Origin of the sequence: Streptomyces sp. NPDC051104, assembly GCF_040682835.1 — a bacterium.
GTDB lineage: Bacteria > Actinomycetota > Actinomycetes > Streptomycetales > Streptomycetaceae > Streptomyces > Streptomyces cynarae.
In genome coordinates this window covers 1-115,002 of record NZ_JBFBBS010000022.1, presented here as the reverse complement: position 1 = coordinate 115,002, position 115,002 = coordinate 1, and the positions used below count along the sequence as shown (strand labels likewise).

93 protein-coding genes, 9 pseudogenes and 1 riboswitch (1 of these 103 only partly in view) are annotated in these 115,002 nt (G+C 71.1%); of the genes and pseudogenes, 29 read left to right on the top strand and 73 right to left on the bottom strand.

Going from position 1 to position 115,002, the window contains the following annotated elements:
- Positions 1-129 carry the end of a hypothetical protein gene (locus tag AB0N14_RS26330; RefSeq protein WP_366028169.1) on the top strand. 231 nt of this gene lie to the left of the window's left edge, so 129 of the gene's 360 nt are visible here — the last part of the coding sequence; its start codon lies beyond the left edge, outside the window; it ends in the stop codon at positions 127-129.
- 70 nt (positions 130-199) lie between these two features.
- Here the strand turns inward: AB0N14_RS26330 and AB0N14_RS26325 are convergent, their stop codons facing one another.
- The 4 genes from AB0N14_RS26325 to AB0N14_RS26310 all read right to left on the bottom strand — a co-directional run bounded on the left by AB0N14_RS26325 (position 200) and on the right by AB0N14_RS26310 (position 3,067).
- On the bottom strand, positions 200-526 hold the full coding sequence (locus AB0N14_RS26325; protein ID WP_366028167.1) for an SCO5918 family protein: 327 nt from the start codon (positions 524-526) through the stop codon (positions 200-202).
- 49 nt (positions 527-575) lie between these two features.
- Positions 576-980 carry a CBS domain-containing protein gene (locus AB0N14_RS26320; RefSeq protein ID WP_366028166.1) on the bottom strand — a complete coding sequence of 135 codons (405 nt, stop codon included), beginning with the start codon at positions 978-980 and terminating at the stop codon, positions 576-578.
- 45 nt (positions 981-1,025) lie between these two features.
- Positions 1,026-2,522, bottom strand: coding sequence for a DEAD/DEAH box helicase (locus AB0N14_RS26315; protein WP_366028165.1), 1,497 nt, complete (start codon positions 2,520-2,522; stop codon positions 1,026-1,028).
- Positions 2,523-2,863: 341 nt separating this feature from the next.
- Complete coding sequence (locus AB0N14_RS26310; protein WP_344349523.1) at positions 2,864-3,067, bottom strand: cold-shock protein; 204 nt, start codon at positions 3,065-3,067, stop codon at positions 2,864-2,866.
- A gap of 355 nt (positions 3,068-3,422) precedes the next feature.
- On the opposite strand from AB0N14_RS26310, the pseudogene AB0N14_RS26305 reads away from it, so the two are divergent.
- Positions 3,423-3,656, top strand: a pseudogene (locus AB0N14_RS26305) (serine/threonine-protein phosphatase); the annotation flags it as partial.
- A gap of 136 nt (positions 3,657-3,792) precedes the next feature.
- Here AB0N14_RS26305 and AB0N14_RS26300 read toward each other — a convergent pair.
- The 3 genes from AB0N14_RS26300 to AB0N14_RS26290 form a co-directional block, all read right to left on the bottom strand.
- Entirely contained in the window at positions 3,793-4,053 is a 261-nt protein-coding gene (locus AB0N14_RS26300) for a hypothetical protein (protein ID WP_366028164.1), read from the bottom strand.
- A gap of 1,156 nt (positions 4,054-5,209) precedes the next feature.
- Complete coding sequence (locus tag AB0N14_RS26295; RefSeq protein ID WP_366028163.1) at positions 5,210-6,538, bottom strand: class I SAM-dependent RNA methyltransferase; 1,329 nt, start codon at positions 6,536-6,538, stop codon at positions 5,210-5,212.
- A 132-nt stretch (positions 6,539-6,670) separates the two neighbouring features.
- Positions 6,671-8,731: an APC family permease gene (locus AB0N14_RS26290; RefSeq protein ID WP_366028162.1), complete on the bottom strand. Its 2,061-nt coding sequence runs from the start codon at positions 8,729-8,731 to the stop codon at positions 6,671-6,673.
- A gap of 282 nt (positions 8,732-9,013) precedes the next feature.
- On the opposite strand from AB0N14_RS26290, the gene AB0N14_RS26285 reads away from it, so the two are divergent.
- Positions 9,014-9,685, top strand: coding sequence for a TrkA family potassium uptake protein (locus AB0N14_RS26285; protein ID WP_366028161.1), 672 nt, complete (start codon positions 9,014-9,016; stop codon positions 9,683-9,685).
- On the top strand, positions 9,685-10,362 hold the full coding sequence (locus AB0N14_RS26280) for a TrkA family potassium uptake protein (protein ID WP_103839170.1): 678 nt from the start codon (positions 9,685-9,687) through the stop codon (positions 10,360-10,362). Before AB0N14_RS26285 ends, AB0N14_RS26280 begins: the two co-directional genes overlap by 1 nt.
- A 238-nt stretch (positions 10,363-10,600) precedes the next feature.
- Here the strand turns inward: AB0N14_RS26280 and AB0N14_RS26275 are convergent, their stop codons facing one another.
- The 7 genes from AB0N14_RS26275 to AB0N14_RS26245 all read right to left on the bottom strand — a co-directional run bounded on the left by AB0N14_RS26275 (position 10,601) and on the right by AB0N14_RS26245 (position 17,215).
- Positions 10,601-11,323, bottom strand: coding sequence for a DUF3159 domain-containing protein (locus tag AB0N14_RS26275; RefSeq protein ID WP_366028160.1), 723 nt, complete (start codon positions 11,321-11,323; stop codon positions 10,601-10,603).
- Between the two features lie 3 nt (positions 11,324-11,326).
- On the bottom strand, positions 11,327-11,725 hold the full coding sequence (locus tag AB0N14_RS26270) for an OB-fold nucleic acid binding domain-containing protein (RefSeq protein WP_200418474.1): 399 nt from the start codon (positions 11,723-11,725) through the stop codon (positions 11,327-11,329).
- Between the two features lie 181 nt (positions 11,726-11,906).
- Positions 11,907-12,590: a response regulator gene (locus tag AB0N14_RS26265; protein ID WP_366028159.1), complete on the bottom strand. Its 684-nt coding sequence runs from the start codon at positions 12,588-12,590 to the stop codon at positions 11,907-11,909.
- On the bottom strand, positions 12,587-15,130 hold the full coding sequence (locus AB0N14_RS26260; RefSeq protein WP_366028158.1) for an ATP-binding protein: 2,544 nt from the start codon (positions 15,128-15,130) through the stop codon (positions 12,587-12,589). Before AB0N14_RS26260 ends, AB0N14_RS26265 begins: the two co-directional genes overlap by 4 nt.
- A gap of 228 nt (positions 15,131-15,358) precedes the next feature.
- Positions 15,359-16,117: a DUF3710 domain-containing protein gene (locus AB0N14_RS26255; RefSeq protein WP_366028157.1), complete on the bottom strand. Its 759-nt coding sequence runs from the start codon at positions 16,115-16,117 to the stop codon at positions 15,359-15,361.
- Position 16,118: 1 nt separating this feature from the next.
- A complete protein-coding gene (gene dut, locus AB0N14_RS26250; protein ID WP_366028156.1) occupies positions 16,119-16,634 on the bottom strand; it encodes a dUTP diphosphatase in 516 nt (171 codons plus the stop codon).
- Positions 16,631-17,215, bottom strand: a complete 585-nt coding sequence (locus AB0N14_RS26245; RefSeq protein ID WP_366028155.1) for a PaaI family thioesterase — start codon at positions 17,213-17,215, stop codon at positions 16,631-16,633. The genes dut and AB0N14_RS26245 overlap by 4 nt, the downstream gene beginning before the upstream one ends.
- Positions 17,216-17,273: 58 nt before the next feature.
- Between AB0N14_RS26245 and AB0N14_RS26240 the strand changes: the two genes are divergently transcribed.
- The gene (locus AB0N14_RS26240; RefSeq protein WP_366028154.1) at positions 17,274-17,747 is read left to right on the top strand and encodes a DUF3093 domain-containing protein; all 474 of its coding nucleotides are present in this window, start codon (positions 17,274-17,276) and stop codon (positions 17,745-17,747) included.
- A gap of 6 nt (positions 17,748-17,753) precedes the next feature.
- Here AB0N14_RS26240 and AB0N14_RS26235 read toward each other — a convergent pair whose 3' ends face one another.
- The 4 genes from AB0N14_RS26235 to AB0N14_RS26220 form a co-directional block, all read right to left on the bottom strand.
- Complete coding sequence (locus AB0N14_RS26235; RefSeq protein ID WP_366028153.1) at positions 17,754-18,662, bottom strand: hypothetical protein; 909 nt, start codon at positions 18,660-18,662, stop codon at positions 17,754-17,756.
- Between the two features lie 13 nt (positions 18,663-18,675).
- Positions 18,676-18,972 carry a DUF4193 domain-containing protein gene (locus AB0N14_RS26230; RefSeq protein ID WP_003993510.1) on the bottom strand — a complete coding sequence of 99 codons (297 nt, stop codon included), beginning with the start codon at positions 18,970-18,972 and terminating at the stop codon, positions 18,676-18,678.
- Between the two features lie 391 nt (positions 18,973-19,363).
- Positions 19,364-20,596: a HAMP domain-containing sensor histidine kinase gene (locus tag AB0N14_RS26225; RefSeq protein WP_366028176.1), complete on the bottom strand. Its 1,233-nt coding sequence runs from the start codon at positions 20,594-20,596 to the stop codon at positions 19,364-19,366.
- Between the two features lie 5 nt (positions 20,597-20,601).
- Positions 20,602-21,255 carry a response regulator transcription factor gene (locus AB0N14_RS26220; protein WP_010353034.1) on the bottom strand — a complete coding sequence of 218 codons (654 nt, stop codon included), beginning with the start codon at positions 21,253-21,255 and terminating at the stop codon, positions 20,602-20,604.
- Between the two features lie 421 nt (positions 21,256-21,676).
- Between AB0N14_RS26220 and AB0N14_RS26215 the strand changes: the two genes are divergently transcribed.
- Positions 21,677-21,850, top strand: a complete 174-nt coding sequence (locus tag AB0N14_RS26215; RefSeq protein ID WP_200418481.1) for a hypothetical protein — start codon at positions 21,677-21,679, stop codon at positions 21,848-21,850.
- 214 nt (positions 21,851-22,064) lie between these two features.
- On the opposite strand, the gene AB0N14_RS26210 is transcribed toward AB0N14_RS26215, so the two are convergent.
- Positions 22,065-22,895: an inositol monophosphatase family protein gene (locus AB0N14_RS26210; RefSeq protein ID WP_366028152.1), complete on the bottom strand. Its 831-nt coding sequence runs from the start codon at positions 22,893-22,895 to the stop codon at positions 22,065-22,067.
- A complete protein-coding gene (locus AB0N14_RS26205; RefSeq protein WP_366028151.1) occupies positions 22,892-24,019 on the bottom strand; it encodes a ferrochelatase in 1,128 nt (375 codons plus the stop codon). The genes AB0N14_RS26210 and AB0N14_RS26205 overlap by 4 nt, the downstream gene beginning before the upstream one ends.
- Positions 24,020-24,066: 47 nt before the next feature.
- Here AB0N14_RS26205 and AB0N14_RS26200 point away from each other — a divergent pair.
- From AB0N14_RS26200 to sepH, 3 genes and pseudogenes are all read left to right on the top strand, one after another.
- Positions 24,067-24,303, top strand: a pseudogene (locus tag AB0N14_RS26200) (hypothetical protein); the annotation flags it as partial.
- Positions 24,266-25,585, top strand: coding sequence for a D-arabinono-1,4-lactone oxidase (locus AB0N14_RS26195; protein WP_366028150.1), 1,320 nt, complete (start codon positions 24,266-24,268; stop codon positions 25,583-25,585). The pseudogene AB0N14_RS26200 and the gene AB0N14_RS26195, both read left to right, overlap by 38 nt.
- A 466-nt stretch (positions 25,586-26,051) precedes the next feature.
- Positions 26,052-27,083: a septation protein SepH gene (gene sepH / locus AB0N14_RS26190; RefSeq protein WP_366028149.1), complete on the top strand. Its 1,032-nt coding sequence runs from the start codon at positions 26,052-26,054 to the stop codon at positions 27,081-27,083.
- A 67-nt stretch (positions 27,084-27,150) separates the two neighbouring features.
- On the opposite strand, the gene AB0N14_RS26185 is transcribed toward sepH, so the two are convergent.
- Positions 27,151-28,005 (bottom strand): sulfurtransferase, encoded by an 855-nt coding sequence (locus AB0N14_RS26185; RefSeq protein WP_366028148.1) that lies wholly within the window; start codon positions 28,003-28,005, stop codon positions 27,151-27,153.
- 322 nt (positions 28,006-28,327) lie between these two features.
- On the opposite strand from AB0N14_RS26185, the gene AB0N14_RS26180 reads away from it, so the two are divergent.
- Entirely contained in the window at positions 28,328-29,143 is an 816-nt protein-coding gene (locus tag AB0N14_RS26180) for a VOC family protein (RefSeq protein ID WP_366028147.1), read from the top strand.
- A gap of 19 nt (positions 29,144-29,162) precedes the next feature.
- Here AB0N14_RS26180 and AB0N14_RS26175 read toward each other — a convergent pair whose 3' ends face one another.
- The 4 genes from AB0N14_RS26175 to AB0N14_RS26160 all read right to left on the bottom strand — a co-directional run bounded on the left by AB0N14_RS26175 (position 29,163) and on the right by AB0N14_RS26160 (position 34,559).
- Positions 29,163-29,813 carry a thymidine kinase gene (locus AB0N14_RS26175; protein ID WP_200418488.1) on the bottom strand — a complete coding sequence of 217 codons (651 nt, stop codon included), beginning with the start codon at positions 29,811-29,813 and terminating at the stop codon, positions 29,163-29,165.
- A gap of 103 nt (positions 29,814-29,916) precedes the next feature.
- Positions 29,917-31,107, bottom strand: coding sequence for a nucleotide pyrophosphatase/phosphodiesterase family protein (locus AB0N14_RS26170; protein WP_366028146.1), 1,191 nt, complete (start codon positions 31,105-31,107; stop codon positions 29,917-29,919).
- Positions 31,107-31,694 (bottom strand): DUF5998 family protein, encoded by a 588-nt coding sequence (locus tag AB0N14_RS26165; RefSeq protein WP_366028145.1) that lies wholly within the window; start codon positions 31,692-31,694, stop codon positions 31,107-31,109. Before AB0N14_RS26165 ends, AB0N14_RS26170 begins: the two co-directional genes overlap by 1 nt.
- A 51-nt stretch (positions 31,695-31,745) precedes the next feature.
- Positions 31,746-34,559 (bottom strand): GNAT family N-acetyltransferase, encoded by a 2,814-nt coding sequence (locus AB0N14_RS26160; protein ID WP_366028144.1) that lies wholly within the window; start codon positions 34,557-34,559, stop codon positions 31,746-31,748.
- A 155-nt stretch (positions 34,560-34,714) separates the two neighbouring features.
- Between AB0N14_RS26160 and AB0N14_RS26155 the strand changes: the two genes are divergently transcribed.
- A complete protein-coding gene (locus tag AB0N14_RS26155; RefSeq protein ID WP_103844608.1) occupies positions 34,715-34,996 on the top strand; it encodes an HPr family phosphocarrier protein in 282 nt (93 codons plus the stop codon).
- A 293-nt stretch (positions 34,997-35,289) separates the two neighbouring features.
- Here the strand turns inward: AB0N14_RS26155 and AB0N14_RS26150 are convergent, their stop codons facing one another.
- From AB0N14_RS26150 to AB0N14_RS26135, 4 genes are all read right to left on the bottom strand, one after another.
- Positions 35,290-35,985, bottom strand: coding sequence for a GntR family transcriptional regulator (locus AB0N14_RS26150; RefSeq protein WP_366028143.1), 696 nt, complete (start codon positions 35,983-35,985; stop codon positions 35,290-35,292).
- A 203-nt stretch (positions 35,986-36,188) separates the two neighbouring features.
- Positions 36,189-36,941: a M23 family metallopeptidase gene (locus AB0N14_RS26145; protein WP_366028142.1), complete on the bottom strand. Its 753-nt coding sequence runs from the start codon at positions 36,939-36,941 to the stop codon at positions 36,189-36,191.
- Between the two features lie 12 nt (positions 36,942-36,953).
- Positions 36,954-37,104: riboswitch (cyclic di-AMP (ydaO/yuaA leader) on the bottom strand.
- Positions 37,105-37,329: 225 nt separating this feature from the next.
- On the bottom strand, positions 37,330-38,718 hold the full coding sequence (locus AB0N14_RS26140) for a pitrilysin family protein (protein WP_366028141.1): 1,389 nt from the start codon (positions 38,716-38,718) through the stop codon (positions 37,330-37,332).
- Complete coding sequence (locus AB0N14_RS26135) at positions 38,715-40,073, bottom strand: pitrilysin family protein (protein ID WP_366028140.1); 1,359 nt, start codon at positions 40,071-40,073, stop codon at positions 38,715-38,717. Before AB0N14_RS26135 ends, AB0N14_RS26140 begins: the two co-directional genes overlap by 4 nt.
- A gap of 310 nt (positions 40,074-40,383) precedes the next feature.
- Here AB0N14_RS26135 and AB0N14_RS26130 point away from each other — a divergent pair, with 310 nt between their 5' ends.
- Positions 40,384-42,840 carry a DNA topoisomerase IV subunit A gene (locus AB0N14_RS26130; protein WP_366028139.1) on the top strand — a complete coding sequence of 819 codons (2,457 nt, stop codon included), beginning with the start codon at positions 40,384-40,386 and terminating at the stop codon, positions 42,838-42,840.
- A 1-nt stretch (position 42,841) separates the two neighbouring features.
- Here AB0N14_RS26130 and AB0N14_RS26125 read toward each other — a convergent pair whose 3' ends face one another.
- Positions 42,842-43,939: a GTP-binding protein gene (locus AB0N14_RS26125; protein ID WP_366028138.1), complete on the bottom strand. Its 1,098-nt coding sequence runs from the start codon at positions 43,937-43,939 to the stop codon at positions 42,842-42,844.
- Between the two features lie 382 nt (positions 43,940-44,321).
- Between AB0N14_RS26125 and AB0N14_RS26120 the strand changes: the two genes are divergently transcribed.
- The 3 genes from AB0N14_RS26120 (at position 44,322) to AB0N14_RS26110 (ending at position 45,495) form a co-directional block, all read left to right on the top strand.
- Positions 44,322-44,834: a DUF6082 family protein gene (locus AB0N14_RS26120; protein WP_366028137.1), complete on the top strand. Its 513-nt coding sequence runs from the start codon at positions 44,322-44,324 to the stop codon at positions 44,832-44,834.
- Positions 44,835-45,088: 254 nt separating this feature from the next.
- Positions 45,089-45,325, top strand: coding sequence for a hypothetical protein (locus tag AB0N14_RS26115; protein WP_200418499.1), 237 nt, complete (start codon positions 45,089-45,091; stop codon positions 45,323-45,325).
- Positions 45,326-45,354: 29 nt separating this feature from the next.
- Entirely contained in the window at positions 45,355-45,495 is a 141-nt protein-coding gene (locus AB0N14_RS26110) for a hypothetical protein (protein WP_366028177.1), read from the top strand.
- Here AB0N14_RS26110 and AB0N14_RS26105 read toward each other — a convergent pair.
- Positions 45,453-45,801: pseudogene (locus AB0N14_RS26105) on the bottom strand (citrate/2-methylcitrate synthase); the annotation flags it as partial. The gene AB0N14_RS26110 and the pseudogene AB0N14_RS26105 sit on opposite strands and share 43 nt — an antisense overlap.
- 67 nt (positions 45,802-45,868) lie before the next feature.
- Between AB0N14_RS26105 and AB0N14_RS26100 the strand changes: the two are divergent.
- The 4 genes and pseudogenes from AB0N14_RS26100 to AB0N14_RS26085 all read left to right on the top strand — a co-directional run.
- A pseudogene (locus AB0N14_RS26100) lies at positions 45,869-46,156 on the top strand (citrate/2-methylcitrate synthase); the annotation flags it as partial.
- A 43-nt stretch (positions 46,157-46,199) separates the two neighbouring features.
- Positions 46,200-47,150 carry a sucrase/ferredoxin-like family protein gene (locus AB0N14_RS26095; RefSeq protein WP_366028136.1) on the top strand — a complete coding sequence of 317 codons (951 nt, stop codon included), beginning with the start codon at positions 46,200-46,202 and terminating at the stop codon, positions 47,148-47,150.
- A 117-nt stretch (positions 47,151-47,267) separates the two neighbouring features.
- Positions 47,268-48,989, top strand: coding sequence for a sensor histidine kinase (locus AB0N14_RS26090; protein WP_366028135.1), 1,722 nt, complete (start codon positions 47,268-47,270; stop codon positions 48,987-48,989).
- Positions 48,986-49,675, top strand: a complete 690-nt coding sequence (locus AB0N14_RS26085; RefSeq protein WP_366028133.1) for a response regulator — start codon at positions 48,986-48,988, stop codon at positions 49,673-49,675. Before AB0N14_RS26090 ends, AB0N14_RS26085 begins: the two co-directional genes overlap by 4 nt.
- Positions 49,676-49,691: 16 nt before the next feature.
- Here the strand turns inward: AB0N14_RS26085 and AB0N14_RS26080 are convergent, their stop codons facing one another.
- From AB0N14_RS26080 to AB0N14_RS26070, 3 genes are all read right to left on the bottom strand, one after another.
- On the bottom strand, positions 49,692-50,753 hold the full coding sequence (locus AB0N14_RS26080; protein WP_366028132.1) for an ABC transporter substrate-binding protein: 1,062 nt from the start codon (positions 50,751-50,753) through the stop codon (positions 49,692-49,694).
- Positions 50,754-50,835: 82 nt separating this feature from the next.
- Positions 50,836-51,699, bottom strand: a complete 864-nt coding sequence (locus tag AB0N14_RS26075; RefSeq protein WP_366028131.1) for an ABC transporter permease — start codon at positions 51,697-51,699, stop codon at positions 50,836-50,838.
- Positions 51,689-52,504: an ABC transporter ATP-binding protein gene (locus tag AB0N14_RS26070; RefSeq protein ID WP_366028130.1), complete on the bottom strand. Its 816-nt coding sequence runs from the start codon at positions 52,502-52,504 to the stop codon at positions 51,689-51,691. Before AB0N14_RS26070 ends, AB0N14_RS26075 begins: the two co-directional genes overlap by 11 nt.
- 161 nt (positions 52,505-52,665) lie before the next feature.
- Between AB0N14_RS26070 and AB0N14_RS26065 the strand changes: the two genes are divergently transcribed.
- Complete coding sequence (locus AB0N14_RS26065) at positions 52,666-53,358, top strand: response regulator (RefSeq protein WP_366028128.1); 693 nt, start codon at positions 52,666-52,668, stop codon at positions 53,356-53,358.
- Positions 53,359-53,609: 251 nt separating this feature from the next.
- Here AB0N14_RS26065 and AB0N14_RS26060 read toward each other — a convergent pair whose 3' ends face one another.
- From AB0N14_RS26060 to AB0N14_RS26045, 4 genes and pseudogenes are all read right to left on the bottom strand, one after another.
- Positions 53,610-55,202, bottom strand: coding sequence for a cation acetate symporter (locus tag AB0N14_RS26060; RefSeq protein WP_366028127.1), 1,593 nt, complete (start codon positions 55,200-55,202; stop codon positions 53,610-53,612).
- A complete protein-coding gene (locus AB0N14_RS26055) occupies positions 55,199-55,762 on the bottom strand; it encodes a DUF485 domain-containing protein (RefSeq protein WP_366028126.1) in 564 nt (187 codons plus the stop codon). Before AB0N14_RS26055 ends, AB0N14_RS26060 begins: the two co-directional genes overlap by 4 nt.
- Before the next feature lie 68 nt (positions 55,763-55,830).
- Positions 55,831-55,950: pseudogene (locus AB0N14_RS26050) on the bottom strand (DNA-binding response regulator); the annotation flags it as partial.
- A gap of 377 nt (positions 55,951-56,327) precedes the next feature.
- Positions 56,328-58,451 (bottom strand): DNA topoisomerase IV subunit B, encoded by a 2,124-nt coding sequence (locus tag AB0N14_RS26045; protein WP_366028125.1) that lies wholly within the window; start codon positions 58,449-58,451, stop codon positions 56,328-56,330.
- Positions 58,452-58,890: 439 nt separating this feature from the next.
- Between AB0N14_RS26045 and AB0N14_RS26040 the strand changes: the two genes are divergently transcribed.
- Positions 58,891-59,121: a hypothetical protein gene (locus AB0N14_RS26040; protein ID WP_366028124.1), complete on the top strand. Its 231-nt coding sequence runs from the start codon at positions 58,891-58,893 to the stop codon at positions 59,119-59,121.
- Between the two features lie 203 nt (positions 59,122-59,324).
- Here the strand turns inward: AB0N14_RS26040 and AB0N14_RS26035 are convergent, their stop codons facing one another.
- The 11 genes from AB0N14_RS26035 to AB0N14_RS25985 all read right to left on the bottom strand — a co-directional run bounded on the left by AB0N14_RS26035 (position 59,325) and on the right by AB0N14_RS25985 (position 77,934).
- Positions 59,325-60,143: a serine protease gene (locus tag AB0N14_RS26035; RefSeq protein ID WP_366028123.1), complete on the bottom strand. Its 819-nt coding sequence runs from the start codon at positions 60,141-60,143 to the stop codon at positions 59,325-59,327.
- Positions 60,144-60,264: 121 nt separating this feature from the next.
- The gene (locus AB0N14_RS26030; RefSeq protein ID WP_366028121.1) at positions 60,265-61,803 is read right to left on the bottom strand and encodes an RNA polymerase sigma factor; all 1,539 of its coding nucleotides are present in this window, start codon (positions 61,801-61,803) and stop codon (positions 60,265-60,267) included.
- Positions 61,804-62,407: 604 nt separating this feature from the next.
- The gene (locus AB0N14_RS26025; RefSeq protein WP_366028119.1) at positions 62,408-63,295 is read right to left on the bottom strand and encodes an FCD domain-containing protein; all 888 of its coding nucleotides are present in this window, start codon (positions 63,293-63,295) and stop codon (positions 62,408-62,410) included.
- 165 nt (positions 63,296-63,460) lie between these two features.
- Positions 63,461-65,191: an ABC transporter ATP-binding protein gene (locus tag AB0N14_RS26020; RefSeq protein WP_366028118.1), complete on the bottom strand. Its 1,731-nt coding sequence runs from the start codon at positions 65,189-65,191 to the stop codon at positions 63,461-63,463.
- A gap of 216 nt (positions 65,192-65,407) precedes the next feature.
- Positions 65,408-66,166 (bottom strand): NUDIX hydrolase, encoded by a 759-nt coding sequence (locus AB0N14_RS26015; protein ID WP_366028117.1) that lies wholly within the window; start codon positions 66,164-66,166, stop codon positions 65,408-65,410.
- 131 nt (positions 66,167-66,297) lie between these two features.
- A complete protein-coding gene (locus AB0N14_RS26010; RefSeq protein WP_366028116.1) occupies positions 66,298-68,436 on the bottom strand; it encodes a glycogen debranching N-terminal domain-containing protein in 2,139 nt (712 codons plus the stop codon).
- 199 nt (positions 68,437-68,635) lie between these two features.
- Positions 68,636-70,177: a DUF4192 domain-containing protein gene (locus tag AB0N14_RS26005; protein ID WP_366028115.1), complete on the bottom strand. Its 1,542-nt coding sequence runs from the start codon at positions 70,175-70,177 to the stop codon at positions 68,636-68,638.
- A gap of 205 nt (positions 70,178-70,382) precedes the next feature.
- Complete coding sequence (locus AB0N14_RS26000; protein ID WP_366028114.1) at positions 70,383-73,139, bottom strand: bifunctional YncE family protein/alkaline phosphatase family protein; 2,757 nt, start codon at positions 73,137-73,139, stop codon at positions 70,383-70,385.
- 4 nt (positions 73,140-73,143) lie between these two features.
- The gene (locus tag AB0N14_RS25995; protein ID WP_366028113.1) at positions 73,144-74,508 is read right to left on the bottom strand and encodes an ABC transporter permease; all 1,365 of its coding nucleotides are present in this window, start codon (positions 74,506-74,508) and stop codon (positions 73,144-73,146) included.
- Positions 74,505-75,446, bottom strand: coding sequence for an ABC transporter ATP-binding protein (locus tag AB0N14_RS25990; RefSeq protein WP_366028111.1), 942 nt, complete (start codon positions 75,444-75,446; stop codon positions 74,505-74,507). Before AB0N14_RS25990 ends, AB0N14_RS25995 begins: the two co-directional genes overlap by 4 nt.
- 328 nt (positions 75,447-75,774) lie before the next feature.
- The gene (locus tag AB0N14_RS25985) at positions 75,775-77,934 is read right to left on the bottom strand and encodes a RecQ family ATP-dependent DNA helicase (RefSeq protein WP_366028110.1); all 2,160 of its coding nucleotides are present in this window, start codon (positions 77,932-77,934) and stop codon (positions 75,775-75,777) included.
- A gap of 380 nt (positions 77,935-78,314) precedes the next feature.
- Between AB0N14_RS25985 and AB0N14_RS25980 the strand changes: the two genes are divergently transcribed.
- Entirely contained in the window at positions 78,315-78,950 is a 636-nt protein-coding gene (locus tag AB0N14_RS25980) for a hypothetical protein (RefSeq protein ID WP_366028109.1), read from the top strand.
- A 489-nt stretch (positions 78,951-79,439) separates the two neighbouring features.
- On the opposite strand, the gene AB0N14_RS25975 is transcribed toward AB0N14_RS25980, so the two are convergent.
- From AB0N14_RS25975 to AB0N14_RS25965, 3 genes are all read right to left on the bottom strand, one after another.
- Complete coding sequence (locus tag AB0N14_RS25975) at positions 79,440-80,042, bottom strand: hypothetical protein (protein WP_366028108.1); 603 nt, start codon at positions 80,040-80,042, stop codon at positions 79,440-79,442.
- Between the two features lie 69 nt (positions 80,043-80,111).
- A complete protein-coding gene (locus AB0N14_RS25970; protein WP_366028107.1) occupies positions 80,112-80,813 on the bottom strand; it encodes a ribonuclease HII in 702 nt (233 codons plus the stop codon).
- 139 nt (positions 80,814-80,952) lie between these two features.
- A complete protein-coding gene (locus AB0N14_RS25965; protein WP_366028106.1) occupies positions 80,953-81,576 on the bottom strand; it encodes a TetR/AcrR family transcriptional regulator in 624 nt (207 codons plus the stop codon).
- Positions 81,577-81,751: 175 nt separating this feature from the next.
- Between AB0N14_RS25965 and AB0N14_RS25960 the strand changes: the two genes are divergently transcribed.
- On the top strand, positions 81,752-83,299 hold the full coding sequence (locus tag AB0N14_RS25960; RefSeq protein ID WP_366028105.1) for an MFS transporter: 1,548 nt from the start codon (positions 81,752-81,754) through the stop codon (positions 83,297-83,299).
- A 149-nt stretch (positions 83,300-83,448) separates the two neighbouring features.
- On the opposite strand, the gene AB0N14_RS25955 is transcribed toward AB0N14_RS25960, so the two are convergent.
- From AB0N14_RS25955 to AB0N14_RS25945, 3 genes are all read right to left on the bottom strand, one after another.
- On the bottom strand, positions 83,449-84,354 hold the full coding sequence (locus AB0N14_RS25955) for an ADP-ribosylglycohydrolase family protein (RefSeq protein WP_366028104.1): 906 nt from the start codon (positions 84,352-84,354) through the stop codon (positions 83,449-83,451).
- Positions 84,355-84,366: 12 nt separating this feature from the next.
- Positions 84,367-85,026 (bottom strand): histidine phosphatase family protein, encoded by a 660-nt coding sequence (locus tag AB0N14_RS25950; protein WP_366028103.1) that lies wholly within the window; start codon positions 85,024-85,026, stop codon positions 84,367-84,369.
- A 111-nt stretch (positions 85,027-85,137) separates the two neighbouring features.
- On the bottom strand, positions 85,138-85,743 hold the full coding sequence (locus AB0N14_RS25945; RefSeq protein ID WP_366028102.1) for a YdbC family protein: 606 nt from the start codon (positions 85,741-85,743) through the stop codon (positions 85,138-85,140).
- 152 nt (positions 85,744-85,895) lie between these two features.
- Between AB0N14_RS25945 and AB0N14_RS25940 the strand changes: the two genes are divergently transcribed.
- Positions 85,896-86,426, top strand: a complete 531-nt coding sequence (locus AB0N14_RS25940; RefSeq protein WP_366028101.1) for a TerD family protein — start codon at positions 85,896-85,898, stop codon at positions 86,424-86,426.
- A 58-nt stretch (positions 86,427-86,484) separates the two neighbouring features.
- Here the strand turns inward: AB0N14_RS25940 and AB0N14_RS25935 are convergent, their stop codons facing one another.
- Positions 86,485-89,373, bottom strand: coding sequence for a vitamin B12-dependent ribonucleotide reductase (locus tag AB0N14_RS25935; RefSeq protein ID WP_366028100.1), 2,889 nt, complete (start codon positions 89,371-89,373; stop codon positions 86,485-86,487).
- 150 nt (positions 89,374-89,523) lie between these two features.
- Positions 89,524-90,084 (bottom strand): transcriptional regulator NrdR, encoded by a 561-nt coding sequence (nrdR, locus tag AB0N14_RS25930; protein WP_366028099.1) that lies wholly within the window; start codon positions 90,082-90,084, stop codon positions 89,524-89,526.
- Between the two features lie 524 nt (positions 90,085-90,608).
- Between nrdR and lexA the strand changes: the two genes are divergently transcribed.
- The gene (gene lexA, locus AB0N14_RS25925) at positions 90,609-91,388 is read left to right on the top strand and encodes a transcriptional repressor LexA (protein ID WP_366028097.1); all 780 of its coding nucleotides are present in this window, start codon (positions 90,609-90,611) and stop codon (positions 91,386-91,388) included.
- Between the two features lie 208 nt (positions 91,389-91,596).
- Here the strand turns inward: lexA and AB0N14_RS25920 are convergent, their stop codons facing one another.
- The 4 genes from AB0N14_RS25920 to AB0N14_RS25905 all read right to left on the bottom strand — a co-directional run bounded on the left by AB0N14_RS25920 (position 91,597) and on the right by AB0N14_RS25905 (position 98,099).
- A complete protein-coding gene (locus AB0N14_RS25920; RefSeq protein ID WP_366028096.1) occupies positions 91,597-93,570 on the bottom strand; it encodes an ATP-dependent DNA helicase in 1,974 nt (657 codons plus the stop codon).
- Positions 93,571-93,714: 144 nt separating this feature from the next.
- Positions 93,715-94,491, bottom strand: a complete 777-nt coding sequence (locus tag AB0N14_RS25915) for a GNAT family N-acetyltransferase (protein WP_366028095.1) — start codon at positions 94,489-94,491, stop codon at positions 93,715-93,717.
- 71 nt (positions 94,492-94,562) lie between these two features.
- Positions 94,563-96,446 carry an IucA/IucC family protein gene (locus AB0N14_RS25910; protein WP_366028175.1) on the bottom strand — a complete coding sequence of 628 codons (1,884 nt, stop codon included), beginning with the start codon at positions 96,444-96,446 and terminating at the stop codon, positions 94,563-94,565.
- Between the two features lie 309 nt (positions 96,447-96,755).
- Positions 96,756-98,099 carry a diaminobutyrate--2-oxoglutarate transaminase family protein gene (locus tag AB0N14_RS25905; protein ID WP_366028174.1) on the bottom strand — a complete coding sequence of 448 codons (1,344 nt, stop codon included), beginning with the start codon at positions 98,097-98,099 and terminating at the stop codon, positions 96,756-96,758.
- Positions 98,100-98,524: 425 nt separating this feature from the next.
- Here AB0N14_RS25905 and AB0N14_RS25900 point away from each other — a divergent pair, with 425 nt between their 5' ends.
- Complete coding sequence (locus tag AB0N14_RS25900) at positions 98,525-99,751, top strand: hypothetical protein (RefSeq protein ID WP_366028094.1); 1,227 nt, start codon at positions 98,525-98,527, stop codon at positions 99,749-99,751.
- A 99-nt stretch (positions 99,752-99,850) separates the two neighbouring features.
- Here AB0N14_RS25900 and hflX read toward each other — a convergent pair whose 3' ends face one another.
- The 6 genes from hflX to miaA form a co-directional block, all read right to left on the bottom strand.
- A complete protein-coding gene (gene hflX / locus AB0N14_RS25895) occupies positions 99,851-101,341 on the bottom strand; it encodes a GTPase HflX (RefSeq protein WP_366028093.1) in 1,491 nt (496 codons plus the stop codon).
- A 176-nt stretch (positions 101,342-101,517) separates the two neighbouring features.
- Positions 101,518-103,020, bottom strand: coding sequence for a M1 family metallopeptidase (locus tag AB0N14_RS25890; RefSeq protein WP_366028092.1), 1,503 nt, complete (start codon positions 103,018-103,020; stop codon positions 101,518-101,520).
- A gap of 212 nt (positions 103,021-103,232) precedes the next feature.
- Positions 103,233-105,416, bottom strand: coding sequence for an HD domain-containing protein (locus AB0N14_RS25885; protein ID WP_366028091.1), 2,184 nt, complete (start codon positions 105,414-105,416; stop codon positions 103,233-103,235).
- 502 nt (positions 105,417-105,918) lie between these two features.
- A complete protein-coding gene (gene dapF / locus AB0N14_RS25880) occupies positions 105,919-106,788 on the bottom strand; it encodes a diaminopimelate epimerase (protein ID WP_366028090.1) in 870 nt (289 codons plus the stop codon).
- 84 nt (positions 106,789-106,872) lie between these two features.
- Positions 106,873-107,361 (bottom strand): hypothetical protein, encoded by a 489-nt coding sequence (locus tag AB0N14_RS25875; protein WP_366028173.1) that lies wholly within the window; start codon positions 107,359-107,361, stop codon positions 106,873-106,875.
- Positions 107,362-107,468: 107 nt separating this feature from the next.
- Positions 107,469-108,407, bottom strand: coding sequence for a tRNA (adenosine(37)-N6)-dimethylallyltransferase MiaA (miaA, locus tag AB0N14_RS25870; RefSeq protein ID WP_366028089.1), 939 nt, complete (start codon positions 108,405-108,407; stop codon positions 107,469-107,471).
- 182 nt (positions 108,408-108,589) lie between these two features.
- On the opposite strand from miaA, the gene AB0N14_RS25865 reads away from it, so the two are divergent.
- Both AB0N14_RS25865 and AB0N14_RS25860 read left to right on the top strand, forming a co-directional pair.
- Entirely contained in the window at positions 108,590-108,856 is a 267-nt protein-coding gene (locus AB0N14_RS25865) for a hypothetical protein (RefSeq protein WP_366028088.1), read from the top strand.
- 25 nt (positions 108,857-108,881) lie between these two features.
- Positions 108,882-109,133: an antitoxin gene (locus AB0N14_RS25860; RefSeq protein WP_366028087.1), complete on the top strand. Its 252-nt coding sequence runs from the start codon at positions 108,882-108,884 to the stop codon at positions 109,131-109,133.
- A 125-nt stretch (positions 109,134-109,258) separates the two neighbouring features.
- Here the strand turns inward: AB0N14_RS25860 and AB0N14_RS25855 are convergent, their stop codons facing one another.
- From AB0N14_RS25855 to AB0N14_RS25840, 4 genes and pseudogenes are all read right to left on the bottom strand, one after another.
- Positions 109,259-109,969, bottom strand: coding sequence for a class III extradiol dioxygenase subunit B-like domain-containing protein (locus AB0N14_RS25855; protein WP_366028086.1), 711 nt, complete (start codon positions 109,967-109,969; stop codon positions 109,259-109,261).
- 50 nt (positions 109,970-110,019) lie between these two features.
- Complete coding sequence (gene miaB, locus AB0N14_RS25850) at positions 110,020-111,549, bottom strand: tRNA (N6-isopentenyl adenosine(37)-C2)-methylthiotransferase MiaB (protein ID WP_366028085.1); 1,530 nt, start codon at positions 111,547-111,549, stop codon at positions 110,020-110,022.
- Positions 111,550-111,654: 105 nt separating this feature from the next.
- Positions 111,655-112,334: pseudogene (locus AB0N14_RS25845) on the bottom strand (carbohydrate ABC transporter permease); the annotation flags it as partial.
- Between the two features lie 66 nt (positions 112,335-112,400).
- On the bottom strand, positions 112,401-113,519 hold the full coding sequence (locus AB0N14_RS25840) for a sugar ABC transporter permease (RefSeq protein ID WP_366028084.1): 1,119 nt from the start codon (positions 113,517-113,519) through the stop codon (positions 112,401-112,403).
- Between the two features lie 70 nt (positions 113,520-113,589).
- Between AB0N14_RS25840 and AB0N14_RS25835 the strand changes: the two are divergent.
- Positions 113,590-113,769 (top strand): annotated as a pseudogene (locus tag AB0N14_RS25835) (helix-turn-helix transcriptional regulator); the annotation flags it as partial.
- A 41-nt stretch (positions 113,770-113,810) separates the two neighbouring features.
- Here the strand turns inward: AB0N14_RS25835 and AB0N14_RS25830 are convergent.
- Both AB0N14_RS25830 and AB0N14_RS25825 read right to left on the bottom strand, forming a co-directional pair.
- Positions 113,811-114,424 (bottom strand): annotated as a pseudogene (locus AB0N14_RS25830) (FMN reductase).
- Positions 114,421-115,002, bottom strand: a pseudogene (locus tag AB0N14_RS25825) (LLM class flavin-dependent oxidoreductase); the annotation flags it as partial. The pseudogenes AB0N14_RS25825 and AB0N14_RS25830, both read right to left, overlap by 4 nt.

The window sequence follows — 115,002 nt, the reverse complement described above, 5'->3', positions numbered from 1 at the left end:
CTGCATTTCCACGTCGCCCGGATCCTGCAGGGTACGGTGGGGATCCCGGAGACAGGCGGGATGTACCGCGTTGCGATCGAGGACGTCAGTGCCTGGACCGTGGGCGACTTCAGCTACTCCGGCCACTGACCCACCGAGACACGGCACACAGTGAGGCCCGACCGGCACACGCCGGTCGGGCCTCACTGCTCGGTTCGGCTCACACCTGTCCGTACGTCAGGCGGACAGGGGGAGCGCCGAGCGTTGCGGACGCCGGCTCGTACGGGCCGGCCATGGGCGCAGATGCGGCGGTAGGGCGGGTGCGGCAGGTGAAGCCGAGTTGGGTCATGGCCCTGAGGACTTCGCCGGTGCTGAAATCGCGGCGGTCCTGGCGGGTGATGACCTGGCCGACCTGCTTGGCGGGGTAGTGGCGTCGTCCGATGATGACGAACTCACCGGTGACCGGCTCGGGTGTGACGCCCTTCATCGATTCCACCACGCCGCTCTTGGTCAGGTCGAACGGGAAGCGGGCGATGACACAGCGCATGATGCCTCCAGGGAGACGAGAAGACGGGGCCGGGTGGGGTGAGGGCGGTTCAGCGGGAGAGGGCGAGGACGCCCAGAGCGTTGCCGTGTTCGTCGACCACGGGCGGGGCCCCGAGCCGGCGGCGGTGCATCGCACGTTCGGCTTCGGCCCTCGTGGTCAGCGGTGAGACGAAGGGCCCGATGGCGTCGGCGATGTCACGCAGGCGGATGCGGTCCGTGTATCCGGAGCCGTCACGAACGGCCGTGAGCCGGGCCCGGGTGACCAGGCCGGTGCACAGACCGTCCTCGTCGCAGACGACCAGATGACCTGTACGGGCGGCGGCCATCACGGACAGTGCCACCTCCACGGTCATGTCCTCCCAGACCTGCGGTCCGGCCGCGTCCATGGTGTCGGCCTCCGTGCCGTGCGCGGGGTGGGCGCTCGCCTGGCGGAACTGCGTCTGGTCCAGCGTCAAAGGGTGCCTCCTGCGGAGTTGGGCGGGCTTCCTGACACGAAGGTTCTATGCCGCCGCACCGGCGGTGGACTGCCGTACGGGCGCGCGGCGGGCCGCCGAGACGGGGCGGCGTCGGCCGCGTGAGGTGGCGCCGCGCTTCTTGGGGCGTTCGACCACCGGTGCGGTGATGACGACCGGGATGCCGGAGGGGGCCTGGGCGCCGGTGATGCGGTGCAGGGCCTCTTCGCCGACGCGGACCTGGGTGGTCTGCGGGACGATGCCGGCCGCTGCCATGAGGCGTGTCATGCCGCGGCGCTGGTTGGGGGTGACCAGGGTGACGACACTGCCGGACTCTCCTGCGCGGGCGGTACGGCCGCCGCGGTGGAGGTAGTCCTTGTGGTCGGTCGGCGGGTCGACGTTGACGACGAGGTCGAGGTTGTCGACGTGGATGCCGCGCGCCGCGACATTGGTCGCCACCAGTACGTTGACGTGTCCGGTCTTGAACTGTGCCAGCGTGCGGGTGCGCTGCGGCTGCGACTTCCCGCCGTGCAGGGCGGCGGCCCGTACTCCGCTTTTCAGGAGGTGCTCGGTGAGGCCGTCGACGGCGTGCTTGGTGTCGAGGAACATGATCACGCGGCCGTCGCGTGCGGCGATCTCGGTGGTGGTCGTGTGCTTGTCGGCACCGTGGACGTGCAGCACGTGGTGCTCCATCGTCGTGACCGCGCCGGCCGAGGGGTCGACGGAGTGCACGACGGGATCGGTGAGGTAGCGGCGCACGAGCAGGTCGACGTTGCGGTCGAGAGTGGCGGAGAACAGCATGCGCTGGCCCTCGGGCCGGACCTGGTCGAGCAGCGCGGTGACCTGCGGCATGAAGCCCATGTCGGCCATCTGGTCGGCCTCGTCGAGAACGGTGACGGCAACCTGGTTCAGCCGGCACTCGCCGCGGTCGATGAGGTCCTTGAGGCGCCCCGGCGTGGCGACGACGACCTCGGCGCCACCGCGCAGCGCGCTCGCCTGCCTACCGATCGACATCCCGCCCACCACCGTGGCCAGCCGCAGCTTGACGGAGCGGGCGTACGGGGCAAGCGCGTCGGTGACCTGCTGCGCCAGCTCACGCGTGGGTACGAGAATCAGCCCCAGCGGCTGTCCGGCCTCGGCGCGCTGCCCGGCCGTACGGGCCAGCAGCGCCAGCCCGAAGGCGAGGGTCTTGCCGGAGCCGGTGCGGCCACGGCCGAGGACGTCCCGGCCGGCGAGGGAGTTCGGCAGGGTCGCCGCCTGGATCGGGAACGGCACGGTCACGCCTTGCGAACCGAGAGCGGCCAGCAGCGCCCTGGGCATGTCCAGATCGGCGAAGCTCTCCACGGCGGAAAGCGCGGGAGTGATCGTTTTGGGCAGCGCGAACTCCCCCTGGGCGGCGGCGGGCCGACGGCTGTAACCACCGGAACGGCTCGGCCCGCCGGAGCGGCTCGTGGCCGACGAACCGAATCGGCTGCCGCCCCTGCCGGAGTCGATACTGCCGTTACGGGTGCGGGCGAAGCGGTCGTTCGTGCGTGTGCGGTTCATGCGGAACCTTCCTTGAGGCGGCACATATCAAGGAATTCCCGCAGCAACGAGCAGCACGGAGAATTGCAAGAATGGGCCGGTGGAACGCGAAAGCGAATCTGGCCGACGGAAAATCCGTGTGAGCACAGGCGCTAAAATGAGTGACGCGAAGTGGACGCAATGTTCGGGCGTCGACCGCGATGAAGCTATGAAGGGTTGCGTGTACCCCTGAAGGATGCTTCGTATGCGGTGAGCCCACGGGTTTCCTGGTTGTCGTCCACAGGTGCAACCACTGCGGGAACGAGCAGCTGGGGCCCGCACCCCGAAGGATGCGGGCCCCAGCTACAAAGTGCGCGTGAGCGTCAGGCGAGAACGATGTTCTCGGCCGTCGGGCCCTTCTGGCCCTGCGCGATGTCGAAGCTCACCTTCTGGCCCTCGAGCAGCTCGCGGAAGCCCTGGGCGGCAATGTTCGAGTAGTGGGCGAACACGTCAGCGCCGCCGCCGTCCTGCTCGATGAAGCCGAAGCCCTTTTCCGCGTTGAACCACTTCACGGTACCAGCAGCCATGTCATTTCTCCTTTGGGGCAGTGCATCGGCGCCCGCACTGCACGGACACCGAGTCGCCGCGATGATCACCCCGCCCGGAAAAAGAACCGGATATACAAAAGCGCTTCCAGCGGCACAGGAGCCGGCCCGGAGGCACTTGAAGTTTCGGGAACCACAACTGCAACTGAGATCGACAGTAGCACACCGCAGTGGCCGGTGTGCGGTAAAGAATCCCACTCTGCTTATTGCTGCAAAGAATCTGTCTGCCTGTTCCGTTGAAATCTCAGGTCGCGAGTACAGATATTGGTATACCCGCGCCACGTCTTCGGCCCGATGTGTCTGGTCGACAAGGCAATCCTCGCCGTGCCCTACTGCTGTTGACCTGCAGGAGCTGATCACCCGTACCCGTGCGCCGCATCCCCGCGAAGCCGCCCGCGCCCTCATCGCGGCGGTCGTCGACGCCAACGAGGGACACCTGGAGGGCGACGCGACCGTTATGTGCCTGGACTGGCACGACATCGACAGGGTCGGGCGGGACGCCGACACGGGCGCCGACCTCGCCGACGCCTCTGCCCCGTCATGGCCAGGACGGACCCGTCCCAAGCGATGAGCCGGATCGTTCGGCCAACTGCTTCACGCGCTCTGAAGGGGCACGCGGACTGCGCCGCCGCCGGGGTCGCCGCACCACCACGGCCAGCGCCTGCAGTAGCCAGGAGGCCGGCCGTCCTGACAGGGCCGGCCCGAAATCAGTCCCGCCCCGGCTCCCGGTCGGCGTGTCCGGTCCACCGGCTGGACTCGAGCCACGAGCGGGCTGGTTCCGCCGTGCGGGTGGTGTCCACGGTGAGTTCGAGACGGGTTCCGCCCTCGGGGCTCGCCGGATAGCTGCGCTGTTCGGTGGCGGCGAAGCAACGCCGGAGAACCTCCGCTACCCGTCGGGCGACCTCGGGTGACGCGGCGACGACGTGAACCTCGGCGTACTCCGCCGAGGGTGCTTCCTGGGGCTCCATGGGGACCTCACTGTGCGGCTGGATGCGGCTGGACCAGAGCGCCGATCACTCTACTTCGCTGTCTTCACCCGGCCCCCGGCCCTCGGCCACCACGGCCGCTCACAGCGCGCTGTGCCCCCACTCGGCAAGCCACGCGTCCACCTCGTCCGCACCGAGCACGCCCGGCTCCAGAGGAACCCGTAGAACCGTCCAGGTGTCGCCCGCGAACCCGTCGGGCACCGGGAACGGCTCGGCTGTGGAGAGGTCAGGATCCCCGACACGGAACCGGTAATGCCCGCGGTGAACCTCCAGATGCGGGGCAAAGGGACTGCAGGGTCCATCAGGCCGATCCCGAACCTGCCGGTGGAATCCGCCTGCTCTGCCTTGCTTGGCCAGGGCATAGCCAGGGCCAGAACGTCCGGCAGCCGTACGGGACTGCCGTTGTGGGCGACGAGGAGTTCCCGTTCCCTAGTCAGAAGGCGTACGTCCGTGGCGTCGAGGTCCTCGGCGTTCTGCACGATCTCCGAGAGTCCCCGGAGACGGTCGCTGGACAGATTCCCTGCGTGATCTCGGGTATGTCCCTGCGCGTGCCGTACTTGACCGTCCAGTCCGGCGAACCGGCTACCGAGTCGCTCGACCGCTGCCTCGGTCGCCGCCAAGCCCTCCGGCTCCGGTACGACGGCTCCTTCTGGGATGCCCTCCAGGGAGAAGAGCGCATCGGCGGACGCAATCCCGCGCTCCACCGCGGTCGTTCGACGCACCGCATCCCCCCGTGCTCATCCCTGCCCCCGCATACCTCGGCACTCCCTACGACACACGGTAACGAGCCCAGCGCAATCAGCACACGTCAACCCGAGACCTGTCGCCGTACGGCCCGAGCCCAAAGAACAGCCCCGGCGCGCTGCTCGATTGGTTGGGCCCGACAAGCCGATTGACCCGCGCTATCTGACCCAGGACGACCGCATCACACTCCGTCAGAATCAGCGTCAAACGAGCGTCAAGACATTTCCCGAACCGCCCCTCACGAAGTTGAGGCAGAGCGCTCTCGACCCGCGCCCCGCTGCGAAGCCGCAGGTGAGACACGTGGCGGGAGCCTGCATCATGCTTCACGCGGTGGACCCACGGAAACATGCCGACACGACCCGCCCGCAACCTGGAAAATCAGAAAAACAGCAGATCAGACGCCTTTTGCTGCGGGCTCAAGAATCGCCACGCACTCCACATGATGCGTCATAGGAAACAGATCGAACGCCCGCAGCGTCCGCACCCCGTACCCGCCCTCCCGGAAGTACGCCAGGTCCCGTGCCAGGGCGGCCGGGTCGCAGGCGACGTAGGCGATCCTGCGTGCGCCCAGCGAGGAGAGGTGGGCGACCGTCCTGCGGCCCGCGCCTGCCCGTGGCGGGTCGAGGACGATCAGGTCGACCTCCGTGATGCCCGTGCGCGGCAGGACCGATTCGACCTTGCCCTGTTCGACGCGGACGCGCGGGAAGTCGGCGAGGTTGTGCCGGGCGTCCTCCACCGCGCGCCTGCTCGACTCGATGCCGAGCACCGCGCCCTTCTCGCCGATCCGGTCGGCCAGCGCGCCCGCGAAGAGGCCGACGCCGCAGTACAGGTCGAGCGCCATGTCGCCCTTGCGCGGCAGCAGGCCCTGCATCACCGCCGTGACCAGGGTGTCCGCCGCCTTCGGGTGGACCTGCCAGAAGCCGCCGGCTCCGACACGGTGCGTACGGCCGTCGGCGCGTTCACGGACGAAGGGGCGGCCGTGGACGCGGTGGATGCCGCCCGTCTTCTCGTCGACCCGCACGACGGAGACCGGCTTGTCCAGTTCCACCAGCGGCAGGCGCGCGCCCGGCTTCGGGGTCAGGACGACCTGGCGGTCCTGGGAGCCCGTCGCCGCGATCGCCTCGACGGAGTCCATCCCCGTCCAGTCCCGCTTCTCGATACCCAGTTCGCTGACGCCCTCGGCGGCGATCAGGCAGTGGTCGATCGGCTCCACCTCGTGCGAGCGGTGCCGGCGCAGGCCCGCCCTGCCGGACCCGTCCACCGCGTACTGCATCCGGGTACGCCACTGCGGCACCTCGCCGGCCGGCAGCTTGTCGCCCTCCGCCGGCACCACCGTGCCGTCCCAGCCCGCCTCCTCGGGCGTGAGACCCGCGAGCCGGCGCAGTTGCTCGGCGATCACCTCGGCCTTCAGCCGGCGCTGTGCGCCCGGCTTGGCATGCTGCCAGTCGCAGCCGCCGCAGCGGCCGGGGCCGGCGTAGGGGCAGGGCGCCTCCACGCGGTCCTTCGAGGCCTCCAGCACGCGTACGGCGTCCGCGCGCAGGAAACGGGCTCCTTCCTCGCCCTCGGTCACCCGGGCCACGACCCGCTCGCCGGGCAGTGCGTGCCGGACGAAGAGGACCTGACCGGCGTCCGTACGGGCGATGCAGTGGCCGCCGTGGGCGACGGGGCCGATCTCGACCTCGTACTCCTCCCCCACCAGCGACTTCTTCGGTTCTGCCTGCATGGGGGCGACTCCAGATCCAGATGCGGGAAACGGGCGCGAACACGACGACGGCGCGTCAACGGCTCGGCCGGACAACAGCCCACCAGTCTACGTGGGTGCCGTCCGGCCGTTCACCATGGTCCGGGGCGGGCCTCAGCTCTGCGGTGACTGGGAGGCCGACGACTCCCGCGTCCGCTCGTGCGCCGGTCCGCGCCGCACCGCGCCCGGCGCGTTCCACTCCTGCCGCTTGCGGGCCCGCAGCCTGGCCGCCTCCGAGGACGCCAGCTGGTACGGCACCGAGGTCACCATGACGCCCGGCGTGAACAGCAGCCGGCCCTTGAGCCGCAGCGCGCTCTGGTTGTGCAGCAGATGCTCGTACCAGTGGCCCACCACGTACTCGGGGATGATCACGGAGACGGCGTCGCGCGGGGACTCGCGGCGCAGCCCCTTGACGTACTCGATCACGGGACGGGTGATCTCCCGGTACGGCGAGTCGAGGATCTTCAGCGGTACGTCGATGCCGCGCCGCTCCCACTCCTCCCTCAGCGCCTTCGTCTCGGCCGGGTCGACGTTGACGCTGAGTGCCTCCAGGCTGTCGGAGCGCAGCAGTTTGGCGTAGGCGAGGGCACGCAGCGTGGGACGGTGGATCTTGGAGATCAGGACCACCGAGTGGACCCGGGAGGGGCGCACGCTGTCGTCGCTGGGGCCCTCGGGCGCGGCGAGCTCCTCGGCCACGCCGTCGTAGTGGCGGCGGATCGCGGTCATCGTCGCGTAGAAGATGCACATGCCGAGCAGGGCGACCCAGGCGCCGTGCGTGAACTTCGTGACCAGCACGACGACCAGCACCAGGCCGGTGAAGAAGGCGCCGAAGGCGTTGATGGCGCGCGAGCGGATCATGTGGCGGCGCTTGAGCTGGTCCTTCTCCACGGCCAGGTGGCGGTTCCAGTGCTTGACCATGCCGGTCTGGCTGAGCGTGAAGGACACGAACACGCCCACGATGTAGAGCTGGATCAGCCGGGTCGAGTCGGCGCCGTAGATGAAGATCAGCAATGTCGCCGCTCCGGCGAGCAGCACGATGCCGTTCGAGAAGGCGAGGCGGTCGCCGCGGGTGTGGAGCTGGCGCGGCAGGTAGCGGTCCTGGGCGAGGATCGAGCCGAGCAGCGGGAACCCGTTGTAGGCGGTGTTCGCGGCGAGGAACAGCACCAGTGCGGTGGCGGCGGCCAGCACGATGAACAGGAAGCTGCCCTTGCCGAAGACGGCCTCGGCGACCTGCGAGATCACCGGGTTCTGGACGTATCCGGAGCCGAGCGGGTTACCGCCCCGGAGCAGGTCGGTGGCCGGGTTCTCGGCCATGCGGACCTTGGTCGTCATGGCCAGGACGATGATGCCGCAGAACATGGTGACGGCGAGCAGGCCCATCATCGCGAGCGTGGTCGCCGCGTTCTTCGACTTGGGCTTGCGGAAGGCCGGGACGCCGTTGGAGATCGCCTCCACGCCGGTGAGGGCGGCGCAGCCGGAGGAGAAGGCGCGCAGGAGGAGGAAGACGAGCGCGAAGCCCGCTACGCCCTGGTGCTCGGCCCTGATCTGGTACGCGGCCGTGGGCGCCCGCATGGTGTCGTCGAGGACCAGCCCGCGGAACGCGCCCCACGCGATCATGATGAAGACGCCCGCGACGAAGACGTAGGTCGGGATCGCGAACAGCGTGCCGGACTCCCTGACGCCGCGCAGGTTCATCAGCGTGAGCAGCACGACCACGGCGACCGCGCAGAACACCTTGTGCTCGACGACGAACGGGATCGCGGAGCCCAGGTTCTCGATGCCGGAGGAGATCGACACGGCGACCGTGAGGACGTAGTCGACGAGCAGGGCACTGGCGACGGTGAGGCCGGCCTTGGGGCCGAGGTTGGTGGTGGCCACCTCGTAGTCGCCGCCGCCGCTGGGGTACGCGTGCACGTTCTGCCGGTAGGAGGCGACCACCGTGAACATGAGCACGACGACGGCGACGGCGATCCAGGGGCTGAAGTGGTAGGCCGACACGCCCGCGATGGAGAGGACCAGCAGAACTTCTCCGGGCGCGTACGCGACGGAGGAGAGCGGGTCGGAGGCGAAGACGGGGAGTGCGATGCGCTTCGGCAGGAGCGTTTCCCCCAGCCGGTCGCTGCGCAGTGCGCGCCCGATCAGGATCCGTTTGGGCACGTCGGTCAGTTTGGACACAACAGAGGATCGTAAGGGGTCGTTCGGGTGCCCCTCCACCCGCCGGAGGAGATCTGCCTCACGAGTGAAATACGTGTGGGGGCGCGCTGCGGATTCCGCAGGTGAGGAGTCGGCACGCCTCTATGACAAAACCCCTTCGGGCGCCGACCCGGAGGGGGCCCGCACGACGGGGCCGGCATGGTGCACGGGGGTCCCCTGTACGGACCGCGCGTGTGTAGCTTGGGCGGCGGTCTGAGAACCTGTTTGGACTGAGTCGTAACCATTGACATCGGAAGGACGGTCGTGCACATCGTCATCATGGGCTGCGGAAGAGTGGGTTCCGCTCTGGCCCAGACCCTGGAGCAACAGGGGCACACGGTCGCCGTGATCGACCAGGACCCCACCGCCTTCCGACGACTGGGCTCCGGGTTCGGCGGCCGTCGTGTCACCGGCGTCGGCTTCGACCAGGACACCCTGCGCGAGGCGGGCATCGAGGAGGCCGGTGCCTTCGCCGCCGTCTCGAGCGGCGACAACTCGAACATCATCGCGGCGCGGGTCGCCCGCGAGATGTTCGGCATCGAGAACGTCGCGGCCCGGATCTACGACCCCCGCCGCGCCGAGGTCTACCAGCGGCTCGGCATCCCGACCGTCGCCACGGTCCGCTGGACGGCGGACCAGATGCTGCGGCGTCTGCTGCCGTCCGGTGCGGAGCCGCTGTGGCGCGACCCCACCGGCGGGGTCCAGCTCGCCGAGGTGCACGCGTCGCCGAAGTGGGTCGGCCACAAGATCAGCAAGCTTCAGGAGGAGACCAGCGTCCGGGTGGCGTTCCTCACCCGGCTGGGCGAGGCGATGCTGCCCTCCTCGCAGACGGTTCTGCAGGAGGGCGACCTCGTGCACGTGATGATGCGGACGCACGACGTCGAGAAGGTCGAGGCGGCGTTCGCCGAGGGCCCTGAAGAGGAGAGCGGTCACTGATGAGGGTCGCCATTGCCGGTGCCGGCGCGGTCGGTCGCTCGATCGCGGGCGAACTGCTGGAGAACGGCCACGAGGTCCTTCTCATCGACAAGGCGCCGACCGCGATCTCGGTCGAGCGCGTCCCGCAGGCGGAGTGGCTGCTGGCCGACGCCTGTGAGATCACGTCCCTGGACGAGGCGGCGCTCCAGCGCTGCAACGTGGTGATCGCCGCGACGGGTGACGACAAGGTGAACCTGGTCGTGTCGCTGCTGGCGAAGACGGAGTACGGCGTCCCGCGCGTCGTCGCCCGGGTCAACAACCCGAAGAACGAGTGGCTGTTCAACGAGGCGTGGGGCGTGGACGTGGCCGTGTCCACCCCGCGTCTGATGTCGGCGCTGGTGGAGGAGGCGGTGAGCGTCGGCGACCTGGTCCGTCTGCTCCGCTTCAGCCACGGCGACGCGAACCTGGTCGAGCTGACCCTGCCGCCCGAGTCAGCCCTGGCGGGTACGCAGGTGGGCGATGTGCAGTGGCCCGAGGACACGTCCCTGGTGACGATCATCCGCGGCACCCGGGTCCTCACCCCGTCCCAGGAGGACTCCCTGGAAGCGGGCGACGAGCTGCTCTTCGTGGCGGCCCAGGCACGCGAGGGTCAGCTGGAGGAGCTGCTGTCGGTGCGCAGGGAGGACGCGGCGGGCTAGGCCGCGAGGGTGCGGGCTTCGGGTGCGCCTGGCATGACCGGGCGCGCCCCGGGCGGCGCACCCTGGGGCAGCGGCCCCCTCGAGTGGGGCCACCCGACAGCCGAGGCCGACGACAGCCGGCCCGTCTGGGGGTACCCCCTGCTCGAAGGGCTTGGGGGAGACTGAGGACGAGGCCGTTCAGGCCGAAGCGGAGGTCTGGGGGCGGCAGCCCCCGGACGGCCACCCCACCACCGGGGGACTAAGCCTCCCGACGGTGCCGCCCGGCCCCTTCGCTCTTGGCGGCAGCCTCTTCCGCCTCCATCTCCGCGAACACGTCGATCGGCGCGGGCGCCTTCGCCAGGAACACCCACGTCAGCCACACGGCGAGCAGGAACGGCGGGATCTTCAACGCGATCAGGACCCAGCCCAGTTGGGCGGTGTTCGCCCACCAGTACAGCGGGAACAGGATCGCGCACTTGCCGAGCAGGATCAGCCCCCAGGCCCAGCTGGCCTTGGCGTAGGCCTTCTTACGGCCCGGGTTGCGCGTGCGCCAGGAGAGGTTCTCCTTGAAGACCGGGCCGAGGATCAGGCCGATCAGCGGGACCCCGGCGAGCGTGGTGATGATGTACGCGAGGCCGAGGCCCAGCGTGTAGAGCATGCCCGGCAGGTAGAAGTCCTTCGCGTTGCCGGTCATCATCGCGAAGACCACGCCGAACGCCACGCCGAAGACACCGCTGAACGCGTGCTTCACGGTGTCCCGCATGGCGAGGCGGACCACCACCAGCAGCAGGGACACCGCGAGCGCGACGATCGCCGACCAGTGCAGGTTCTTGTTGATGGTGAAGATCGTGACGAAGAACAGGCCGGGCACCACGGTCTCGACCATGCCGCGGACCCCGCCGAACGCCTCGAAGAGCGCGGCCTCGGTCACCGCCCGCGAATCCTGCTGGGCGCCTTCGGTCGGCTTCTCGAGTGACGTCACCGGCTACTCCCGTCCGAGCGGTCTGAGTTCGTACTTGGGGTTGAACAGCACTCTGCGGCCCCGGCTCATCGAGATCCGGCCGGACGCGATCAGCTTGCGTCCCGGCTCTATCCCGACGATCGAGCGCCTGCCGAGCCACACCACGTCCAGCGCGGCCGAACCGTCGAACAGCTCGGCCTCCAGCGCCGGGACACCGGCCCGCGGGCGCAGCGTGACCGTGCGCAAGGTACCAGTAACCGTGACGATCTGTCGGTCGTGGCAGTCGCCGATCCGCGTACAGCCCGCGGTCTCGGCGTCCTCCCGCAGTTCCTCGGACTCCAGGTCCTCCTGCGACGAGGAGAGCCGGTCCAGCATGCGCCGGAGGCGGCCCACCGGCTTCTCGGAACGAGGAACAGCGCTCATACAGAAAGCGTACCGGGGGGCACCGACACGGACGCACCGGCGACCCGGCCCGCCCTGCGGCTCACTTCTCGCAGCCCCGGCCGGACTCCCGGCTCACTTCTCGAACCGGCACCCCATCCCCGGCTCCGTGATACTGCATCCCCCGGGGGACACCCCCCGGACCCCCGGCCGGACTCCCCGCTCACTTCTCGAACCGGTACCCCATCCCCGGCTCCGTGATGAAGTGCTGGGGATGCGACGGGTCCGTCTCCAGCTTCCGCCTCAGCTGGGCCATGTACACCCGCAGGTAGTTCGTCTCCGTCCCGTACGACGGCCCCCACACCTCCTGCAGCAGCTGTTTCTGGCTGACCAGGCGGCCGGTGTTGCGGACCAGCACCTCCAGCAGGTGCCACTCCGTGGGGGTGAGGCGTACGTCCTTCCCGGCCCGGTTGACCTTCTTCGCGGCCAGGTCGACGGTGAAGCCCTCGGTCTCCACGACGACGTCGTCCTCGCCGCCCCCGTTCGGCTCCGCGCGGCGGACGGCGGCGCGCAGGCGGGCGAGCAGCTCGTCCATGCCGAACGGCTTGGTGACGTAGTCGTCCGCGCCCGCGTCCAGCGCCTGGACCTTCTCGTCGGAGGAGTGGCGGGCGGACAGGACGATGATCGGCACCCGGGTCCAGCCGCGCAGCCCCTTGATCACCTCGACGCCGTCCAGGTCGGGCAGCCCGAGGTCCAGCACCACGACGTCGGGGTGGCGGGCGGCGGCGAGCTGGAGCGCGGTCGCGCCGTCGGTGGCCGCGTCGACGTCGTACTTGCGCGCCTTCAGGTTGATCACGAGGGCGCGCACGATCTGCGGCTCGTCATCGACCACGAGCACCCGGGTCATGTGGTCTGCCTTTCTGGTTCGGCGACTCGTATGGGGTGGTGGGCGCCGTTCACGGCCCGCAGGGTGAGGACCATCGTGAGCCCTCCGCCGGGGGTGTCCTCCGCACTCAGGGTGCCGCCCATGGCCTCGGCGAAGCCGCGGGCCACCGCGAGGCCGAGGCCGACGCCGGCGCCGCGGGGGGCGTCGCCGTAGCGCTGGAAGGGCTCGAAGATGCGTTCCTTCGCCTCGTCGGGGACGCCCGGGCCGCGGTCGACGACGCGCACCTCCACCCGGTCGGCGAGGGCGCTGGCGGCGACCAGGACGGATGAGCCGAGGGGGCTGTACTTGACCGCGTTCTCGACGAGGTTGGCCACCGTGCGCTCCAGCAGTCCGGCGTCCACGGCGACCATCGGCAACGTCTCGGGGATGTCGAGTTCGACGCTGTCCTCCGGCACCCCGCCGAGCGCCATCGGGACCACCTCGTCGACGTCGATCTCCCGGATCAGCGGGGTGACGGTGCCGGTCCGGAGGCGGGACATGTCGAGCAGGTTGCCGACCAGGTGGTCGAGGCGGTCGGCGCCCTCCTCGATCGCCGCCAGCAGCTCGGCGCGGTCCTCGTCGGACCACTCCACGTCGTCCGACCTGAGGGAGGTCACCGACGCCTTGATGCCCGCGAGCGGCGTGCGCAGGTCATGGCTGACGGCGGCCAGCAGGGCGGTGCGGATGCGGTTGCCCTCGGCGAGGGTGCGGGCCTGTTCGGCCTCCTTCTGCAGACGCTGCCGGTCCAGGACCACCGCGGCCTGCGCGGCGAAGGCGGCCAGCACCCGGCGGTCGGAGGCGGGCAGGACGCGCCCGGACAACGCGAGCGCCATGTGGTCCCCGGCGGGCACGTCCACGTCCGCGTCCTCCGGCCGCCCGACCGGGGCGCCGGGGCCGACGCTGCCCGCGCAGGTCCAGGGCGCGACCTCGCTCTCACGCTCCAGCAGCGCGGCGGACTCCATGCCGAAGGTCTCCCGCACCCGCTCCAGCAGTGCCTCCAGGCTGGTCTCGCCGCGCAGCACGCTGCCCGCGAGGAAGGAGAGGATCTCGGACTCGGCGCGCAGCCTGGCCGCCTGGTGGGTGCGCCGGGCGGCGAGGTCCACCACCGAGGCCACCGACACCGCGACCGCGACGAAGATCGCGATGGCGACGATGTTCCGGGGGTCGGCGATCGTCAGCCGGTGCAGCGGAGGCGTGTAGTAGTAGTTCAGCAGCAGGGAGCCGAAGGCCGCCGAGGCGAGCGCCGGGAGGAGCCCGCCGAGCAGGGCCGCCGCCACGGTCAGCGCCAGGAACAGCAGCATGTCGTTGGCGAGGCCCAGGTCGACGGTGTTCAGCAGCAGCGCCATGACGACCGGGCCGAGGACGCCGACCAGCCAGCCGGCGAGGATGCGCGTGCGGCCGAGGCGCGCGCCCCGGGCCACCGGCAGGCCGCGGCCCTTGGCGACCTCCTCGTGGGTGACGATGTGCACGTCGAGGTCGGGCCCGGACTCGCGGGCGACCGTGGCACCGACGCCGGGCCCGAAGACGTACTGCCAGGCCTTGCGGCGCGAGGAGCCGAGGACGATCTGGGTGGCGTTCACCCCGCGGGCGAAGTCGAGCAGGGCCGCCGGGATGTCGTCGCCCACGACGTGGTGGAAGGTGCCGCCCAGATCCTCGACCAGGGTGCGCTGGACGGCGAGTTCCTTGGGCGAGGCGGAGGTGAGCCCGTCGCTGCGGGCGATGTAGACGGCCATCACCTCGCCGCCGGCGCCCTTCTCCGCGAGGCGGGCGGCGCGGCGGATCAGGGTCCGTCCCTCGGGGCCGCCGGTGAGCCCGACGACGATCCGCTCGCGGGAGCCCCAGATCGCCGACACCTGGTGCCGGCTGCGGTACTCGTTCAGGTATTCGTCGACCCGGTCCGCCACCCACAGCAGGGCCAGCTCGCGCAGGGCGGTCAGGTTTCCGGGCCGGAAGTAGTTCGCCAGGGCGGCGTCGATCTTGTCGGGCTGGTAGATGTTGCCGTGCGCCATGCGGCGGCGCAGGGCCTGCGGAGACATGTCGACGAGCTCTATCTGGTCGGCGCGGCGCACCACCTCGTCGGGGAGGGTCTCGCGCTGCCGTATGCCCGTTATCGACTCGACGACGTCGCCGAGGGACTCCAGGTGCTGGATGTTGACGGTGGAGACGACGTCGATCCCGGCGGCCAGCAGCTCCTCGACGTCCTGCCAGCGCTTGGCGTTGCGGGAGCCGGGGACATTGGTGTGGGCGAGTTCGTCCACCAGGGCGACGGCAGGGGCGCGGCGCAACACGGCGTCGACGTCCATCTCGGTGAAGAAGCTTCCGCGGTACTCCAGCTCCCTGTGCGGGACCTGCTCCAGTCCGTGCAGCATCACCTCGGTACGGGACCGGCCGTGGTGCTCCACGAAGCCGACGACGCAGTCCGTGCCCCGCTCGACGCGCCGGTGCGCCTCGGACAGCATGGCGTAGGTCTTGCCGACGCCCGGTGCCGCACCGAGGTAGATCCGAAGCTTGCCGCGTCCCATGGCCCCATTGTCTTCCGGTGTCTTCCCGCCGCAGCTGCGCACGCTGCGTCGACCTTACGGCCAATAATCACGGCATATGGGGCATGGGATGGCGGGCGGGGCATCTTTGACGCGACTCTGATACGCCCTTCCCGACCGCGTCCGGCAGGGGGAAAGCAAGTGGGGCCGCGCCCCTCGGCGAGGGATGCGGCCCCGTGGTGTGCCTGCCCGGCGGCAGTGCTCCGGCTGCTAGCGGACCTCGGTGATCTCCGGGCCACGCTGCAGCTGGCCCATGCCGCCCGAGAAGCGGGAGCCTTCCTCCTGCTGGACGCCCTCGGGCACCATCTGGGCGTCGTTCGGCAGCTTCAGGACGATCGGGTCGCGCGGTGCCATCGGGCCCTCGCCGCGGACCACGACCGTGTCGCGGAAGATCTGCTCGAGCAGGCCGGCGGCCTGCGGCTGCACGGCGCCCTGCCCGGAGATCACGCCGCGCAGGAACCAGCGGGGACCGTCCACGCCGACGAACCGCACGACCTGGAACCCGCTCGTGCCGTCCGGCAGCTGCACCGGCACCTGCGCGCGCAGCTCCCAGCCCAGTGGCCCCTCGACCTCGTCGACGATGCCACCCTGCTGGGTGATGCCGCCTGCGATCTCCTTGCGCACCTCGCCCCAGATGCCCTCGCGCTTGGGCGCGGCGAAAGCCTGGAGCTGGATGGCGCTGTCGCGCAGCACGACGGTCGCCGCGACGATCGCGTCGCCCGCGACCTCGACCCGCAGCTCCATGCCCTCGACGCCGGGCACGAACAGCCCGCCCAGGTCCACCCGGCCCTCGCCGGGCTCCCGGACCTCGGACACGTCCCAGGGCCCGTCGGGCCGGGGCTCGGGCTCCAGCCTCACGCGCTCGCGCTCGACCTCGTCGTCCGCCTCAGTGTCGACACCGTCGACGACCTGCTCGGCCTCGCCGGCCGCGTCCTCGGCGGCACCCTTCTTCTTGCGACGTCCGAACACGTCACTGTCCTTCCCGGTCGGATACGACCGAAGCGTATCGATTCCCACCCGTTGTGCCGCCCACGGCGGCATGACCGCCGGTGGACCCGAAGCCCCCATCGGCCCGCGCGGAGTCGGGAAGCTCCGCGACCTCCTGGAAGCGGACCCTCTCGACCTGCTGGACGACCAGTTGGGCAATCCGGTCGAAGCGCTCGAACCGCACGGACTCTCGCGGGTCGAGATTCACCACGATCACCTTGATCTCCCCACGGTACCCGGCATCCACCGTCCCCGGGGCATTGACGAGGGCGACACCGCAGCGTGCGGCGAGACCGGACCGCGGATGCACGAAGGCCGCGTACCCCTCGGGCAGCGCCACAGACACCCCGGTGGGCAGAACGGCCCGTTCACCGGGCGCCAGTTCGCAGCCGACGGTGGTGCGCAGATCGGCTCCCGCGTCACCGGGATGCGCGTACGCCGGAAGCGGTACCTCCGGGTCAACACGCCGGATCAGCACGTTCACGGGCTCGCTGCTCACGGGTTCACCTCGAAGGCTCGTACGCGCCGGAGCTGGTCCGGGTCGTCCATGACCGCCCAGATCTCCTGGGGGCGGCCGTGCTCGGTGAAGTGGTCCACCTTCACCTCGATGAACAGGGCCTCGGCACGGACGGCGACGGGCCCCTCGGGGCCCCCGATCCGCCCGGTCGCCCTCGAGTAGATCTTCCGTCCGGCCACCGCCGTCACTTCGGCCTCCAGATACAGCACGGTACCCACGGGCACGGGCCGTACGAAGTCGGTCTCCAGGCGCCCTGTGACCGCGATGGTGCGCAGGAGCCAGTTCAGGGAGCCCAGGGTCTCGTCGAGGGCGGTGGCGAGGACCCCGCCGTGGGCGAGGCCGGGCGCGCCCTGGTGGGCGGGGCGGACGGTGAACTCGGCGGTGACGGACACCCCGTCACCGGCCCGCGCCTCGAGACGCAGCCCGTGCGGCTGCTCTCCACCGCACCCGAAGCACTGTCCGTAGTGCGCGCCGAGCGGCGCGCCCGGCGCCGGGGCGTCGAGGTGCCGTACGGGCGCGACCGCGTCGGCGGGGGGCGTCAGACCGGAGGAAGTACCACTCACAGGCGCAGACCTTACCCGCGCGTGAACGTGCCGCGGACACCGTGCCAAGCTTGGCTCCATGCAGCTCTCCGCGTCGCCGTACGAAGAACGCCTGACCGCGCCCCGCACCTGGTGGCTGATGTGCCTCCTGGTCGGCATCGCCATGGCCCTGGTGCTGCTGCCGTTCGGCACGCTCCCGCTGCTCGGCGGCCTGGTGGGCGGCACCGCGGCCTCGGCGGTCGTGGCCAGTTCCTACGGCTCCCCCCGCATCCGCGTGGTCGGCGACGCGCTGATCGCGGGCGAGGCGAAGATCCCGGTGGCGGCGCTCGGCGAGGCGGAGGTGCTGGACCAGGAGGAGGCCCGCGCCTGGCGCACGTACAAGGCGGACACGAGGGCTTTCATGCTGCTGCGCGCGTACATCCCGACGGCGCTGAAGGTGGAGGTCACGGATCCGGCGGACCCGACGCCGTACCTGTACCTGTCGACCAGGGAACCGGAGAAGCTGGCGGCGGCGATCAAGGCGGCCCGGGCGGAGAGCCGGGGCACGGTCTAGGACCGCTCACTCCTCGAGCGGCGAGGGACCCGGCGGCTTCTCCAGCGGCGGCAGTTCCGGCAGCGCCTCCCACGGCACCTGCATCCTGCGCAGGTCCTTGCGGATCCGCTGCGCGACCCTCCGGGTGTCGCGGCGGTTCATGACCGCGCCCACCGCGGCCCCCACCATGAACGGCATCAGGTTCGGCAGGTCCCGCACCATCCGCTTCATGATCCGCTGCCGCAGTTCCCGCTTCATGCGCCCGCCGAGGGCGGCGTCGATCGTGGCGGGGTTGGTCATGTCGATCCCGCGTTCACCGGCCCAGGACCTCAGATACAGGGTGCTGCGCTGAGCAAGGGTGCCAGGCGGCCGCAGCCCGTACACCTCGTGCAGTTCGGCGATCAGCTTCAGCTCGATCGCCGCGACGCCGGTGATCTCCGTGGCCAGCTCGGTGGGCATGGCAGGCGGTACCGGCAGCATCGCCGCGGCGCCGACTCCGGCCCCTACCGTGGCCGTCGCCCCTGCCGCGCCCGCCACGAGTTTGTCGGCGATTTCCTCGGGTCCGAGGCCGGGGAACTGCCTGCGCAGGGTCTCGAGGTCCCGTACCGGGATGCGCGGGGCCATGTCGATGATCCGGTCGGCGAGATACGCCAGAGCCGCTCTGGCCGCACTGCCGCCCTTGCGGACGCCCTCCCGGACTCCTGTACGGACTCCCTCGCGGACGGCGACCGCACGGCGTCGTGCGGCGGGTGCCGGAGGATCGGCCGGCACCAGGGGCCCCACGGGGGCCGCCGGGGCGTGCGGTTCGAGCGAGGCTGTTCCCTCTCCGGAAGAGCCCCGCTCGTCGTCATGTACGCCGTGGGAGCCCTCGTCGGGCTCCTGCTCCGCTCCCCTGCGCGAGAAGCGGCGCTTCCAAGGAGGGGTCGAGCCGGTCACGGCCGACCCTGCCTCAGTCGCAGTCGCGGCAGATCGGCTGACCGTTCTTCTCCCGGGCCAGCTGGCTGCGGTGGTGCACCAGGAAGCAGCTCATGCAGGTGAACTCGTCCTGCTGCTTCGGGAGCACCCGGACGGCCAACTCCTCGTTGGAGAGGTCGGCGCCCGGCAGTTCCAGGCCCTCGGCGGCCTCGAACTCGTCGACGTCTACAGCGGAAGCGGACTTGTCGTTCCGCCGGGCCTTCAGCTCTTCAAGGCTGTCGGAGTCGACGTCGTCGTCGGTCTTGCGTGGGGTGTCGTAATCCGTTGCCATTTCGCTCTCCCCCTCTGGGTGTCTGCGGTGTCTCCAGCGCACGTAACGCGTGAGAGGCCGGACTTGTGCCCGCCTCGAGGCGGAGATTTTGCCTCACATCAAGGTCTGTTACTCAATCGACACCCAACCGGACTCCTCAAGAGTGATCGGCTTGGATGGCGAAGCGGACCGTACACGGTCTCCGTGGCACAGTTCAAAGGCATCTCACCGCGTACTACCCGTGATCAAGGCACCGGAAAACCCGGATATTCCGGCTTTGCGGGCACTCACAGCATCACGGAGAGTAGGTGGCTGGAAAAATGTCCTTGTGATCGATCACACATGACGAAACCAGAACCCATGCCCGAAAATTCCGCGCAAAGCGAACGTCGGGCGAGGTCCCGGCATCTGTTCAGAGCGGCAGGGTGACACGCATCACAAGCCCACCCCCTTCGCGCGGCTGTGCGCTGATGTGGCCGCCGTGGGCGCGCGCGACGGACCTCGCGATGGACAGGCCGAGGCCCACGCCCTTGTCGCTGCCCGTCCGCTCCGTGCGCAGCCGTGTGAAGGGCTCGAAGAGGTTGTCGATCTCATACGCGGGGACCACCGGGCCGGTGTTCGAGACGACCAGAACCGCCTGGCCGTGCTGGGCCTGGGTGGTCACCTCGACCCAGCCGCCCTCCGGAACGTTGTAGCGCACCGCGTTCTGGGCGAGGTTCAGGGCGATCCGCTCCAGCAGGACGCCGTTGCCCTGGACGACCACGGGGGCGCGCTCGCCGCGGATCTCGACGCCCTTGGCCTCCGCCTCGGCGTGCACCTGGTCGATGGCCTGGGAGGCAACCTCGGCGAGGTCGACGGGCTTGCGCTCGACGATCTGGTTGTCGCTGCGGGCGAGCAGCAGCAGCCCCTCCACGAGCTGTTCGCTGCGCTCGTTGGTGGCGAGGAGCGTCTTGCCGAGCTGGTGCAGTTCGGCGGGCGCCCCGGGGTCGGACAGGTGCACCTCGAGCAGCGTGCGGTTGATGGCGAGCGGGGTGCGCAGCTCGTGCGAGGCGTTGCCGACGAACCGCTGCTGGGCCATGAACGCGCGCTGCAGCCGCTCCAGCATGTCGTCGAAGGTGTCCGCGAGCTCCTTCAGCTCGTCGTCCGGGCCGTCCAGCTCGATACGGCGGGACAGGTCCGAGCCGGCCACCGCGCGCGCGGTGCGGGTGATCCGGCCGAGCGGCGAGAGCACGCGGCCGGCCATGGCGTACCCGAAGGCGAAGGCGATCACGGCGAGGCCCAGCAGGGCCAGCAGCGACTGGCTGAGCAGGTTGTCCAGGGCGTGCTGACGCTGCTCGTTCACGCAGGCGTCCAGGGCGTCGTTGAGCACGCTCGCCGAGGGCTGCTGCGGGAGGTTGCAGGTGTCGCTGGCGACCTGGCCCGAGAGGATCTTGAAGGGGAGTTCGCTGCCCACGTTGAGGGCGTGCGCCGCGAACAGGTAGATGATCGACAGCAGCAGGATGCCGGCGATCAGGAACATGCCGCCGTACAGCAGCGTGAGCCTTATGCGGATGGTCGGGCGGAGCCAGGGGAACGGCAGTTCCGGCCTGCGGGGGTCCCAGGTGGGCTTGGGCGGTGCCGTGGGTGGTGCGGGTGTCGTGGCCACGGTCATCAGATCCGGTATCCGGAACCGGGCACGGTGACGATGACGGGCGGCTCGCCGAGCTTGCGGCGCAGGGTCATCACGGTCACGCGTACGACGTTGGTGAAGGGGTCGGTGTTCTCGTCCCAGGCCTTCTCCAGCAGCTGCTCGGCCGAGACGACGGCGCCCTCGCTGCGCATGAGGACCTCCAGGACGGCGAACTCCTTGGGAGCGAGCTGAACCTCGCGCCCGTCGCGGAAGACCTCGCGGCGGTTGGGGTCCAGCTTGATCCCGGCGCGCTCCAGGACGGGCGGCAGCGGCACGCTCGTACGCCGGCCGAGGGCACGCACGCGCGCGATGAGCTCGCTGAACGCGAACGGCTTCGGGAGATAGTCGTCGGCGCCGATCTCCAGGCCCTCCACGCGGTCGCTGACGTCGCCGGACGCGGTGAGCATCAGCACGCGGGTGGGCATGCCGAGCTCGACGATCTTGCGGCAGACGTCGTCGCCGTGCACGAGCGGGAGGTCACGGTCGAGGACGACCACGTCGTAGTCGTTGACGCCGATGCGCTCCAGGGCGGCCGCACCGTCGTACACGACGTCGACGGCCATGGCCTCCCGGCGCAGTCCGGTGGCCACCGCATCGGCGAGCAGCTGCTCGTCCTCGACGACGAGTACGCGCACGTCGCTTGTCCTTCCTCTGTCCACCCGGGTCACCCGTTTGCGGGCAGCCCACGGGCAGGTTCTGTCACGGGTTGAGGGTTCCATCCTGCCCTTTTCGACCGTAAACCGGCTGTAAGGCGGCGGGAAGCGGCCCCGGGGGGCGGATCCGGAGGTCCGGGAATGAGGAAATTTCTCGCGCGGCTGAGGTTTCCGCGGAAGGGCGCGGGGGGAGGACGGCTTTACACCCCGCGATCACGCTCTGCATGTGGCACACCACCACGTGGTCGGCTGCTCACCGCTTCCCGCAGAGCGGGCGTGGGTGTCCGGCACCGTCGCCGCCCAGCCAGGGCTGCGCTGGGCACCCAATGGAGACGTGATCGCCCCTTCCCATACGGCACACCCCCGTGCCACCGACCCACGACCCAGGACGAGGGGGCGCAGCATGGACGCATTCACCGCAGGACTTCTGCAGCGCATACGGGCGACCGAGTCCGACCTGACGCGGGCCCGCGAAACCGGCGACGACTTCCTCGTGGACGTCGAACAGTCGGAGCTCGACGACCTGCACCGCCTTGCCGCCGAGCACGGTGTGGAAGTCACGGCGACGCGCGTCTGATCAGCTCGCAGCAGGCGGGGCCCCGGCAGATCCAGGCCGGGGCCCCGCTTCACGCGTACGGGCGCCTGCCGCGACGCGAGGGCCCGGGGCGGCCCCACGGGGGCGCTCGAGGCGGTCCCTCTGGCCTCCAGGGCCAGGTCCGGCCCGCGTCGGGCGCCCCGGGCGCCGACCGCCGCCGCCCTGAGGCGCACGCGCGGGGCGGGTCGTCAGGTCCTCAGTCGTGCCACGCCCCCAGTTCCTCCAGCCGCGTCTGGAGGTGTTCGAAGAGGGGCGGTGGGGCCGCGATCGTCAGTTCCGGGGAGACCGGCTCCCCGGGGCGGCCGCCGGTTCGGGCGCCCGCCTCGCGGGCGATCAGGTCGCCCGCCGCGTAGTCCCAGGGGTTCAGGCCGCGCTCGTAGTACGCGTCCAGGCGGCCCGCCGCCACGTCGCACAGGTCGATCGCGGCGGAGCCGCCCCGGCGGATGTCCCGGACCTCGGGGATCATCCGCCGGACCACCTCGGCCTGCCGGGCCTTGCGCTCGGCGAGGTAGCCGAAGCCCGTGCCCACCAGGGCGAGGCCCAGCTCGGGCGCGGGGCGCACGCGCGCGGGGCGGTCGTTCAGGAACGCGCCCCCGCCCAGGACGGCTCGGAAGGTCTCCTGCCGCATGGGCGCGTGGACCACCCCGACGAGCGTCTCCCCGTCCTTGCGGACCGCGATGGAGATCGCCCAACTGGGCAGTCCGTACAGGTAGTTGACGGTGCCGTCGATCGGGTCGATCACCCACTCGACACCGCTGCTGCCCTCGACGCTGGCACCCTCCTCGCCGAGCAGGCCGTCGTCGGGCCGACGGTCGGCGAGCAGCCCGGTGATCAGCTTCTCGGCGGCGATGTCCATCTCGGTGACCACGTCGATGGCGCTGGACTTGGTGGCGGCCACTCCGAGGTCGTCGGGGCGCCCGTCGCGCAGGAAGGCGCCCGCGCGCGTGGCGGCCTCCAGCGCGATCTCGAGGAGCTCGGCCTTCAGCCGCTCGGTCGGTTCGGACTGCTCGGTCACGGTGCTCCTCATGCGTACGGGCTGTCGGCGCCCGCCGCGGCGGGCTTGGGGGCGCGGGCCGGGCAGCACCCGACCGGACAGACGTTGTGGCTCGGACCCAGGGCGCCGAGGGCGCAGGGGGTCACCTGCTGCCCGCGCTCGGTCGCGGCGCGCTCGACGATCAGGTCACGGATCGCGGCGGCGAACCGCGGGTCGGCGCCCACGGTGGCCGAGCGGCGCACCGGCAGCCCCAGCTCCCCGGCCTTCGCCGTGGCCTCCGTGTCGAGGTCGTACAACACCTCCATGTGGTCCGAGACGAACCCGATGGGTGCCATCACGACCGCCGGGACCCCGGCGCCGTGCAACTGCTCCAGGTGGTCGCAGACGTCCGGCTCCAGCCACGGGATGTGCGGGGCGCCCGAGCGCGACTGGTAGACGAGCTGCCAGGGGTGGTCGACGCCGGTCCGCTCGCGCACCGCGTCGGCGATCAGCCGCGCGACGTCGAGGTGCTGCCGCACGTACGCCCCGCCGTCCCCGTGCTCCTCTGCGGGACCGGAGGTGTCCGCCGCGGAGGTCGGGATGGAGTGCGTGGTGAAGGCGATGTGCGCCCCGGTCCGGGCGTCCTCGGGGAGGTCGGCCAGCGACTTCAGGACGCCCTCGATCATCGGCTCCACGAAGCCCGGGTGGTTGAAGTAGTGCCGCAACTTGTCGACCCGCGGCAGCTCGAGGCCCTCGGCCTCCAGGGTGGCCAGGGCCCCCGCGAGGTCCTCGCGGTACTGACGGCAGCCGGAGTACGAGGCGTACGCGCTGGTGGCCAGGACCAGGATGCGGCGGTGGCCGTCGGTGACCATCTCGCGCAGGGTGTCGGTCACATAGGGCGACCAGTTGCGGTTGCCCCAGTAGACGGGCAGGTCCAGGCCGTGGTCGGCGAAGTCCTTGCGGAGGGCGTCGAGCAGGGCGCGGTTCTGGCTGTTGATGGGGCTGACCCCGCCGAAGAGGAAGTAGTGCTGCCCCACCTCCTTCAGGCGCTCCTTGGGGATGCCCCGTCCCCGGGTCACGTTCTCCAGGAACGGGACCACGTCGTCCGGGCCCTCCGGGCCTCCGAACGAGAGGAGCAGCAGGGCGTCGTACGGGCTGGCGTCGAGTGCGTCGGGCATGTCTCCGATCCTGCCACCCGCCGCCGACGGGAGGACCGGCCACCCACCGCCGACGATTGCTGGGCGCATGTGCCGAGGCCGTGAGTATGATCCCCTTCCTACTGGTCGGAAACTTACTGTCTCCGATCATGGCGCTGTTCGTTGCGGGCCTGTCCGTCGCACCCTCGGTGATCACAACGGCCCTCGTCGAACGGCCGTACGGGCGTCACCGGCCGGGCAGGTCGGATCCGCGGCGGGGAGGGTCCCATGAGCACCACAGTGAGCGGGACGAACGGCACGTGGCGCAACTGGGCGGGGAACGTCACCGCCCGGCCCGTACGGGCGGTCACCCCCGCCTCGGTCGAGGAGCTCTCCGCCGCCGTGCGGAAGGCGGCCGAGGACGGGCTCAGGGTGAAGGCCGTCGGCACCGGACACTCCTTCACGGCCACCGCCGCCACCGACGGCGTGTTGATCCGCCCTCAACTGCTGACCGGGATCCGCGGCATCGATCGTGCGGCCGGCACGGTCACCGTCGAGGCGGGCACTCCCCTCAAGAGACTCAACACGGCGCTCGCGCGCGAGGGACTGTCCCTCACGAACATGGGTGACATCATGGAGCAGACCGTCTCGGGCGCCACCAGCACCGGCACGCACGGCACCGGCCGGGACTCCGGCTCGATCGCCGCGCAGATCAAGGGGCTCGAACTGGTGACGGCGGACGGCTCGGTGCTCACCTGTTCGGAGCGGGAGAACCCGGACGTCTTCGCGGCCGCCCGCATCGGCCTGGGCGCACTCGGGATCATCACCGCGATCACCTTCGCGGTGGAGCCCCTCTTCCTGCTCACCGCCCACGAAGAGCCGATGCCGTTCGAGAAGGTTCTCGCCGAGTTCGACGAACTGTGGGCCGAGAACGAGCACTTCGAGTTCTACTGGTTCCCGCACACCGGGAACACCAACACCAAGCGCAACAACCGCAGCCTCGGGCCCCGTCGGCCGATCGGGCAGGTGAGCGGCTGGTTCGAGGACGAGTTCCTCTCCAACGGCGTCTTCCAGGTGGCCAACTGGGTCGGCCAGGCCGTGCCCGCCACGATCCCGGCGATCGCCCGGATATCGAGCCGCGCCCTGTCGGCCCGTACGTACACAGACATCCCCTACAAGGTCTTCACATCCCCGCGCCGCGTGCGGTTCGTGGAGATGGAGTACGCCGTCCCGCGCGAGGCCCTGGTGGAGACGCTGCGCGAACTGAAGGCCATGGTCGACCGGTCGGACCTGCGCGTCAGCTTCCCCGTCGAGGTCCGCACCGCCCCGGCCGACGACATCACCCTGTCCACGGCGTCCGGCCGGGACAGCACCTACGTCGCCGTACACATGTTCCGCGGGACGCCCTATCAGGCATACTTCACCGCCGCCGAACGCATCTTCACGGCGCACGAGGGGCGCCCGCACTGGGGCAAGGTGCACACGCGCCACGCGGAGTACCTGGCCAAGGCCTACCCGCGCTTCGGCGAGTTCACCGCACTGAGGGACCGCCTCGACCCTGACCGGCGCTTCGGCAACGACTATCTGCGCCGGGTACTGGGGGACTAGGGGACTTCGCCCAGCCGGAGCACCGCGAGTTGAGGGACGCTCAGTGAGACGGCGGCGTCCGAAGCGAATCGTTCCGTTTCTGCCGGTCAGATGAAGTACGCCACGTTTGAGGGCAGCGAAAACGGCGCATCGGACGGCCAACTCGTACCCCTTGCCAGAACTTGGGCGGCGTGCCGATCCACGCGCGTGGCCCGAATGGAGTACTGTTGCGAGCCCTGGGTCCGGTCTCCCGCCAGGGTGTCCGGGGCCTTGCTGGACCGCCGGGAGGGGGCTAGTGCACAGGGTGACAGAGTTGGTCACTTTGCGTTGCGAATAGGTAACCGTGCCATAACGGCGATCCAGGGCCCGCGCCCGACACGCCGGGCAACTCGGCAAGGTTGTGGCAGGCTGCACCCGGGCAGGCCACACTCGACTAGCGGAAGCAGCGACGCACGTGACGTCGGCAGGCACCACCCGGGAGGTCCCCATGCCCGAACTGCGTGTCGTGGCCGTCTCCAATGACGGCACACGGCTGGTGCTGAAGGCTGCGGACAGCACGGAGTACACGCTTCCGATCGACGAACGGCTCCGCGCCGCCGTGCGCGGCGATCGTCCCCGCCTCGGCCAGATCGAGATCGAGGTGGAGAGCCATCTTCGCCCCCGCGACATCCAGGCCCGGATACGTGCCGGTGCGTCCGCGGAGGAGGTCGCCCAGCTCGCCGGCATCCCCGTCGACCGCGTGCGCCGCTTCGAGGGCCCCGTGCTGGCCGAGCGTGCCTTCATGGCCGAGCGGGCCCGCAAGACACCCGTGCGCCGGCCGGGTGAGAACACCGGTCCCCACCTCGGCGAGGCCGTCCAGGAGCGGCTGCTGCTGCGCGGCGCGGAGAAGGACACCGTCCAGTGGGACTCCTGGCGCCGCGACGACGGCACCTGGGAGGTGATCCTGGTCTACCGGGTGGCGGGCGAACCGCACTCGGCGACCTGGACCTACGACCCGCCCCGCCGGCTCGTCCAGGCCGTCGACGACGAGGCGCGCGCGCTGATCGGCGAGTCCGACGACCTCTCGGCGCCCGAGCCGAGCTACCCCTTCGTGCCGCGGATCGCACGTCTGCCGCGCGAAGGCCGGCTCGACCGCGCCCCGGACCGGCAGACGGACCGTCCCGCGCTGCCGTCGCAGGCGACCGAGCCGGCGGAGGAGAGCACCGGCGAGCGGGACTCGCTCACCAGCCTCCTGGAGGCGGTGCCGAGCTTCCGCGGCGACCTGGTGGTGCCCGAGCGGCCCGCCGAGGAGCCGGAGGAGCCCGTCCAGGAACCCGCGGCGGAGGAGCCCCCCGCGGCCTCGGCCGGATCCGCGTACGCGGACGTTCTCATGCCGCGCACGGTCGGCAGCCACCGCGACCGGCTGATCGGGGCGACGGACCGCCAGGCCGAGGCGGACGGTGTCCGCCCGGGCCGCAGAGCGGCGGTCCCGAGCTGGGACGAAATCGTGTTCGGTACGCGCCGCAAGAAGCAGGAGTAGCCGGACCGGGACACAGGCACCGACGAGTGGGGTGTACGTCGAGGTGGCGTACACTCCACCGCGGCGCTCACTGCGGGTCGGGGCCCACCGCCACGGGGCGGTTGCTGTCCGACGACCACTCCGACCACGACCCCACGTACAGCGCGGCCGGGATGCCCGCGAGCGACAGCGCCAGCACCTGCTGGGCCGCGGAGACGCCCGAGCCGCAGTACACGCCGACCTCGGTGCCCTCGGTGACGCCGAGTGCCTTGAAGCGCTCGGCGAGTTCCTCCTCGGGCAGGAAGTGGCCGGTTTCGGTCAGGTTCTGCACCGTCGGCGCCGACACCGCGCCCGGAATGTGCCCGCCCACCGGGTCGATCGGCTCGACCTCGCCCCGGTAGCGCTCACCGGCCCGCGCGTCCAGGAGCAGCCCCGTCCGGGCGAGCGCCGCCGCGCCGTCCGCGTCGAGCAGCGGCAGCGCGCCCGGTGCGGGCCGGAAGTCGCCCGGCTCGGGCGCCGTTTCGATCCCGGAGGCCAGGGACCCCTCCCAGGCGGGCAGACCGCCGTCGAGCACCCGCACGTCCGGGTGACCCGTGAAGCGCAGCAGCCACCACGCGCGCGCGGCGGCCCAGCCCTGCCCGCCGTCGTACACCACCACCGGCCGGTCCGAGAAGACGCCGGCGGCCCGCATCGCCGCACCGAAACGCTCGATGTCGGGCAGTGGATGCCGACCGGCCGGCCCCGGCGGATCCGCGAGATCGGTGTCCAGGTCGACGAAGACGGCCCCCGGAATGTGCCCGGCCGCGTACTCGGCACGGCCGTCGAAAGGAGCGACGCCGGCCGCCGTCGCGGTGCTCAGCTGCCAGCGGATGTCCAGGAGCGTCGGCGGCCGCGCTCCCGCAAGTTCGCTCGCGAGTTCGGATGCGGAAATGATGGCCTTCATGGCTCCCATCCTCGCGCACGAGGTGGCCCTCTCGCCCAGGTCCGGCTAGTCTGCTCCGCCGGACAGGTCCGATCACCCGCTGTACGGGATCGGGCACATGCTGTACAGCCGATGGACCGCACACGGCGATCACACCACGACGCACGAGCACCGTCCCATCGAGGCCTTGTGGCCGGGAGCCGTACCGCACGGCGCGGCCGGAGCCCGTGGTGCGACCGGTGGTGCGACCATCGGCGCGGACCGTGCACCCGCGCCCACCCGGCGCACGTGCACGCGGGCGGAAGCTGAACGGCCACCACGAACGGCCGAGGAGAGAGTGACGATGATCGAGGCACCGGGGTCGGCGGGCCTGACCGGCACGGCGCACGAGAGGCCGGCGCCCGGCGCACCGTGCTGGGTGAGTCTGATGGTGCACGGGATGGCCGCGACCCAGGAGTTCTACCGGGCGCTGTTCGGCTGGGAGTTCCGCCCGGGACCGCAGCAACTCGGGCCTTATGTGCGGGCCGTGCTGCACGGCTACGAGGTGGCGGGCATCGGCCAACTGCCGCCGGACCGCCATCTCCCGATCGCCTGGACGCCGTACCTGGGCTCGGACGACGTGGACGCGACCGCCGAGACGGTCCGCAGCTGCGGCGGCACGGTGGGGGTCGGTCCCCTGGACGCCGCCGAGGCGGGGCGCCTGGCGATCGCCTGCGACCCGATGGGCGCGGTGTTCGGCATCTGGCAGGCGGCCGAACACCTCGGCACGGGCCTGACCGGCGTCCCCGGCACTCCTGCCTGGAACGAGCTGCTCACCTACGACACGGCGAGCGTCGCCACGTTCTACCGAACGGTCTTCGGCTACGAGGAGGAGCCGGTGGCCGCCGCCGACTCCGACTACCGCACCCTGCGCATCGAGGGCCGTCCGGTCGCCGGCATCCACGGCGTCGGGCACGCCCTCCCCCGCGACCGGGGCCCGCACTGGATGACGCACTTCCAGGTCGAGGACGCCGACGCGGCCGCCGAGCGGGTCACCGAGCTGGGCGGACACGTCGTGAGTCCCGGTCGCAGCACCGCCCTGGGCCGTATGGTCGCGGTCGCGGACCCGGAGGGCGCGACGTTCTCGGTGGTGAGCCCGCTCGACCGAGCCGGCTCCTGACGGGTGAATCGCCGGGGCGTCAGATGGACGACACCGGCAGGACGTCCGGGGAGAGGGCCGCCGCGCGCGCGGCGGCCGCCGTCATACGGCGCCGGTGGTGGCGGCGGCAGAGCACCTCGTAACCGATCTCGTCCGCCGACTGGGTCACGTCGCCCACGACGACCTGGGCGCCCTCGACCACCATCTCGCCGCCCACCGTGCGGGCGTTGTGCGTCGCGCGGGCGCCGCACCAGCACAGCGCCTCCACCTGGAGGACCTCGACCCGGTCGGCCAGCTCCACCAGGCGCTGCGAGCCGGGGAAGAGCTTGGTGCGGAAATCGGTCGTGATACCGAAGGCGTAGACGTCGAGACCGAGGTCGTCGACCACGCGGGCCAGCTGGTCTATCTGCTCCGGCGCCAGGAACTGCGCCTCGTCCGCGATCACGTAGTCCGCTCGCCCGCCCTGGGAGAGGTGGTCGACGACGTGGGCGTACAGGTCCTGCCCGTCGCCCACCTCCACCGCGTCGGTGACCAGGCCGAGGCGGGAGGAGAGCTTGCCCTCACCGGCCCGGTCGTCACGGGTGAAGATCATGCCCACGAGGCCGCGCGCGGAGCGGTTGTGCTCGATCTGGAGAGCCAGTGTCGACTTCCCGCAGTCCATGGTTCCGGAGAAGAACACCAACTCGGGCATGGGTGATTGAGGCCTTTCGGGCGGGGCGGAGGGCATAGGGGATCTTCAGGAGCGTACTGGGCGCGCGGGCGCGCGCCACGCTCGGGTGGCGGTCAGATGGAGGTCAGGTGCGCACTTCCAGCAGGGGCACCAGCTGTTCCACGGCCGTCATCGAGCCGTGGTTGCCGACCATGGACGATTCCTTCGGCTCCCGCTCGGAGGCGATGATCAGCACGTCGTCGCGGGCCGCCGCGACCACGTCACCGATGCGCGCGTACACGCGGTCGTCGATGTGGGGGCCGAACCAGCCCGCCGCGATCGCCTCGTCCCGCGAGGCCACCCAGAACTGCTCGCCGAGGACCTCGCGCCAGCAGGTCAGGACGTCGTTCTCGGCGCCCGGCAGCGCGTAGGCGTGCCGTGCGCGCCCCTCGCCGCCGAGCAGGGCGACGCCGGCCCGCAGCTCCCAGTCCTCGTCGAAGTCGATGCGGTGCCGCTCGTCGAACGGGATGTCGAGCATGCCGTGGTCGGCGGTCACGTACAGGGCGGTGCGCGGCGGCAGCTGCTCGGCCAGGCGCTGGACCAGCCGGTCGACGTACATGAGCTGGCCGCGCCAGGTGTCGGAGTCGACGCCGAACCGATGACCGGCGCCGTCCAGCTCTGAGTAGTACGTATACACCAAGGAGCGCTCGCCGGCGGCCAGTTGCTCGGCCGCCAGGTCCATGCGGTCCTCGCCGGTCAGCTTCCCGCGGAACGTTCCGCCACTGAGAGCGACCTTCGTCAGCGGGGTGTTCTCGAACGCCGGGGAGGACACCTGTGCGGTGTGCACACCGGCGTCGTGAGCGAGCTGGAAGACGGTGGGGTACGGCTGCCAGACCTCCGGCGCGGTCCACGGCTGCCAGCGCAGCTGGTTCATCAGCTCCCCGGTGTCCGGGTTGCGCACGGTGTAGCCGGGCAGGCCGTGCGCGCCCGGGGGCAGGCCAGTGCCGACGGAGGCCAGCGAGGTCGCCGTGGTCGCCGGGTAGCCGGCGGTGATGGGCCGCCCGGTGCCGCCGCGGGAGGACGCCAGGAGCGAGGTCATGAAGGGTGCCTCGTCGGGGTGCGCCTTCAGCTGCTCCCAGCCGAGCCCGTCGATCAGGAAGACGCAGTTGCGGTCGGCGGCGGTCAGTTCCGGTATGGCGGCATTCTGGCCCGGCACCCCCATGCCCGCTGCCAGGGTGGGCAGGAGATCGGCCAGCGAGCCCGAGCCGTACTCGGGGACGGGCGCGGAGCCGAGGGCCAGCGGCTCCGGGTGGTCGGCCCAGGCGGGGAGTGCCATCAGTGGGAGTCGTCCGCGGTCGCCTCGGAGAGGGCCTGTGCGAAGGCGAGCGCCTGGCGCACCGTCTCCGGGCCGTCTCCTGCCTCGCTGACGCGCAGGCTCAGGTCGTCCGCCGTCGAGCTGCCCGTGTAGCCGTGGTCGGCCTCGCAGTTGGGGTCGCCGCAGGCGGCGGGCTCCAGGTCGATACGGGAGACGGCGCCCCAGCCGATGGTCAGGACGACCTCGCGGGGCAGCGTGCCCGGTGTGTACGACTCCGGGTTGGCGACGACGCGGCTGAGGACGACCGAGGCGATCCGGCCGAGCTTCACGGATTCCGTCGACGTCGTCGCGTACGGCGTCGGGGAGGTGTCGTCCGCGGCCTGCTCGTCGGTGTGGCTGACGATGAACCGGGTGCCGGTGAGGACCAGCACGGTCACGTGCCGGCGCACCTCGTTGGCGTCGAAGGTGGTCTCCTGGTGGACCAGGTACGACCGCATGGGCTCGCCGCCCACCGCGGCTTCCACCGCCTCGGCCACGAGCGCCGGGTAGTAGCCGCTGCGCTCGATCGCCGCGCGCAGCCCCTGGGTCGTCGTACTGGTCTTGGCCATGCCGTCCATCCTACGGGGGCGCGCTGACTGCGAGGCACCGCTCGCCGCTGCTCAGTACACCGGGAGCCTGCGGGGGCCGAGGTCGTCGCGGGCGGGCGGGGGCGCGAGCCGGACGGTGGCGCCGAGCACGCTCAGGCCGCGCGGGGCGACCACGACGGGCTCCAGGGTGACCGCGACGACCTCCGGATGGTCGTCGACCAGCCGTGACACGCGCAGCATCAGCTCTTCGAGGGCGGGCGTGTCCACGGGATCGGAGCCGCGCCAGCCGAACAGGAGCGGGGCCGTCCGGATGGACCGGACCAGGGAGGTGGCGTCGCGGTCGGTGACGGGAACCAGTCGGTGCGCCATGTCGCCGAGCAGCTGGGAGGCGGCCCCGGCGAGGCCGAACGACAGGACGGCTCCGGCCGCTGGATCGATGACGGTCCGTACGAAGGTGTCGACGCCGCGTGGCGCCATGCCCTGCACGACCGGCCGCAGTTCCTCCGGCTTGCCGAACAGGGACGTCAACTCGGCGTACGCCCGCAGCAGTTGCTCCTCGTCGGCCAGGTCGAGGCGTACGCCGCCCAGGTCGGCGCGGTGGCGCAGATGCGGGGCGGTGGCCTTGAGGGCCACCGGGTAGCCGATCGTGCGGGCGGCCCCGAGAGCGGCCTCGGGGGTGGGAGCGGGCAGCGCCCGACGGACGTGGATGCCGTAGCGCGCGAGCAGGTCACAGGTCTCGTCCGTGCCGAGTGTGAGCCCCTGGCCGCGCGCGAGCAGGCCGTCGATCAGCCGGGCGGCGCCCTTCTCGTCGATGTCGTCGAACTCGGGCACCTTCCCGGGCTCGGCGGCCTCCCGCCGCCACTGCGCGTACTTGACGGCTTCGGCGAGGGCCCGGACGGCGCGCTCGGCGGCGGGGTAGGCGGGGATGAGCCGGGAGTCCGCCGGCGCCTCGGTCGCGGGCGGCGGTACCGCGTCCGCGACCTCGGGGTGCAGTCGTTCCGCGGTGCCGGCCCGGGGACCCGTACTCGCGGCGGCGGACAGGGCCTCTGCCAGCCCGCCCAGCTCCACGTGGACCACCAGCACGGGCTTCGCGGGAGCCGCCGCGGCGGCGGACCTAAATGCCTCGGCCAACTCCGCGTCCCTGGGCGACGTCTCCCCCACCGCCGGTATCGCCGTCACGACCACGGCATCACAGGAGTCGTCGGCCAGCGCGCCGACCAGCGCCCGGTGAAAGTCCTCGGCCGACGCCTCCGTCGTGAGATCGAGGGGCGGCGAGGGCCGCAGCCCCTCCGTGAGGCACGCGTCGTACGTCAGCAGCCCCAGCGACTCCGAGTTCCCGAGGATCGCCACCCGGGGCCCCGCGGGCAGCGGCTGGCGGGCCAGCAACAGGCCCGCGTCCACCAGTTCCGTGATCGTGTCCACCCGGATCACCCCGGCCTGCCGCAGCAGCGCGGACACCGTGGCGTGCGGCAGGCGTGTGGCCCGTACCGCGTGCCCCTGCGGCGCGCCCCCGTGTCGCGCGCCCTGGACCACGACCAGCGGTTTGGCCGCCGCCGTGCGCCGCGCGAGGCGGGTGAACTTGCGCGGGTTGCCGATGGTCTCCAGATACATCAGGGCGACGTCGGTGTCCGGGTCGTCGTACCAGTACTGGAGGACGTCGTTGCCGGACACGTCCGCCCGGTTCCCGGAGGAGACGAAGGTCGAGACACCCGTGACGCCGGTCACACCTCCGCCGCGTCGATGCAGCCGTGACAGCAGGGCGATCCCGATGGCGCCCGACTGGGCGAACAGTCCTATGCGCCCGGGGCGGGGCATCTCGGGGGCGAGGGAGGCGTTGAGCCTGACCTGCGGCGAGGTGTTGATGATCCCGAAGGCGTTCGGCCCGATGATCCGCATGCCGTACGACCGCGCCTGCCGCACCAGCTCCCGCTGCCGATCCCGCCCCTCGGGCCCGCTCTCGGCGTACCCGGCGGAGACCACCACGAGCCCCTGCACCCCGTGCTCGCCGCACTCGGTGACGACCCCGGGGACGTGCTCGGCGGGGACGGCCACCACGGCCACGTCGACCGGCTCGGAGATGTCGCGGACCGAGCGGTGGGCGGGGATGCCGTCGAGCTCCTTCCGGTCTGCGGCGAACGCCTGGTTCACCGCGTACAGACGGCCGGTGTACCCGCCGTCCCTGAGGTGGTCGAGAACGCTGCGGCCCACTCCCCCGGGCGTGCGGCCGGCGCCGATCACGGCGACCGCGCCGGGTGCGAGCAGCCGCTGCACGGACCGCGCCTCGGCCCGCTGCTCCCGGGCGCGCTGGACGGCCAGCGACCGGTCGGTGGGCTCCAGGTCGAACTCGAGGCGTACGACACCGTCCTCGAAGCTGCGCTTCTGCTGGTACCCGGCGTCCGTGAACACCTTGATCATCCTGGTGTTGGCGGGCAGCACCTCGGCCGCGAACCGGCGGATGCCGCGCTCCCTGGCCACCGCCGCGATGTGTTCGAGCAGGGCGGAGGCGACGCCGCGTCCCTGGTGCGCGTCCTGCACGAGGAAGGCCACCTCGGCCTCGTCGGCGGGCGCGGAGGCGGGCAGGCCGTCGGTACCGATGCGGTCATAGCGTACGGTTGCGATGAACTCGCCGCCGACCGTGGCCGCGAGTCCCACCCTGTCCACAAAGTCGTGGTGCGTGAAGCGGTGGACGTCCTTGGCGGACAGGCGCGGGTACGGCGCGAAGAAGCGGTAGTACTTCGACTCGTCCGAGACCTGCTCGTAGAAGCTGACGAGACGCTCGGCATCATCGACGGTGATGGGCCTGATGCGCGCGGTGCCACCGTCGCGCAGCACCACGTCGGCCTCCCAGTGGGCGGGGTACTCGTGCCGGTCCGACGTGGTCTGCATGGGCCCCAGAGTAAGGCTCGCGTCCCTAGGCGGGGCGAGGCAGGCTGAGGGAACCGGTCCCGGCCCGCCGGGGCGGGACGATGCCCTTCCCGGGCACGCTTCACCTATGGAACACTGGTCTAGACAACCCTGATACATCCGAAGGGCAGCAACACATGGCTGAGCGCCGCGTCAACGTCGGCTGGGCCGAGGGTCTCCACGCCCGCCCCGCCTCCATCTTCGTCCGGGCAGCCACGGCCTCCGGCATCCCGGTGACGATCGCCAAGGCGGGCGGCACCCCCGTCAACGCCGCGTCCATGCTGGCGGTTCTGGGCCTCGGCGCCCAGGGTGGCGAGGAGATCGTCCTGGCCTCCGACGCGGAGGGTGCGGACGCCGCGCTCGACCGCCTGGCCAAGCTGGTCGCCGAGGGCCTCGAGGAACTCCCCGAGACCGTCTGACCCTTCGGGCAGCAGCACCCCGCTTCAGCCGCGTCGCCTTCATGGCGGCGCGGCTTTTGTCGCGCCGGGCAAGCTCCCGTCCGGGAGGGTGAGGACCGGCGATGACCGCAGTCCGGCGCAGGGAACGGCGCGGAAGGCGCACGCAATGAAAACGGCACACGGCGTATTCGTCAACATGAATAAATTCACTGACGACGCGCCGAAACGGCGCACGCCGTTTTGCGGACGCACGCCAAAAAGGCAGCCTAAAACAGGCCTCAGCCGAATATCCCTCTTTGTATACGGCGCCTGTGTTAATGCCGGAGCGCCGACGTGTTTACGGGGTGTTGCGAAGTCCTCACACGGTCCGGGCGGTCCGTCCCGCCGGGAAAGCGGAGCCGGTGCGCGGCAGTGGAGCGTTCCGTGTGCAGCGCCGTGATCGCCCGCGCCCGCTCGCCGTCCCCGCGTGCGACGGCGTCCACGATGCCGCCGTGCTCGGCCCAGGACTCAACGGGGTCGACCGGCGCGTCGACCGCGTACATCCACGTGATCTTGTGCCGCAGCTGGGCCAGCGTCGAGGTCAGCGCGGGGCTCCCGCCGGCCTGCGCCAGCGTCTCGTGGAACCAGCCGCCCAGGGAGCGCAGATCCTCGCTGTTGCCCCTCCTGGCCCGCTCCTGGCCCAGTCTGACCAGGCCACGCAGCACCTTGAGATGGGCCTCGGTACGCCGCTGCGCTGCCCGGGCGGCCCCGAGCGGCTCCAGCAGCATCCGCATCTCCAGCAGGTCGACGGCCTCCTGCTCGCTGGGTTCCGCCACGCACGCGCCCGCGTGCCGGCGGGTGACCACGAAGCCCTCGGCCTCCAGGGTGCGCAGCGCCTCGCGCACGGGAACGCGGGAGACGCCGTAGCGGCGCGCGAGGAGTTCCTCGGTGAGCCGGCTGCCGCGCTCGTAGACACCCGCGACGATGTCATCACGGATCGCCGTGCAGACCGAGTGCGCCGGAATACGCATGACCGACCTCCGCCTTAATCCCCGTGAAACGTACGCGATTGACTCGTGTTCGACCGACTCTATTGCAGTGGGCCGGAATTTCCGACGGCAGGTCGGAATCCAGGGATATTTTTTGGACACGCAGCCGTTCGAAAGACGACGACGGCCCCGGCTGATCAGCCGGGGCCGTCGGGTGCGGGCGCGCCTGTCGCGGGCGCGGGCCGTCAGACGTTCACGCCGTGCGAGCGCAGGTAGGCGACGGGGTCGATGTCCGAGCCGTACTCGGGGGTGGTGCGCGCCTCGAAGTGCAGGTGCGGCCCGGTGGTGTTGCCGGTGGACCCGGCGAGGGCTATCTGCCGGCCGGGGACGACCCGCTGGCCCACGGAGACGCCGATGGACGACAGGTGGCCGTACTGGGTGTAGGTGCCGTCGTTCATCCTGATGACGATCTGGTTGCCGTACGCGCCGCCCCAGCCGGTCTGCACGACGGTACCGGCGCCGACGGCGTGCACGGGCGTGCCGGTGGCGGCGTGGAAGTCGATGCCGGTGTGGGAGCCGGAGGACCACAGGGAGCCGCCGGTCTTGTAACCGGTGGACACGAAGGAGTCGGAGATCGGCGGCACGAACGCGTTGAGACGCCTGCGCTCGGCCTCGCGCGCGGCCCGCTCCTTGGCCTCGCGCTCCTGGCGGGCCTTCTCGGCGGCCTTCCTGCGCGCGGCCTCCTCGGCCCGCTTCTGGGCGGCGGCCTGCTTCTGGGCGGCGGCCTGTGCGTCGATCTTCTCGGCGACCGAGCCACCGAGGGTGACGGCCTGGAGCAGCCCGGTCTGCTCGACGGGGGCGCCGGCGGCGAGGGCCGGGGCGGCCAGGGTGCCGATGACACCGGTGGTGGTGAGCGCTGCCACGCCGACGGCGTTCGCAGTCGTACGCTTCACACGGCTCGGGCGACGGTGCTTCCCGGTGGCGCAGGTGAACGCCATGAAGTGGCTGGTCCTTTCCTTCCCTCTCGCCTACCGGGTTAGCTGACGGGTTCGGAGCAGGAAGGTCTCCTACGGGCTCGCGCCCGATTCACCCCAGGGACTGTGGTTTTGGGTCCCCGGCTCCCCTGGCTCGCGCCGTACGGGGACTCGGCGATGACTGTCCGGTGCCGCGGGTGCGGCGCACTGCCTGACGGACAGCCCGAACGACGCTAAGGGGACCGTCTTTCAATCAGCAAACGCAGAACGGGGTTTGTAGCGCATCCCACAGGGCAGAGAGGCAACCTCTGTGGCAATACGGACAAACCCGCCAATGGGCGGGGCCCTGGTGACACGGAAAGTCACCAGGGCCCCGGGACTGGGCGCGGCGCACGCGCGCGTGCTGTGCGCTCTACTCGGCGGCGACGACGCTCACTTCGCCGATGCCGAGCGCCTCGACGGGCTCCTTGATCTGCGCGGCGTCGCCCACCAGCACGGTGACCAGACGGTCCACCGGGAAGGCGTTCACCACGGCCGCGGTGGCCTCCACCGTGCCCGTGGCGGTCAGCTGCTGATACAGCGTCGACTGGTAGTCGTCCGGCAGGTGCTGCTCGACCTGGTCGGCGAGCGTGCTCGCGACGGCCGCCGCCGTCTCGAACTTCAGCGGTGCCACCCCCACCAGGTTCTGTACGGCGACGTCGCGCTCGGCGTCCGTCAGGCCCTCGGCGGCGAGGATGCGAAGCACCTTCCACAGGTCGTCGAGCGCCGGGCCGGTGTTCGGCGTGTCGACGGAGCCGCTGATGGCGAGCATCGCGGCGCCCGTGCCGTCGGGCGCGGAGCGCAGCACCTGCCCGAAGGCCCGCACCCCGTAGGTGTAGCCCTTCTCCTCGCGCAGGACGCGGTCCAGGCGGGAGGTGAGGGTGCCGCCGAGGCAGTACGTGCCGAGCACCTGGGCGGGCCACACGCGGTCGTGGCGGTCGGGCCCGACACGGCCGATGAGCAGCTGTGTCTGGACGGCGCCGGGACGGTCCACGATGATCACGCGGCCGGTGTCGTCGGCGGTCACCGGGGGCACCGGACGCGGCTTGGAGGGCTCCCCCGTCCAGGCGCCGAGGGTGTCCCCGAGGAGTTCGTCCAGATCGATCCCGGTGAGGTCGCCGACCACGACCGCGGTGGACGTCGCGGGGCGCACATACCGCTCGTAGAAGGCACGGACGGCCGCGGCGTCGATGCTCGCGACCGTCTCCTCGGTGCCCTGACGCGGGCGCGACATGCGCGAGGACGCCGCGAACAGCTCCTTGGAGAGCTCCTTGGCGGCGCGGCGGGCCGGGTTGGCCATCTCGTGCGGGATCTCGTCGAGGCGGTTGCGCACCAGGCGCTCCACCTCGCTGTCCGCGAACGCCGGCGACCTCAGGGCGTCGGCGAGCAGTCCGAGCGCCTTGGGGAGGCGGGAAACCGGCACCTCCAGGGAGAGGCGGACGCCGGGGTGGTCGGCGTGCGAGTCGAGGGTGGCGCCGCAGCGCTCCAGCTCGGCGGCGAACTCCTCGGCGGAGTGCTTGTCGGTGCCCTCGGAGAAGGCGCGCGCCATGATCGTGGCGACGCCGTCGAGGCCGGCCGGCTCGGCGTCCAGGGGCGCGTCGAGGAGCACCTCGACGGCGACGACCTGCTGGCCGGGGCGGTGGCAGCGCAGCACGGTCAGGCCGTTGTCGAGCGTGCCGCGCTCGGGCGCCGGGAACGCCCAGGGCCGGGCCTCGCCGGGCTCGGGCTGCGGGTGGAACTCCATGGTCGCGAGCTCGCTCACTTCGCCGACTCCTCGGTCTCGTCGGTGGTCTCGGCTGCTTCCGGGGCCTCGGCCGCGACCGGTTCGTACACGAGCACCGCGCGGTTGTCGGGGCGCAGGCGGGCCTTGGCGATCTCCTGCACCTCCTCGGCGGTGACCTCGAGCACGCGCTTCACGGCGGTCAGGGCGAGCTGGGGGTCGCCGAACAGCACGGCGTACCGGCACAGTTCGTCGGCGCGGCCCGCGACCGTGCCGAGCCGGTCCAGCCACTCGCGCTCCAACTGGGCCTGGGCGCGCTCCATTTCCTCGGCCGTCGGGCCCCGCTCGGCGAACCGGGCGAGTTCCTCGTCGATGGCGGCCTCGATGACGGGCACCTCCACGTCGCCGGAGGTCTTCACGTCCAGCCACCCCAGCGAGGGCGCCCCGGCGAGCCGCAGCAGGCCGAAGCCGGCGGCGACTGCGGTGCGGTCACGGCGCACGAGCCGGTTGTACAGGCGGGAGGACTCGCCGCCGCCGAGGATCGTGAGCGCCAGGTCGGCCGCGTCGGACGCGCGTGTGCCGTCCTGCGGCAGCCGGTAGGCGGCCATCAGGGCACGCGCCGGAACCTCCTCCTCGACGACCTCGCGCAGCTGCTCGCCGATGATCTCGGGCAGCGAGCCGTCGCGCGGCTGGGGCTTGCCGTCGTGGGACGGGATGGACCCGAAGTACTTCTCGATCCAGGCGAGGGTCTGCTGGGGGTCGATGTCGCCGACGACGGACAGCACCGCGTTGTTCGGCGCGTAGTAGGTGCGGAAGAACGCGCGCGCGTCCTCCAGGGTCGCCGCGTCCAGGTCGGCCATCGACCCGATCGGCGTGTGGTGGTAGGGGTGGCCCTCGGGGTAGGCGAGCGCGGTCAGCCTCTCGAAGGCGGTGCCGTAGGGGACGTTGTCGTAGCGCTGGCGGCGCTCGTTCTTCACGACGTCCCGCTGGTTCTCCATGGACTCGTCGTCGAGCGCGGCGAGCAGGGAACCCATGCGGTCGGCCTCCAGCCAGAGGGCGAGCTCCAGCTGGTGGGCGGGCATGGTCTCGAAGTAGTTGGTGCGCTCGAAGCTGGTGGTGCCGTTGAGCGAGCCGCCCGCTCCCTGCACCAGCTCGAAGTGGCCGTTGCCCTTGACCTGGGCGGAGCCCTGGAACATCAGGTGCTCGAAGAGGTGGGCGAGACCCGTGCGCCCCTGAACCTCGTGCCGGGAGCCGACGTCGTACCAGAGGCACACCGCCGCGACCGGGGTCAGATGGTCCTCGGAGAGCACCACGCGCAGGCCGTTGGCCAGGCGGTGCTCGGTCGCTGTCAGGCCGCCGGAGCCTGCCTCGGCTGTGGCCGTGTGACCCATGGGCATGTACGTCCCTTCGATCGCGGAAGCTGTCGCGGAAACCGCGGTTTCCTGCCGGTCCTGTCACTGTATGCAAGCGTGCCGACCGGTGGCGAAGTTCCCGGGCGACGTACGCCGAGAGCGAGACCATGATTACGGGGGGTGGGGGAAGCTCGCCGTTGACGCGTCGGGGGGCCGGGACGGTCGTGATCGCCGTCGGGCCCGTTTCACGGCCCCTCGGAAGGGCCCCGGTCCCCGTTGTCGGTGCGGCGGTCCACAATGGTCGGCGTCAGATTCGTTTCCATGCCCAGCACAGACGGTGAAGGAGCCGGCAGCGATGGCCCGCCGCAGCACGAAGACCCCGCCACCCGACGACTCGTACGAGGAGAAGATCCTCGACATCGACGTCGTGGACGAGATGCAGGGCTCCTTCCTCGAGTACGCATACTCGGTCATCTACTCAAGGGCCCTGCCGGACGCCCGCGACGGCCTCAAGCCGGTGCACCGGCGGATCGTCTACCAGATGAACGAGATGGGCCTGCGCCCCGACCGCGGCTATGTGAAGTGCGCCCGCGTCGTCGGCGAGGTCATGGGTAAGTTGCATCCGCACGGCGACGCGTCGATCTACGACGCCCTGGTGCGCATGGCCCAGCCCTTCTCGATGCGCGTGCCGCTGGTCGACGGCCACGGCAACTTCGGCTCGCTGGGCAACGACGACCCGCCGGCCGCCATGCGGTACACCGAGTGCCGGATGGCCGAGGCGACGAGTCTGATGACCGAGTCGATCGACGAGGACACGGTCGACTTCGCGCCCAACTACGACGGCCAGGAGCAGGAGCCGGTGGCCCTGCCCGCCGCCTTCCCGAACCTTCTGGTGAACGGCGCGTCGGGCATCGCGGTCGGCATGGCGACGAACATGCCGCCGCACAACCTGCGCGAGGTGATCGCGGCCGCCCGCCATCTGATCAGGTATCCGAACGCGGACCTGGACGCTCTGATGAAGCACGTCCCGGGCCCGGACCTGCCCACCGGCGGCCGGATCGTGGGGCTGCCCGGGATCCGCGACGCGTACGAGACGGGCCGTGGCACCTTCAGGATGCGGGCCACGGTCTCCGTGGAGGACGTGACGGCGCGCCGCAAGGGCCTCGTCGTCACCGAGCTGCCCTTCACGGTCGGCCCGGAGAAGGTGATCGCCAAGATCAAGGACCTGGTGGGCTCGAAGAAACTCCAGGGGATCGCCGACGTCAAGGACCTCACCGACCGGCAGCACGGCCTGCGCCTGGTCATCGAGATCAAGAACGGCTTCGTGCCGGAGGCGATCCTGGAGCAGCTCTACAAGCTGACGCCCATGGAGGAGTCCTTCGGCATCAACAACGTGGCCCTGGTCGACGGCCAGCCGCTGACACTGGGCCTCAAGGAACTCCTCGAGGTCTACCTGGACCACCGCTTCGACGTGGTCCGCCGCCGCTCGGAGTTCCGCCGCGGCAAGAAGCGCGACCGCCTCCACCTGGTCGAGGGCCTGCTGACCGCGCTGATGGACATCGACGAGGTCATCCGTCTGATCCGCTCCAGCGACAACTCCGCGCAGGCCAAGGAGCGCCTGATGGAGCGCTTCTCGCTGAGCGAGATCCAGACGCAGTACATCCTCGACACGCCGCTGCGCCGTCTGACGAGGTTCGACCGCATCGAGCTGGAGGCGGAGAAGGACCGGCTCAACACCGAGATCGAGGAGCTGACCCGGATCCTGGAGTCGGACGCGGAGCTGCGCAAGCTGGTGTCCAACGAACTGGCCGCGGTGGCCAAGAAGTTCGGCACCGACCGGCGCACGGTGCTGCTGGAGTCCTCCGGTGCCCCGGCCCCGACGGTTCCGCTGCAGGTCGAGGACGCCCCCTGCCGGGTGCTGATCTCGTCGACCGGCCTGCTGGCGCGCACGGCGAACAACGACCCCTTCGAGGAGGACACCGACGGCAGGCGCGCCAAGCACGACGTGATCGTCTCCGCCGTCCCGGTGACGGCGCGGGGTGAGGTGGGCGTGGTGACGTCCGCCGGGCGGCTGCTGCGGGTGAACGTGATCGACCTTCCGCAGCTGCCGGAGACGGCGACGCGGGCGAGCCTGTCCGGGGGTGCGCCGGTCTCGGAGTTCGTCTCCCTGACGGAGGACGAGACGGTGGTGTGCCTGACGACGCTGGACGAGTCCTCCCAGGGTCTCGCGCTCGGCACGGAACAGGGCGTGGTCAAGCGCGTGGTTCCCGACTACCCTGCGAACAAGGAGGAGTTGGAGGTCATCACCCTCAGGGAGGGCGACCGGATCGTCGGCGCGGTCGAGCTGCGCACGGGCGAGGAGGACCTGGTCTTCATCACGGACGACGCCCAGCTGCTGCGTTACCCCGCCTCCCAGGTCCGCCCGCAGGGCCGTCCCGCGGGCGGCATGGCGGGCATCAAGCTGACCGAGGGCGCCAAGGTGATCTCGTTCACGGCGGTGGACCCGGCGGTCGACGCGGTGGTCTTCACGGTCGCAGGATCGCGCGGCACGCTGGACGACTCGGTGCAGACCACGGCCAAGATGACGCCGTTCGACCAGTACCCGCGCAAGGGCCGCGCCACGGGCGGCTTGCGCTGCCAGCGGTTCCTGAAGGGCGAGGACTGCCTGTCGTTCGCGTGGGCGGGCGCGGCCCCGGCCCGGGCGGCGCAGAAGAACGGCACGCCGGCCGAGCTGCCCGAGATCGACCCGCGGCGCGACGGCTCGGGCGTGTCGCTGCCGAAGACCGTCGCGGCGGTGGCGGGACCGGTGTAGGTCAGCCCTCGAGGTCGCCGGGGTCCTGAGGGGCCTCGGCCTGAGGGGCCTCGGCCTCCTTGTCCTGGACGTAGCGGAGGACGCCCCACATGCTGTGCTCGTCGGCGTGCGGGGCGTCGTCCGTGCACGCCTTCAGTTCCTTGTCGAGGGCGGCGGTGTCGATGCCCGACCCGATGAGGACGAGCTGGGTGAGCCGCTCGTCGCCGGTCCCCCACGGCTCCGGGTAGAACCGCAGGAACCGCCCCACGGCGTGCACGGCGTACCGGTTGTGCGGATCAGCCGGGCCGAAGTCGACGTACCCCTTGATCCGGTACAGGCCCTCGGGGCGGCTGTCGAGGAAGTCCAGCAGCCGGCGGGGGTTCATGGGCACGTCGGAGCGGAAGGACAGGCTGTCGTACGCGGTGTGCAGATGGGCGTGGTGCGCATCGTCGTGTCCGTGCTCGTCCTGTCGGGGGATGTCGTCGAAGGACAGCTGCCCGACGCGTTCCTCGGCCGGTCGGCAGTCGAAGAGGAACTCCGGGTCGATGCGACCGTATGCGGCCGGGACGACGGCGGCACGGTCGGCGCGCGAGCGCACCAGCCGCAGGACCCGCTCGCTGTCCTCGGCCCGGTCGGTCTTGTTGACGACGACGAGGTCGGCGAGGGCGAGATGGCGGTCGAGTTCGGGATGCCTCTCGCGGGTGGCGTCGAACTCGACGGCGTCCACGACCTCGACGAGTCCGCCGTAGACGACGCGCGGCTGCTCGCTGGCGAGCACCATGCGGACCAGTTCCCGCGGTTCGGCGAGTCCGCTGGCCTCGATGACGATGACGTCGATGCCGGCGGAGGGCTGGGCGAGACGGTCGAGGTAGAGGTCGAGTTCGCTCGCGTCGACGGCGCAGCACAGGCATCCGTTGCCGAGGGAGACGGTGGAGTCCCCGAGCGCCCCGGCGACGGCCATCGCGTCGATCTCGATGGCCCCGAAGTCGTTGACGACGGCCCCGATACGGCTGCCTCCGCTGTGGTGGAGAAGGTGGTTGAGCAGGGTGGTCTTGCCGGAGCCCAGAAATCCGGCGAGTACGACGACCGGTATCTGCCGCGGACTCGACGACTGGGTCACTGTGCGCCCCTTTTCACACTCGTGCGCCCGCCGGCGCGCGGACCGGCGGCCGTACGGGGACGGCTCGTGGACCGGCTCACGCCGCAACGGGGCGGCTCACGGGTCGGCTCTCGTACGAGGATTGAATTCCGACCCAGGATACGAGTGCGGGGATAGCCCGCGAAGTGAACGATTGTTAGCACCACTTGCGGGGCAGACGTTGGGCATGGCGCTGGAGCGTGCGACCCTCGCTTCCCTCCGTGCGCCTCCTCTCCGCCTCCCGCCCGATCAGAGCCGCTCGGCACCCTGGGAGACGGCAAGCGCGCCGCCCATCGCTCGCCGGTCCCCACCAGTCGACCCGCACCCGACGACCGGCGGACGGTCGCCTGATTCGGGGGTTGACATGGTCACACAGAGCTCCGGCATACGGGGGCTTGGCTCCCTCTGGGCGAAGTTGGCAGCCGCCTTCGGCGCCATGACCGGCTGGGGCTCGCGCCAGCGCAAACGCGCGGCGCTCGTGGAGCAACACCGGCTCCACTTCGAGTTGCTGTGCAAGGCCATGGACGACCCCGCGCTGGCAGCCGTCCTGCACACGTACGACACGGACGTCCCACCGGACAAGCAGCGTCAGTACCTCTTCGCCAACGCCCTCTATATCAACGCTCTGTACTACCACCGAATCGGGGCGCTGAGTCTCAACGAGCTGTACGGGCATCTTCGGATGATCTGCCGCAACGACATCTTCCGCGAGTACTGGGCGGCCACGCGCCGCCATCGCGAGAGCCTGCCCGCCTCGTCCGAGGAAGCCGGGCTGGGCGCGTTGATGGACGACTTGGTCCGCGACATGGACGCCCTGGTGCGGGAGCAGGAGGACGGGGAACAGTGGTGGGTGGTGGGAGAACTGCCGGAGGAGTGACGGACGTCAACTCACGGTATGGATGGGAAGACGCGTGGCTGGCGCGGGCTGTAGTCTTCCCCGAGTCTGATGCGGTGAAACATCCCCGCAAGCTTCGCATTCCCTGTGCAGGGCTGCCTTTCCCACGAGGACCGGCGGCCACTCATGAGTTCTTCCGGGCCCCCTCATGAGCTATACCGGACGAAGGAGGCCATCAGCCCGTGCAGCGTCCCACGCACCCCTCGGCCCGTCCCTCGACCAGGCTAGGAACGGACTTGAAGATCGTGCGTCGAGTCGGCGCCTCGCCCCGGGAGCGCGGCAGCGTCTCGGGACAGAGCTGCCCCGACATCTTCGAGCTGAGCGACGGCAACTTCGCCGTCATCGGCACAGAGGCCACGGATGCTCTTGACGCGGAGCTGCCGCCCGACGCCTCACGGGCAGACTATGAACGGATCGTCGTCATCAGCCGCGAAACGCTGCTCCACGCGAAGGCGGACATCCCCGATGCATGAGTGACGGGCGCTCATCCGCCCTTCCACCCGTGGCCTCGATGCGAAACGGCGTCGAGGCCCGACGGTTCTCCGGCCCCCACGCCACCGTCGGCACCGTCACCGTCGGCACCGTCACCGCCGGCACCGTCACCGCCGGCACCGTCACCGCCGGTTCCGGGCCCACGTACTGAGCCGCCGGGCGGATGATCTTCCTGTCTTCCGCCTGTTCCAGGATGTTGGCGCTCCGGCCGACCACTCGGGCCGCCGCGAAGGTCGGGGTGAACATCTCGCGCGGGAGGCCGCAGAACTCCATGACCACGCACGCGTAGAACTCCACGTTCGGGTGGAGGTTGGGCCGGGCTTCAGTTCGGCCGGGGTGGCCTCCACGCGGCGCTCGGCCTCGATCGCGAAGTCGACGAGCGGCCCGCCGAACCGCTCCGGGATGCCGCGCAGCATCCGCGAGCGCGAGTCCTCCGTCCGGTAGACGGGTGACCGAACCAGCGGTCCCGGCGACCGACTGCCCGCCGGGCCGCGCCCATGATCCGGGCACCGGCGGGGACACGTGCGACCCTCGAGGACCTGCCGTCCGCCGCACCCGCTCCGGCGGCGGCCCCGGACATCGAGTCCACCGCGGCCCGCCACACGCCCCCGCACGCCAACGTCGACCTGGCCCTGGCCGTGTTCACGGCCTCTTCCGGCGTGGACACCACGGCCGGCGAGACCGTCTTCACCGTCGCACGCACCGCGGGCTGGATCGCCCACGCTCTGGAGGAGTACGACGAACGCCCGCTGCGCATGCGTCCCAGCGGACGCCATGCGGGAGCACGCCCACCACAGCCGCTCCCCGAGTGAGCCCGACGTTCACTGCCCGCCAAGTCAGGTTAGGCTCACCTCTGTGAGTACGTGCACGACCGCGTCCCGGGACCTCGACGAGCCCCTCGCGGGTACCGCGGCGACCGCGAGGACCTGGCTGCTCCTGGAACAGCCCGGCCCTTGGGGTCCCAAGGCGCTCACCTCCAGCCACCTGGACCGGGCGCTCGGCCGCGCCCTTGAAGCGGCCGCGGAGGGCACCGGCGTACGGATCGCGCTCATCCGCCGCCCCGGGCGGCACGCCGACTGCGGCACGCCCGCCGAACGGCAGGTCTACGTGGCGCACACCGTGCCCGGAAACGTCTGGCTGCACGCCGCCACGACCTCCGCGCCACAGCGGCTGCTCGATCTGGACTTCGCCGCCCTCGGCACGGGCGACCCGCACAGCTTCGACTCGGTCCTCCAGGGACGGCCGCACACCGGCGACCCGCTCGCCTTCGTCTGCACCAACGGCAGGCGCGACCGCTGCTGCGCCCTCCTCGGCCGTCCCCTCGCGGCCGAGCTGACCGCCTCCGGCGTCCACGGCGTCTGGGAGGTCACCCACCTCGGCGGCCACCGCTTCTCCCCCACCGTGCTCGTCCTGCCGTTCGGATACGCGTACGGGCGGGCCCAGGCCGCCCACGTCAAGGAGGTCCTCCAGGCCGTGCGCGAGCGGCGGGTCGTGGTCGAGGGATGCCGCGGCAGCTCCGCCTGGGAGCGGCCCGCGCAGGCCGCGGAGCTCGCGGTGCGCACGGCGGCCCACGAGTACGCGGCGGGAGCGCTGACCGTGCTGCGCACCGACGGCGCGGCGCCCCGCTGGAAGGTCACCGTCGCCCACACCGACGGCCGCCTGTGGCGCGTCGTCGTGGCCCAGGGCGCCTCGCTGCCGCCACGCCCGGAGAGCTGCGGCTCGGTGCTGGGTTCCCCGGCGCGGATGGACGTGGTGTCGGTACGGGAACTGCGCACCGCGGTCGCCGCCCACCCGGCGCACTGCTGAGGCGGGCCCCGCGCGCAACGAGGGCGGCTCCCCGTGACGGGCCGCACCTGCACCGCACAGGAGATCCACGCCACACCCCCTACGGCACGGTACGCCCGTCCCCGTAACGTCGTACCCATGAGCCCCTCTGCCCCTGCACGACGACTGCGCCTCGGCCTGCCGCGGCGGATGTTCTCGCAGGTCCTGCTGATGCAGGTGGCGATCGCCGCGGGCGTGGCCGTGCTCGCCACCGGGCTTTTCCTGGCGCCGCTCAGCCGTCTGCTGGACGACCAGGCGATGCGCCGGGCCCTCGCGATCGCGCAGACCACGGCGGCCCAGCCGCAGATCGCCCGGGATCTGCAAACGACGCGGCCGTCGCCCGACGGGCCCGTGCAGGCGGAGGCCGAACGCATCCGCAAGGCCAGCCACGCCGAGTACGTCGTGGTGATGAACACCCGATGGGTGCGCTGGTCGCACCCGGACACCACACAGATCGGCAAGGTCGTCTCCACCGACCCGAGCGGGGCCCTGGCCGGCAAGGACGTCATGGCCATCGACAGCGGCACCCTGGGCCGCTCGGCCCGCGGCAAGGTGCCGCTTCGGGACGCGCACGGCAGGATCGTCGGGGCGGTCTCCGTGGGCATCGAGTACGACAGCGTCCGGGCCCGGTTGATCCACGCGATCCCGGGCCTGTTCGCGTACGCGGGCGCGGCCCTGGCGATCGGCACGCTGGCCGCCTACCTGATCTCGCGCAGGGTCCAGCGGCAGACCCGTGACCTCGCCTTCTCGGACATCTCCGCGCTGCTCGCCGAGCGCGAGGCGATGCTGCACGGCATCAGGGAGGGCGTCGTCGCCCTGGACCGCGAGGGGCGGGTGCGTCTGGTCAACGACGAGGCGCAGCGCCTGCTGGGCATCGGCGACGAGGTCGTCGGCCACTCCCTCGACGACGCGCTCGGCGAGGGCCGTACGACCGATGTGCTGGCCGGACGGGTCACGGGCACCGACCTGCTCACCGTGCGCGGGCACCGGGTCCTCGTCGCCAACCGCATGCCCACCGACGACGGAGGTGCCGTCGCCACCCTGCGCGACCGCACCGAGCTGGAGCAGCTGGGCCGCGAACTGGACTCCACACGCGGTCTGATCGACGCCCTGCGCGCGCAGGACCACGAACACGCCAACCGCATGCACACGCTTCTGGGACTGCTGGAACTGGAGATGTACGAGGACGCCGTGGAGTTCGTCGGCGAGGTGGTGGGCGACCACAGGGCCACGGCGGAACAGGTCACCGAGAAGATCCACGATCCGCTGCTCGCGGCCCTGTTGGTGGGCAAGGCGACGGTCGCCGCCGAGCGCGGGGTGGCCCTGTGGATCGCGGACCGGACACTGCTGCCCGACCGGTTGATCGACCCCAGAGGCCTGGTCACGATCGTAGGGAACCTGGTCGACAACGCACTCGACGCCGTCGCGGGCACTCCGCACGCGCGCGTGGAGGTCGAACTGCGTGCGGAGGGGCACACGGCGGTCCTCAGGGTGCGTGACACAGGTCCCGGAATACCCGCCGAGCGGCGGGAGCTGATCTTCACGGACGGATGGTCCACCAAACAGCCCCCGGCGCACGGCAAGCGCGGCATCGGGCTGTCCCTGGTGCGCCGTCTCGCCGAACGCCAGGGGGGCAGCGCCCGGGTGACCGAGGCGGACGGAGGAGGCGCGGAGTTCGTCGTCGTCCTCCCCGAGGCGCTCGAGGAACCGGAGCCGGCCGCCGCAGACCGCGGGGCCCTCGTCCCCGCCCGTCAGGCACCGGCGGACAGGGCGCCGGCCCCGGACACACCCGCCCCGATCCCCGAGGAGGAGCCGCGATGACCCGGCCGATCGACGTACTGGTCGTGGACGACGACCCCCGGGTCGCCCGGGTCAACGCCGCGTATGTGGAGAAGGTCGCCGGCTTCCGGGTGGCCGGCCAGGCGCACAACGCGGCCGACGCGCTGCGGCAGATGGAGACGCTGCCCCACCTCGACCTGGTCCTGATGGACCACTACCTGCCCGACGACACGGGGCTCGCGGTCGTGCAGGAGATGCGCCGGCGCGGCCACCAGACCGATGTGATCATGGTGACGGCGGCCCGTGACATCCAGACCGTCCGGGCCGCGATGCGGCACGGCGCGCTCCAGTACCTGGTCAAGCCGTTCGCCTTCGCGGGCCTGCGCGCAAAGCTGGAGGCGTACGCCGAGCTGCGGCGCACCCTCGACATCGGCGGTGAGGCCGAGCAGGCGGAGGTCGACCGGATCTTCGGCGCTCTGTCGGCGGGGTCGGAGCCGGGGCTGCCCAAGGGGCACTCTGCGACGACGGCGGAGCTGGTACGCCGTGCCCTGGTGGACGCCCCGGGGCCGCTGTCCGCCCAGGAGATCGCCGAGCGGACCGGGCTGAGCCGCCAGACCGCCCAGCGCTATCTCAAGCTCCTGGAGCGCACGGGGCGGGCCACACTGACCCTGAAATACGGCGACGCGGGCCGCCCCGAACACCGCTACGTGTGGGCGACCCGCGCCTGAGGCACGGCCGTCGGGCTCAGCCCGTGGCCTTCTTCACGAACTCCGTGGTGTACGTCTTGCCGAGGTCGATCGTGGCGTTCTTGATGTTGGGGTTGAACGCCTTGAGGACCTTCTCGACGGTCTCCGGGCCGTCCTCGGGCATCACGCCGTCCTTGGTGAACATCGGCAGCGTGCTCTTGATGGCGCTCGCGTAGAGCGTCTTGTTGCCCTGCGAGTAGTCGGCCGGCATCTTGGCCGCGATCTCGTCCGCGGAGTGTGTGGACATCCACTTCAGGGTCTTGACGAACGCGTTGGCGAGCTTCTGGACGGTGTCCTTGTGGCCGTTGACCCAGTCCGTCTGCATGTACAGGCTCGACGACGGGTACGGGCCGCCCAGTGCCTCCTGCGACCCCTGCGGTGTCCGCATGTCGACGAGCACCTGGCCGAGGTTCTTCTGCAGCACCATGGCGACGGTCGGGTCCGTGGTCATGCCGGCGTCGATGGAGCCCTGCTGGAGGGCGGAGATGAACGTCGGACCGGCGCCGACGGCGACCGGGCTGAACTCGCTGACCTGCACACCGTTCTTGACCGCGAGGTACTTGGTGAGGAAGTCGGTCGAGGAGCCGAGGCCGGTGACGCCGAGCTTCCTGCCCTTGAAGTCCTTGGGCGAGGTGATGTCCTTGGCGCGCTTGTCGGAGACGATCTCCACCTCGCCGGGCGCGTGCGAGAACTGCACCACGGACTCGACGTTCTTGCCCTTGGTCTGCAGGTCGAGCGTGTGGTCGTAGAAGCCGACGGCCCCCTGGACCTGGCCGGAGACGAGGGCGGTCTCGGCCTGCACGCCGGCCGGCTCGCTCAGCAGTTCCACGTCGAGGCCCTCGGCGTCGAAGTAGCCGAGCCGCTGGGTGAGCATGGCGGGCAGGTAGATGACCTTGTCCAGGCCACCCACCATGATCTTGACCTTCTCGCCCTTGCCGTCGCCCTTGCTGCCGGAGTCCGACGAGGCGGTGGTGGCCGCGTCGTTGGCGCAGGCGGTGAGCGAGGTGGCGGCGAGCAGGCCGGCCGCGGCGAGGGCGGCGATTCTGGCGGACTTGCGCATGGCGGTTCACGTCCTTGTGAGAGGGCGGTGCAGGTGGAAACTGCGGGCGGGACGGGGCGTTGACCGGAGCCTTCGGGGCAGGTCAGTGCCCGGAGTCCGACGGCTTCCAGCGGAAGATGCGGCGTTCGGCGAAGGTGAGCAGCCCCTCGGCCACCAGCGCGACGACCGCGAGGATGACCATCGCGGCGTAGACACCGGCCGCGTTGAAGGTGCCCTGGGACTGGGCGACGAGCAGGCCGATGCCCTTCGTCGCGCCGATGTACTCGCCGACGATGGCGCCGATGAGCGCGAAGCCGAAGCTGACGTGGAGGCTGGTGAAGATCCACGAGGTGGCCGACGGGATGACGACCTGGAGTGTCACCCGGCGGTCACTGGCGCCCAGGATGCGGGCGTTGGCGACGAGGTTGCGGTCGACCTCGCGGGCGCCCTGGAAGGCGTTGAAGAAGACCGGGAAGAAGACCAGGACGACGGCGGAGGCGACCTTGGAGGACGGTCCGAGCCCGAACCAGATCACGAAGATCGGGGCGAGGACGATCCTGGGAATGGAGTTGAGCACCTTGATGTAGGGACCGAGGACGTCGGCGAGGAAGGCGATCCGCCCGAGCGCGATACCGAAGACGACACCGGCGATCACGCCGATGATCCAGCCGAGCAGCGCCTCGTGGAGCGTGACCCAGATCTGTTCGCCGAGCGCTCCCTGCGCGGTGCCGTGCATCACCCAGGTGGAGATCTGGTCCCAGATCTTCGACGGCATCGAGAAGTTGAACGGGTCGATGGCCTTGCTCCGGGAGAGCACCTCCCACAGGCCGAGCACGGCGACCAGGAGCAGCACGCGGACGAGCAGGACGACGGCCTTGCGTCTGCGGGCGGCACGCGCACGTGAATGAGCGCGGTCCGGCTTGGGGGTGTCGACGGGAGTGGGCGCGGAGATGACCTCAGGCGACATGGGCGGCACCCCTCTCGCGCGTGATGCGGACCTCTTCACCCAGGGACTCCCAGATCTCGCGGTAGATCTCGATGAACCGCGGCTCCAGGCGCACCGACTCGACCTTGCGCGGCCGGGGCAGGTCGATGTCGAAGACCTGCTTCACGGTGGCGGGTCCGGCCGTCATCACGACGACCTTGTCGGCCAACGCGATCGACTCCTCCAGGTCGTGGGTGACGAAGACGACGGAGGCGCCCGTGCCCTCCCACAGCTCCAGCAACTCGTCCGACATCAGCGCCCGGGTCTGCACGTCGAGCGCCGAGAACGGCTCGTCCATCAGCAGGATCTCGGGGTCGTTGACGAAGGTGGCTGCGAGGGCGACACGCTTGCGCTGGCCTCCGGAGAGCTGGTGCGGGTAGCGGTCCTCGAAGGCCGCGAGCCCCACCCGGGCCAGCCACTCACGGGCCTTCTGCCTGGCCTCCGCCTTGGGCACGCCCCGGAAGCGCGGACCCGCCATGACGTTGGACAGGACCGTGCGCCAGGGGAACGTGGCGTCCTGCTGGAAGACGAAACCGACCTTGTCGCCGACTCCCGAGACCGGCTCGCCGGCCACCATGACCTCGCCCTCGGTGGGCTCCTCCAGACCGCTGACCAGGGTCAGGGTCGTCGACTTGCCGCATCCGGTGGGTCCGACGACAGCGACGAACTCGCCGCGTCCGACGGTCAGGTCCAGGTCCCTGACGGCCGTGTGCAGACCGCCTGACGGGGTCCGGAAGGTCTTGCTCGCGCCCCGTAGCTCGATGGCGGGGCTGGTGTCTGCGCTCATGGCCCGGGACGGTAGGTGTGGCGCGGGCCACGGCAGGAGTCTTCTGGGCGCAAGCTCGACTTCTGCTTGCAAGGGTCTGTTGTGCTCATTTTGCTCGCGCTACAACTGCGGAGCCGAAACACGGGCGTAACGCCCGCATGGCCTTGGGAGAAAGAGGCCCGATGATTGACGTCCTGGTCGTGGACGACGACTTCCGTGTCGCCGAGATCAACGCCAAGTACGTGGGAAAGGTTCCCGGTTACCGGGTCGCCGCCCGCGCGCACAGCGCTGCGCAGGCGCTCGCCGCGGTGGAACGCGCCCCGATCGACCTGGTGCTGCTCGACCACTACCTGCCCGACCAGACGGGGCTCGAACTGGTCCACCGCATGCGTGAACGCGGCCACGGCACCGACGTCATCATGATCACCGCCGCCGGCGACGTGACGACCGTCCAGGCCGCCATGCGTCTGGGAGCCCTGCACTACCTGGTCAAACCGTTCACCTTCGCGGCCCTGCGCACCCGCCTCGACTCCTACGCCGCGCTGCGCCGCACCGTCGACCGCGTCGGCGGCCGGGGCGTGGCCGGCCAGGAGCAGGTCGACCGGATTTTCGGCGCGCTGCGGACCACGCCCGCGGTCTCGTCGCCGAGGCTGCCCAGCGGCCACTCCGAACCGACGACGGACCTCATCTGCGAGGTGCTGCACCGGGCCGGCCAGCCGCTCTCCGCGCACGAGGTGGCCGCCAGGACGGGCCTGAGCCGCTCCACTGCCCAGCGTTATCTGCGGCACCTGGAACAGGCGGGCCGACTGCGCCTGTCCCTGAAGTACGGCGACACGGGGCGGCCCGAGCACCGGTACGCATGGGTGGCGCCTTAGAGCCCCGAACAAAATGGGCGCCCGGCTCGCGACGCCTGGCACGCACTCCCCCAAGCTCTTCGAGCAGGGGGACCCCCAGCCGCGTTGCCGAAACGCCCTAGTAGCTCCGCTACGAGGACCTTCCGGCGCCTTGCGATCGCACGCGCCAGACGCCGCGAGCTGATCGGACTCCCATTTTGTTCGGGGCTCTTCGGGGTCCTTGCACGATGGGCGCCCCGGCTCGCGGATACGTCGGCGGGGGCACTCATCGGTCACACCGCTCCGGCGCCCGTCAGTGACCGCACCTCGGTCTCCGCGTACTTGGCCTCGTCCGGCGCCTCAGGTGAGGTGACCGTGCCGAGCCAGCCCGCGAGGAAGCCGAGCGGGACGGAGACGAGGCCCGGGTTCTGCAGCGGGAAGTACTGGAAGTCGACGGCCGGGAACAGCGATCCGGGGCTTCCCGAGACGACCGGGGACAGCAGCACGAGCCCCAGTGCGGGCACGAGGCCGCCGTAGACCGCCCAGACGGCCCCGCGTGTGGTGAAGTCGCGCCAGAAGAGCACGTACATCAGCACCGGCAGATTCGCCGACGCCGAGACCGCGAAGGCGAGCCCCACCAGGAACGCCACGTTGAGGTCGCGGACCAGCAGGCCGAGGGCGATCGCGACCACGCCGATACCGACGGCGGCGGCCCGCGCGACCGCCACCTCGCTGTGCCCCCTGCCGCCACGGCGCCGCAGTGAGGCGTACAGGTCGTGGGCGACGGAGGCCGAGGCGGCAAGGGTGATCCCGGCGACGACCGCGAGGATCGTGGCGAAGGCGATCGCGGCGACCATGGCGAACAGCACCGTCCCCCCGGTGGTGTCCGCACCGCCGCCCAGTCGCTGCGCCAGCAGCGGCACCGCCGTGTTCCCGGCCTCGTTCGACGCGCGCACGGCGTCGGGCCCGACGACCGCGGCCGCGCCGAAACCCAGCACGATCGTCATCAGGTAGAAACCGCCGATGAGCCCGACCGACCAGACGACCGAACGGCGGGCGGCACGCGCGGTCGGCACGGTGTAGAAGCGGGAGAGGATGTGCGGCAGCCCGGCCGTGCCCAGCACCAGCGCCAGGCCCAGGCTGACGAAGTCGACCCGGGCGGTCCAGTCTCCGCCGTACTTCAGCCCCGGGGCGAGGAACGCGTCCCCGTGCCCGCTGCGCTCCGCCGCCGTGCGCAGCAACGCGTCGACGTCCCCGTGGAACCGCATCAGCAGCGCGGCGGTCAGCGCCACCGTACCGCCGAGCAGCAGGACCGCCTTGACGATCTGGATCCAGGTGGTGGCCCGCATCCCGCCCAGCGCCACGTAGGTCACCATGAGCGCCCCGACGACGACCACCGTCCAGGCGCGTGCCGCCGTGCTCGTCCCCCCTAAGAGCAGCGCGACGAGGCTGCCCGCGCCCACCATCTGCGCCACCAGATACAGCACGGACACCGTCACGGAGGAGGTCCCCACCGCGATCCGCACCCTCCGCTCGCTCATCCGTGCCGCGACGACGTCGGCGAGCGTGAACCGCCCGCAGTTGCGCACCAGTTCGGCGACAAAGAAGAGCACCACCAGCCAGGCGACGAGGAAGCCCACCACGTACAGAATCCCGTCGTAGCCGAAGAGTGCGATGAGCCCCGTCACGCCAAGGAAGGAGGCCGCCGACATGTAGTCGCCCGCGATGGCAAAACCATTCTCCATCGGAGAGAACAGCCGCCCGCCCGCGTAGAACTCCTCCGCCGACCCGTGCCGGTCACGGCTCACCCAGGTGGTGATCGCCAGGGTGATCGCGACGAACACACCGAACAGCAGCAGCGCCGGCGTCTGATGGTGACCGCTCACCGCTCGCCACCCCCGAGCGGCCGTGTCAACTCCTGGGTGTCCCAGCGCAGATCGAGCGCGGCGCGGTCCCTGCGCAACCGTGCGTGCCGTGCGTACGCCCACGTGAACAGGAACGTCGTCAGGAACTGCCCGAGCCCCGCCAGCATCGCCACGTTCACGGCTCCCGCCACCGGCCGCGCCATCAGCCCCGGTGCCGCCTGTGCGGTCACCACATAGCCCACGTAGCAGGTGAAGAAGACCGCGAGACCCGGAACCACGAACCTCCGGTACCGGCTGCGTACCTCCCGGAACGCCGCGCTACGCTGCACCTGCAGATAGGCGTCGGCGACGGGGTCGACGCCTTCGTCCTCCCGGCGCGCGGAGGGCACGACCGGGGCGGGGGCGCCCGTCCCGTCCAGCTCGCCCCAGCCGGACGCGAGCGCGTCGTACCAGGGGTCGTCGTACTCCGCCCGCCCGGCCGCTCCCGCGCCCGCCGAGGCCGGATCACAGCCGTGGTACTTCTCGACCGAACTCTCGGGACCGTCCCCGCCTCCGCGGGAACGATCATGGTTTGACCTCATGCCCAAGCATGGACAGAGCGGGAAGATCCCAGACCTTCTTCTCCCCGCGCTTCACCCCATCAGGTGACTCACCGCAATGGAGGGCGGACCAGCCCCGTCGCATACGCGTAACGCGCCACCCGCGCACGGTCGTTGAGCCCTGTCTTGGCGAAGAGATCGTTGATGCGGGTCTTCACGGTGGCCGTGGACGGCAGGCATGACCCACCAGCGCCGGTCGGCCGGGATCCGGCACGCCGGAACTGACGCGCGAGGATCAGGACGACTGCGGCGGTGATCAGCGGGGCGTCGGTGGACCGGGACGTCGTGGCCTCCGTGGGCGAGGAAGGGCGTTGCGGCGGCGGGTGCCGTCGACGCCTTCGACGCTGCGGAAGCCGGCGGGGCGGTGGATCGCAGCCCGGGTGGATCGTGGGTGGATCCTCGGGCCTGCCTCGGCTCCACCCAGGCGTGGAGAGCCCGTGGCAGGCACGGGTCAGCAAGCGGATGCGGCCGGGGGTCGGGGAGGCACGCCGAGGCGCGTCCCCCCGACCCCCGGCCCTCCCGCCCCCGGCCCCAGCCGGCGCAGCGGCTACGCGTCGATGCGGGACCTGTCCAGTGTCGCCGCGGAGCTGGAGATGAACTCCTTGCGGGGTGCCACGTCGTTGCCCATCAGGAGGTCGAAGACCTGTTCGGCGGCTTCGAGGTCGGAGAGGTTGATCCGGCGCAGGGTGCGGTGGCGCGGGTCCATCGTCGTCTCGGCCAGCTGGTCGGCGTCCATCTCGCCGAGGCCCTTGTAGCGCTGGATGGAGTCCTTGTACCGGATGCCCTTGCTCTGGAACTCCAGGAGCTTGTCGCGCAGCTCGCGGTCCGAGTACGTGTAGACGTACTTGTCCTGGCCCTTCTTCGGCTGGATCAGCTCGATGCGGTGCAGCGGCGGCACCGCGGCGAACACCCGGCCCGCCTCGACCATGGGCCGCATGTAGCGGTGGAACAGCGTCAGCAACAGGGTGCGGATGTGGGAGCCGTCCACGTCGGCGTCGGTCATCATGATGATCTTGCCGTAGCGGGCCGCGTCGAGGTCGAAGGTCCGGCCGGACCCCGCTCCTATGACCTGGATGATCGCGCCGCACTCGGCGTTCTTCAGCATGTCCGTGACGGACGACTTCTGGACGTTCAGGATCTTGCCACGGATCGGCAGGAGCGCCTGGAACTCGGAGTTCCGCGCGAGCTTCGCCGTGCCGAGCGCGGAGTCGCCCTCGACGATGAACAGCTCGCTGCGGTCGACGTCGTCACTGCGGCAGTCGGCGAGCTTGGCGGGCAGCGAGGAGGACTCCAGGGCCGTCTTGCGGCGCTGGGCGTCCTTGTGCTGGCGCGCCGCGATACGCGTGCGGGCGGCGGCGACGGCCTTCTCCAGGACGACCCTGGCCTGCTGGGCGGCATCACGCTTCGTGGACGTCAGGAACGCCTTCAGCTCCCTGGAGACCACGTTCGCCACGATGCGGCGCGCCGCGGACGTGCCGAGGACCTCCTTGGTCTGCCCCTCGAACTGCGGCTCGGCCAGGCGCACCGTGACGACCGCGGTGAGCCCCTCGAGCGCGTCGTCCTTGACGATGTCGTCCTCGGCGACGCGCAGCATCTTCTTGGCGCGCAGGACCTCGTTCATTGTCCGGGTGACGGCCTGCTCGAAGCCGGCGACGTGGGTGCCGCCCTTGGGGGTGGCGATGATGTTCACGAACGACCTGAGCGTCGTGTCGTAACCGGTGCCCCAGCGCAGCGCGACGTCGACGCCGAGCTCCCGGGTGACCTCGGTGGGCGTCATCTGGCCGTGGTCGTCGAGGACGGGGACCGTCTCCTTGAAGGTGCCCTGTCCGGAGAGGCGGAGGATGTCGCACACCGGCTTGTCGCTCGCCAGGTACTCGCAGAACTCGCTGATGCCGCCGTCGAAGCGGAAGGACTCCTCGCCCTTGCTGCCTCCCTCGCCGAGCCCGTACTCGTCACGGACGACGATGGTGAGCCCGGGGACCAGGAACGCGGTCTGGCGGGCGCGCTGGTGCAGCGTCTCCAGGGAGAGCTTGGCGTCCTTGAGGAAGATCTGGCGGTCGGCCCAGTAGCGCACCCGCGTGCCGGTGCGGGTCTTGGGGATCTTCTTGGTCTTGTGCAGGCCGCCCTTGGCCTCGAACTTCGCGTCCGGGCCGTCGGCGGCGAAGACGCCCGGCACACCGCGCCGGAAGCTGATGAGGTGGGTGTGGCCGCCACGGTCGACCTCGACGTCCAGACGCGCGGAGAGGGCGTTCACCACGGACGCCCCGACGCCGTGCAGACCGCCGGACGCCGCGTAGGAGCCGCCGCCGAACTTGCCGCCCGCGTGCAGCTTGGTCATCACGACCTCGACGCCGGACAGGCGGGTCTTGGGCTCGACGTCGACCGGGATGCCCCGGCCGTTGTCCCGCACCTCCACCGAGGCGTCGTCGTGCAGGATCACCTCGATGTGGTCGCAGTAGCCGCCCAGGGCCTCGTCGACGGAGTTGTCGATGATCTCCCAGAGGCAGTGCATCAGGCCCCGGCTGTCGGTGGAGCCGATGTACATGCCGGGGCGCTTGCGTACGGCCTCGAGGCCTTCGAGGACGAGCAGGTGCCGCGCGGTGTAGTTGGAACCGTCCCGGTCTGCTCCGGTCAGCAGCGCTGTGGACGGCACGGACGTCTCGGCGGTCACGCGGTTCGCTCCTCGCTGAATTTCAGATGGGACCCCCTGGGGGGAGGGTCGGCTTCGGTCGCCGCTCCGAGGGTACCGAGGCCTGGTAGAGCCGTTGTAACGCAACCCTCGTCGGCACCTCAGAGTAATCCAGAGTCGTACGGACGTTCGGTCCCTCGTCGGGGTGAAGTACATATCACGTTCCCTTCGAGGCATGAACCATTTAGCCTCGGGGCACGTCCTCATCCACAACCGGCAACCCGCCGGGAGGACGGACAACCGACACACAGCGCGAACCCGTACGACACAAGAGACGTAATACGGCACATTCGCCGCCAACCGGCAGCAGACAGCCGGCTCGGAAAGATTTTTTCGAGGGGAAGCCGCGAGCGGGAACGTTTTCGGCCTGGTTGGATGTTGACCCTGGTACGACAGCTCGTCGAGCTAGAGAAGAGGCGACGTGACTACTGTTCTGACCCACGCGAGCCCGCTGACGGCCGCTGACCGCTGCGACCGTTGCGGCGCCCAGGCGTATCTGCGCGTCGTCCTCCTGAGCGGCGGAGAACTGCTCTTCTGCGCCCACCACGGCCGCAAGTTCGAGCCGGAACTCAAGAAGATCGCCGCTGAGATACAGGACGAGACGGAACGGCTCACCTCCGTTCCCGTGAACGCGTCCGAAGAGGAACGCTGACCCTTCGCGTCCACGACGAGCCGACACCGGCAGCGCCGCCGGTGAACGGGCGGCCACCCCATCCGGGGAGTGGTCGCCCGTACTCGTAGGACGCGCAGGCCGGCGTCCTCGTGACGCACACCGACCACACACTCCGTGCCGGCGACAGCCCGTACGGGTGTGCCCTTTCCCGCGGCGCGAGGCGGCGCCCGGCGGCGCCGCCCTCAGTGGCCGCCCCCCAGCGCCTTGACGGCCTCCGAGACCCGCGTGTAGACACCAGGGCGCCCTGGCTGCCCACAGCCGCTCCCCCAGGACACCACGCCGATCAGGCGCCCATTGGCCACCAGCGGCCCTCCGCTGTCCCCCTGACAGGCGTCATGGCCGCCTTGGGGCGCGCCGGCGCACAGCATGGAGGACGCGACGTATCTGCCGTCCAGACCACCCGGATACGCCTGCTCACAGGTCGCATCCGTCAGGACCTGAAGGCTGGCGGCCCGCAGACTGCTCGTGTAGGTGGCGTTCCCCGTGACGTCCCCCCAGCCGTACACCGTCGCCGGCGTGCCCGGCGTATAGGTCGGATCCCCGGCGGGCGCCATGGGGATGACCGAGCTGGCGGGCAGCGGGGAGGCGAGGGTGAGCACACCGAAGTCCCCGGTGTTCGTATACCTGTTGTACTGCGGATTGACCCATGTCGAGGTCACGGGGATCTCCTTGCCCTGGCTGGACGTGAGGTCCGTACGGTCCGCGATCACCTTCAGATCCCGCACCCGCCCGGGTGGCGCTCCGAGGACGGCCGCGCTCAGACAGTGGGCGGCGGTCAGGACGGTGGAGGGGCCCACCACCACGCCTCCGCAGAACTGCCCCGCCCGGGTACCTCCGAACCGGTCACGGCTGGACAGGGCGACCGTCCACGGGCTCTGTGAGATGTCGACCGGAGACCCTCCGATGACAACGCTGTCTGCCGTCGCCGGCGCGGCTGCCGTCAGCTGTATCAGGGCTGCTGCGGCCGCCAGCGCCAGGGATCGGACGTAGGGGCGAGGCATGCGCTCTCCTCACTGTCGGATGGTCGTAGAACACCCACAGTGATTCAGCTTGCCGCATCCCGCACACGCAAAGGGGCCGCCTCCCGTAGGAGACAGCCCCTGATGAGCGTACGGCCGAGGGCTAGTCGAGGTAGTCGCGCAGCACCTGGGAGCGCGACGGGTGACGCAGCTTCGACATCGTCTTGGACTCGATCTGGCGGATGCGCTCACGGGTGACGCCGTACACCTTGCCGATCTCGTCGAGGGTCTTCGGCTGACCGTCGGTGAGACCGAAACGCATGGAGACGACGCCCGCCTCGCGCTCGGACAGCGTGTCGAGCACGGAGTGCAGCTGCTCCTGCAGCAACGTGAAGCTGACCGCGTCGGCCGGGACGACCGCCTCGGAGTCCTCGATGAGGTCACCGAACTCGCTGTCGCCGTCCTCGCCCAGCGGGGTGTGCAGCGAGATCGGCTCCCGGCCGTACTTCTGGACCTCGATGACCTTCTCCGGGGTCATGTCGAGCTCCTTGGCCAGCTCCTCCGGGGTGGGCTCGCGGCCCAGGTCCTGGAGCATCTGGCGCTGCACGCGCGCGAGCTTGTTGATGACCTCGACCATGTGCACCGGGATACGGATGGTGCGGGCCTGGTCGGCCATGGCGCGGGTGATCGCCTGACGGATCCACCAGGTGGCGTACGTGGAGAACTTGTAGCCCTTGGTGTAGTCGAACTTCTCGACCGCGCGGATCAGACCGAGGTTGCCCTCCTGGATGAGGTCCAGGAAGAGCATGCCGCGCCCGGTGTAGCGCTTGGCCAGGGAGACCACCAGACGGAGGTTGGCCTCCAGGAGGTGGTTCTTGGCGCGGCGGCCGTCCTCCGCGATGATCTCCAGCTCACGCTTGAGCTTGGGGGCGAGCTTGTCGGCGTTGGCCAGCTTGTCCTCGGCGAAGAGGCCGGCCTCGATGCGCTTGGCGAGCTCGACCTCCTGCTCCGCGTTGAGCAGGGGGACCTTGCCGATCTGCTTCAGGTAGTCCTTGACCGGGTCGGCGGTGGCGCCGGCCGCGGCGACCTGCTGCGCGGGCGCGTCGTCCTCGTCCTCGTCGGAGAGCACGAAGCCGGCGTTCTCCGCGCCCTCGGGCTCCTCGCCGGCCTTGACGGGGGTGTCCTCGAGGACGTCCTCGTCGAGCAGCTCGACGTCGTCCTTCTTTTCGGCGGTCGTCTTCTTGGCCGCCGTCTTCTTGGCGACGGCCTTCTTCGCGACCGTCTTCTTCGCTGCCGCCGCCTTCTTGGCCGCGGTCTTCTTGACGGGCGCGTCCTCAGCCGGATCGTCGGCGACCGGCACCGCCGGGGCGGCGGGGGCGGTGGCCTTCTTGGAGGTCACCGTCTTCGCCGGGACGGCCTTGGTGGCGGTGCGCTTGGCCGGACTCTTCGCTGCGACGCTCTTGCGGGTGCGCTTGGGCTCTGCGGCACTGACCATCAGCGTCACACCCTCTTCCTCGAGGATCTGGTTGAGGCTGCGCAGTACGTTCTTCCACTGAGTGGCCGGAATCTGGTCAGCTTCGAAGGCCCGACGCACATCGTCGCCGGCGATCTGCCCCTCAGCCTTTCCCCGCTCAATGAGAGCCATGACAGAGACGGACTCGGCGATCTCCGGCGGGAGCGTACGGGATGTGCTGGCCGACACGAACAACCTCTCGGAACGTTGGAAAACGGCTTCCGGCCCCGTCCACGACGGACAGGAGCCGACCGTCGGCTTGGGGTGGGCCGACGGCGCGGGCGCGGGCCGGGAAGATGCACAGCGCCGCGAACGGCGTCCGTATTCCTTTCTCGGCTGTCACCTCTTAGGTCATCGCGCAGCCCCGCAGAGCGTTACGCCCAACCTACGTGGCCCGGATCACACCCCGTAACCGCTCAAAAACGTCCAGATACGGGCAGATGTGATCGGTCGACGCCACTGCCGACGCTCGGCCGTCGACGGTTCTACACCACCGCGTATCCCGGAAGCCGCGTCTGACACAGGGAATCCGTATCGGATACCGGGAATCCGTCGCCTGCTCCGAGGACCCGCGGTCGCCACCGGGTCACCCATGACCGGCACCGGATCCCCGACGGCCGTGTCACCCCGGCTCGGGGCGGGGTCGCCGGTCTCCGTCGGGCTCCGCCGGGTCCCGGGAGGATCCGACGGAGTCCGACGGCGGGCGTACGGCTCTCCGCGGCCACCGGCCGCGCGGGCCGGGGCCGCCCGATGCGCGTACCCACCCCCTGGTCGCATCGCCGACGGTGTGCGGTCAGTGCTCGCGCGGCGCGGGCACCACGCGCTCGACCTCGGGGTGGACGGTGAGCAGTTGCCGCATGGCGCCCTCGGCGGCCGCGCCGTCACCCGCGGCGAGCGCGTCGACGATGCGGGCGTGCTGCGACAGGGCCGTCTCGTTCGGGCGGTCGCACCCGGTGACCGGGCCGCCGGAGACCTGAAGGGCGGCCGAGACGATCCCCGAAAGGTGCTCCAGCATGCGGTTGCCGGCGACCTGGATGAGCAGCGAGTGGAACTCCGCGTCGGCACGGGAGAAGGTCAGTGAGTCGCCCTGCCCCAGGGCGTGGCCCATGATCTCGACCATGTCGCCGAGCCGCTGCTGCACCTCCTCGCGCCCGTGCCCGGCGGCGAGGCGCGCGGCGAGCGGCTCGATGGTCCAGCGCAGCTCGCTCAGCTCGCGGCGCTGGTCGTCGCGCTGCGGCCCGAAGGCACGCCACTCGATGATGTCCGGGTCCAGGAGGTTCCAGTCGCTGACGGGGCGTACGCGTGTGCCGACGTTCGGGCGGGCGCTGACCAGGCCCTTGGCCTCCAGGACGCGCAGCGATTCACGGACCACGGTCCGGGAGACCTCGAAACGCTGCCCGATCTCCTCGGGCACCAGCGGGCGGTCGGCACCCAGGTCCCCGGAGACGATCATTTGGCCCAGCTGCTGGACGAGTTGGCCGTGCAGTCCGCGTCCGCGGCTGCCCGCGGCGCGCCGGCCGACGCGTCCCAGTTCCGGCTCCGCGCCCTCCCACGAGGGGGCGCCGACGCGGTCGGCGGCGGGCGCCTCGGCGTAGGGGTAGCGGTCGAGTCCGCCCGGTCCGGCCAGGCCGGAGTCTGCTGAGCGGGCGGCGGTCATCATGGTGTGCGCAAGGGTACTCACGGATCCTTTGTCGGCGCCCTCTCCAACTCCCTTGAGGTCTTTGGTGAAAAGCACACGAAAGGGTGATCGCTCACGGCGTCGCAATTGACGCCTTATCGGAAAGAAATGGGCGCTTTTCAGGGGAGTTGCGACACAGGGGGACCGGATCGGCACGGACTGTTGTCATCAGACTCTGCTGCGCAGGGTTGTGATCAGGTAGGCGCACAGCAGGGCGGACAGGGACAAGGTCAATGCCCCGCCCACGGGTTGGGCGATCATGCGCGCCGCCGCGACCAGGTACCTGTCCCCGCCGAAGGGCCACCGCAGCAGTATCAGGGCGGGCATCCGCTCGGCGAGGCCCGTCGCGGTCCGCACGGACGGCCCCGAGAGCGCCTTCTCGACCAGGGGTACGACCACGACGGGCACCGCGAGGACGGCGGCGAGCCCTGCGGTCGTGGACCGGAAGAGACCGGCGGCCAGTACACCGGCCCAGGCGCATCCCGCGACCAGCCCGCACCAACTCGCCGCCAGCGCAAGCCAGTCGGCGGGAACCTGGGCGGCCTCCCGCCCGTAGAGGAGGTGGAGCGACACCAGGTCGCAGACGGCGGCGAGGGCGGCCAGCGCCAGCGCCGTGGCCCCGGCGACGAGGAGTTTGGCGGCGAGCAGTCCCAGGCGGCGGGGGACGGTCCCGCGGGCCGCCGCCAGGGCGGGATGCCGGAACTCTTCGCCGAAGGCGTGGGCACCCAGCAGTCCGGCGCCGAGCGCCGCGGGCGGCAGCGGGAGCTGTTGCGGCCAGGCGGCCAGCAGGCGGCGCGGCGGAGTGTGCCCGGCTCGGGCGAGGAGGACGGAGAGCAGGACCGAGGTGACGAGGACGGCGGCCGCGGTGGCGTAGCCGGTGCCGATCCCAGCGGCACGGCGCAGTTCGTAGCGCAGCGGGCGCAGGGGGCTCGGGACGGACCGGACGTCGACGGGCGGTGACAGTGGGGGCAGGTCGCCCGGTGTCCCGGCGGACGGGGCCGGGGCGGCCTCGGCACCGGCGGTCGGCCCCATGTCACCGATCTCGTCGGCGAGTTGGTGAACAAGGATGCCGTGCCGGAACGCGGCCTCGCCGATACCGGCACACGTACTGCCGTACACCGACAGCCGGTTGCCGCCCTCCTGGACGATCTCCACCGAACGCTGCGCGGTTCTGGCCTCCTTGGCGAGCAGGGCGCCGAGGCGGGCTGCGTGCGGGCTGCGGACGACCACGCGGGGCCGCAGCCGGGTACGGGCGAAGTCGGCGGCCGGCTGGTCGGCGACGAGACGGCCCTGGTCGAGGGTGACGACGTGATCGGCGGTGCGCGCAGCCTCCTTCGGGTCGGCCGTGGTGAACAGGACGGTGCCGCCCTGGGCGGCGTGCACGCGCAGAGCGCCGTGCAGCCAGCGCCTCTCACGGGTGGAGAGCCCGCCCGCGGGGTCGTCGAGGACGAGCGCGTGCGGGTCGGCGAGCAGGGCGCAGGCGAGGCCCAGGCGGCGGTCCATGCCGCGCGAGAGGTTGCCCAGGCGCTCGTCGCGCAGGCCGACGAGTCCCACCGCGTCGAGGACCTCGTCGGCGCGCCGGGCCGGCACGCCCGCGGCCGCGCACAGCATGCGCAGTTGTCCGCGGACCGTGCGCGCGGGATGACCGGGGACGTCGCCGAGCAGCACGCCCACTTCACGGGCGGGGTGGGCGATGCGGTGCAGCGGGCGGCCCCGGAAATAGGTGATGCCGCGGCCCGATTGAAGTTCGAGCATGAGCCGGAGCGCCGTCGTCTTGCCCGCACCCGAGGCTCCCAGAAGCGCGGTGACATGGCCCGCGTGAGCCTCGAAGGACACGTCGTCGACGGCAGGCGGAAGGTCCTTGCGGGGGGTGCTGGTCAATCCGATCGCCTGGATCACTCGAAGCAAGATAGCGCGATATGCCCATTTTGTCGGGAACCTTGCGGATCGACAGGCTCTCACTTTAATCAGACAGGAACATAATCGGATATATGTCCGGAGCTGATGTCGGCGACCGGAGGTCGGCGACCGACGCCGACGGCGCGCGTGACTCACAGACGGCGGCCGGCTTCCGTCAGCCGTCCGTGGGCCGCATTCACCCCGTGATGCCGCCGGTCAGACCTCAGGACGCAGCATCGGCGGGTTGAGCAGCGTGGCGCCGCCCGCCCGGAAGAGCTGTGCGGGGCGGCCGCCCTGCCGGGTCGTCGTACCGCCCGTGGGGACGAGGAAGCCGGGCGTACCGGTCACCTTGCGGTGGAAGTTGCGCGGGTCCAGCGCCACGCCCCACACGGCCTCGTAGACCCTGCGCAGCTCGCCGACGGTGAACTCGGGAGGGCAGAAGGCAGTGGCCAGCGAGGAGTACTCGATCTTGGATCGGGCGCGCTCGACACCGTCCGCCAGGATCTGCGCGTGATCGAAGGCGAGCGGAGCCACCGGTTCGCCGGCGCGGCCGTACCCGCCCTGCTCCAACAGCTCCTCGATCGGCGCCCAGCGTACGTTGCTGGCGTCACCGCCGGCCCGGGGCGCGGGCAGGTCGGGGGCGAGCGCGAGATGGGCGACGCTCACCACCCTCATCCGCGGGTCGCGCTTCGGGTCGCCGTACGTGGCCAGCTGCTCCAGGTGGGCGCCGTTGTCCTGAGCCGGTGCGGACGGGTCGTGGGTCCGCAGCCCCGTCTCCTCGGCCAGCTCGCGTGCGGCGGCCTGCGCCAGGTCCTCGTCAGCCCGGACGAAGCCGCCCGGCAGCGCCCACCGGCCCTGGAAGGGCGGCTCACCCCTGCGCACCGCCAGCGCACACAGGGCGTGGCGGCGCACGGTCAGCACGACCAGATCCACGGTGACGGCGAAGGGCGGGACGGCTGACGGGTCGTAGGGCATGCCGCGATCATAGTCGTCTTCCTGACGATAAACACTCCCTTCCGTGACCGCTTCGGCGCCTGATCCGCTTCTGTCCGATACAGGTTTCATCGACAGCCGCCCTCCGCGCTGCCGCGCCACGTCATCCGAGGTCACACCCCCAGCTGCAACCCGTCGGCGGCCTCCTCCACCATGGCGAGGCCGAGCCGGCCCACGCGCACGGAGAACGGGGCGCCGGCCAGCCTCAGTCCGGTCAGGACGATCTCACCGAGCGGGGCGCCACGGACCGGACACAGGGTCACCGTCCCGGCGGGCGCGTCCGGACGGATTCCGACGAGCGCGGTGAGCAGCAGCACCCCGGCGGCCGCCGCCGTGGCAGCGGGCCGGCAGGCCGCCGGATGCGGCAGCGGCGCGCTCCCTTCCGTCCGCGGCTCGCCGGCGAACATCTCGGGCAGCCGGTATCCGAACGCCTCCGCCGCCGCCAGCATCCCCCCGAGCAGGCCGCCCGCCTCCTTCTCGTACCCGGCGGCGGCCAGTCCCGCGACGGCGACCGCCGTCTCCTGGACGCGCACCGCTCCCCGGCGGTGTCCGAACGGGTTGTACGCCGCCTCACCGGCCGCCAGGCCGCGCAGTCCCCATCCCGAGTCCATGGCGGGGCCGCCGAGCAACCGCGCGAGCTGCTCGGTGCGCACCTTGTCCAGCAGGCCGGGCGCAAGGGTGCCGCAGCCGAGCAGCCCGGTGTCGAGGAGGTGGGCGGCGCCCGCGCCGAGGTGCGGTACGAGGCGTCCGTCGCGGGTGCGGGCGGCCGCTGGCCTGCCCCCCGACCGGTCCTCGATCCAGAAGTCCTCGCAGAACGCGTCGCGCAGCTCCTCGGCCCATTCGCGCAGTTCCGCCCCGCCCGGTCGCCCGCATGCGTCGAGCAGGTCGGCGCCGACCAACGCGGCGCGGTGGGCGTACGCCTGGGTCTCGCAGCGCAGTGGCCCGGCCGGCTGCGGGTCGGGCAGGTAGACGCCGTCACCGACGGTGGTGCGCAGCCACCGCAGACAGTGCTCGGCCGCCGGCAGCAGCTCCTCCGTCTCCCGCTCGGGAAGCCCCCAGCGCCAGGCTTCCGCGAGGAGCACGGGGAACAGCAGAGTGGCCTCGGTGCCCGTGCAGCCCGGTGGCAGATGCGCGCCCGCGTCCCGGCGGGGCCCCGGGATCATGCCCGAGCGGAGGCCCGGGCCGCCGAGTTGGGTACGGGCGAGGATCCGCAGCGTGCCCGCGGCCAGCCGGGTGCCGAGCGGCAGCGTCATCCGGGCCGCCCCCAGGGACTCCGCGGGCGCCGGGCCGCAGCGCCACGGCGCTCCGGCCGCCAGCTGGATGTCGGAAGGGTGCGCGGGGTCCCGGAGCAGCAGGGCCCTGAGGTCCTCGACGCAGGTGTCCAGCAGCGGCTGGACACGGGGGTCGTCCCCGGTGGCCCGGGCCTGTGCGAGCGGGCTCGCCGCGCCGTGTCCCACCGCTCTGACCGGAACCGCACCGTCCGGCCGCAGCCGCAGTTCCACGCTCCGCGTCCCGCCGGGCGGCAGTTCCAGCTCCCAGCGCAGGAGCCCCGCCGAGGCGAGGGCGTCCGTGGGGGGCGGTGCGGCCGTGACCGCGCAGTCGCCCTTCTGACAGGACCAGCGCAGCCCGGAGTCATGGACGGTGGCGGGGAGTTCGGGTCCGGTGCAGCCTGAGGCGATCTCTCCCAGTTCCGCGAGGTCGGTGCCGAGGAACACCTCCATCGGCAGCCGCAACGGGCGCGCGGCCGCGCTGTGCAGGGTGATCCGCTCCGTGCCGTCGGCGAACCGAACGCGCTCCACGACGACGTCCGGATCCGGTCCCGCGTCGGGGGACGCGTGCACCGTCCCCACGAAACGGGCCCGGTCGGCCGCGATCATGCGGGCCTGAACGGGAAGCGGCTCCCGCCCGGCCACCCGCACCTGGCAGCGGGAGAGCACGCGCCGGCCCGCTCGGTAGAACCCCTCCAGGCCCTGTCCCGTCAGCTGTCCCTGATCCGTGGAGACCGCAAGGCCGGGCAGGGCGACGCAGATCAGCGCGGTGTGGGCGGGCGGCAGGTCGGCGACTCGGCGCGGCGCAGCGGGCAGGGGCGGAGGGCAGGCCTGGGGCCGGTCGACGTGCGGGATGGGAGCCGGTGTGCCGCCCGGCATCGAGGACACAGCCGGTGGGGCGCCCCGGGAAGGCCGGGGCTCCGAGGGGCCGTGGCGGGGACGTCGGTTGCCGTCGGGGGCGGAGAACGGTACGGGCAGGGGCATGGGGCGGCTTTCTCTGCGCTCGGTACGCCTGGGGTGCGCCCGGAGCCGGGCGGGCGGCTCCGGAGAGGGTCGTGAGCGATGCGGCGGCGCGACCCGAGCACGGGTTCCGCCACTCAGGTGAACGGATCGCGCCTGCCCGGGGTCACGCCCATGGGAGGGGATGCCGACCGAACGGCGGTACGCCGCGCGCAGGACGTGCTCATGTGCCGCCCTCCTCCGTACACCGGCCGGAACGGCGGCGGGCACCGGACCGGCCGGTCGCCTCCTCTGCCGCCCGCTGCCCTTCGCCACCAGGTGGGATGTCGGCGGGACGCCGGTGACGGGCCCTGGCCCCCTCGGCGGGACCACGGGGCGGCCGGCTGCCGCCGTTCGCCGGGCGGGCCGTGCGCCTCCGCCGGGGGGCGCCAGGGGCACGGGTGGGCTCCTGCGGGGTGGGCGCCCCGGCCGCGGCGGGGGGCGCGGCACCGCCCGGGAGCTCGGCCCTGTCATCCGGCATCGTGGCGGGCGCCCCCTCGTTCCCTTCGCGGCCCGCTCGTTCCGCACGCAGACAACGGCGGACGGTCTCCGGGTCGAGGCCCTCGTTGCAGGCCTGGTGCAGGAGGCGGGCGAAGAGGTAGTCCGGGTCCGCACCCAGGGCCATGGCGAGGGCTTCACGGGCCTCGAGTTCGTCGCCGGTCGACCAGGCCACCCACCCGGCGAGCGTCAGCGGCGCCGCGGCGTGCTCGCCGTACGAGCCGACACAGCGACGGGCCAGGGCGCGCCACAGCCGTAGCGCCACGGCGGCCTCCGCGCCCTCCATCCACTCCGCCGCGCGGTCGCGGGTCATGCGGTCCTGGAGGCCGACGATCAGGGCCGCGGCCTCGTCGTGCCCGAGCAGTTCGTCGTCGCGCCGGTCCGCGGCTGGGGCTGCGGACACCGGAGGGGCCTCGGCGAGCCGGGCCATGACCCGCTCGGCGAGTGCGAGCGTCTCGGCGGCGACCCCGTCGCGGGTGCCGTCGTCCAGGATTCTCCGGACGAGCGCCATGCTCGCGGCGTCCAGCGCCGCTTCCTGAGCGAGCGCTGCCGCCGTCTCCCAGGGACTGAGCCGCGCCCGGAACTCCTTGAGCGTGCCGCGTACCTGAAGGCCCGCGTAGGTCGCGGCGGCGGCCAGGACGGAGGTGCCGGGCAGGCCCAGCGGCTGCCCCTCGGAGGGACAGCAGCCGGGGCTGGGGCACACATACGACCAGAAGCGGCCGTCGGAGAGGCACAGGGCCTCCACCACGGGCGCGTCGAGGCCGCCGCAGGCCGTGCGCAGCGACTGGGCCAGCGGCCGGAGGCGCTCCATCACATCGCGTCCGGTCTCACCGCTCGACGGTTCCTGGACCAAATAGGCGACCATGCTTTCCGGTCGGGCACCTCTGCGCTCGCTGCCGGCCACCAGGCCGCGCGCCAACTGCTGTGCCGCGGACGGCCAGTCGCCGGGCTGGGCAGGGATGCCGAGCCGTGCGCGCCCGCCGAACCTCCCCCGCCCGTCCCGGTCGTGCAGTGCCACCAGCACGATGCTGTCCTCCGGGCGGTACCCGAGCAGGTACGGCAGGGCGTCGGCCAGCTCGGCCGGGGTGCGCAGCGTGACCTGGGTTTCACCCGGGCCTCCCGCCGAGCGGCCGTGTCCGGCGTACGCGGTGGGCTCGCCGCTGTGGTGTGCGGATCCGTGCATGTCTCCGATGCCGGAGGGGCCGGCCGCTTCGTCGTGGTTCGTCATGCCGCGACCATCTCGCGGATCTTGGAATTCCGCTTGGCCTGTGGACAACCACGACCATGAGCACGCCAGGAGTTGTCCACAGCCAGCCGGGCTCGCTCGCACGATGTCCGACCGATCGGGTTGCCTGGACGCCATGGACCACAAGGGAAGGGGCCCCGAGCCGGCGGTGACGCCGGCCCGGGGCCCCTCGATGCGAACAGCTATGTCAGCCGTCGGACTCCGACGACGGGATGTAGGCGCCGGGCACGTCGTTCGGCGCGTAGATCTTGCTGTCACCGGGGTACGGCTTGGACCAGTTGTACGTCTCGTACCACGTGAGACGGTTCATCTGCTCGGGGTTGGCGAAGTCGGGCACCGCCTTCGTACCGGTCAGCCGCTGGTGCGACTCCCAGGCCTTCCACTGCGCCGCGACCTTCTGCTCGGCCGCCGGCACCGTCACGGACGTCTGCGCGGGCGCCGCCTTGGCGTCCTGCGGCGCCGGGGTGTCCGGGCCGCAGGAGGGCTGGGTGCTCAGGCCGAGGGTCAGCGAGGTCCGGTTGGGCCGCGCCTTGAACGGCGTGTAGTCCGGCTTCTGGGTGAAGGCTCCGAACATCGGGGTGGCCGCGCTGTCCATCTGGTTCATCGGGTGGATCCCGAGGATCTGCTCGACGGTGCGGATCATCGTGATCTGCGAATAGTAGTGGTTGTCGACCTGGCCGTGCTGGGCATAGGGGCTGATGACCTGGACCGGGGCACGGTGGCCGTCGACGTGGTCGAGGCCGGCCTGGGAGTCGTCCTCGACGACGAATATCGCCGAGTCCTTCCAGTACTTGCTGTGCGTGATCTCGTCGACCATCTTGCCGACCGCGAGGTCGTTGTCCGCGACCTCGGCGGCCGGGCTCGCCGGACCACCGGTGTGGTCGTTGGAGAACCAGAACATGTTCAGGTTCGCCGGACCGTTCTTCTCGAAGTCCTGCTTCCAGATCTGTTCCTTGTAGACGTCCGGAACGTTGAGGTCGAACAGCGGGAAGCCGGGCACCGACACCTTGTTGAGCGACGGGATCGCCGAACCCGTCTGAATGGGGTAGGCGGTCTTCTGCCCGGTCGCCTCCATGTTCTTGGCGTCGCAGTACAGGTTCTGCCAGGTCGCGCCGGCCGGCTTGCTCTCGATCGACTGGAACTCGCCGTAGTCCTTGACGGACTTGCCGGCCGCCTGCGCACCGGTCCAGATGAACCCGGACTTCTGGTGGCCGAGAACGTCGTCCTCGGTGTCGTAGCTGCGCGTGTACTCACCGGCCGAGGACTCGGTGTACTCCGGGTTGTCGGCCTGCATCAGCCAGTTGTGGCCCTCGGCGGAGTTCGTGCCGACGTCGTAGAAGTTGTCGTACAGCCCGAACTGCTGCGCAAGAGCGTGCTGGTTCGGCGTCACATTCTCGCCGAACTGCGTGAGCGACGAGTCGCCGTTGCCCTTCGCGATGTCACCGAGGACCTGGTCGTAGGTCCGGTTCTCCTTGACGAGCAGGAAGACGTGCTTGATCGTCGAGGGGGCGCCGAGCCGCGTCGGGACCGGCACCGGCTTCGCGTTGCTCTTGCCCTTGGCCGACTTGACCGAGCCGGCGGTCCAGCCGTTCTGCTTGAAGACCTTGGCCGTCTCGGACCTGATGACGCTGTCGTCCGGCAGCGAGAACTGCGTCAGGCTGGAGGTCGTGTCGTGGGTGCCGTGGCCGGCCGCGGTGGTGGGGCGGCGCGCGTCGATGCCACGGGTGTTGGAGACGACCACGGTGTTGCCCACGGTGGTGATCCCCGAGGGGAAGTAGTCCGTCGGGAGCAGGCCGACGTAGCCGGCCGGCTGCTGCGGGGACGTGTATCGGTACACGGCGACCGCGTTGGCGCGGCCGAGCGTCACCAGCAGGTGACCGTCGTCGGTGAGCGTCACCGCGTTGGGCTCGTAACCGACCGACGCCTCCGGCCACGGCTGGGTGGAGATGGTCTGGACGACCTTGTCGCTGGCGGTGTTGATGACCGACACGTTGTTGTCGGCGGTGTTGGTGACGAACACCGCGCCCTTCTTGGCGTACACCGCGGTCGGGTGCAGACCGACGTCGATGGACCCGACGGCGGCGGACGGGTTCACCACGTCGATGACACTGACCGTGCCGGTGGTGGAGGCACCGGTCTCCGGGTTGGCCGGCACCTGGGTGCCGTAGGAGTTCATCGTGGTGTCGCCGGCCTTGGCCGGACGGCCGCCCTCGTTGCTGACGTAGAGCTTGTTGCCGACCAGGGCGATGCCACGGGGGGCGTTGCCCACGGCCCAGCTCTGCTTGATGGTCCCGGTCGCCGCGTCGATGGCGACCACCCGGTTCTGGCCGTTGACCGCGGAGTACACGGTGGAGCCGTCGGCCGAGAACACCGCCGCACCCACCAGCGCGTGCTTGGAGCCGTCGGCCGGGATGGAGACGGTCGTCGGGTTGGAGAGGGTGCCGTCCGCGTTCACGGTGAACTTGGTGTAGCCGTCGCTCTGGCCCAGCCACAGCTGCTTGCCGTCGGGCGAGTACGTCGGACCCTCCTGGCCGACGGAGCCGCTGCTGATGCGCAGGTCGTCCGCCTTGTTGCTGCCGACCTTCTGCTTCACCTGCCCGGTCTTGAGGTCCATGATGACCAGCGCCGCGTCACCGTCGGCGATCGCGGCCGCGAGGTGGCTGCCGTCCGGGCTGGCCGAGGACGACATGATCTTGCCGTCGTTGATGACAGTGCGGCTGCCGTACGGGGCTATGTACTGGTCGGCGGAGACGACCTGGCCGTTCGCGGTGACCTGACCGACCTGCTGGGTGCCGAACTGGTGCGTCTGGGCGACAGCGGTGCCCGTGACGGCGAGGGCGACAGCGATGCCCGACGTCACCAGCACAGTCCGACGGCCGACACGTCTACCGAAAAGGCTGACCTGCTCCTTCTCGTTGATTCGACGCTGCCGTGTTACCTGCATGGAACTATCCCTTCGAGGAGGTGTCGAGCAGTTCGACGTTGCCGTCGAACTGCCATAGGGGGTTCGGGGCGTCCCCGGTGGGGGTACGGACCAGGAAGTAGCCGTTCACTTCCTTCGGTCCGTCGCCGTCGGCCACGAACCGCCCGTCTGAGGCGACGTCAAGTTGGTAGATGGCCGTCCCTGCGGCCGCGACGCCGGGGAGATGCCAGGTGACGACGCAACGCCAGTCGTTGCCCGCCCCCTGGGGGGCGACCTGGCCGTCGCCCTTGTTGCACGCCGCCGTGGCCTTCAGCTGGGCCTCGGTGACGGCTGGGCGGTGGAGCTGCTCGGTCTGCACGCGGTAGAGGTGGGCGAACGCCGTGGCGACCGACCGCTGGACCTTGTCCTGCTCGATCCCGGAGCCCATCGACGGGGTCGCCACGGCGACCACCGCGACGGTGAGGGCGGTCAGTGCGACCAGCGGCAGGAGTCCGGTGGTTACCGCACGGCGCCCGGAACCGTCGTAGGCCGGGTTGGTGAAGTCGCGCCGCAGGAAGAGCAGGTACGCCAGCACTGTCGCGAGCACGGCCCACACCAGGCTGACCACGATGCCGATCAGGAGCGGGCCGACCTGCGCCGGGCTGGTGAACAGACCGTTCCAGGAGATGAAGGCGTAGCCGGGCAGGGCGAGGCGCACGGCGACGGGCAGCGGCAGCATCTGGGCGACCTGCATCGCGAGCGCGACGATCGGGGGCAGCAGCAGCCCCATCGGTGACCGCCCCAGGGCGACCGACCCGAGCAGTCCGATCCCGGCGAGGGCCAGGGTCGGGGCGAGGGCGCAGGCCCAGGCGAGCAGGACCTTGCCCGCGGCGTCCCCCGGCGCGAGCAGGTGGCCGTCGAGGCCGACGAGCGGCTGGTTGCCGACCGCCACGATCCCGCCGACCGTGCTGGAACAGGCCAGCCCGGCCACGAGCAGCAGGATGACGGTGAGGCTGGCCAGTGACTTCCCCGCGAAGATCCGCCTGGGCGACCGGACGGCCACGAGCAGGTGGCGCCAGGTGCCGAGCCGGTCCTCGGAGGCGAACACGTCGCCGGCGACCACCGAGGTCAGCAGCGGCAGCGCCCACGTGCCCGCGAAGCCGAGCATCACCAGCGGTCCGGCCCACCCCGTGGCGTGCATCCAGCGACCGAAGAGGGTGTCGGCGGGCAGCGTGCTCTGCCGGCTCACCCCGGCGACGAAGAGCGCCGGCGCGATCCAGCAGGCGAGGACCAGCAGGCGGATCCGCCATTGCGAGACCAGCTTGACCAGCTCGAAGCGGTAGCCACGCACCACCGAGACGCGGGGGGCACGGGCCACGACGACGTTGTCATCGACGATGGTCGCGGTCATCGGGCGGCCTCCTGCTGCTCGGTGAGGGCGAGGAACGCGGCTTCGAGCGGCGACACCACTGGGGCGAGCTCGCGCACCGAGACGTCCGCGTGCACGAGCCCCACCACCAGTTCGTCGAGGGCGGGCACCAGCGCGCGCACCACGAGCACCTCCGCGTCGTGCCGTCCCACGGCGTCGTCGACGACCCGTATCCCGGCGGTGTCGGCAGCCAGTCGGCGGGCGGTTTGCGGGTCGGAGGTCCGCAGCCGGTAGTCGAGTTCACGGTTCTCGGCGGCCAGCTTGCCGAGCGGGCCGGAGAAGACGACCCGTCCGGTGGCGATGATGGTGACCTCGGAGCACAGTGCCTCCAGGTCGTCCATGCGGTGGCTCGAGAGGACGACGCTGGTTCCGTCCGCCGCGAGCCGGGTGAGGACACCGTGTACGTGTCTTTTGCCGGCCGGGTCCAGGCCGTTGGAGGGTTCGTCGAGCACGAGCAGCCGGGGCTTGGTGAGCAGGGCGGCGGCGAGCCCGAGACGCTGACGCATGCCGAGGGAGAAGCCGCGGGCCCGGTCGTCGGCGACATCGGTGAGTCCGACCTGGTCGAGTACGTCGTCGATCGCCGTCGTCCGGGCGTCGTGGCCGCGGAGAGCGGCCAGTGCGGCGAGGTTCTGCCTGGCGGTGAGCGAGGGGTAGAGACCGGGCCCGTCCACGAAGCCGGCGACACCGTCGGGAGCGGCGAACGCCCGCCCGACCGGCGTACCCAGGATCTCGAAGCGGCCGCTGTCGGCGACGGCCAGGCCCAGCAGGAGGCCGAGCAATGTCGTCTTGCCGGCGCCGTTCGGTCCTACCAGGCCGTGGATCTGACCTTGAGTCACATCCAGGTCGATGCCGTCGAGTGCGACGACGTCACCGAAACACTTGGTGATGCCGCGAGCCCGGACTGCGAGGAGTCTGCCCATGGGTCCCTTCTTTCGAGTCCGCAGGGACCCTAGGGACGACACACAACCCGGACACAGACGCCCAGCTGAACGTTTGCGGAACGAAGCGTCAAGGTGTCGGCAAGTCGCGTTCAGGAGCAGCCGGCATCGAGCCGGGCTCGGTCAGCGCCTGGACGCACCGCGCCCGTACGAAGTACCGTGGCGCGCTTCAATGCGCCGCCGGCACGAAACAGGCGCCCGCAAAGCGCTTCAGTTCACTCTCCGTCAGACACGTTGAAGCAGACGCGACCGGGAGCTGAACATGCTGCAACCGGTCGCAGCCGGGAAGTGCACGCGGGCCGGGGGAAGCTCAGCCCGCGACGGCGAGGACCAACGGAAGGACCTGTTCGCTGCCTGCCCGGCGGAGGAGGCGGGCAGCGACTGCGAGGGTCCAGCCGGAGTCGGTGTAGTCGTCCACGAGCAGGACGGGGCCGGGAGAGCCGGCCAGGGCATCGGCCAGCTCCTCAGGGACGGTCAAGGCGCCGGACAGCGCCCTCAGCCGCTGGGCGGAGTTGCTGCGGCGTGCCGCGTGCGCGCCACTCGGCCCGGTGTAGGTCAGGGTGCCCAGGAAGGGGAGGCGGCCGATGTCCGCGATGCCCTGGGCGAGGGAACCCACCAGTTGCGGGCGGCTCCGGGACGGCACGGCGACGACTCCCACCGGCCGGGCAGAGGAGTCCGGGGCATCCGGCGCCCAGCCGCCCGGAGAGCGCGCCCAGTCCGCGAGGACCGCCACCGCCGCCTGCAGGACGTCGTCGGGGACCGGCCCGTCGGACGCGTTCTCCGCCAGCAGCGGGCGCAGACGGTTGCCCCAGCCGATGTCCGAGAGCCGCCCCAGGGCACGTCCGGTGGAGCACTGCTCTGTGGCCGGGATGCGCCCCTTGAGGTCGATGCCCAGTGCGGGCATCCCCGTGGGCCACATGCGGCGCGGCTCGACCTCCACCCCCGGGCGGTCCAGTTCCTTGGCCGCCCCTGTCAGCGTCTCCGCCGAAACGGCGGAATCCGCCCAGGGCCCTGCGCAGTTGTCGCAACGCCCGCACGGGGCCGCCCCCTCGTCGTCCAGCTGCCGGCGCAGGAACTCCATCCGGCACTGGGACGTGCTCACGTAATCGCGCATGGCCTGCTGCTCGGCAGCCCGCTGCCGCGCCACCCGGGCGTACCGCTCGGAGTCGTAGACCCACTGCTCGCCGGTGGAGACCCAGCCGCCCTTCACCCGCTTGACCGCCCCGTCCACGTCGAGCACCTTCAGCATCGTCTCCAGCCGGCTGCGCCGTAGATCCACCGACGCCTCCAGGGCCGGCACGGACAGCGGCCGCCCCGCACCGGCGAGGGCGGAGAGGGTCTGTCGGACCTGCGCCTCGGGCGGGAAGGCGGTATCGGCGAAGTAGCGCCAGATGGCCTCGTCCTCCTTGCCCGGCAGCAGAAGCACATCGGCGTGGGACACACCGCGCCCCGCACGTCCCACCTGCTGGTAGTAGGCGATCGGCGAGGACGGCGAGCCGAGGTGCACCACGAAGCCCAGGTCCGGCTTGTCGAAGCCCATGCCCAGCGCCGACGTCGCCACCAGCGCCTTGACCCGGTTCTCCAGCAGGTCGGCCTCGGCCTGCAGCCGGTCGGCGTTCTCCGTGCGCCCCGTGTAGGAGGCCACCCGGAAACCGCGCTGCCGCAGGAAGGCGGTCGCTTCCTCGGCCGCGGACACCGTCAGCGTGTAGATGATCCCGGAGCCCGGCAGCTCGTCGAGATGCTCGGCCAGCCAGGCCAGGCGGTGCGCGGCGTCCGGCAGCTCGACCACACCCAGCCTCAGGCTCTCCCTCTCGAGCGGGCCGCGCAGCACCAGGGCCTCACCGGCGCCGGTGCCCAACTGCTCGGCCACGTCCGCGGTGACCCGCGCGTTGGCGGTCGCCGTGGTGGCCAGCACCGGCACACCAGGGGCGAGCTCAGCGAGCATCGCCCGCAACCGGCGGTAGTCCGGCCGGAAGTCGTGCCCCCAGTCGGAGATGCAGTGCGCCTCGTCGACAACCAGCAGACCGGTCGTGGCCGCGAGCTTGGGCAGCACCTGATCGCGGAAATCCACAGAATTGAGACGCTCCGGGCTCACGAGGAGAACGTCGGTCTCGCCGCGCTCGATCTCCTCGTGGATGGTGTCCCACTCCTCCAGGTTGGCCGAGTTGATGGTGCGCGCCCGGATACCGGCCCGCGCCGCCGACTCCACCTGGTTGCGCATGAGCGCCAGCAGCGGCGAGACGATCACCGTCGGCCCGGAGCCACGCCGACGGAGCAGCGCGGTGGCAACGAAGTACACCGCCGACTTGCCCCAGCCGGTGCGCTGCACCACCAGGGCACGCCGGCGCTCCCGCACCAGAGCCGCCACCGCCTGCCACTGGTCCTCCCGCAACCGAGCCGAGCCCCCCGGGTCGCCGACGAGCTCGGCGAGGATGGCGTCGGCTTCAGCGCGGAGCTCGAGTTCGTCCATGTCCCCATGCAACCCGATGGCACTGACAATCGGCCACCTCACCCAGCGTGACCAGCGGCTCGCGAACGGTCCACGGACGACGCGCCGAAAGGCGCTCGCCGGAGCGGAGAGGGGGCTGCCGGCTGGTCCTCCCGCGCAGGAGTGACCCGCCCCTTCGCTGGGAACACACTGGGCAGAGAGGTAGAGGGGGATATAGGCCACACATCACCAAGAACCGGTCGGCAGCCCCAATTGCTCGTTGCCGCAACCCAGTTCGACGGGAAGAATTGAGGTCCGCTCCCCGCACGGTTCGTCCGTGATCCGGCAGGGCTCTGCCGCGGTGTGCGCCCCCTCAGTCCCACCCCGCCCGCATTGTGGGCGCGTCAGCCGAAGGGAGGATCGTGACCTTCGGATTCGCTCCGTCCTCGGCGGCATCCCTGGCAGATTCCGCCGACCCGTCCGCCGCTTCCGCCCATCCCGTGGCCCGACTTCTCGAGCCGGCGGAGTGGGCGGCCGCCGAGATTCCCCTGCTGCGCAACCCCCGCGAAGTCGTCAGCGGGCTGCACGCCCGACACCGGCCACGCCCCTCCACGGCCGTGGTGGCCGTCCTGGATCCGGAGGAACGACTGTGCGCGAGCGCGTCGTTCACCCGGCGTCCCGCCCCGGCGGACGGGTGGGTGTTCCGCAACGCGCTGCTGGCCCAGTTGCGCCGGGTCATCCCTCACGACCTGCGGCGCCGGACGCCGGTGCGGACGGCGGTGCTGCTCTACTGCCGTGAGGGCGACACGCGGTGGACGGAGGAGGACGGCGCGTGGATGTGGGGCCTGCGCGACGCGTGCACATTGCACGGACTGCGCTGTGGTGCGTACATCACCCTGACGCGCGATGGCTGGCAGGTTCTCGGTGAGGATCGCGGGGGCCGCCGCCCCAACGCGGACTCGACGCCCGAGGAGTTCGATCCGGCGGGCATGCCGCTGCACCAGCCTCGTACCGGGGGCGCTTCCTCGGACCTGCTGCGCCGGGCCGCCGCCCGCTGAGCGGCACGGCACCGTCGCAGCGCGGCCGGGAGCGGCGACGTACGGCGGCGGAAGGCCTCCGCGCCACCAGCTCGCGGGTCCCCACCTGGAGGCGGCGGCCGATCGCGGCGCCCCCGTCCGCGAACAGGCCGCACGCCGGAGGAGTACGGAAGTCGCCCACGCCAACGGAAGTCGCCCACGCCAGTGGCCTGAGGAAACCGTTCGCCTCTACGGCGGCACCGACGGCCGATACGGCGGCACTGTCCACATCGTCAGTGCACACCGACGTCCATCACTGGCCAGCCGATATGCGTCAACGTCAAGCGATATGCGTCAGTGACCACCGACACCGGGAACCCCACCGCAGAAGGGCATGGCGAAGAGAGCGCCGTTCGGAGTGCCGTCGGCGCTGCACTCACCGGCCGCGGCGGCCGAAGCCCGAACCGGTTACCCGGCTCGGTCCCCGGCGCGAAGGGTGGGACGCGAGCGGACCGGACCGGGCCGGGCCGCTCAGACGCCCGCGCCCAGCACCGAGTTGATCTGCTTCGGGTCGCCGCAGACGATCAGCAGGGCACCGGACCGGCTGAGCGCCAGTGGAAGCGTGGCGGCCACAGTGGCGTCGGCACCGCCGTTGACGGCGACCACGACCACCGGTCGGGCGGCGGCACGGGAGGCCACCGAGGCGTCGGCGTAAAAGACGTCGTCACCGGCGTCGTGCTGCGCCCAGTAGGCGGTCTCGCCGAAGGACAGTTCGTGCGCGGCCCACGGGTGCGGCTCGCCGGTGGTGATCACCAGCACGTCGCCAGGGGCGCGACCGGACTCCAGCAGCAGGTCGACGGCTTCCTCGGCGGCATCCAGCGCACTCTCGGCGGAGGCCGGGATCAGCTGGATCTGCGGAGTGGAGGCGGAAACGGACGGTCCGGGCTTGGCCGGCTCGCGCGGGGTGCGCTGGGCCGGCATCGGCCGGATGGGCCCCGGACGTCCGGGGCGGGCAGGGGCCGCGGGGCGGGGGCCCGGTACGGGACGGGGGGTCGGCGCGGTACGGCCGCCGGCCGTGGCGCGGGGACCCTGGGCACTCTCGTGAATCTGAGGCTCCTCGGGAATGAGAGGCATGAGCTGATTTTTATCAAACGCCGAAGCGACCGGCATCGGCGGGCGGCACGTCAGTGCGACCGGAACCGGTCAGAAGTCGAAGCCGAGCTGGCCCTCGATTTCCGGAACGCTTCCGTCCGCCCAGCTGCGGGCCTTCTTGAGGTGCCGCCACTGGGGCAACGCATCAAGATACGCCCACGACAAGCGGTGGTACGGGGTGGGGCCCCGTACCTCCAGTGCGGCCTTGTGCACCGGTGACGGATAACCGGCGTTGGCCGCAAAACCGAATTCTGCATGGTCGATACCCAGTTCGGCCATCATTTTGTCGCGGTGAACCTTGGCTATCACCGAGGCCGCCGCGACCGCCACGCACGACCGGTCGCCCTTGATCACCGTACGGACCTGCCAGGGCGCGCCAAGGTAGTCGTACTTCCCGTCGAGGATGACCGCGTCGGGGCGGACGGGCAGCGCCACCAGGGCGCGTATCGCCGCGAGCCGCAGGGCGGCCGTCATCCCGAGATCGTCGATCTCCTCGGGGGAGGCATGACCGAGGGCGTAGGCCGTGACCCACGTCCGCAGCAGCTCGGCGAGTTCGGTGCGCCGCTTGACGGTCAGCAGCTTGGAGTCGGTGAGGCCCTCGGGCGGTCGGCGCAGACCCGTGACCGCCGCGCAGACGGTGACGGGACCGGCCCACGCACCGCGCCCCACCTCGTCGACACCGGCGATGACCTTCGCTCCGGTCGTTGCGCGGAGGGAGCGCTCGACGGTGTGAGTGGGTGGTTCGTACGGCATGGCGCCCTTAGCCTACGCCGCCGGGATCACCGTGCGACACCCCGGTTTCCCCGGGCAACGGCACACGCCCCGGCGGCCGCCCGGAAGGACGGCGACAGCGCCGCCGCAGCCGGGCCGTCGCGGCGTCCCGGGAGCCGGATCAGTCCCCCACCGGACGCAGCAGCGGGATCATCAGCCGGTCGATCATCTCCTCGACCTCCTGGTCACTCCATTCGCAGGCGCTAATTTTCGTGCGGTACATCATCATCGCCGGCATGACGTCGAAGACATATCCGTTCGCGGCGTCGGGCCGCACCTCTCCCCGCTCGATTCCATGCGTGATGACCTGACGCAGCAACCTGACGCTCGGCTCGATGACACCCTCGTAGATCACACCCTGGAAGCGCTCCACCTCCAGGGTGTCGCATTCGTGAATGACTGAGCGCAGGGCGAATCCGGGGCGCGAATACATCGCGTCGCGGGCCTGCCGGCACAGGGCCAGCAGATCCTCCCGCAGGGTCCCGAGGTCGGGCGCCTCGTCGAAGCGCGGCAGTCCGGCCTGGAGCGCGTCCGCGACGAGGTCCTCCTTGGACGGCCAGCGGCGGTAGACCGCCGCCTTGCCGGTCTGCGCTCCGGCGGCGACGCCCTCCATCGTCAGGCCCTTCCAGCCGACCGTGCTGAGCTGCTCGAGCGTGGCGTCGAGGATCGCGCGTTCGAGCACGGCACCACGCCGGCGGGGCGAGGCCGGCCGGGGAGACGCGGCCGGCCAGGACGAAGTACCCATCTGCGTTTCTCCGTTGAGCAGCGGAAGCGGGGATTCCGAGGATAGGGCGAGCATCCGGGCGGCGGAGCACGGCAACGAAGTCAGTGAACGCTTGCGTTCACTGACGGGGACTCACTACCGTGTGGCACGGAAAGTGAACGCGATCGTTCACTAACGCATTCGTGGGGGGCCCATCGTGACAACCTCTCCATTGATCGAGGACCAGAAGCCGAAAGCCGCCCGCCGGGAGGGGCGTCCCGGCGTCGCGCTGACCGTCATCGCGGCCTGCCAACTCATGGTGGTACTCGACGCGACGATTGTGAACATCGCGCTACCGCACATTCAAGACGCGCTGAAGTTCAGCACGACCGACCTGACGTGGGTCGTCAGCACCTACACGCTCACCTTCGGTGGCCTGCTGCTTCTCGGCGGGCGGGCCGGTGACATCCTCGGCCGGCGCCGGGTGTTCATGACGGGCATCCTGCTGTTCACCTTCGCCTCGCTGCTCGGCGGACTCGCTCAGGAGCCCTGGCAGTTGCTGGCCGCGCGCGCCCTGCAGGGCGTGGGTGGCGCGATCGCGTCGCCCACCTCACTGGCGCTGATCACCACAACGTTCGCCGAAGGCCCGGAGCGCAACCGGGCGTTCGGCGTCTTCGCCGCGGTCTCGGCCGGTGGCGGCGCGATCGGTCTGCTGACCGGCGGCATGCTCACGGAGTGGCTCGACTGGCGCTGGGTCCTCTTCGTCAACGTGCCCATCGGCGTGCTGATCGCCGTGCTCACACCGATGTACATCAATGAGTCCGAACGCCATCCGGGCCGCTTCGACATCGCCGGCGCGCTGACGTCGACGGCGGGCATGGCGTCGCTGGTGTACGGCTTCATCCGCGCCTCCGAGGACGGCTGGCGCGACAGCGTCACGATCGGGTCCTTCGCGACGGCCGTGGTGCTGCTGCTGGCGTTCGCCCTCATCGAGAGGCGGGCCAGGGAGCCGATCACGCCGCTGCGGATGTTCGCCGACCGCAACCGCTCGGGCACGTACGTGATCATGTTGAGCCTCGCCGCGGCGATGTTCGGCATGTTCTTCTACATCGTGCTCTTCGTGCAGAACGTGCTGGGGTACACGCCGATCTCGGCGGGAGTGGCCTTCCTGCCGGTGACGGTGGCGATCGTGATCGGCGCCGGCCTCTCGCAGCGGTTCCTGCCGGTGCTCGGCCCCAAACCGTTCATGGTGGTGGGCGCGACGCTCGTGACGATCGGGCTCGGCTGGCAGACGTTGATCAAGCCCGACAGCTCGTACGCGGGCGGGGTGCTCGGCCCCATGCTGGTGTTCGGCTTCGGGATGGGCCTGAACTTCGTGACGCTGACGCTCACCGCGGTCTCGGGCGTCGCCCAGCACGAGGCCGGGGCGGCCTCCGGTCTGCTCAACGCCACCCAGCAGGTGGGCGGTTCCCTGGGTCTGTCGATCCTGACCACGGTGTTCGGGACGGCGAGCAGGGATGAGGCGGGCAGGCAACTGCCGAAGTTCCTGGCGAACGGTACGGCGGAGCAGAAGGCGGAGTTCGCCAGGACGCACCAGTTGCCGGCTCCGTGGGGGAACGAGGTGCTCGCCCACGGCATATCGACGGCCTTCGTGCCGGCCGCCGCGATGGCGATCCTGGCTCTCGTCACGGCCGCGGTGGTCATCCGGGTACGAAAGAGCGACCTGGAGGCCCTGGCGGGCACGGCAGGCCCGGCCGCCGGCTGAACGTCTCCACCGTCGTTGTCCTCCCCTGCACAGCCGGAGGACAACGACGGCCGGGCGCCCGGGGCGGCGACAGTGAGGGAGCCGGTCCGGCTGTCGGCGGGCAGCCGGCCGGCCCCGATGGCGGGATTCCGCTCAGCGGTCCCCTCCGGCTACGAAAGCGACGGCGCCCACTCCGGCAGCCGCTCCGTTCGCTCCAGCCACTCCCCCGGCGGAGCCCCCGCCTTCCCGGAGGCCACCACTCCGCCGACGATCGCGCACGTCGTGTCCATGTCGCCGCCCACCTGGACGGTGGTCCAGAACGCCTTCGGGTAGTCACCGAGGGCGCGCGCGGCCGACCACAGCGCGAACGGCACCGTGTCGTGCGCCGTCGTACGCCGTCCGCAGCCGAGCACGGCCGCGACCGTCGTCGCGTCGCCGTAGTCCAGCATGTCCCGCGCCCGCCGCAGCCCCGCCGCGACGGCGCTCCTCGGTACCAGCGCGATCACCCCGTCGAGCAGGGCCTCGGCGCTCGGCGGCCCCGCCGGATCCGCGGCGAGGGCGGCCGCCCCGGCCACGGCCATGGCACCGGCCACGGCCTCGCGGTGCTGGTGCGTCGTGTACGCGGAGATCTCCGCCTGATGGGTCGCCTGCTCCGGGTCGTCGGCGTACCAGGCACCGAGCGGCGCGATCCGCATCGCCGCCCCGTTGCCCCACGATCCCTGCCCCTTGAACAGCGCCGCCGCCAGCTCGCGCCAGTCGCCGCCCTCCCGGACGAGCCTCAGCAGGCGGCCCACCGCCGGCCCGTAGCCGCGGTCGAAGTCGTGGTGATCGGCGAAGGAGCGGGCCAGCTCGTCCTGGTCGATGCGCTGGTGCGTGGCCAGCACGGACACCACCGAACAGGCCATCTCGGTGTCGTCCGTCCACTGCCACACGCCCGGCGGCAGCTCGCGGCGCTGGAGGAGCGGATAGTTCGCGGGAACGAAGAACTGTGAGCCCAGCGCATCCCCCACCGCGAGTCCGCGCAGACAGGCGAGCGCGCGCTCCAGGCGCCCGAGCGGAGAGAAGTCAGAGGTCATCGCCCTGCCACTCTAACCGGTGACCCAGTACGGATCCGGGTCCCGCCAGCGGTCGAAGGGCCGGTCGAGCCTGTACTTGCCGTTCTCCTGCAGCAGGAGCATGCGCGTCTCGCCGTTCCCGGGGTTGGACAGCGACTCGAATTCCGCGACCGTCCAGTGGAACCAGCGCATGCAGAACAGCCGCATGGCGAGCCCGTGGGTCACCAGGAGCACGTTCGACGGGTGGTCGGGCTCCTCGAAGCTGCGGAACAGGCTCTCCAGGAAGCCGCCCACCCGGTCGTACACGTCGGCGCCGGACTCGCCCTGCGCGAAGCGGTAGAAGAAGTGCCCGTAGGCGTCGCGGTACGCCTTCTGCAGCCGTACGTCCTCGCGGTCCTGCCAGTTCCCCCAGTCCTGCTCGCGCAGCCGGGGCTCCTCGCGCACACGGACGAGATCGGGGTCGAGGTGGAAGGCGCGGAGCGTCTCATGGGTGCGGCGGTACGGGGAGACGTACACGCTGACGCGTTCCCTGCCGAAGAGCTCCCGCAGCCGCTTGCCCGTCTCCTCCGCCTGCCGCCATCCCCTCTCGGTGAGCGGCAGCGCGTGGTCGGGCTCGCGCTCGTACACGGAGTCATCGGCGTTCCCCACCGACTCGCCGTGCCGGACAAGGACGATGCGCCGTGGTCGTGCCATGCCGAAACCCTAGATCGAGTGACGCCCGAACGGGCACCCGAGGGCCTCCATAAGGCGCAGGTCACACCGGAGCCACACCCAGAGGTCCGGCCGTTTTCCAAACGGTGGGTGTCAGACCGTCCACGTCGGCTCCAGCTCCACGATGTCCCCGGTGAGCGCCGCGACGTCCGCCTCCGTCTGTGCCCGCAGCGCCAGCCGCTCCACGCGCTCCTCCCGGTACTTGCCGTGCTCCGCCGCCGACTGCCACATGGACAGGATCAGGAACTCATGGCCCGGCGCCTCGCCGAAGAGTCCGCGGATCATGCCGGGTGAGCCCGCCATGGCCGGGTTCCAGACCTTCTCCTGCATCAGCGCGAAGTGCTCGGCGCGCTCCTCGTGGACCCGGCAGTGCGCGACGCGCACCAGGTCGGCGTCGGTGAAGCGGGGCTCGAAGCCGGTCTTCACATCGAAGCGGTGGTCGAAGAGCCGGACCTGCTGGTCCTTGAACGTGCCCGCCTGCGCGGCGGCCAGCCGGTCGTGCGAGCGCGCCATGAACGAGTCGTAGAAGGCGCGGCTCTCCCAGAACGCGAAGATGTGCGCCACGCCGGGCCTGACCCGGCTGAAACCCCCGCCCTGTCCCCGGAAGCCCGGCTCCCCCAGAAGCCCCGCCCACTTTCGCTGCCCCCGTTCGAAACCGCGGCGGTCGACCACGGTGCAGCGAATCCACTTGACCAGCACCGCGCCATCGTAAGGCCAGCTTGCGTGGCGTTGGTCACGCTCCTGCGGAGTGCACCCGAGCGAGCGCCCCGAGCGCGAGGCACAATGGACAACTGGCCCTCATGGAACGGGAGTTCCCACAAGGGCAGATGACAACGGGGAGGGAATGGGAGATGACCGGTCTCAACAAGGGCATCCGCAAGGTCGAACTGGCGGTGAAGTGGGACCCGAGTCCCTCCGACCAGCCGCCCACCGACCTCGACATCGTGGCCGCAACCTATCTGGCGGATGATCCCTATGGGGCCCCCGCCTATGTGGTGCATTTCGACAGCCGCTCCCCCGACGGCACGATCTATCTCAACCGCGACAGCCTGGACGGCAAGGGCTTCGGCTGGGACGAGGTCATGACCGTGGAGCTGTACCGGCTCGACGGCCGGTACGCGCGCGTGGTGGTCGGCGTCGCCATCCAGCAGCGAGCCGGACGCAGGACGTTCGTCGACGTCCTGAACCCGGCGCTGCGGGTCCGCGAGGACTACACCGTGCTCGCCGAGGACGACTTCGGGGGCGTCCTCGGCGCCACGGCGGCGAGGGTGGCGGAGTTCGTGCGCGACTCCTCCGGGGAGTGGACGTTCCACCCGGGCGTCCACGGCTTCGACACGGACCCGGAGGGCTTCGCCCGCGTCATGGGCCGGCCGCTCTCCTAGGGCCTGTCCACGCCGAAGGGCGGCACGACCACCGGTCGTGCCGCCCTTCGGGTGTCGGTCAGCTGCAGCCGCTCGTCGAGCCGCAGCCCTCGCAGATGTAGCAGGAGCCCGCCCGCTGCATCTTCGTGCCGCAGGAGAAGCACAGTGGGGCGTCCGCCTGGATGCCGAGCTGCATCTCCACCAGCTCGGCGCTGGTGTGCGCCTGCTTCGGGGCCGGCTTGGCCGCGGCGGACTCCGTCCTCGGCGTGGCGACCGCCTTCAGCTCCTGGGTGCGCGGGGCCGACTGGGCCAGGCCCTCGACGTCGACCTCCTCGTCGTCGATCGGCTCGTACGAACCGGTCTCCAGGTGGCGCTGACGCTCCTCGGCGGAGTGGATGCCGAGCGCCGAGCGCGTCTCGAAGGGCAGGAAGTCCAGGGCCAGACGGCGGAAGATGTAGTCGACGATCGACTGCGCCATCCGCACGTCCGGGTCGTCCGTCATACCGGCCGGCTCGAAGCGCATGTTGGTGAACTTGGAGACGTACGTCTCCAGCGGCACGCCGTACTGCAGGCCCACCGAGACCGCGATGGAGAAGGCGTCCATCATGCCCGCGAGGGTCGAGCCCTGCTTGGACATCTTCAGGAAGACCTCGCCGAGACCGTCGTCCGGGTAGGAGTTGGCGGTCATGTAGCCCTCGGCGCCGCCGACGGTGAAGGAGGTGGTGATGCCGGGACGGCCCTTCGGGAGGCGCTTGCGGACCGGACGGTACTCGACGACCTTCTCGACCGTCGGCTCCGCGGCGGGCTGCTCGGCCGGCTTCTCGGCGGTCTCCTTCTTCTTGGCGGAGAGGGGCTGGCCGACCTTGCAGTTGTCGCGGTAGATCGCGAGCGCCTTGATGCCCAGCTTCCAGGCCTCGAAGTAGATCTCCTCGACCTCCTCGACGGTCGCCGACTCCGGCATGTTGACCGTCTTGGAGATGGCGCCGGAGATCCACGGCTGGATCGCGGCCATCATGCGGACGTGGCCCATCGGGGAGATGGCGCGCTCGCCCATGGCGCAGTCGAAGACCTCGTAGTGCCCGGGCTTGAGGCCCGGCGCGTCGATCACATTGCCGTGCTCGGCGATGTGGGCGACGATCGCCTCGATCTGCTCCTCCTGGTAGCCGAGGCGGCGCAGCGCCTGCGGCACGGTGCCGTTGACGATCTGCATCGAGCCGCCGCCGACCAGCTTCTTGAACTTGACCAGCGCCAGGTCCGGCTCGACACCGGTGGTGTCGCAGCCCATGGCGAGACCGATGGTGCCGGTCGGGGCGAGGACGGACGCCTGGGAGTTGCGGAATCCGTTCTTCTCGCCGATCCGCAGCACGTCCTGCCAGGCCTCGGTGGCCGCGGCCCACACCGGGGTGTCGAGGTCGTCCATGCGGACGGCGGTGGCGTTGGCGTCGGAGTGCTGCTTCATGACGCGCAGGTGCGCCTGCTCGTTGCGGGCGTAGCCATCGTACGGGCCGACGACCGCGGAGAGTTCGGCGGAGCGGCGGTAGGCGGTGCCGGTCATCAGGGAGGTGATGGCACCGGCGAGGGCGCGGCCGCCGTCGGAGTCATAGGCGTGGCCGGTCGCCATGAGCAGGGCGCCCAGGTTGGCGTAGCCGATGCCGAGCTGACGGAAGGCGCGGGTGTTCTCGCCGATCTTCTGGGTCGGGAAGTCCGCGAAGCAGATCGAGATGTCCATCGCGGTGATGACCAGCTCGACGACCTTCGAGAAGCGCTCGACGTCGAAGGACTGGTTGCCCTTGCCGTCGTCCTTCAGGAACTTCATCAGGTTCAGCGAGGCGAGGTTGCAGGACGTGTTGTCCAGGTGCATGTACTCGCTGCACGGGTTCGAGCCGTTGATACGGCCGGACTCCGGGCACGTGTGCCAGTGGTTGATCGTGTCGTCGTACTGGATGCCGGGGTCGGCGCAGGCCCAGGCGGCCTCGGCCATCTTGCGGAACAGGGCCTTGGCGTCGACCTCCTCGATGACCTCGCCGGTCATGCGGGCGCGCAGGCCGAACTTCTCGCCGTTCTCGACGGCCTTCATGAAGGTGTCGTTGACGCGGACCGAGTTGTTGGCGTTCTGGTACTGGACGGAGGTGATGTCCTCGCCGCCGAGGTCCATGTCGAAGCCCGCGTCGCGCAGGGCGCGGATCTTCTCCTCCTCCTTCACCTTGGTCTCGATGAAGTCCTCGACGTCCGGGTGGTCGACGTCCAGGATGACCATCTTGGCGGCGCGGCGGGTGGCGCCGCCCGACTTGATCGTCCCCGCGGAGGCGTCGGCGCCGCGCATGAAGGAGACCGGGCCGGAGGCGTTGCCGCCGGAGGAGAGCAGTTCCTTGGAGGAGCGGATGCGGGAGAGGTTCAGGCCGGCGCCGGAGCCGCCCTTGAAGATCATGCCCTCTTCCTTGTACCAGTCGAGGATCGACTCCATGGAGTCGTCGACGGACAGGATGAAGCAGGCGGAGACCTGCTGGGGCTGGGCCGTGCCGACGTTGAACCAGACGGGGCTGTTGAAGCTGAAGATCTGGTGCAGGAGGGCGTACGCCAGTTCGTGCTCGAAGATCTCCGCGTCGGCGGGCGAGGCGAAGTACTTGTAGTCCTCGCCGGCCTTCCGGTAGGTCTTCACGATGCGGTCGATCAGCTGCTTGAGGCTGGTCTCGCGCTGGGGGGTGCCGACGGCACCGCGGAAGTACTTGCTGGTGACGATGTTGACCGCGTTCACCGACCAGAACTCGGGGAACTCGACGCCACGCTGCTCGAAGTTGACCGAGCCGTCGCGCCAGTTGGTCATGACGACGTCACGGCGCGCCCATTCGACCTCGTCGTACGGGTGCACGCCCGGGGTCGTGTGGATGCGCTCGATACGCAGCCCCTTGGCGGCCTTGGCGCCCTTCGCTCGGGAACCTCGTGCCGGACCGCTCGCCGTCTCTGTCATGCCGCCTCCCTGTATCGGGCAAAAACGCCCTGAAGTGCCCTTTTCTTCCCAAGGCACGGTGTTGTGTCTGCATGTCACGCGTGTCCTGCGCGGGCGCGCGTGACGGGTCTGTGTGCGCCGCCGACGGGGCCGACCGGGTCGGCCCGCCCGTCAGTCGGCGGCGGTGGCGGGCAGGAGGGCGTCGGCCGCCCCTCCGGACCCGCGGTCGGTTCCCTGGCGCTCCGCGTCAGTGGTCTCGTGGTCGTCTTCGTCCACGGCGGTGCGCTCCCGCTGCTGCCTGAGTTCCGCGATGGCGGCCTCGAAGTCCTCCAGCGAGTCGAACGCCCGGTAAACGGACGCGAACCGCAGGTAGGCGACGAGGTCGAGCTCCTGCAAGGGGCCGAGTATGGCCAGACCCACGTCGTGGGTGGTCAGTTCGGCGCTCCCGGTGGCCCGCACGGCCTCCTCGACCCGCTGGCCGAGCTGGGCGAGTGCGTCCTCGGTGACAGGCCGCCCCTGGCATGCCTTGCGCACGCCGTTGATGACCTTGGTACGGCTGAAGGGCTCGGTGACTCCGGACCGCTTGACCACCATCAGCGAACAGGTCTCCACGGTCGTGAAACGACGGGAGCAGTCGGGGCACTGACGGCGCCTGCGGATGGACGTGCCGTCATCGGTCGTACGGCTGTCGACGACACGGCTGTCGGGGTGCCTGCAGAAGGGGCAGTGCATGGCTCCATCCCTCCTTTTCAGCACGACACATGGACCTCATGGGGCTCACCGGCCCCACGAAGCAGCCCCAAGCATAGGCGATCTCGGTGACCGCGAAGACCGGGGGGACCACAACTTGTGGGTCACTACTGCAATCCAACCACTAGATGTAGCGATTGGCTCGTACATTCGGCGGCGACACGCGCGCCAGGGGCGTCTTGGCATGTGCCGCACGGCCATACCCGTTCGGGCCATGCGCGGATACGGTGGACGCCGCATGGAGAAGCGGGGCCGGTACGCGGCCCGCGGCGCGTCGGATGGCAGACTGGGCGCCGTCCGTGGCGGCCCACAAGGCCCTCGCCCCGGCGGTGAAGAGTACAGCAGCGGGCACTTCCGCCCGCTGGAAGCGGTGTCGGCTCAATACACCCGGAGAGTTGATCGCGTCAGGCAATTCCCGGTTTTTCACTCGAACGTGTGTTTGGCGCAACCTTTCGAAAGCAACTACCGTTGTGCTGCACGGGAGACCATCGAGAGGGGCCGACGACGTGACCACCACCGCAGACAGTGCCACCATCACTGCCCAGGACCGCTCCCAGGGCCGACTCGAGCCGGTGCATGCCATGAACGAAGCCACGAACCCGGAGGTGCCGAAGAGGTCCCTGCCCGGTCGACCTCCAGGCATCCGGGCGGACAGCTCCGGGCTGACCGAGCGGCAGCGCCGGGTGATCGAGGTCATCCGGGACTCGGTACAGCGGCGCGGCTACCCGCCGTCGATGCGGGAGATCGGCCAGGCCGTCGGCCTCTCCAGCACCTCCTCGGTCGCACATCAGCTGATGGCACTGGAGCGCAAGGGTTTCCTGCGCCGTGACCCGCACCGTCCGCGCGCCTACGAGGTGCGCGGCTCCGACCAGGCGTCCTCCGTGCAGCCCACCGACACCGCGGGCAAGCCCGCCGCGTCGTACGTCCCCCTGGTCGGCCGGATCGCGGCCGGCGGCCCCATCCTCGCCGAGGAGTCCGTCGAGGACGTCTTCCCGCTCCCGAGGCAGCTCGTCGGTGACGGTGAGCTCTTCGTCCTGAAGGTCGTCGGCGACTCCATGATCGAGGCCGCGATCTGTGACGGCGACTGGGTCACGGTCCGCCGCCAGCCCGTCGCGGAGAACGGTGACATCGTCGCTGCGATGCTCGACGGCGAGGCCACCGTGAAGCGGTTCAAGCGCGAGGACGGCCACGTCTGGCTGCTGCCGCACAACTCCGCGTACCAGCCGATCCCGGGCGACGAGGCGACGATCCTCGGCAAGGTGGTGGCGGTACTGCGGCGGGTGTGACCCCCCGCGGCGGGCGCACGGACGCCCGCCCCTGATCCGGGCCCCGGGACCCCTGCGCCGGTTCCGGGGCCCCATGCTGTCCGCGGCCGGGCACGGCGCAGGGGTCCCGGGGCCCGGAGCCGCGCGCTCCGCCTTCCTTCCCGGCCACTGCACCGCCGCGTGGGCTGGGCCCTCGTCGGCGCTGAGGGCGGCGCATGCGGACGGGGAGCTACGCCCCCTGGGCCTTCGCCGCCGCGTCGATCGCGGCCAGGGACTTCCGGACCTGGTTGCGGTCCGTCGTGTACCAGAAGTCGGGCAACGACGCCTTCAGATAGCCGCCGTAGCGCGCCGTGGCGAGCCGCTGGTCCAGGACGGCGACCACACCTCTGTCGCCGGACGCCCGTACGAGCCGGCCGGCACCCTGTGCCATCAGCAGCGCGGCGTGCGTGGCCGCGACGGCCATGAAGCCATTGCCCCCGGCCTCCTCGACGGCCTTCTGGCGGGCGCTCATCAGCGGGTCGTCGGGGCGCGGGAAGGGGATCTTGTCCATGACGACCAGCTGGCAGCTGGGCCCGGGGACGTCGACGCCCTGCCAGAGCGACAGCGTGCCGAAGAGGCACGTCCTCGGGTCCGCCGCGAAGTTCTTGATCAGCTCCCCGAGGGTCTCCTCGCCCTGGAGCAGGATCGGGAACTCGGGGATACGGGTGCGCAGCTCCTCCGCGGCGAGCTGGGCGGCCCGCATCGACGAGAACAGACCCAGGGTGCGGCCGCCGGCCGCCTGGATCAGCTCCGTCAGCTCGTCCAGCATGTCCGCGCGCTCGCCGTCCCGCGCGGGGCGTGACAGGTGCTTCGCGACATACAGGATGCCCTGCTTCGGATAGTCGAACGGGGATCCGACATCCACGCCCTTCCACTTCGGCGCGTCGTCGCCCTCCGTGCCCTCGGGGGCCAGGCCCAGGGACGCCCCGACGCCGTTGAAGTCGCCGCCCAGCTTCAGGGTGGCGGAGGTGAGGACGACCGAGCGGTCCGCGAACAGCTTCTCCCGCAGCAGCCCCGACACCGACATGGGGGCCACGCGCAGGGAGGCACCGAAGCGGTCATGGCGCTCGTACCAGACGACGTCCCACTCGGAGCCGTTGGTGATCCGTTCCGCGACGTCGTGCACGCCCTCCACGGAGGCCAGCGCCTGCTTGCGCACCGCGTCCTCGTCCTGGACGGACTTGTCACGGGTCGCGCCGATCGCGGAGATCACCGTGCGGCAGGCGTCGCGCAGCGCCATCAGTGCGTACGCGAGGTCCTCCGGGATCTCCTCCAGACGGCCGGGCAGGGCCAGCTCCATCAGCCGCTCGAAGCCCTCGGCCGCGGTCTGGAGCTGGTCGGCGGCCTTTTCGTTGACGAGTTTCGCCGCGCGGCGCACCGCACGGTTGACCTGGCCGGGGGTGAGCTCTCCGGTGGCGACGCCCGTCACCCGGGAGACCAGCTCGTGGGCCTCGTCGACGATCAGCACCTCGTGCTGCGGGAGGACCGGGGCACCCTCGATGGCGTCGATCGCGAGCAGCGCGTGGTTGGTGACGACGACCTCGGCGAGCTTGGCCCGCTCACGGGCCGTCTCGGCGAAGCACTCGGCGCCGTACGCGCACTTCGAGGCGCCCAGGCACTCCCGGGACGACACCGCCACCTGGGCCCAGGCGCGGTCGGAGACGCCGGGGGTGAGGTCGTCGCGGTCGCCGCTCTCCGTCTCCTGGGACCAGTCGCGCAGCCGCAGCAGGTCCTGGCCCAGCTTGCTGGTGGGCGCCGCGGCCTCGAACTGGTCGAAGAGGCCGTCCTCCTCGTCCTGCGGCGCTCCCTCGTGCAGGCGGTGCAGGCACAGGTAGTTCGACCGGCCCTTGAGCATGGCGAACTCCGGGCGGCGGCGCAGCAGCGGGTGCAGCGCCTCCACCGTGCGCGGCAGGTCCCGCTCGACGAGCTGCCGCTGCAGCGCCAAGGTGGCGGTCGCCACGACCACGCGCTCCCCCTGCGCGAGCGCCGGCACCAGATAGCCCAGCGACTTTCCGGTGCCGGTGCCGGCCTGGACCAGCAGATGGGAGCCGTCGTCGATCGCCTCCGCGACGGCCTGGGCCATGGCCACCTGGCCGGGGCGCTCCGTGCCGCCGACGGCTGTGACGGCTGCGTGGAGGAGTTCGGGGAGTGAGGGCTTTGTCATAGCGCGACCACCCTACGGTGCGGCACTGACAAACGGGCGCTGCATCCCTCGGCGCATGGAAGGCTCATGTGTGGTGCGGGGGTGCCGGAGTGGTGTGATGCGGGACGAGTATCGTTACGCACAGTGATGACGCTGGTGGAGGACCTAGAGCAGATGGCGCACGGCCCGGTCCCGGACCATCAGGGCGGCCCGCTTGTCGGGCAGGTCGACCTCGGCGGAGAACCGGAAGCCGGCGCTCAGGAACGCGGCGACGGAGGGCGTGTTGCGCAGGTCGGGTTCGGCGACGACGCGAGCGCAGGAGGGACGCCGGTCGAGGACGAGGTCGGCGACGCAGCGGAGCAGTGCGGAGCCGAGGCCGCGCCCGCGATCGGCGACACCGCCGATGAGGAGGTGGATTCCGGTGTCATGGGGACGCGCGGGGTAGTTGCGGGCCAGGGGGTCGAGGTCCGCGCGGTAGATCTCCCAGTAGCTCATGGGGGTGCCGTCCAGCACGCCTAGGCAGGGGACACTGCGTCCGTCACCGGCCAATTGGGCGCGCAGGTGCCGCTCGGTCACCGAGGCGTCTCCGGCGAGCTCCCAGAAGACCGCCACGGCGGGGTCGTTCATCCAGCGCACGATCAGCGGGAGATCGCGGCCGAGGCGGACCGGCACGAGGTGGAAGACACCCACGGGGGTGGTCGTGGCGCCCCAGTCCGCGACATGGTCGAGGAGGTCGTCGTCCGGCGGAAGGGCCGACGTGCCCGGCTCCTCCTGGACTCGGAGCGCCAGGAACTCCCCGGGCAGCCGTAGATCGAGGGTTTCCTCGCAGTCGGGGCCGGAGTTCGGGCTGGTGCCGGATGGAGCGCCGGCTCCCGGGCCCGGGGCGGTGCCGGGCTCCACGGAGGCGGTGCCGGTGTCGGTGCTCGCGTCGGTGGGAGGCACGGCGACGCTCCTCTCAGAAGACGGGACGGGGCATGTTCCTCGGGGATCGGGAGCGGTGCGTGACGGCCAGGTCAGGGATGGAGGGGGTTGGTGATGGTGACGTAGACGGACTGGGTGTCGACCGGGCCGACGAGTTCGTCCAGGCCGTGCAGCCGGGTCAGCAGATTGGCCTTGCACCTGAGGACGGGTGAGTCGAGCAGACGGGCCGGCAGGGATGTGCGCAGCCGGTCCGGACCGGTGGCGGCGTCGGCGAGGAAGCGGCGGAAGGCGGCGAGCAACAGCCGCTCGTCGGCGAGGTGTTGGGAGCCGAACGCTCCGATGAGACCGAGCACGTTGTTGATGCCGAGGTAGTAGGCGAAGCGTTCGTCGGTGACCTCGTCGGAGACGAACGTGTCGCTGTGCTCGCCGATGCCGGGCAACCGTGCGTCGAGTTCGGCGCGGCGGGACGCGCGGAAGTAGTAGCCCTGGTTGTCGCGGTAGCGGCCGCCGACGGGCCAGCCCTCGGCGTCCAGCAGGAGCACGGTGTTCTGCTGGTGTGCCTCCAGGGCGATGCCGGCCTCGCTGTCCAGCCAGAGCACCGGGCGGACCACGTGGTGGAGGTAGCGCAGGAACCACTCGGTGGCGACGGCCCCGCGCGAGCGGCCGGTGCGCCCGGCGAGACGGGTGACGATCTCGGCGAGCCGGGAGCACACGGCGGGGCGCCGCTGTCCGTCGGGGTGCGGACGGGGCCTGGGCGAGACGAGTCCGGCGACGCAGGAGGCGTCGTCGGCCGGGGCGAAGGGGTTGTGGCGGATCACCACGTCAAGTCCGGCCAGGGGGTTGCCGTCCTGGTCGTCGACGGCGACCCAGGCCGGGTCGCGGACGATGTCGAAGCCGGGGTGCGCTGCGCGCCACTGCTTGCCGAGGCCGCCGCGCAGCAGGCGGTGCACCTCGACGCCCCGGTGGAGTTCCTTGCGGAGGTTCTCCCGCCGGGAGTTGGTGATGCGCAGGCCCAGCGACAGCTTGAGCATCGCGGGGGCGCCCGAGCGGTGGACGGTGCGGACGGAGGAGGTGGGGTGCCAGGGCGTGCCGTGGGGGCCGAGGTCCCGGAGGAGTCCGGCGCCCAGCAGAGCGGCCGCCTCGGGGCGGTGCCGGATCTCGCGCGCCTGCCAGGGGTGCAGCGGCAGTGCGGTGAAGCCCCGGGGCAGCGGGAGGTCCGGGCTGGCGAGCCGTTCGGTGAGCCGGTCGGCGGGCAGGGGCCGGCCGCCTTCCGTCCATGCCGAGTCGGCCGCGCACACCGAGGGCGCGACCGCGAACCAGTGCAGCGGGAAGGAGCCGCGCAGCTCGGGTGAGTAGAGCCGGGCCTCGGCGTCCGAGAGGCCCTCGCGGCTCTTGGCCGTGGGGTGCATCGGATGTCCGAGCAGCAGGGCCTGTTCGGCGGAGAGGAAGAGGTCCGCGCCGTCCGCGGGACGCTCTCGGCGGTCGGTGAGGAAGGTGGCGGTGCGGCGTGCGGAGTCGGCGACACGGGCCAGCAGGTCGGTGACGTGGTGCGGCACGGCGCCCGGTGCCGGGGCCGGTGCGGCCACGGCGGGGGCGGGGGCGGGGGCGGCCACGGCGGGGGCCGGTGCGGCCACGGCGCCCGCCGTCTCCCGTGCCAGCAGTGCCGCCACCGTCACCGCGTCCACGGGCGGGGCCTGCTCCGGGGCGCCGGCCAGGCGGGCGAGACCGAAGCGGTGCCAGCCGGTGGGGGACCAGTGGTGGACCGGAACGAGGAGGGCCGTGCCGCCGGCGCGGAGCGGGATGCGCAGGGTGCCGTCGGCGGGAGCGGCGAGGTCCTTCTCGCGGACCCAGCAGCGGAGCAGGTTCTCCACGGTCGCGGCCTGGGCGGCCGTGTGCGGGTCGGGGTGGTCCAGAGGGTCGGCGACGGTGCCGTGCGGCTCGTCGGCCTCCGGTGACGTCGCCTGCTGCGAGGGCAGCGTGCCGGGCACCGGAAGCACGGTGGCCTCCGCGTGGCCGGTGCCCCGCGTGGGGGCGGGGCCGTGACCGTCGGAGGCGGGGCGGTCTACGTCGTGGGCGGGGCCGTCGTGGGCGGGGGTGGCGTTCAAGGGCGTACCTCGTGAGGTCGTTCCGGCTCGTCTGGCGACGGGCCGGGAGGTGCGGGAGCGGGTGCGGATGCGGATGCGGTGGCCCCGGGACCGGTGAAGGTCGTACGGGGTCGACGGAGGTCGTGCAGGGCCCCCGGCCGGTCCTCGTGCCCGTGCCGGCGAAGGGCAGGGCGGGCGGGCTCAGGGATGGACCCCCGGCCCTGCGGCCACCGCGGCCACCGCGTCGGCGAGCCGGTCCAGGACCGCGTCCGTTTGCTCGTCGGTGATCGTCAGCGGCGGCAGCAGGCGGATCACGCTCGCGTGCCGCCCGCCCAGTTCCACGATCAGACCGCGCCGCAGGCACTCCCGCTGCACGGCGGCGGCCAGCGCGGGCGCGGGGGGGCGCGGTCCGGTGCCTCCGGGCAGGGAGGCCGAGGTATCCGGAGGCGCCGGGTCGGATGCGGACTCGGGGTTCACCAGCTCGATGCCGATCATCAGCCCCCGGCCGCGTACGTCCCCGAGGCACGGGAACTCGGCGGCGAGGCAGCGGAGTCGGTCCAGCATGCGGTCGCCGAGCGTGGCCGCGCGCTCGGCAAGGCGGTTCTCGCGGACGTACGCGAGGGTCGCGGTGCCGGCGGCCATGGCGAGCTGGTTGCCGCGGAACGTGCCGGCGTGGGCGCCGGGTTTCCACACGTCGAGATCGTCGCGGTAGACGACGACGGCGAGCGGCAGGCTGCCGCCGATCGCCTTGGACAGGACCATCACATCGGGCACCACCCCGCTGTGTTCGACCGCCCAGAAGCGTCCGGTGCGGCCCACGCCCGTCTGCACCTCGTCCGCGATCAGCGGGATGGCCCGGGCCTCGGTGATCCGCCGCATACGGCGCAGCCACGCGTCCGGCGCCGGATGCACCCCGCCCTCGCCCTGGACCGGTTCGAGGATCATCCCGGCGGGCAGCGGCACCCCCGACTTGGTGTCGTCGAGGAGGGACTCCGTCCAGCGGGCGGACAGTTCGGCGCCGCGCTCGCCGCCGACCCCGAACGGGCAGCGGTAGTCCTGGGGGAACGGCAGACGGGTGACGCGGACGTCGCCCGCGCCCCCCGACGCCTCGAGCGCCCCCGCGGTCATGCCGTGGTAGGCGCCGGTGAAGGCCAGGATGCCCCTTCGCCCGGTGGCCGTGCGCACCAGTTTCAGTGCCGCCTCGACGGCGTCCGTCCCGGCCGGTCCGCAGAACTGCACGCGCGCGCGATCGGCGAGGGCGGGCGGCAGGGCGCGGAACAGCTCCGTGGTGAAGGCGTCCTTCACGGGCGTGGCCAGATCCAGGACGTGCAGCGGCGCACCCGAGTCGAGGACCTTCCGGATCGCCTCCAGGACCACCGGGTGGTTGTGGCCGAGGGCCAGCGTGCCCGCGCCGGAGAGACAGTCCAGGTAGCGGCGTCCGTCCGCGCCCTCGATGGTGAGCCCGCGCGCCCGCACGGGCACGATCGGCAGGGCGCGCGCGTAGGTGCGCGCCGCGGACTCGCGCGCCGACTGCCGCCGCAGAATGCCTTCGTGCGCCCCGCGCGCACGCTCGCTTCCTGAGGCTCCCTCGCGCCCCTTCTCGGCTCCCGCGCGCCCCTCTGACGCGCCCTCCACCGGTAGCACCGCAGTCTCCGTCACGGTCACGGCGTCAGTTCCTCCCGCTGTTCAGAGGCGATGGTCGAGGGCCCGGGCCGGGACGGCAGGCCCCCGCACCTACCAACGACCCGAGCGGCGCGGGGAAGCGGGCGGGCGGAAGATCTTTGGGCTCCGGACGATCTGCCAGATCAGGCGGCTTGTAGCCGAACCGTTGCCGTTCCGTGGGAACTCCCCCACAGCGAGCGCATAGTGTGTGATGCCGTTCAGCGGAAGCGGATGATCATCCGTTGCCTGTCGCCGTCCTCGGCGGAACGCCACCGCCCGACACCGTTCCTTCCAGGGGGAGTTCCACCATGCGACCGATACGATCGCTCTTCGCCGTCCGCTCGGAAGGCGGTGCGCGCCGCAGAACCTGCCCGGTGCCGGCGGCGGTCGGCCTCGCGGTGGCGCTGGCGCTGACCGCGACCGCGTGCGACTCGGGCGGTGGCGGCGATGCGCATGCGGGGGCGAGCGCGTCCGCGTCCTCCGCGGGCGACGGCAAGATCAAGATCCCGGACGACATCAAGCAGAAGCTCAAACAGCACGGGATCGACATCGACAAGTGGAAGAACGGAGCCTGGAAGAACTGGAACAAGGACGACTGGCTGCGCGAGGCCGACGATTTCATCAACCCGATCATCAAGGGTCTGTGGAATCCGGACCGGATGCGCAAGGCCAATGACCCTGCCAAGAAGGTCGACTCCAACGACCTCTCGGGTGACCAGGGCGTCACGGACCCGACCCCGGCACCGGTGAAGGCGCAGGCGGTGCCGGCCGCGTACCACGACAACGCGCCCACGGCGGGGAAGGTGTTCTTCGACTCCCCCAAGGGCACGATGGTCTGTTCGGCAACCGTGGTGGAGGACCCGGCGCACCCCGGGAAGTCCAACCTCGTGTGGACGGCGGGCCACTGCGTGCACGCGGGCAGGAACGGCGGCTGGTACCGCAACATCGCCTTTGTGCCGGCGTACAACAACTCCGGGCGGACTGCGGCCGAGTTGAGGAACGTGACGCGGCAGGAGGTCGCCCCGTACGGCGTCTGGTGGGGTGACTGGGCGCAGACCTCCGAGCAGTGGATCGAGCAGGGCGGTGAGACGGGCGGCCAGGGCGCGTCGTACGACTTCGCCGTCATCCATGTGACGCCGGAGCAAGGCAACGGCGGCGAGTCCCTGGAGGAGACCGTCGGTTCGGCGCTCCCGGTGAACTTCGACGCGCCGGCCGTTCCGAAGGTCGACAGCATCACCGCGACCGGCTATCCGGCCGCGCCTCCGTACGACGGCCAGAAGCTGTACCGGTGCCAGGACAAGCCGGGCCGGCTGTCGCTCGTGCGGACGGACCCGACGATGTACCGCATCGGCTGCACCATGACGGGCGGTGCGTCCGGCGGCGGCTGGGTGGAGACGGGCGCGGACGGCAAGCCCGCCCTGGTCTCCAACACCTCGATCGGGCCGGTGACGTCCGGCTGGCTGGCCGGCCCGCGACTGGGCACGGTGGCCAAGGGGGTCTACGCGGGGGTCAGCAGGAAGTTCGCGGACCAGTGACGCGCCCCGCCTCGCCGTCGTTCGTCCCCGGACAGCCGTGAAGAAAGCGAAGCCCGCTCCCTGTCGCAGGGAGCGGGCTTCGAACCTTTGCGCCGTGGGTCAGAGCGCGGGAGCCGGCGCGTACGGCGCCAGTTCAGCCGCCAGTTCCTCGTGCACCCGGGCCTTGAGCACGGTGCCCTCCGGGGTGTGCTCCTCGGAGATCACCTCGCCCTCGGAGTGGGCGCGCGCGACCAGCCGGCCGTGCGTGTAGGGCACCAGGGCCTCGATCTCGACCGACGGCCTCGGCAGCTCGTCGTCGATGAGCGCGAGCAGTTCCTCGATGCCCCGGCCGGTGCGGGCCGAGACCGCGATGGCGCGCTTCTCGATCCGCAGCAGCCGCTGGAGCACCAGCGGGTCCGCCGCGTCCGCCTTGTTGATCACGACGATCTCGGGTACGCCGGTGGCGCCGACGTCGGTGATCACCTCGCGCACGGCGGCCAGCTGCTCCTCCGGGTTCGGGTGCGAACCGTCGACCACGTGCAGGATCAGGTCGGAGTCGCCGACCTCCTCCATCGTGGAGCGGAACGCCTCGACCAGGTGGTGCGGCAGGTGCCGTACGAAGCCGACGGTGTCCGCCAGTGTGTACAGCCGCCCGCTCGGGGTCTGGGCCCGGCGCACGGTCGGGTCGAGGGTCGCGAACAGCGCGTTCTCGACCAGTACGCCCGCGCCGGTGAGGCGGTTGAGCAGGGAGGACTTGCCGGCGTTGGTGTAGCCCGCGATGGCGACCGAGGGCACCTTGTGGCGCCTGCGCTCCTGGCGCTTGATCTCGCGGCCGGTCTTCATCTCCGCGATCTCCCGGCGCATCTTCGCCATCTTCTCGCGGATCCGCCGCCGGTCCGTCTCGATCTTGGTCTCACCGGGGCCGCGGGTCGCGAGGCCGCCGCTGCCGCCGCCCATCTGCCGGGACAGCGACTGACCCCAGCCGCGCAGCCTCGGCAGCATGTACTGCATCTGGGCGAGCGCGACCTGCGCCTTGCCCTCGCGGGACTTCGCGTGCTGGGCGAAGATGTCAAGGATCAGGGCCGTACGGTCGATGACCTTGACCTTGACGACGTCCTCGAGGTGGATCAGCTGGGCCGGGCTCAGCTCACCGTCGCAGACGACGGTGTCTGCGCCCGTCTCGAGGACGACGTCGCGCAGCTCGTTCGCCTTGCCGGAGCCGATGTAGGTGGCGGCGTCGGGCGTGTCACGGCGCTGGATCACACCGTCGAGCACGAGCGCACCCGCGGTCTCCGCGAGGGCGGCCAGCTCGGCGAGGGAGTTCTCCGCGTCCTGCACGGTCCCCGACGTCCACACCCCGACGAGCACGACACGCTCCAGGCGCAGCTGCCGGTACTCGACCTCGGTGACGTCCTCGAGCTCGGTGGACAGGCCCACGACACGGCGCAGGGCCGCGCGGTCGGAGCGGTCGAACTGGTCGCCGTCCCGCTGTCCGTCGATCTCGTGGCTCCAGGCGACGTCCTCTTCCATCAGGGCATCGGCCCGAAGACCTTCGGCGTAGGCGTGCGCGAGGCGCTTGGTGTCCTGGGAAGGGGAAGAAGAGGAGGTCATTGGGTCCTTACGTCGATGGGAATCCGGTTGCGGTGACGGAGTGGCGGCCGTGCGGGGCCCGTCACAGACGTCGTCACCGGTCACAACGCTCGAGTGCCCCGGAAGATTCCCGGTCACCCGCCCCGAGGGGGCCGCGCCGCCGACCTGATGATGGTCCCACGGCACGGCCCGTCCCGTCATCCGACTTGTTCGGCGCCTTTGGCGCTCTCGGCGGGCTCGCTCTTCCAGTCCGGGTGGCCGGGCATCGGCGGGGTCTTCTCGCCGTGGAGCCAGCCGCTGAAGAAGGCGCCGAGGTCGCGTCCGGCCATGTCGGACGCGAGGCGTTCGAAGTCGGCCGTGGTCGCCGTGGAGTCGTGGTGCAGGGCCACCCAGACCCGCTCCAGGCGCTCGAAGGCTCCGGCGCCGATCTCCTGGCGCAGGGCGTACAGCACCAGGGCCGCTCCGTGGTAGACGCTCGGCCGGAAGATGCTGATCTTCTGGCCGGGCTTGGGGGCCTTGGGCCCGGCGGGCGGGCCGCCGGAGGCGCGCCAGCCGTCCGAGAGGGCGTACGCCGCCTTCATCCGCGCCTCAAGGGACTGGTGCGCCGTCTCGTCCGCATACAGGGCCTCGTACCAGGTGGCGTGTCCCTCGTTGAGCCACACGTCGGACCAGGTGCGCGGGCTGACGCTGTCACCGAACCACTGATGGGACAGCTCGTGCACCATGATCGACTCGATGTACCACTTGGGGAAGGCCGGCTCGGTGAAGATGCGTTTCTCGAAGAGGGAGAGCGTCTGCGTCTCGAGCTCGAAGCCGGTCCTGGCCTGAGCGATCAAGACCCCGTAGGTCTCGAACGGGTACGGGCCGACCTTCCTCTCCAGCCAGGCGATCTGGTCGGGTGTCTTCTCCAGCCAGGGTTCGAGCTCCGCCTGGTCCTTGGCCGGGACCACGTCGCGGACGGGAAGGCCGTGGGGTCCCGTGCGGTGCAGGACGGCGGTGCGGCCGATGGACACCTGGGCGAGTTCCGTGGCCATGGGGTGCTGGGTGCGGTAGGTCCAGGTGGTGGTTCTTCCGCTTCGCCGCGTGCTCACCGGGACACCGTTCGCCACGGCCGTGTAGTCGTCCGGCGCGGTCACGTGGATCGTGAACATCGCCTTGTCGGACGGGTGGTCGTTGCACGGGAAGACCAGGTGGGCGGCGTCGGCCTGGTTGGCCATGGCGAGCCCGTCGTCGGTGCGCACCCAGCCGCCCTGCCGGTCCTTGCCGGAGACGGGGTCGCTGGTGTGCCGCACGGTGATGCGCAGCAGGCCGCCCTTGGGGAGCGGGACGCCCGGCGTGATCACCAGGTCCTCCCCCGCGCCGGTGAAGTCCGCGGGCAGGCCGTTGACGTCGACGGACTCGACCGTGCCGTGCGCGAAGTCGAGGTTGACGTGCTCCAGCCGCTGGGTGGTGCGGGCGTTGATGGTGGTGACGGCGGCGAGCGGCTTGCTGTTGTCGCCGGTGTAGGTGAAGGAGAGGTCGTACGACCGGACGTCGTATCCGGGGTTGCCGAGCGCGGGGTAGAGCCGGTCGCCGACGCCGAGGGGGACGGCGGGCGAAGGGGCGCTCGCGGCGATCAGGCAGCCGGAGACGGCACAGGCGAGCAGGGCCGTCTGGGCACGGTGGAAACGTGGCGTGACGGAACGAAGGCTGAGCGGCATGGACCACCGCTATCAGCGCGCACTCCCCGGACGTGTCCGACGCGCATCGGTCCCACCCGAACGGGTTCAGCCGGGGGGACGGCTGATAGGGCGGGGGCCGCCTGCTGGGTCCGGCGGCGGCCCAATGAGGACGTCGGGCGGAGGCCGTACGGGGACCGCCGACGGCCGGGACAGACAGCCCCCGCGCCGGCGTCAGCGCACGGTTGCCGGCGTCAGTGCACGGTCGTCGCCGGATGCTGGGCTCTGCTCACGTCGTACACCCCCGGCACGTTCCGCATCGCTCTCATCAGGGACGGCAGATGGGAGGCGTCCGGGAGCTGGAGTGTGTACGTGTGGCGTACGCGCTGCTGGCTCGGGGGCTCGACCGTCGCCGAGACGATGGCCGCGCCTTCCAGGGCGATGGCCTCGGTGAGGTCCGCCAGCAGGTGCGGGCGGCCGAAGGACTCCGCGACGAGCGTGACCCGGCACTCGGTGGTGTCCCCCCAGCGCACGCCGACCTCCTCGCGCCCGTCGCTCTTCATGCGCTCCACTCCGGCGCACTCGACGCGGTGCACGGTCACCACGCCCCCGCGCACGGCGAAGCCGGTGACCTCGTCCGGCGGCACGGGCGTACAACAGCCCGCGAGCCGCACGGAAGCGCCGGGCAGGTCCACGACGGCGTTGGCGTCGCGCACGCCGGGCGCGTCCGTGGTGGGGCGCGCGGGCAGCGCCGGCGGGCGTGCGGCGGTCCCGAGGCCGGTGGCGTGCGCGCCGACGACGTCCAGCGGGCCCCGGACGCCCGGCGCCGACGCGCCGCCGAAGGTCTCGGCGGACACCGGATGCGCCGCCAGCCACCGCTGGATCGCGATCCGCGCGGCCGGCGTGTGGGCGTGCTCCAGCCACTCCCGGGACGGCTCCGAGGCCGGGTCCTGGCCCATGAGGAGCTGCACGGTGTCGCCGTCCTTCAGGACCGTGCTCAGCGTCGCCAGCCGGCCGTTGACCCGGGCGCCGATGCAGGCGTGCGCGTCCTCCCCATACTGCGCGTAGGCCGCGTCCACGCAACTGGCGCCCTCCGGAAGCCCCAGCGCGCCCCCGTCGGGGCGGAACACGGTGATCTCCCGGTCCTGGGCGAGGTCCTCGCGCAGCGACGACCAGAACGTGTCGGTGTCCGGCGCCGCCTGCTGCCACTGAAGCAGCCGCGAGAGCCAGCCGGGCCGGGTGGGGTCGGCGCGCTCGCCATCGGCCGGATCGTCGGAGGCGGGGGCATAGGGATTGCCGAGGGCGATCACTCCGGCCTCGGCGACCTTGTGCATCTGGTGGGTGCGGATGAGGACTTCCGCGACCTCGCCGTCCTCCCGCGTGACCGCGGTGTGCAGCGACTGGTACAGGTTGAACTTGGGGACGGCGATGAAGTCCTTGAACTCCGAGACCACCGGGGTCATGCAGGTGTGCAGCTCGCCGAGGACCGCGTAGCAGTCGGCGTCCTCGTTCACGAGCACCAGCAGGCGCCCGAAGTCCGCGCCGCGCAGCCGGCCCCGCTTGCGGGAGACGCGGTGGACGGAGACGAAGTGCCGCGGCCGGATGAGGACTTCGGCCGGGATCCCGGCCTCGCGCAGCACCGTGCGCACCTGGTCGGCCGTCTCGGCGAGCGGATCGTCGCCGTGTGCCGCGTTCTCCGCGATGAGTTCCCTGGTGTGCTCGTACTCCTCCGGGTGCAGGACCGCGAAGACGAGGTCCTCGAGTTCGGTCTTGAGCGCCTGGACGCCGAGGCGCTCGGCGAGCGGGATGAGCACGTCCCGGGTGACCCTGGCGATGCGTTCCTGCTTCTCCCGCCGCATCACGCCGAGCGTGCGCATGTTGTGCAGCCGGTCGGCGAGTTTGATCGACATCACGCGGACGTCGTTTCCGGCGGCGACGAGCATCTTGCGGAAGGTCTCGGGCTCGGCGGCCGCTCCGTAGTCGACCTTCTCCAGTTTGGTGACTCCGTCGACGAGGTAGCGCACCTCCTCGCCGAACTCCTCGCGCACCTGCTCGAGCGTCACATCGGTGTCCTCGACGGTGTCGTGGAGCAGGGAGGCGGTCAAGGTCGTGGTCTCGGCTCCCAGTTCGGCGAGGATCAGGGTCACGGCGAGGGGGTGCGTGATGTACGGCTCGCCGCTCTTGCGCATCTGTCCCCGGTGCGAGGACTCCGCCAACACGTAGGCGCGGCGGAGCGGTTCGAGGTCGGCGTCGGGGTGGTGGGCGCGGTGGGCCTCGACGACGTGGCCGATGGCGTCGGGCAGCCGGTCGCGGGTGGCGGGGCCGAGCAGCGCGGCCCGGCCCAGCCGGCGCAGGTCGAGCCGGGCGCGGCTCTTCCTCCGGTGGGCCCCGGGCGTTGCAGGGGCGGGGTCGGCAGGGTTCGTGGCCTCCGCACTCATTAGGCACCTCCGGCTGCGTCGACCGGCGGACGGAGTGCCTGCTGGCGTTCGCGGCGCAGGGGCTCGCGACGGTCCCCCGTCCCGGCCGGTGCTTGATGCTATCGAGCCCACCACGCCTGCCCGACCGGCTCTCGCCGAGCGTGAAACGGATCACCCATTCGAGCGATGTCCTGAAGGTTTACGCGTTTCCGCCAGGGGAAACCGTTCCGGCCGTCGATTCCCGCTTTCCCACCGGCCCGGAGCTGGGGATCGGAGCGCCGGAAGCGGCTGGGGCTGTGATCCGGAGCCGTGCGGCGGCAAGGCCGAGTGCTCTTTTCGGCCACCGCGCGGTGCGCAACGTCACCGTCCGCGTGCCACGATGTGCTTCGGCGCGCCGTCCGTTCGCCCCCTCAAAAGGCAGCAAGGGGACTCGAGTTCGGGCAGCCGCAGGAGCGGCCGGAAACTTCCCCGGCCCGTTCGCCCGGGGGCTTCGGTCCGCACGACGACGTCGTCGAGCTGCGCGTCAGCGGGCCGCGGTCCGGAGCCACTCGGCGTCGATCTCGCCCTCGGCGACGATCACCGCCGGGCCGGTCATCTCGATCTCGCCGTCCGGCCGCTCGGTGATCACCAGGGTGCCGCCCGGGACGTCCACGGTGTACGTCACGGGGGTGCCCGTCACGGCCGGGTCGGCGCCGTCTCGGCGAGCCGTGGCGACGGCCACCGCGCACGCGCCCGTGCCGCACGAGCGGGTCTCCCCGGAGCCGCGCTCGTGGACGCGCATCGCGACGTGGCGAGGAGCGCGGTCGACCACGAACTCGACGTTCACCCCATCCGGGTAGACGGAGGCCGGGCTGAACGGGGGCGGGGTGAACAGGTTCCCCGCGTGCGCGAGGTCGTCGACGAAGGCGACCGCGTGCGGGTTGCCCATGTTCACGTTGCGCGCGGGCCAGCTGCGCTCGCCGACACTGACCGTGACGTCCCCCGCGGGCAGGACGGCCCGGCCCATGCCGACGGTGACATCGCCGTCCTTCGCGAGGTGGACGGTCTTGACACCCCCGCGCGTGGCGATCGCGAGATCGCCCTCGGTCACATGACCGGCGCGCTGGAGGTAGCGCGCGAACACCCGTACGCCGTTGCCGCACATCTCCGCGACCGAGCCGTCGCTGTTGCGGTAGTCCATGAACCACTCCGCCTCCCCGGCCATCTCCTTGGCCTCCGGGTGCGCGGCGGAGCGCACGACGTGCAGCAGACCGTCGCCGCCGATGCCCGCGCGGCGGTCGCACAGGGCGGCGACGGCGGCCGGGGACAGGTCGATGACGTTCTCGGGGTCCGGGATGATCACGAAGTCGTTTTCCGTGCCGTGACCCTTGAGGAAGGCGATCCGCGTGCTCATTCCTCGATCGTACGGGGTGAGTACGACAGCGGCGTACGGCGAGGCCGGTACGACAGCGGCGTCAGCCGCGCCCGGCGAGGGTGGTCAGCGCAGCCGGGCCACGCGCCACACGGCCATCGCGACGACCGCGACGACCACCACGGCGTACCCGAGGACGACACGCCAGTCCGGGCGCCGCCCGGAGCCGCGCTGCGGCAGGCCGGGCCACGTGTAACCGACGCGCCGCGCGGCCATCATGCCCCAGCCGGCCGCGCACGAGCAGATCAGCAGGCCGAGCATGGCGACGACGGCGCCGCCGTCGCCGAACTCGAACGCCAGCGGGAAGGCGAACATCAGGGAGCCGACCGCGGCCAGCCCCACGATCGGGGCGAGCTGCCAGATCCGCAGCCGGCGCTGCGGGCGCAGCTCGACCTCGACCTCGAGCCCGGTGGACAGCTCGTCCACGTCCGGCCCGTCGTCGGTCACACCGCCCGGGAGCTGCTCGTCCGGACCGTCGGAACTGAGCCTTGGGTCCTCGTCCTGCGCGGTCCCGTGCTGCGCGCCTTGTGCGGTGTCGCGAGGGCCGGCCTCCATCGCCACGCGCCCTCCCAACTCGGACTCACTTGGTCGATCGAAGCTCGATGATGGCATGCCGCACGAGGCCCGGATGACGGCCGGAGCGTCCCGATGCCATCACGTGATCAGGCTGTAACCGGTCGTTCGATCAACGCCAGCGCGAGGTGCGGAAGTTCCCCGAGGTCGTCCGCGGCACCGCTGAGCCAGTGCACGCGCGGGTCACGGCGGAACCAGGAGTCCTGACGGCGCGCGAAGCGCTTGGTGGCGCGTACGGTCTCGACGCGCGCCTCTTCCAGCGTGCACTCCCCCGCGAGCGCCGTGAGCACCTGCTGATATCCGAGCGCGCGCGACGCCGTACGCCCCTCGCGCAGACCCTGCGCCTCCAGCGCCCGTACCTCGTCCACGAGCCCCGCCTCCCACATCCGGTCGACCCGGCGTGCGATCCGTTCGTCCAGCTCGGGCCGGCTGACGTCGACGCCGATCTGGACGGTGTCGTAGACCGAGTCGTGACCCGGGAGGTTGGCGGTGAAGGGCCGGCCGGTGATCTCGATGACCTCCAGGGCCCGGACGATCCGGCGGCCGTTGCTCGGCAGGATCGCCTGGGCGGCCTCCGGGTCGGCGGCCGCCAGGCGCGCGTGGAGTGCTCCGGAGCCGCGCAGGGCGAGCTCCTCCTCGAGCCGGGCGCGCACCTCGGGGTCGGTGCCGGGGAACTCCAGGTTGTCGACCGCGCCGCGCACGTACAGCCCCGAGCCGCCCACCAGGACGGGCCAGCGACCCTCGGCGAGCAGCGCGTCGATACGGGCGCGGGCGAGGCGCTGGTACTCGGCGACGGACGCCGTCACCGTCATGTCCCAGATGTCCAGCAGATGGTGCGGAACGCCGCCGCGCTCCTCGGGCGTCAGCTTGGCGGTGCCGATGTCCATCCCCCGGTAGAGCTGCATGGAGTCGGCGTTGACGACCTCCCCGCCGAGCTGCTGGGCCAGGAATACTCCCAGATCGGACTTTCCGGCCGCGGTCGGTCCGACGACGGCGATGACCCGCGGCGCGGGGGCTGCACTACTCACCGCAACAGTCTCGCAAACCTCCGGACGCCGCCTCGAACGAGTTACGTGACGCCCCGAGTGGGGGGTCGTTGCCTGTTGCGTGGTTCCGGTCACCGGTTCGAGAACAGGTGACCCGGGGCGACGCAACGGGACGCACCGGGCTACACGGCATTTCGCCCGCACGAGTAACGTATGGAGTGGATATGGGCGTTTTTGCACGGCTTCTCCGGAGGTCGAGGACGACCGAGGAGGGCCGGTCGGCCGAGGCGGAGGCCGCACAGGCTGCGGAGGGTGCCGAGGCGGGAGCGACGGACGTGGTGAAGGACGCGGGGGCGGCCGAGCCCGACGGGAAGCCGGAGGGCGCGCCGCAGAAGGGCGCGGAGGCCGCCGACGACGGGGTCGGCATCCCGAAGCAGCAGTCCGCCGAGAAGGCCGCCGACAGCGAGGCCGACGAGGGCGCCCGTACGTAACCGCTTGAGCCAGGGAAGGTGGACCATGGGTCTCGTGGACAACCTGAAAGCCAAGGTCTCGGGCCTCGCGCAGCAGCACGAGGACAAGGTCGACCGTGGCCTCGACAAGGCCGCGAAGATGATCGACGAGCGGACCAAGGGCAAGTACAGCGACAAGATCCACACGGGCACGGACAAGGCGAAGCACGCGGTGGAGCGCCTCGCCCACGGGGACACCGGCCCGTCGACCGGCGAAGCGGCGCCCCCGGAGACACCGCAGCCGCCTTCGGCCTCCTGATCAAGCTCCGGACAACGCGTCACCCATCGACGGACGACCGCGGGGCCACGGCCTCCCGGCCGTCCGCCGTGTCGCGGTACCACGGCAGGAGCTTCCCGAACCCGGCGGCCGCGCTCACAGGACCGCTACGACCAGGCGGCCACCACGTACCCCACGCCGTACGGCGCCTCGTCGTACAGCAGGTTGCCGGACAGGCGCACGCCTTCCGCCGCGCCCGCGAGGATCTGCCAAGGGGCCCTGCCGCGGGCCTGCAATGCGTGGGCCAGGGCCGGGTCAAGGGATCTCAGGGCCGTCACGTCCGCCGCACCCAGCGCCCGCGCGACCTCCGCGTCGAAGTCGGCCGCGCGCTCGTCCAGGTAGCCCGGTGCCTTCACCGAGCGGCACGCGCTGGCGTCGCCCATGATCAGCAGGGCCGTCCGCTCGGCCTGGGCGGCGAGCCCGGCTCCGACCTCTGCGCACCGCTCGGGGGCCAGGAGTTCCGGCACTCCCAGGCCCTCCACGGGCGCGCCGGCCCAGCGCGTGCGCTCCAGCAGCCACGCTGCGACCGCGAGCGACGGCGGAAGCTCACGCTCCTGAGCCGTACCGCCCGCACCCAGCCGTACGTCGACGTCCACGCCGAAGCCCCGGAACGACCCCCGCGCCCCCTCCGCGTAGGTGCCCTCCTCACCCTCCCCGGCGGGCCCGACGACCACCAGCCGGTCGGGGCGGGCGGCGGCGAGCACGCCCAGCGCGTCCTTGCAGGCGGCGCGGGCTCCGTCCAGTTCGGGCGCCGCACCCGCGGCGACCTCGGGCACGAGCAGGGGCGGACAGGGGCAGACGGCGGCGGCGACAAGCATGATCCGCAGCCTAACCGGGCCCGACGCCGCGTTCGGCGGTGGCGGTGGCGTCAGTCGCAGCCGCAGGCACCGGCGGTGGCCACCGTCAGCGGCGCGGGTACGCCGACCTTCGGCAGACCCAGCATCACGCCGACCGGCTTGGCGGCCTCCGCCGCGTTCCGCTTGGCCCACGCGTCGCCCGCGCGCGTGCGGCGCACGTCGAGGACGGGCCCCTCGGCGAGGAGGTGGTGCGGGGCGGCGTACGTCACCTCGACGGTCACCACGTCACCGGGGCGCACCTCTTGTTCCGGCTTGGTGAAGTGGACCAGGCGGTTGTCGGGGGCGCGGCCGGACAGTCGGTGGGTGGCGCCGTCCTTGCGCCCCTCGCCCTCGGCGACCATCAGCTCGATGGTGCGGCCGACCTGCTTCTTGTTCTCCTCCCAGGAGATCTCCTCCTGGAGGGCGACGAGCCGCTCGTAGCGCGCCTGGACGACCTCCTTGGGGATCTGGTTCTCCATCTCGGCGGCCGGGGTGCCGGGCCGCTTGGAGTACTGGAAGGTGAACGCCTGCGCGAACCGCGCCTCGCGCACCACGTGCAGCGTCTGCTCGAAGTCCTCCTCGGTCTCCCCGGGGAATCCGACGATGATGTCGGTGGTGATCGCGGCGTGCGGGATGGCGGCGCGCACCTTCTCGATGATCCCCAGGTAGCGCTCCTGGCGGTAGGAGCGGCGCATGGCCTTGAGCACGGCGTCCGAGCCGGACTGCAGCGGCATGTGCAGCTGCGGCATCACGTTCGGGGTCTCGGCCATGGCCGCGATGACGTCGTCGGTGAAGTCGCGCGGGTGCGGGGAGGTGAAGCGGACGCGCTCCAGGCCGTCGATGTTCCCGCAGGCGCGCAGCAGCTTGCTGAAGGCCTCGCGGTCGCCGATGTCGGAGCCGTAGGCGTTCACGTTCTGCCCGAGCAGCGTGATCTCGGAGACGCCCTCGGCGACCAGGGCCTCGACCTCGGCGAGGATGTCGCCCGGGCGGCGGTCCTTCTCCTTGCCGCGCAGCGCCGGGACGATACAGAAGGTGCAGGTGTTGTTGCAGCCGACGGAGATCGACACCCATGCCGCGTAGGCGCTCTCGCGCCGCGTCGGGAGCGTCGACGGGAACGCCTCCAGCGACTCGGCGATCTCGACCTGCGCCTCCTGCTGCACGCGGGCGCGCTCCAGCAGAACGGGCAGCTTGCCGATGTTGTGCGTGCCGAAGACGACGTCCACCCAGGGCGCCTTCTTCACGATGGTGTCGCGGTCCTTCTGCGCCAGGCAGCCGCCGACGGCGATCTGCATGCCGGGCCGGACGGCTTTCTTCGGCGCGAGGCGGCCGAGGTTGCCGTAGAGCCGGTTGTCCGCGTTCTCCCTCACGGCGCAGGTGTTGAAGACGACCACGTCCGCGTCGCCGTCCGCCCCCTCGGGCGCACGCACGTACCCGGCCTCTTCGAGCAGCCCGGCCAATCGCTCGGAATCGTGGACGTTCATCTGACACCCGTAGGTACGAATTTCATATGTCTTAGATGATCGAACGTCCACTGCCGGGCTCCGGTCGCTGCTGCTGGTCATGGCTCAAGGGTAGGCGCTCCGCAGAGAGCCTTGCTCCGGTGCTCTGTCCGGCACACAGTGGAGCAGCGCAGCAGCACAGCCGCTGAGGTTGTCCCGTCACGGCGCTCACTGGTCTCTTCCGGGACAACTGACCAGGACCGCACTCCGCCGTGTCCGCTTCCACTGTTCCGACGGACCGGACGGAGACCGGACCGTCCCTCGCTTGACGGCCCCGCTCGTGGCGCCGGCGGCGACGTGGCGCTGGGCGATGACGAGCAGCACGGCCGCCGGGGCGGACGCCAGGACCGCGGTGGCCATGATGGCGTTCCACTGGTTCGTGTGCGCGCCGATGTACTCGTATATTCCGAGGGCGATCGGCCGCACGGTCTCCGTGGTGGTCAGTGTGAGAGCGAAGAGGAAGTCGCTCCAGGCGAAGAGGAAGGTGAAGAGCGCCGCGGTGATCAGCGCGTTGGTGCTCAGCGGGGCACCACGGAGCGGAAGGTGCGCAGCCTCCCGGCGCCGTCGACGCGCGCGGCCTCGATGATCTCCCTGGGGATGCCCTGCATGAACGAACGCAGGATGATGATCGCGAAGGGGACCCCGGCGGTGGAGTCGGCGAGGATCAGCCCGAGGGAGGAGTTGAGGAGTCCCAGGTCGTTGTAGGCGTTGTAGAGCGCGTTGGCCACGGCGATGCCCGGCACCATCTGTGTGATCAGGACGCCGAAGAGCACGAGGTTGATTCTCCGGACGGGGAGGTGGGCCAGCGCGTAGGCCGCCGGTGCGGCGAGCGCGAGGCTGAACGCCACGCCGGACGATCCCGACCATCGTGGACGCCAGGCCACGGCTCGGTGGGCGCTTCACGGGATCCCCTCTCAGGCGTGCCGGGCGCGCCGGTGGGCGCGCAGATGGACGAAGGCGAAGACGAGCGAGACGGCGACCAGTACGTTGCTCATCGCGGCACCGCGCCCGAACTCGAACTGCCGGAAGGACAGTTCATAGGACAGGGTGGCGAGGGTCTGGGTGGCGTCGGCCGGTCCTCCGCCGGTGACCATGAGGATGAGGTCCAGCACCTTGACCGTGTAGACCACGCCCAGCACCAGCACGACGTTGACCACGGGGCGCAGCAGCGGCCAGGTGACATGGCGGAACGAGGCCACCGGACCGGCTCCGTCCAGCTTCGCCGCCTCGTACAGATGCGCGGGGATGTCCTGCAGGCCGCCGTACAGGATCGCGGTGTTGAACGGGATGCCCACCCAGATGTTGATGAGGATCACCGACACGAGCGCCTGTGAGGTGCCGGTGAGCCAGGGTATGCCGGACGACAGGAGGTGGAGGTCGCGCAGCGCCTCGTTGACGACTCCGTCGTCGGGGCCGAGCATCCACCTCCACGTCGTCCCGGAGACGACCAGCGGCAGCAGCCACGGCAGCAGCAACAGCGACCGCAGTACGCCGCCGAGCGGGAATCGGCGCTGGAAGAACAGGGCGAGGGCCAGGCCGACCACGAACTGCCCGGCTATCGAACCGGCGGTGAACAGGACCGTCGTCAGCAAGGCCTTGGAGAACAGCACCTGCTCATCACCACGGCGGAGGAGGCGGCGGCCGCCGGCGACCCCCAACTCGCGCTCGGGCTTCTGCGAGCCGCCGCCCGACGATGCTTCTGGTTCCACCCGGAGCGTGCTCTGCGCGAGCGTGTGGCGGCTGCGGCCGAGCGGCTGCCCGTGCCGGAGCTGCACGCCGAGCTGGTGTACGTCCTGGCCGCCGCCGCCCCGTTCGAGCGTGGTGCATCGGTGATCGAGCGGTTCGAGCGCCTGGAGAGCGAGGGCGGCTACGATGCCCTCGCCGCCGCCACGCTCGGCACGGCGGCCACGATGATGGGCGGCTACGACCGCGCGACGGGATTCCTGCGGCACGTTGCGGCCGGTCTGCGGGCCCAGGGGCGGCTGGGGCTCCTCGGGCAGACCCTGGTGTCCCTGTCGTTCGCCTCGGCGCACATCGTGGACTGGAAATCGGGCCTGCCGAGCGTTTCCGAGGCCATCCGGCTCGCGGAGGAGAACGGCCCTGCTCACGCCACAGGAACTGCAGATCGCGCAACTGGCCGCGACGGGGCTCTCCAACCGGGAGATAGGCCGGCAGCTCCACCTCTCCCACCGCACCGTCGCAGCGCACCTGTACCGGATCTACCCGAAACTCGGGATCACCTCCCGTGGCCAGCTGCGGGGGAAGCTCCAGCCGGACGGATGAGCGCCGGACGCCGGCGTCCGCGGACCGCGTCCCGACCGGTCTCAATAGAAGCGCAGGTCGGAGAGCTGCCGCTCGAGCGCGGTGATGTCGTCCTCGGGTGTCTCCTCTACCGGGCGGGCGGCCATCAGGGCGGCCAGCTCCCCGCCGCCCGCCGTATCCGCGCGGGCAGACCCTCGGTGTACTCGTCACCCCTGGATCCTCAGTCCTCCGACGCCGCGTACACCGCGGTGGGTACGACGGTGGCACGCAGGTAGGCGAAGAGCGGGCGCAGGGCGTGCTCCAGGACCAGGGAGTGGCGGGCCGTGCCTCCCGCCGCCCCGATCAGGACCGGTGTCCCGGTGAGGGCGTCCGGGTCGATCAGGTCGAAGAAGGACTTGAACAGCCCGCTGTAGGAGGCGGTGAACACGGGGGTCACGGCGATCAGGCCGTGGGCGCCCGTCACCGCGTCGATGACGGTGGCCAGTTGGGGCGACGGGAGGCCGGTGACGAGGTGGTTGGCGACGGCGACGGTCAGTTCCCGCAGCTCGATCACCTCCGTCTCCACCTCGTGGCCCTGGGCGGCGAGTTCACGGCGGGCCGACTCGGCGAGACGGTCGGCGAGCAGGCGTGTGGACGACGGGGTGCTCAGCCCCGCGGACACGGCGACGAGCTTCATGCGGCGGACACCTCCTGGACGGATCGCAGGGACTCATGGGTGGGAGCGTCCGGCACGTCGGCCGGGCGGCCGATCGCGAACTCCTTGCGCAGCACGGGCACCACCTCTTCACCGAGGAGGTCGAGCTGCTCCAGGACCGTCTTCAGGGGCAGTCCCGCGTGGTCCATCAGGAAAAGCTGCCGCTGGTAGTCGCCGACGGTCTCACGGAAGGACAGCGTCCGTTCGATGACCTGCTGCGGCGACCCGACGGTCAGCGGGGTCTGCTCGGTGAAGTCCTCGAGGGACGGCCCGTGCCCGTACACCGGCGCGTTGTCGAAGTAGGGGCGAAATTCCCGTACGGAGTCCTGGGAGTTCTTCCGCATGAACACCTGCCCGAACCAGGCCGACGATGGCCTCCTCGGGCCGGCCGTGACCGTAGTGGGCGTACCGTCGCCGGTAGAGCTGGACCATGCGCTTGGTGTGGTCGGCGGGCCAGAAGATGTCGTTGTGGAAGAAGCCGTCGCCGTAGAAGGCGGCCTGCTCGGCGATCTCCGGGGAGCGGATGGAGCCGTGCCAGACGAACGGCGGTACGCCGTCCA

Bases quoted from the DNA above. Each gene is read 5' to 3' on its own strand.
- AB0N14_RS25940 (WP_366028101.1), top strand. From the start codon at position 85,896: ATGACCGGTCTCAACAAGGGCATCCGCAAGGTCGAACTGGCGGTGAAG.
- miaB (WP_366028085.1), bottom strand. From the start codon at position 111,549: ATGACCAGCAGCAGCGACCGGAGCCCGGCAGTGGACGTTCGATCATCT.
- AB0N14_RS26270 (WP_200418474.1), bottom strand. From the start codon at position 11,725: ATGAGCGCTGTTCCTCGTTCCGAGAAGCCGGTGGGCCGCCTCCGGCGC.
- AB0N14_RS26205 (WP_366028151.1), bottom strand. From the start codon at position 24,019: ATGCCCGACGCACTCGACGCCAGCCCGTACGACGCCCTGCTGCTCCTC.
- AB0N14_RS25975 (WP_366028108.1), bottom strand. From the start codon at position 80,042: ATGCCTCTCATTCCCGAGGAGCCTCAGATTCACGAGAGTGCCCAGGGT.
- AB0N14_RS25955 (WP_366028104.1), bottom strand. From the start codon at position 84,354: ATGACCTCTGACTTCTCTCCGCTCGGGCGCCTGGAGCGCGCGCTCGCC.
- AB0N14_RS26280 (WP_103839170.1), top strand. From the start codon at position 9,685: ATGAGGGTCGCCATTGCCGGTGCCGGCGCGGTCGGTCGCTCGATCGCG.
- AB0N14_RS26145 (WP_366028142.1), bottom strand. From the start codon at position 36,941: ATGGCGTTCACCTGCGCCACCGGGAAGCACCGTCGCCCGAGCCGTGTG.
- AB0N14_RS25965 (WP_366028106.1), bottom strand. From the start codon at position 81,576: ATGGGTACTTCGTCCTGGCCGGCCGCGTCTCCCCGGCCGGCCTCGCCC.
- AB0N14_RS26240 (WP_366028154.1), top strand. From the start codon at position 17,274: ATGCAGCTCTCCGCGTCGCCGTACGAAGAACGCCTGACCGCGCCCCGC.
- AB0N14_RS26230 (WP_003993510.1), bottom strand. From the start codon at position 18,972: ATGGCAACGGATTACGACACCCCACGCAAGACCGACGACGACGTCGAC.
- AB0N14_RS26195 (WP_366028150.1), top strand. From the start codon at position 24,266: ATGAGCACCACAGTGAGCGGGACGAACGGCACGTGGCGCAACTGGGCG.
- AB0N14_RS26065 (WP_366028128.1), top strand. From the start codon at position 52,666: ATGATTGACGTCCTGGTCGTGGACGACGACTTCCGTGTCGCCGAGATC.
- sepH (WP_366028149.1), top strand. From the start codon at position 26,052: ATGCCCGAACTGCGTGTCGTGGCCGTCTCCAATGACGGCACACGGCTG.
- AB0N14_RS26015 (WP_366028117.1), bottom strand. From the start codon at position 66,166: ATGCCCTACGACCCGTCAGCCGTCCCGCCCTTCGCCGTCACCGTGGAT.
- AB0N14_RS25950 (WP_366028103.1), bottom strand. From the start codon at position 85,026: ATGGCACGACCACGGCGCATCGTCCTTGTCCGGCACGGCGAGTCGGTG.
- AB0N14_RS25875 (WP_366028173.1), bottom strand. From the start codon at position 107,361: ATGGAGGCCGGCCCTCGCGACACCGCACAAGGCGCGCAGCACGGGACC.
- AB0N14_RS25995 (WP_366028113.1), bottom strand. From the start codon at position 74,508: ATGACCGCGACCATCGTCGATGACAACGTCGTCGTGGCCCGTGCCCCC.
- AB0N14_RS26165 (WP_366028145.1), bottom strand. From the start codon at position 31,694: ATGGCCAAGACCAGTACGACGACCCAGGGGCTGCGCGCGGCGATCGAG.
- AB0N14_RS26295 (WP_366028163.1), bottom strand. From the start codon at position 6,538: ATGCAGGCAGAACCGAAGAAGTCGCTGGTGGGGGAGGAGTACGAGGTC.
- AB0N14_RS26130 (WP_366028139.1), top strand. From the start codon at position 40,384: ATGGCCCGCCGCAGCACGAAGACCCCGCCACCCGACGACTCGTACGAG.
- AB0N14_RS26325 (WP_366028167.1), bottom strand. From the start codon at position 526: ATGCGCTGTGTCATCGCCCGCTTCCCGTTCGACCTGACCAAGAGCGGC.
- AB0N14_RS26215 (WP_200418481.1), top strand. From the start codon at position 21,677: ATGGACGCATTCACCGCAGGACTTCTGCAGCGCATACGGGCGACCGAG.
- AB0N14_RS26265 (WP_366028159.1), bottom strand. From the start codon at position 12,590: ATGACCCGGGTGCTCGTGGTCGATGACGAGCCGCAGATCGTGCGCGCC.
- AB0N14_RS26010 (WP_366028116.1), bottom strand. From the start codon at position 68,436: ATGCCCCTGCCCGTACCGTTCTCCGCCCCCGACGGCAACCGACGTCCC.
- AB0N14_RS26315 (WP_366028165.1), bottom strand. From the start codon at position 2,522: ATGAACCGCACACGCACGAACGACCGCTTCGCCCGCACCCGTAACGGC.
- AB0N14_RS26180 (WP_366028147.1), top strand. From the start codon at position 28,328: ATGATCGAGGCACCGGGGTCGGCGGGCCTGACCGGCACGGCGCACGAG.
- AB0N14_RS26080 (WP_366028132.1), bottom strand. From the start codon at position 50,753: ATGCGCAAGTCCGCCAGAATCGCCGCCCTCGCCGCGGCCGGCCTGCTC.
- AB0N14_RS26175 (WP_200418488.1), bottom strand. From the start codon at position 29,813: ATGCCCGAGTTGGTGTTCTTCTCCGGAACCATGGACTGCGGGAAGTCG.
- AB0N14_RS26160 (WP_366028144.1), bottom strand. From the start codon at position 34,559: ATGCAGACCACGTCGGACCGGCACGAGTACCCCGCCCACTGGGAGGCC.
- AB0N14_RS25860 (WP_366028087.1), top strand. From the start codon at position 108,882: ATGGGTCTCGTGGACAACCTGAAAGCCAAGGTCTCGGGCCTCGCGCAG.
- AB0N14_RS25990 (WP_366028111.1), bottom strand. From the start codon at position 75,446: ATGGGCAGACTCCTCGCAGTCCGGGCTCGCGGCATCACCAAGTGTTTC.
- AB0N14_RS26085 (WP_366028133.1), top strand. From the start codon at position 48,986: ATGACCCGGCCGATCGACGTACTGGTCGTGGACGACGACCCCCGGGTC.
- AB0N14_RS25970 (WP_366028107.1), bottom strand. From the start codon at position 80,813: ATGCCGTACGAACCACCCACTCACACCGTCGAGCGCTCCCTCCGCGCA.
- AB0N14_RS25855 (WP_366028086.1), bottom strand. From the start codon at position 109,969: ATGCTTGTCGCCGCCGCCGTCTGCCCCTGTCCGCCCCTGCTCGTGCCC.
- AB0N14_RS26005 (WP_366028115.1), bottom strand. From the start codon at position 70,177: ATGACGAACCACGACGAAGCGGCCGGCCCCTCCGGCATCGGAGACATG.
- AB0N14_RS26120 (WP_366028137.1), top strand. From the start codon at position 44,322: ATGGTCACACAGAGCTCCGGCATACGGGGGCTTGGCTCCCTCTGGGCG.
- AB0N14_RS25885 (WP_366028091.1), bottom strand. From the start codon at position 105,416: ATGAGTGCGGAGGCCACGAACCCTGCCGACCCCGCCCCTGCAACGCCC.
- AB0N14_RS26055 (WP_366028126.1), bottom strand. From the start codon at position 55,762: ATGAGGTCAAACCATGATCGTTCCCGCGGAGGCGGGGACGGTCCCGAG.
- AB0N14_RS26070 (WP_366028130.1), bottom strand. From the start codon at position 52,504: ATGAGCGCAGACACCAGCCCCGCCATCGAGCTACGGGGCGCGAGCAAG.
- nrdR (WP_366028099.1), bottom strand. From the start codon at position 90,084: ATGCACTGCCCCTTCTGCAGGCACCCCGACAGCCGTGTCGTCGACAGC.
- AB0N14_RS26185 (WP_366028148.1), bottom strand. From the start codon at position 28,005: ATGAAGGCCATCATTTCCGCATCCGAACTCGCGAGCGAACTTGCGGGA.
- AB0N14_RS26150 (WP_366028143.1), bottom strand. From the start codon at position 35,985: ATGCGTATTCCGGCGCACTCGGTCTGCACGGCGATCCGTGATGACATC.
- AB0N14_RS25900 (WP_366028094.1), top strand. From the start codon at position 98,525: ATGCGACCGATACGATCGCTCTTCGCCGTCCGCTCGGAAGGCGGTGCG.
- AB0N14_RS25890 (WP_366028092.1), bottom strand. From the start codon at position 103,020: ATGCCGCTCAGCCTTCGTTCCGTCACGCCACGTTTCCACCGTGCCCAG.
- AB0N14_RS26170 (WP_366028146.1), bottom strand. From the start codon at position 31,107: ATGGCACTCCCCGCCTGGGCCGACCACCCGGAGCCGCTGGCCCTCGGC.
- AB0N14_RS25985 (WP_366028110.1), bottom strand. From the start codon at position 77,934: ATGGACGAACTCGAGCTCCGCGCTGAAGCCGACGCCATCCTCGCCGAG.
- AB0N14_RS25865 (WP_366028088.1), top strand. From the start codon at position 108,590: ATGGGCGTTTTTGCACGGCTTCTCCGGAGGTCGAGGACGACCGAGGAG.
- AB0N14_RS26300 (WP_366028164.1), bottom strand. From the start codon at position 4,053: ATGGAGCCCCAGGAAGCACCCTCGGCGGAGTACGCCGAGGTTCACGTC.
- AB0N14_RS25920 (WP_366028096.1), bottom strand. From the start codon at position 93,570: ATGACAAAGCCCTCACTCCCCGAACTCCTCCACGCAGCCGTCACAGCC.
- AB0N14_RS26000 (WP_366028114.1), bottom strand. From the start codon at position 73,139: ATGCAGGTAACACGGCAGCGTCGAATCAACGAGAAGGAGCAGGTCAGC.
- AB0N14_RS26210 (WP_366028152.1), bottom strand. From the start codon at position 22,895: ATGAGGAGCACCGTGACCGAGCAGTCCGAACCGACCGAGCGGCTGAAG.
- AB0N14_RS26260 (WP_366028158.1), bottom strand. From the start codon at position 15,130: ATGGGACGCGGCAAGCTTCGGATCTACCTCGGTGCGGCACCGGGCGTC.
- AB0N14_RS25935 (WP_366028100.1), bottom strand. From the start codon at position 89,373: ATGACAGAGACGGCGAGCGGTCCGGCACGAGGTTCCCGAGCGAAGGGC.
- AB0N14_RS26035 (WP_366028123.1), bottom strand. From the start codon at position 60,143: ATGCCTCGCCCCTACGTCCGATCCCTGGCGCTGGCGGCCGCAGCAGCC.
- AB0N14_RS26310 (WP_344349523.1), bottom strand. From the start codon at position 3,067: ATGGCTGCTGGTACCGTGAAGTGGTTCAACGCGGAAAAGGGCTTCGGC.
- hflX (WP_366028093.1), bottom strand. From the start codon at position 101,341: ATGACCTCCTCTTCTTCCCCTTCCCAGGACACCAAGCGCCTCGCGCAC.
- AB0N14_RS26155 (WP_103844608.1), top strand. From the start codon at position 34,715: ATGGCTGAGCGCCGCGTCAACGTCGGCTGGGCCGAGGGTCTCCACGCC.
- AB0N14_RS26135 (WP_366028140.1), bottom strand. From the start codon at position 40,073: ATGCCCATGGGTCACACGGCCACAGCCGAGGCAGGCTCCGGCGGCCTG.
- dapF (WP_366028090.1), bottom strand. From the start codon at position 106,788: ATGAGCACGCGGATCGCCTTCCTCAAGGGTCACGGCACGGAAAACGAC.
- AB0N14_RS26090 (WP_366028135.1), top strand. From the start codon at position 47,268: ATGAGCCCCTCTGCCCCTGCACGACGACTGCGCCTCGGCCTGCCGCGG.
- AB0N14_RS26075 (WP_366028131.1), bottom strand. From the start codon at position 51,699: ATGTCGCCTGAGGTCATCTCCGCGCCCACTCCCGTCGACACCCCCAAG.